Origin of the sequence: Ralstonia sp. PBBBR1 (assembly GCF_002256165.1) — a bacterium.
In the GTDB taxonomy this organism is placed as follows: Bacteria; Pseudomonadota; Gammaproteobacteria; order Burkholderiales; family Burkholderiaceae; genus Ralstonia; species Ralstonia thomasii.
Map to the genome: position 1 here is coordinate 114,198 of NZ_NKIL01000007.1, position 90,734 is coordinate 204,931.

Consider the following 90,734-nt stretch of genomic DNA (forward strand, 5'->3'; position numbering starts at 1 on the left):
GCATGCATGAGGCCATCAACGATGAGCTGGTCGAACGTGCCGTTGAAGTTGCCGCGCCGGTACAGCAGCCCACGATTGACGGCCAGCGTTTCGCCCAGCTTGTCTTTGTATGGAGCACGCACGCGGTCAATCAGCGCCGTCATGGCGGGGTCGGCCGGCAGCAGATCGGCAAACACGGGCAGCAACGTATAGCGGATGTCGCGCACGGTGCCGCCGCGCACATCCAGATCAAGCACGCCGACAAACTTGCCGTTGGCGCCCGCGTTGGTGACGAGCGTCACGCCGCCCGGGTTGCTGACCTTGACGGGCGCGGGCACGGCGTCGTGCGTATGCCCGCCCAGGATGGCGTCCAACCCGCGCACGCGCGAGGCGAGCTTCAGGTCGACATCCATGCCGTTGTGCGACAGCAGCACGACCACCTTGGCGCCCTTGCCGCGCGCCTCGTCAATCATCTTCTGCAGCCGTTCTTCCTGAATGCCGAAGGTCCAGTCAGGCGTGAAATCCGCCGGGTGCGCGATCGGCGTGTACGGAAACGCCTGCCCGATGATGGCGACCGGCACGCCGTTCAGCTCGCGCAGCACGTACGGGTCGAATACCGGATCACCAAAGTCGGCGGTCTGGATGTTCTGCGCGACAAAGGCGACCTTGTTCTTGAAATCGTGGTCGACCACGTGGCGCACGCGGTCGGCGCCGTAGGTCATCTCCCAGTGCGGGGTCATGACGTCCACACCCAGCGCGAGGGCGGCGTCGACCATGTCCTGGCCGTTGGTCCACAACGCGGTGGCGGAGCCTTGCCAGGTGTCGCCGCCGTCCAGCAGCAGCGCATTGGGGCGCGTGGCGCGCAGCCGCTTGACGAGCGTGGCCAGGTGCGCGAAGCCGCCCATGCGGCCGTAGCGGCGGGCGGCCTCGGTAAAGTCGAGCGCGGTGAAGGCGTGCGCGGCGCGCGAGCCCGGCGCAATGCCGTAACGCTTGAGCAGCGCGTGCCCGACCAGATGCGGCGGCTGCCCGGCCCATTGCGCCACACCGAGGTTGACGCTGGGCTCGCGGTATTCGATGGGCAGCAACTGCGCGTGGCAGTCGGTGAAGTGCAGCAGGTGGACGTTGCCGAAGCGTGGCACGTCATAGCTCAACGTATCGGCGTGCGCGTCGGTCAGGCGCAGGCCGGCGGCTGCGGCAATCGCCAGGGCTTGAACGAATTCGCGGCGGTTCATTGCTTGGGGCTGTTTGCGTAGCGCGCGAGGTCGGCCACGTCGTCTTCCAGCATCTCGCCGACTTCCTTGCGCACCACGCGGCCCTTGGCGTCGAGCACGAGCAGTTCGGGCAGGCCCTTGCGCGGGCCGGTGGCGGCGCACAGCGCGTCGGTTTCCATCGTCACCGGAAAGGTGAAGTTGCGCTTGGCGACGTAGTCCTTCGCGAGCTGCGGGTTGGCGTCGATGCTGATGGTGAGGATGCGCAGGTCAGAGCCGCGCGTGGCGTCGTAGAGCTTTTGCAGGCGCGGGTTCTGCAGCGCGCAGAACGGGCACCACGACGCCCACGTGGCGATGATGACGGGGTGCCCGCGCCATGCATCGCCCGGCACGCGCGTGCCGTCGAGCAACTGCACCTCGGGCAGCGCCACCACATCGCCCACTTCGACGGCCTGAGCATGATTGGCAAACTGCGTGGCGGCAAACACCATCGCCGCTGCCGTCCACATCAGGAACCGTCGAAGCGTACGCATGGCGTTACTGGTTCACGGGCGAGGCCGGATCGAACAACAGCGCCATCACGTCGCGGATCTGCTGCTCGGTCAGGATGCCCTTGTGCCCGAAGCGCGGCATGTTGGAGCACGCCGCATACGCGTTGGAGTTGTAGATCTTGCCCCACGTGTAGCGCAGGATCGCTTCCGAATCCCCACGCAGCTTGCCGTACTGGTACAGCGATGGGCCGATGGTGCCGTACGACAGTTCATCTTTCGACAACCGATGGCAGGCGTAGCAATTGGCGCCGTTCACAGTGCCGGCCGGGTCGGAGAACTGCATGCCGCGGCCGCTCTGCGCGGTCTTCTCGCCTTCCTTCCAGTCGCCCAGCCAGGTGTTGTCTGCCGGGTAGTGGATGGTCTTGAATTGCGCGTCTTCCAGCTTCTTTGCCACGGCGGCGGGCACGGCGTTGCGGTCGGCAAACTGGCTGCAGACCTTTTGCACGTCGTCGCGTTCGGTTACGCCTTCCACGGTGGCGGGGCCCTTGGAGACAAAGCTCTCCTGGATGACCTTGGCGAGTGCCGCGTCGGCCTTGGCTTCGGGCTTGGGCGGGGTGACGGCCTTGGAGGTGGCGTCCACTGCGTGCGCGGTGCCGGCGGCCAGCGCCAATGTGAGCGCCGTCAGAACGATGGGGGTCAGTCGGGTCATGCGTGGCCTCATCGTGTCAGCGTTTGATGGACGGCGCGTCCATCTTGCCGCCGTTGGCGTTGCGGGCGAGGAACATCTCCAGCGCGGTGATCACCTCGCTGCCGTAGAGCGGTTCCGGAAAGCGCTGCTGGCGCAGGCAGTCGTACAGGCGGTGCTGCATCGTGCGTACCTCGCCCTGCGAGACGCGATAACCCGGCCAGGTGGAATACGCAAAGCGCGCACCGTCGGCGGTCAGCAGATCGGGCAGCTCCTGCAGGCGGATGCGCAAACCCGGCTGGGCATGGCACGTGGCGCATGCAAAGTCGTACGCGCCGCCGCGGTAGAAGAACATGCGGCGGCCGAGTTCGTACACGCGCTTTTCTTCCGGGTGGGCGAGCGGAATGTCGATGGCCGCGCCGCGCGATTCCGAAGCCACGTACGCCATGAGCCGTTCAATCTCCGACGCCTTGCCGGGCGACGAGAACGGGCGGGCCGATGCCTCTTCCTTGGTCAGCCCCTGCAGCGTCATGCGGCAATACATGAGGCGCTGTTCGGCGTCCATCACGCGGCCGGTGTCTTTGAAGTAGCGCGGCAGCTTGGCGTAGGCGCCTTTCACCACGCCGGGGCCCAGGCCCAGGTCGCACGCTTCAAGCGAGGCCTGCTTGGGGCCGGCGGGCTTCTTCCAGAGTTCTTCGCCGGCGGCTTCCCAGAGTTCGGCCGGGTTGCCGTCGGCCAGCATCTCGCGGTACTGCGCGATGCCGGCGGCGGTGCTGTCCTTGGCGTCCTGTGCGGATGCCATGACGGCGCTGCCGGCAACCCACGCCGCAGCCAGCACCATCGTCCATGTCTTGTGTTTCACGGTCCCCTCCGTGGGTCGCCTACGGTTTGATATAGGCGAAACCTTCTTCCTGCTGCAAGCGGGTGATTTCCACCACGCCGGCCGGCACCACCTTGGCTTCGAGCAGCAGCTTGTCTTCCGGCACCTTGAAGGCCATCAGCGAGTTGTGGCACACGCGAAACTCCACGCCCATGCTGGCCAGCGCCGCCACCGGTGCATCAAACGGGCGGCCCTGCGCATCCTTGGCGCCTTCAACGAGGAAGTCGATGCCGTGGCCCAGCGCCACCACCACGATCTTCGTGCCGGGTGCGCCGTTCAGGTGGTTGCGCAGGTTGCCGATGGCGCGCACGGCCTGGTCGATGCCTTCGCTCAGCTGGTAGACCACCTTGTAGCGGGCACCGGCGCCGCCAGCGCGCGGGGCGTTCTGGGCAGCGGCCTTGCCGGCCACACCCAAGGCCGCCAGCGCGGCGGTCACACGAAAGAAGCTGCGTCGCATGTGGGCCTCCGGGCCTTTGCTGTTTACTGAATAGACGTTTCGTCAGTGCGCTTGTCGCCGTGGTTGTCGACCCACGTGACCGTCACCTTGTCGCCCTTGGCGCCGCCCTTGAACTTGAAGTTCAGGAACGGATCCTTCGACACGGCCGGGCCGAACTGGGCGTCGAGCACCGTCTTGCCGCTGTGCTGCACCGTTACGTTGGTGATGTGCCAGGCGGGCACGACCTTGCCGGACGCGTCTTTGCGCTGGCCGGTTTCCATGTCGTGCTTCATCAGGATCTTCACGTCGGTGGTGCCGCCGTTTTCCATTGCGCGAATGCGCATCGGGTCAGCCATGGTGTGTTCTCCTGAGGTTTAACCGCCGCAGCCACCAAGGGTGACCTTCACTTCCTTGCTCGCCAGCACCCATTTGCCGTTGGCGCGCACGGCGGCGTAGACCGTTGACGTCTCGCCCATCTTCACGCGCGTGCTCACAAACGGGTCGGTGCCGGCCGGAATGGCGAACGTTGCGGCCAGCGTGTTCGGGTTCTTTTCGACCAGGATGGCGATAAGGTCGGTGCCGGGCAGCGTGCTGGTCACGACCAGTGGCACCACGGCGCCGTTCTCAGCAATGTCCGGTGCGGTGAGCTGGATGCCGGCGCCGCCCTTCTCCACCGAGCCGCCGCCCAGTTGCTTGAGCACGTCGTTCACGCCCTTCACTGCAAAGGCGGCCTTGTTCCACTCGGCCGCCTGGGCCGGCGTGGCAATGCCGGCGGACACCAGCAGTGCCATCATGGCGCCGGCGCGCAGTACGTCACGGCGGCCCAGGTTGATTGCGTCGTTCATCGTCCGTTCCTCACTTGGCCGGGGCGCCCGCGAGCACCCAGTCGATCACGGTTTTCAGATCGGCATCGGCAATCTTCGGGTTGGCCGGCATCGGGATCTGGCCCCAATTGCCCATGCCGCCTTCGCGCACCTTCTTGATGAGCTTGGCTTGCGCGCCGGCATCGCCCTTGTACTTGGCGGCAACGTCTTGGTAGGCCGGGCCGACGAGCTTGCGGTCGACGGCGTGGCAGCCCATGCAGGCGTTCTGGTTGGCGATGGACAAGGCGCGGGCAGCATCAACGGCAGCCAGCGCGGGCATGGCGGACAGCGCCAGGCCGGCCAGCACCGCCGCAGCGGCGAGCGTGGGGGCGAACTTCATGTGGTCTCCAGAAGACGAGGCTGCCCGCATGCGTGTGCGGGCGAAATGGCGGGAATCGGACCCAATATTGTGCCCGAAACGGGCCAAATCCTATGTCGCCCGCAAATGTCGCCCGCAAAGCAAAACGCCCGGTACTTTTCGGCCCGGGCGCTGGTTTGATGGTGATGCGGCGATCAGGCCATCGCCCGCCGCGCCGCCAGCCGGCCACCAAACACGTTGAGCAGCAGCCCGGCCATCACCACGGCGCCGCCCAGCCATTGGGCCGGCACCAGGCGCTCGCCCAGCAGCACGGCCGCCGACACCAGCCCCACCACCGGCACCAGCAGCGTGAGCGGCGCGACCTGGCTGGCCGCGTAGCGCGCCAGCAGGCGGCTCCACAGGCTGTAACCGAAAATGGTGGCGCCAAAGGACAGGTAGACGATCGCGCCGATGCTCGACGCGCTGATGTTCGCCAGGCTGTGCGCAATCTGCTCCGGCCCCTCAAGCCAGTACGACAGCAGGAAGAACGGAACTGGCGGGATGACGGCGCCCCACACCACCAGGCTCACCACATTCACCGGCCCGATCCGCTTGGTGACGATGTTGCCGCTGGCCCACGAAAACGCCGCGCACAGCGTCAGCAGGAAGCCGGCGGTGGTCATGCCCGTGACCGAGCCGCCGCCCGCCATGCCGATAGCGGCCAACCCGCCCGCGGCCACCGCCATGCCCGCCAGATGGAACCACCGGATCGGCTCGCGCAGCACGATGGCGGCAATCGTCAGCGTAAAGAACGCCTGCGACTGCAGCACCAGCGAGGCCAGCCCCGCCGGCATGCCCACATACATGGCGGAGAACAGGAACGCGAACTGCCCGAAGCTGATGGTGGCGCCGTAAGCCACCAGCCACTTGAGCGCAATCTTTGGGCGTGGCACGAACAGCACAGCCGGGAAGGCGACCAGCGCAAAGCGCAGCGCACCCAGCAGCATGGGCGGCACGCCGTGCAGGCCCACCTTGATGACGACGAAGTTGACGCCCCACACCAGCACAACGGTCAGGGCCAGCAGCAGATCCTTGGGAGACATGATGATCGGAAGGTTCGGACGGCCGCCCGTGCGGCCACATGACGCACTGTAGGCGCGGGCCGCTTACACGACTTGCACAATCTTGCGCATTGTTTGTGCCCGGGGCTGCACCTTCCGCCTACATTCAACCCAGCATGTCCGACCAGATGGCGCGGCTCCAGCCTTGCGCCAGCTTGCCCTCCGCTGCGGAAGGCGCTTCGGAAAGCCCGCCGGCGCCGGGCACCGTCACCATGGTGTGCTCGGCCGGGTCGTAGCGGTGCACGGTTGCCACGTGCATTGCCTCGTCGGGCGTGGCAAAGCTGTAGCAGGTGTTCGTATACAGCGGGGACGCATCAGGCGCGTGGCCGGCGAGCATCGCCACCACGGCGGCGGCGGCCACCTTGCCGTGCTGATTGGCCATGTGGCCCGACTTCGGCATCAGCGGCGCGGTCTGGATGGCATCGCCAATCACATGCACGCCCGGAGCCACCTTCGATTCGAACGAGAGGAAGTCCACTTCGCACCAGCGCCCGTTGGCCGTCGCCAACCCGGCTTGCACGGCAATCGCCCCGGCGCGCTGCGGCGGGATCAGGTTGACGACATCGGCCTGCACGTCGTCCTGCACATCGAACGTGAGCACGCGGCCCGTGGCATCGATGTCGACGGCGTTGTATTGCGGGCGATATTCGATGTGCTGCGGATAGCGCTCTGCCCACACGCGCTTGAACAACGCGCCTTTGGAGGTGACGTCATCGTTGGCATCGAGGATGAGCACACGCGAATCGGGCTTGGCGCGCTGCAGCCAGTGGGCGATCAGGCACGCGCGCTCGTACGGCGCGGGCGGGCAGCGGTACGGCGCCAGCGGAATGCTGATCGCCACCGTGCCGCCGTTGGGCATGGCTTCGAGCCGATGGCGCAGCGCCAGTGTTTGCATGCCGGCTTTCCAGGCGTGCGGCGCCTGCGCGGCGGTGGCCGCATTGGCGAGACCGGGAATCGCCCCCGGCACGAAGTCGATGCCGGGCGAGAGGATCAGCCGGTCGTAATCAAGCGTGCCGCCGCCTGCCAGCCGCACCTGCTTGGCTCCCAGGTCGATAGCCGATGCGCGGTCGCGCACCCACCGCACGCCGTGGCGCTCGACCAGCGCGTCATACGGCACGGTGATCGACGCCATGTCACGGTCGCCCGACAGCACGAGATTCGACAGCGGGCATGAGACGAACGCGGCGTTCGGCTCGACCAGCGTCACGTCGACATGGCCGCCGGAAAACACGCGCACGTACTTGGCAGCCGTCGCGCCGCCGTAGCCGCCGCCAACCACTACAACGCGCGCATTGTGCACACCCGACAGCGAAGCGCATGCGGCCAGCGGCCCGGCAAGCGCAGTTGCCCCGAGCGCACGCAGGAGTGCGCGTCGATCCTTGCGCAGCCGTTCGCTCATGGCGCCTCCTGCGGTTGGCGCGACAGCCAGCCGGCAATGGCGGCGATCTGCGCATCGTCATAACCGCGGGCGATCTGGCCCATCACCGTGGAGGGGCGCGCGCCGCTGCGAAAGGCTTGCATGGTGTCGATCAGCTCGGCCTGCGAGCGACCGGTCAGCGGCGGCAACGTCTGCGCGGGGAGCTTGGCGCCAGGGGCGGTATCGGCGTGATGGCAGCTGGCGCACGTGGCAGCCCAGGTGCGGGCCTGCGGATTGGTGGGGGGATGATCGGCCGCATGGGCCACATCGGGCGCAGGGGCCGTAAGCAGCGCCGCAAGCAGTGCTGCGGCGGCAGGGCGGTGGACGACGGGCATCGGGGGGCTGCGAAGTCGCGGGAGCGTCATACGCTAACACGCACGGCCGGCCATGCGCCCTGTGATGCGTGCAGCCAACAAAAAACGCAGCGCGGTGGCTGCGTTTCTTGCGATGCGGTGTGGCCGCGCTGGCTTACGGCAGTTGCTTGCCCGGCGGCAGCGCGGGCGAGGTGGTCGGCGAGACGGTCACGCCCGGCGCGGCCGATGTGACGGGTGCCGGTGCCTGCGTGGCCGTCGGCGTACCCTGCGTGCGGGTTGGCGTGCCTTGCGACGCGTCGGGCGCGGTCGACGGGTTGGTCGACGTGGCATTGGCGTCCAGGCGCTTGCGCTCGTCTTCGGTCACGTAGTCGAACACCTTCACGACCTTGTTGACGCCGCTCACGGTGCGCACGGCTTCGGTGGCGCGGTTGCCTTCGGCCTCGGTCACCACGCCCAGCAGGAAGACGGTCTGCGCTTCGGTGGTCACCTTGATGGAGTTCCAGGGCAGGCCTTCCGTGCCGGCCAGCACGCTCTTCACCTTGGTGGTGATGTACGTGTCATTGGTGCGCGAGCCGAACGTGCTCGACTCCGGCGTCACCACGATCTCGTTGACGACCTCACGTGCGTTCTGCAGCTTCTGCGCGTATTGGCCGATCTCCTGCTTGGTCTGCTCAGTGCCGGCTTCGCCGGTCAGCAGGACCTTGCGGTTGTAGACCGTCACGTTCACGTGGGCGCGGCCGTCGTAGCGCGAGATCAGCGTGTTCTCGGCTTCCATCTGCAGGCCGCGGTCGATGGTCTGGGTGGCGGTCGGGCGACGGTCGGTGGCAAGCGCCACGCCGCCGGCCACGGCGCCCGCAAACAGCGGGAAGCAGGCGGTCAACTGCGTTGCGGTCATGCCGGCCAGGGCGGCCAGCACTGCGGTGCGCGTGACCGTGCGACGGAAACGGGCAAACGTAGGCGACGAGAGTTTCATGCTGTCCTTGAATGAAGTGCGGAAGAAAGAAGAGCGGGGTTCATGCGTCAACACCAAAGGCATCGCGCATCCATTCGATACGCGCGCCATCGATGGCGATGACGTCAAAACGGCAGGCCGGCACATCTTCAACCTGCCGCGCGAGAAAATCTTCAGCCGCGGCAATCAGGCGACGCTGCTTGGCGGGCGTGACACTTGCGGCCGCCCCGCCGAAGCGCTGCGTGGAGCGCGCCACGCGGGCACGCACTTCAACGAACACCAGCGCGCCGGCGGCATCGCGCATCACCAGATCGATCTCGCCGCCCTTGCAGCGATAATTGCGGCTGACCACGGCCAACCCGCGCGCCTGCAAGTAGCGCAGCGCGCGGTCTTCACCGGCTTCACCGGTGGCGGCTGTGATGGGCTGCGGCGCATGCATTCGCGGTTTGAATCAAGTAACAGAGAGAAGTTCTCGTGAGTGATCCTGACTGGACCCTGCTGGCGCACGACCAGCACTATCCCGCCGGCGCATTATATGTGGTGGCTACCCCCATCGGGAACGCTGCCGACGTGTCGCTGCGGGCGCGTTACGTGCTGGGCATCGTCGACGCGGTGGCCTGCGAAGACACGCGCAATACCGGGCAACTGCTCCATCGGCTGGGGCTGTCGCGGCCGATGCTCGCGGCGCACGAACACAACGAGCGCGAGGCCGCTGCGCGCATCGTCGCGCGGCTGGCGCAGGGCGAGCGCATCGCCTATGTGTCGGATGCAGGCACGCCGGGCGTATCGGACCCGGGCTCGCGCATTGTCGAGGCGGTGCGCGCTGCAGGCCAGCGCGTGATTCCGCTACCGGGCGCGAGCGCGGTGGTGACGGCGCTTTCCGCCGCCGGGGAATTGCTCGACACGTCCGGCGGGCAGTTCACCTTCGTCGGCTTCCTGCCGCCCAAGGCCGGGCAGCGCGAAGCGGCCATCCGCCAATGGGCCACGCACGGGCCGGCATGGGTTCTGTACGAGGCGCCGCATCGCATCGAGGCCACGCTCGCCGCGTTGGCAGAACACCTGCCCGCCCGACGCATCCTGATCGGCCGCGAGTTGACCAAGCTGTTCGAGCAGATCGTCGTGCTGCCCGCTGCGGATGGGCCCGCATGGCTTGCCGCCGATGCCTCGCACGGCAAGGGTGAATTCGTGCTGGTCGTGGAAGGCGCAGGCGCGCAGGACGCGGCACCGACCGCCATGGCGGCGGATCAGGTCTTGCGTCTGCTATTGGTCGAGCTGCCCGCCAAGCGCGCAGCCAAGCTGGCCGGAGCGATTACGGGCGCGTCGGTAGACACGCTGTATCAGAGCGCGCTGGCGTTGAAAAACGAAGGGAAGGACTGAGGCAGGACGGTGGCCGAATCAGCGGCTCAGCGGTGCTTGGCGCGGCGCTTCATCGCCTTCTTCTTCGCCGGTGCGGGTTCATCACCCCCCACATCGGCATCGCCGTCGTTGCTGGCGACATCGGTCTGCGTCAGCTCAGGGCGCAGCGCTTCAACTTCCGCCCGTGACAGTCGGCGGATTTCCACCTGCGTCGAGCCGCGCTTGACGAAGTCCAGCCGCTTGGCCGCGGCATACGACATGTCGAGGATGCGCTTGCCATAGTAGGGGCCGCGATCGGTCACCTTGGCCACGACCACGCGGTCATTGGCGAGATTGCGCACCAGCACCCAGCTCTGCAGCGGCAGCGACGGATGCGCCACCGTGAATGCATGCATATCGAAGCGCTCGCCGCTGGCGGTGCGGCGGCCGTGGAAGCCGCGGCCGTACCAAGACGCCAGGCCGCGCTGTTCGAAGGTGCCGAGGTCAGCGCGCAGGCCGGGGCTCGTATCGGTGTTCTCGTCGAGCTTGAGGCTGCTCGAATCCGGCACGCCACGGAACGACAGCGTGCCCCAGGCATCGGGGTTGTCGCGCGGGTCGGCCAGCTTCAATGCAGGCGCAGCGGGTTTGCTGGCCTGAAGACCGGATTGCCTGCCCGCGGGCGGTTCGCTAGGAACTGCGGCACAGCCCGCCAGCACCAGCAGCGCGGTGCCATGCGTCAGCCAGGCACGCAGGGTGCGGCCGGCCGGAAGGCTGGAAATCGGACGGGTCAACTTGAGCATGGCCGCGAGTCTAACATGCATGCTTCGATCGTTTATTTACATTTCCTATTAAAACGATCACATCATGCTGTCATCTCGCACCAATTTTGTAATATTTTCTTTCCGATGTAACGGCGCACCCCGCAAGCCCAGTGCTGGCGCGGGCTCAGCCCGATACAATCGGGTTATCCCTGCCACGTGCAAATGCGCACATAAGATCACATGAAAGTCGTTGTCGTCCCCGTTACGCCGTTTGAACAGAACTGCACGCTGCTGATTGGTGACGATGGCACTGCCGCCGTCACCGACCCGGGCGGCGATATCGAGCGCATCCTGGCTGCCGCCAAGCAACACGGCGCGCGCATCGAAAAAATCCTGCTCACGCATGGCCACGTCGACCACTGCGCCGCCGCCGACGCCCTGCGCACGCAGCTCGGCGTGCCGATCGAAGGGCCGCAGAAGGATGAAGCGTTCTGGATCGATCAGCTGCCAGCGCAGAGCCAGCGCTTTGGCTTTCCGCCCGCCAAGGCGTTCGTGCCCGACCGCTGGCTGGAAGACGGCGACACCGTGGAAGCCGCAGGCCGCACACTGCAGGTGTTCCACTGTCCTGGCCACACACCCGGCCACGTGGTGTTCTTCAGCGCGCAAGACCGCGTTGCCATCGTCGGCGACGTGCTGTTCGCGGGGTCGATCGGCCGCACCGATTTTCCGCGTGGCAACCATGCGGACCTGATCAACGCGATCCGTACCAAGCTGTGGCCACTCGGCGACGACGTCACCTTTGTGCCGGGCCATGGGCCGGTCTCGACCTTTGGCGAGGAGCGCGCCAGCAACCCGTACGTTGCTGACCGCCTGTTTGCCAACGAGGGCTCAGCATGAGCGGGACCACCAACGACAGCGCCAAGGACAGCGCCAACGAGAGCGACGACCCCTTCGCCGACAGCGCGCCCGCTGCGCCGGCCGACAAGCCCCGCCGCAAGCGGGGCAACCAGCTGCCCGACACGCGGCCCGAAATCTACGTCAGCACAGACATCGAGGCCGACGGCCCCATCCCCGGACCGCATTCGATGCTGAGCTTTGCCAGCGCGGCGTACCTGGCCGACAAGACGCTCGTCGGCACGTTTGAAGCGAACCTTGAAACGCTGCCGGGCGCAGAAGGCCACCCGATCCAGATGCAATGGTGGAAAACGCAGCCCGAGGCATGGGCCGCGTGCCGCACGAACCTCGAAGCGCCCGAGGTGGCCCTGCCGCGTTACGTGGAATGGATCGAGAGTTTGCCCGGCAAGCCCGTGTTCGTGGCGTTTCCGGCGGGCTTCGATTTCACGTACATGTTCTGGTACATGATGCGATTTGCAGGGCGCTCGCCGTTTGGCTGGGCGGCGCTCGACATCAAGACGCTAGCTTTTGCGCTCACTGGCATGCCGTATCGGCGCAACGTCAAAGCGGCCTTCCCCGAGCACTGGCACGACCCGCTGCCGCACACGCATATCGCGCTGGATGACGCAAAAGAGCAAGGCGCGCTCTTCTGCAACATGCTCGCCGAACTGCGCAAGCGCGAAGGCGAGCGCGCCGCCGCACAAGTGTCCCAGCAATCTGCTCAGGATTGAGCGCCGGACACGTCACGCATTTCGCGAAGACCCGCGCGCGGTTTGCCTCTTGCCCGCGTGATTCGCGCACCATGCCGCAACGCAACTTGCGGGGTCGCAAACCCCCGTCTACGCTGGGTTTGTGCGAGGCGACCAGACGACTGCGCCACCCGGCGCCGACAAGCAAAGCCACTCGCATACGCCATTTGCTTGCCGTATCGTCTTCGGGCCGCACGTGCCCCCGACGCCGGTGCGTGCCGGCGTCGGCTATCAGCCAACAACGGGAGGTACCGCGGTGCGATTTTCCCGTGACGCGTTTGACACGCAACACTTGCGAGCGATGACGGAGCGCTTGCATTGGCATCGCAAATCCTCTGCGAAGGCGGTTCCGTTGAGCATGCGTGCGCAGCATCTGCACCACACGCACAGCAACGCGCACCACGACGCAGAAGTCATGAAGGTCGCCATGGTCTCGACCGCGGCGGCGCTGGCAGTGGTGCTTGCCGCCCTGCTGGCAGTAGGTTTCGGGTCAGAAATGGCCCGATGGATGGGCCTGGAATAAACCGGTGCCCTTGCGCGTCTTGACGGACGCAGCCCCGGCCCTCGCGCAAAGCGAGATACGGCCACCCCTGAACGGCCTGTCCGATGGAAATCGGCAGGCCGTTCAACTTTGTGGGGCGCGGTGAATTACTTCAGGAATGCATCGAGCGCTTCGGGCGTGCGGCCGATGATGGCGCGGTCGTTGCGCACGAGCACCGGGCGCTGCAGCAGCTTCGGATGCGCTGCGATGGCCTTGAGCAGCGCGTCGTCGGATGCATCGGCCAGATTGAGCTGCGCGTATTCGTCTTCGTTTTCGCGGATCAGGCTGCGCAGCGGTGTGTCGAGTTGCGCTGCGAGCTTTTTGAGGTCAGCCAGCGTGGGTGGCGTGGTCAGGTATTCGATGACCTCGAGCTGTTCGCCGTGCTTTGCTGTGAAGGATTGGGCTTGTTCGAGGGCGGTGCGGGATTTGGAGCAGCGGGGGTTGTGGTAGATCTGCATGGTTTTTGGGGCTTGTGCGTTGGCTTGGTGGGGGTGTGCTGCAATCTTACGGGCTGGCACTTGGTTGTTGGTTTCGTGGTTGGTGTGGGGGGGATTCGTGTTTTTTGCTGTTGGTCCATCCCCTGTTTCATCCCCTGCCGGGACCGAAAGGGGGGTGGACCACCAAGTCACAAACCCAAAGAACAAAAGGGCCGACAAAAGCCGACCCCGCAACAACGCCCTCAAGCGATATCAATCACCCGCCCAATAACTCCCCCACAGCGCACCCCACCACCACAGTCGCGCCCCGCAGATCATTCAACCGCAGGTTTTCATCCGTGTTGTGCCCACGCGCTTCCATCAACGTACGCGGTCCCGCGCCATACAGCACCGTCGGCACCCCGTGCGCCGTGTAATGCCGGGCATCGGTATACAGCGGCACGCCATGCACCGGCACATCACCTCCAAACACGGCCAGCGCATTCCGTCGCAGCGCGCCAATCAGCGCGTCCACGCCCGGCAGTTCGGCAAGCGGCTCTGCCAAGAGAATGCGTTCGACTGAAACCTCGATCCCCGGCCGTTCTGCCGCCGCGCGCTCGATCACGGCGCGCAGTTCGCCTTCTGCATCGCGCCCGGCTTCTTCAGGAATCATCCGGCGGTCAACGCGGAACGTCACCAGATCGGGCACCACGTTGGTGTTGATGCCGCCCTGGATCAACCCGACGTTGAGCGTTGCATGGTCGATGCCGGGCACGGCGGATTTGCGCGTTGCGAGTTCTGCGCGATAGGCATACACGGCTTGCAGGATATGCGTGGCTGCCTCGATGGCGTCGATGCCCGTATGCGGCATGGCAGCGTGCGCCTGCTTGCCGCGCACCGTCACCTGCACGTGCAGGCAGCCGTTGTGCGCCGAAGTGATGCCATAGGCAAAGCCGGCGGAGATGGCGTAATCGGGCTTGCTTAAGCCCTGATCCAGCAGCCACTTCGGGCCGATATCGCCGCCGGTTTCTTCGTCGTGGGTGAAATGGAGTTCGACGGTGCCATTGAGCTTCGCGCCGCGCTTTTCCGCGTCGATCAGCGCAAGCAGCGCCCACGTGTACGTGGCGAAGTCCGACTTGGACACCGCCACGCCGCGGCCGAACATGGTGGGGCCGTGTTCGGTCTCGACGGTCTCGCCGCCGTACGGATCGTGCGTCCAGCCAAGGCCGGGCGGGACGACATCGCCGTGTGCGTTCATGGCAACCGTGGGGCCGCCGCTACCGAAGGTGTGCCGCACGATCAGGTTGGTGGCGCTGACCATGCCGGCGGCACGTACCTGCGCCTGCGGCACGGCATGCGCCTCGACCGTCAGGCCCAGCGCCTCCAGCAGCGCCTTGGCGCGCACGGCATGCGGAGCGCAATCGCCGGACGGGTTGTCCGACGGCACCTTCACCAGCTCGCGCAGGAATTCAATCTGCTGCGCGTGCGCGGCCTCGACAAACGCGCGGATGTCCGCATCGATGCCGGGGGTGGCGAGTTGAGCCTGGGTCATGTCGATATCTCGCTGATTGTGGTGGAACGGAGATTGAAAGTGACTGAGCCCCCGTTGTGCGGGGGCTCAGGATCGGCACCGATGATGCGATGCTTACAGCGCGGCCTGCATGGCCTCGGCGGTCAACCACACCGATTCGGCCAGGTCTTGCTCGTCGCAGTTGTGGCCTTCGCCACCGCGGTCGACGACGATGAAATCGCTCACCTCGCCCAGGGCCAGCAGCGGGTGATGCCACACCCCACGCGCATAGTTCACGCCTTGCCAGCCACGCGAGACGAACGCGCGCAGCTTGGACGAATCCAGCTCGCCGGCCGGCGCCACAACCACCAGATACGGCTTGTCGTTCTGCGGGATGAAGGCTTGGCTGCCTCGCGGGTGGCGCTCCAGCATCTTGATCTCGAACGGCAGCGTACGCGGCTGGCCACGGAACAGGCTGATCAGCGCGCGGCCGCCCTCGCCCACATCGACGTTGGCGAGGTCATGAAAGCGGATGGTCGTGCCCTGGTTGATGGGGAATTGCTTGGCCCCTTCCAGCTCGATCACATCGCCGAACGGCGCAAAGGCTTCGCGCGTGAGCGGCTCGATGGTCAGCGCGATGCGTGCGGCGGTTTCTTGGCTCATTCGAGCACCCCCCACAGGCGCAGACGCGACACACCACCGTCCGGGAACATGTTGAAGCGCACGTGCGTGACGATGCCCAGGTCGGCGATTTCCGCTTCGTAGTAGTGCTGCAGATCCATCTGCAGCTTCTGCTCGGGCAGCAGCGTTTGCCAGAACATCGCCTGCGTCTTCAGCGAGCTGTCGGTGCCGCCCACCACGCGGGCGGCCTGGATGGAAACGCGGTCAGCGAAGTTGCCCTTGAAGTGGGCGGTGTCGACTTCGATCTTGCGGATGCGGCCCGGGTTGGCCAGGGCGATCACGCACCAGTCGTTGCCCGGTTCGCGGCGGCGGCGCGTTTCCCAGCCATCGCCCATGTTCACGCCACGGCCCGGCATCAGCATGCGGGAGGCCGGCCCAAAATGTTCGTTGTTCGCTTCGACCACGTAGGCGCCGTTTTCCATGGCGGCCAGGTCGAACAGCTTGGTGCGGTCCGCGCCCTTCCAGTCGACCTGCGGCTGGCCGTAGACGCGCAGGCGCGCGATGCCGCCATCCGGGAAGATGTTCAGGCGCAGGTGCGTGAAGGCTTGCGTGCTGGCCACGGCCACGTAGGCGTGACTGTTGCCTTGCAGCGTGGTCGACGGAACGATTTCAGTCCACTGTGTGGCATCGGTCGGCTCGCCATCCGGCAGATAGGCAGCTTCGATGGAAGCGGCCGGCGGAAAGTTGCCTGTGAAGTGGCTGGTGTCGATGTCCACACCCTTCACGACGCCCGGGCGGGCCAGGCGGACGATGCAGTGGTCATAGCCACCATTGCGGCGGCGACGCGTTTCCCAGCCATCCATCCACTTGCCGTGGTCGTCGTACTTGCCGGGAATGAACACCGCCGGCTCGGGATTGAGCATGCGGTCTTTCGGTGCGAAGAATTCGTCGGTCGCGAACGTGGCCTCGGCGCCAAGGCGGGGGTCCGCCAGGTTCGGATATCGGCGCGTGAAATCCGGCGCGTTCGGATCGAGCGTAGGCATCGCCATGTGGAACTCCTTGGTGTTTGTCTCTGGATGTTATACGGCCGGCCCATCGAACAAAAACGGCGAGTCAGGACACTCGAAACTGTGGCGATGGGAACGCCGGAAGTGCAGCGTAAACGGCGGAAGCACAAGGCTTCGCGGGACTGCATGGGTCGATCCTAGCATGTGAATTCAAAAATTGCATACAAAAATTGGATCGCCTATGATGCCGTCAACGCTCGACAATTCGTCGCAACAATTCGTTGCAATCCAGTGAGCGAAACAAAGCCGTGACAACAATCGCAGCAACCCGAACTAGACGATTGGGCGCGGCTTGAGACACCCGTAATCCAAAGGAGGATTCACCATGCAACGCTTTACGCGCCCGTTGTTCGGGCAGGTTTTGATTGCCCTGGCGGTGGGCATCGCGCTGGGCATCTGGGCGCCCGAATTTGCGCAGAAGCTGCAGCCGCTCGGTGATGGTTTTCTGAAGCTGATCAAGATGCTGATCGCGCCGATCGTCTTCTCCGTCGTGGTGGTGGGGATCTGCGGCGCCGGCGAGCTGAAGAAGGTCGGGCGCGTGGGCGGCAAGGCCGTCATCTACTTTGAAATCGTCACGACGATCGCGCTGGCGCTGGGCATTGCGCTGGCCTATCTGTTCGGGCCGGGCCACGGCATGAATGTGGATCCGAAATCGCTCGATCCGGCGGCCATGGCGTCGTACATGACCACCGCCAAGCAGGTGGAATCGACCGGCGTTGCAGCGTTCTTCCTCAAGCTGATTCCCGATACGTTCGTCAGCGGCTTTGTGAAGGGCGACATCCTGCAGGTGCTGCTGGTGTCGATCCTGTTCGGCTGCTCCCTCTCGCTGCTGGGAGAGCGGACCAAGCCGCTGGTCAACCTGATCGATCAGCTCTCGCATGTGCTGTTCCGCATGATGGCCGTGATCATCCGCCTGGCGCCGCTGGGCGTGCTGGGCGCGGTGGCCTTTACCGTCGGCAAGTACGGCGCAGGTTCGCTCAAGCAACTGGGCTTCCTGGTGCTGCTGTTCTATGCAGCCGTGGCGATCTTCGTGGTGGTGGTGCTCGGCACGATCCTGCGCCTGGCGGGCTTCAACATCTTCAAGCTGATCCGCTTCCTGCGCGCCGAACTGCTGGTAGTGCTGGGCACGGCCTCGTCCGACGCGGTGCTGCCGTCCATCATGAACAAGCTGGAGAAGATGGGCATCAAGCGCTCGGTGGTCGGCCTTGTCATCCCGACCGGCTACTCGTTCAACCTCGATGCGTTTTCGATCTACCTGACGCTGGCCGCCGTGTTCATCGCGCAGGCGACCAATACGCCGCTGGCGCTGCAGGATCTGCTGTTGATCCTGGGCGTGGCGCTCGTCACGTCCAAGGGCGCGCACGGCATTCCGGGTTCGGCCATCGTGATTCTGGCAGCTACGCTGTCGGTCATTCCGGCCATTCCGGCGATCGGCCTGGTGCTGGTGCTCTCCGTCGACTGGTTCATCGGCATTGCCCGTGCGCTGGGCAACCTGATCGGCAACTGCGTCGCCACGGTCGTCATCGCCGCGTGGGAAAAGGATATCGACCGGGTGCGTGCCAATGCGGTGCTCGACGGCAAGATCGACATCACCGAGGAAGGCGAAGCGATTCCGCACGGCCTTGGCGTTGCGGCACCTGCAGCCCATACGCTGCCGCATGCCTGAAGCGGCGCTGTTGTCGGACGGCGGTAAAATCGGCGCCATGACTGAAACCACCGCCGCCGACATCTCCTCCGAAGGCATTGCCGATGACATCGCCCAGGCGATCGTCGCGCATCGGCTGCCGCCGGGCACCAAGCTGCGCGAAGAGGCGCTGGCGCGGGTCTACCACGTCAGCCGCACGAAGATTCGCGCAGCGCTGCTGATGCTGGCCAAGGACAAGCTGATCCGCATGGAGCCCGATCGGGGCGCCTTCGTGGCCAAACCCGACGAGACCGAGGCGCGCGAGGTCTTTGCGGTGCGCCGCGTGCTGGAGGTTGCGCTGGTGCGCGAGTTCATCGCCAAAGCGACCCCCGCCGATTACAAGCGGCTGGAAAAGCACCTGGCCGAAGAGCACAAGGTGGCGGCCAGCGGCGACCTGTCGGATGTCCCGCGCCGCAATCGCCTGATGGCCGACTTTCACCTCCTGATGGCCGACGTGGTCGGGAACAGCGTGCTCAAGGAAATGCTGTACGAGCTTTCCGCCCGCAGCTCGGTGATCACGATGATGTATCAGTCGACGTACGACGCCGTGCGTTCATCGGAGGAGCACACAGCTCTCCTGGACGCCGCCAAGCGCGGTGACGTGGAAGGCGCTATCGCCCTGATGGAAGAGCACATGGCGCACACCGAGGCGTCACTCAAGTTCGAATCGCCGGGCGGCCGTGCGACAGATCTCGTAGCCGCCCTCCTCGCCTGACCGCGCGTGCCGACGTATACGCTGCGCGCGCCGGTTTCTGCCGAGCTGGAAATCAAGAAGAGCCGCTTTATCGGGTTGGCCGTGCCAGTCGAAGACCGAGCCGCCGCCATGGACGTCATTGCACGCCTGCGCGCCGAACACCCCGCTGCCACGCACGTCTGCTGGGCGCTCCTGGCGGGCGGCCAGTCGGGCATGTCCGATGACGGGGAACCCTCCGGCACGGCGGGCCGCCCCATTCTGGAAGTGCTGCGCCATCACGACTTGGACGGCACGCTGGGCGCCGTGGTGCGTTACTTCGGCGGCGTCAAGCTCGGCGCGGGCGGCCTCGTGCGCGCCTACACGGACGCCATCGCCACCGCCCTCATGCACGCCGAACGCGTGGAGCGCGTCGCCAGCACCACGCTGACCCTCGTCACCGATTACGCCGATGAGGCGCGCATCCGTCGCTGGATCGACGATGGCGCCTACACGCTCGTCGATGCTGCGTACGATGCGGGCGTCACGCTGACGGTGCGGTTGCCGGTGACGGACGAGGCGGCTGCGCGCGTCGCGTTGCGGGATTTGACGCAGGGGCGTGTGGCAATTACCTAGCGTTTATCGCGCGGGAGCGAGCGGAGCGGCGGGCGTGGAGCCCGTGCAACACGGGCTCTGGCAGTCCGGTTGGAAAACGACGTAGGCGGCTGTCGGCATTTTGGGGGCGACACCCTCCCGTTCCGCGGCACGTAGATGCGTATCGGCTTCCGACGACTCGACTTTGTCGCCCTCGATTCCGACAGCGTCCAGCACGGCCTGGATGCTCCTGAGGCGCAGCACTGCCAGCTCTGGGTCGGGAGCAGGCTCGGACGCCTCTTGCAAGCGCACCCGGTACTTGCCGCCGCTGCGAAAATCGTCTTTGAGCTGCGAATCCCATTCCGCCAGTTTCAGGATTTCGGTGGTCGGCAGTGCAGAGTCGCCGGGCGAGAACACCAGCGGGTGCTCAAGCCCGGTCAGATCGCACGCCAGGGCGGAGGTGCTGAGCATGAGAGCGCCGACAACTGCAGTTCTGCGTAGCATCTTCAGTCTCCGGCATTGAGCCCGCCAGTCGCGATGCGTCTAATGAACAGTTTAGGAACCGTCATCCATTTCCGCACGCTCAACTAACGCGTGCGCGACCAATACCCCGCCTGCCCGTACACGGTCTTCAGATGCTCGATAAAGAACCGGATCTTTGCCGGCACCGGCCGTTGCTGCGGGTACACGGCGAGGATGTCGTAGTCGGGCAGCGCGTAGTCGTCCAGCACCGTCATCAGCGCGCCGGATTCCAGCTCCGGCTGGATCTCCCACGTTGAGCGCCAGCCCAGACCCAGGCCTTCACCCATCCAGCGGTGCAGCAACTCACCATCGTTACAGTCGAGGTTGCCGTTCACCTTTACGGTGACGGCCTTGCCGTTCTGCTGGAAATACCAGCCCCGCTGCTGCCCGCCCTGCAGGTTAAAGGCTAGGCAGTTGTGGCGCGCGAGATCATCGAGCGTGCGCGGCACGCCATGCTTGGCGAAGTACGCGGGCGTGCCGCACACCACACGCTTATTCGACGCCAGGCGGATCGCCACGAAGTTCGGATCAATCGCGCCGCCAATGCGGATGCCCACGTCGTAGCCTTCGCGCACGAGGTCGACAACGCGGTCGGTCAGGTTGAACGAGATGCGCACGTCGGGGTTGGCACGCAGGAAGTCCGGCGCATGCGGCGCGACGTGTTTGCGGCCGAACGCTGCGGGGGCCGAGACGATAAGGTGCCCGGTGGCCTTGTGGCGGCCTTCGGCAACGAGCAGCTCCGCACGGTCCAGCTCGCCCAGCGCCTTCTTGCACTGTTCCATGAAGACCGCGCCCTGCTCCGTCACCGCAATGCGGCGGGTGGACCGGTGCAGCAGCTTCACGCCAAGGCGGGCTTCCAGCGCGTTGATGCGGCGGCCGATCATGACGGGCGTCACATCCTGCGTGAGCGCGGCGGCGGCCATGCTGCCGTGCTCCACCACGGCGATGAACGCTTCGATCTGCTTGAGCTTGTCCATTCCATCATTCCAGTTCGCAATGTCTGACCATTTTAGTGAGCATTCCGTACCTGGATTGCGACTTTCTGGCGCATATCACTTGTGACGAATGACAGAAATGATGAGTGACGATGTGATCGATGCGCGGGCGCCGGGCAGAATTTTTGCGATGCACAAAAACTCTCCGAAACGGCTTAGTGGTGCCGTTCTTCCGCACCTTGATCCGCTCGGATTGGTGCAGCACGCAAAATAATTCGGTATTCAGAGTTAGCAATCAACTGACGAAATCTGCGTTTATCCATATCGGCATGCGGGAATAGGATCAACTCCAACGTATTCCCACCTTCCCCTTCCTGGAGACACCCCATGCCGAAGATGAGAGCGATTGATGCCGCAGTTGCGGTGATGGAAAAAGAAGGCATCACCACGGCCTTCGGCGTGCCCGGTGCCGCCATCAACCCGTTGTACTCGGCCCTGCGTCGCGCCGGGAGCATCGACCACGTGCTGGCGCGTCACGTCGAAGGCGCCTCGCACATGGCCGAGGGCTATACCCGTGCCGAACCCGGCAACATCGGCGTGTGCATCGGCACGTCGGGCCCTGCCGGCACCGACATGATTACCGGCCTGTACTCGGCCTGGGCAGACTCGATTCCCATCCTGTGCATCACCGGGCAGGCACCCCGCGCCCGCCTGTACAAGGAAGACTTCCAGGCCGTCGATATCGAGTCGATCGCCAAGCCGGTCACGAAGTGGGCCGTCACCGTGCGTGAGCCGGCGCTGGTGCCGCGCGTGTTCCAGCAGGCGTTCCACCTGATGCGCTCGGGTCGTCCGGGCCCGGTGCTGATCGACCTGCCGTTCGACGTGCAAGTCGCCGAGATTGAATTCGACCCCGACACGTACAGCCCGCTGCCGGTCTACAAGCCCGCGGCCACGCGTGCCCAAGCCGAGCGCGCCATCGAGATGCTGTGCCAGGCCGAGCGCCCGCTGCTGGTGTGCGGCGGCGGCGTGATCAACGCTGATGCGGCCAAGCTGATGGTCGAGTTTGCCGAGCTGGTGAACGTGCCCGTCGTCCCGACCCTGATGGGCTGGGGCGTGCTCGCCGACGACCACCCGCTCAACGCCGGCATGGTCGGCCTGCAGACGTCGCACCGCTACGGCAACGCCACGCTGCTGGCGTCGGACTTCGTGTTCGGCATCGGCAACCGCTGGGCCAATCGCCACACGGGCAGCGTCGACGTCTACACCAAGGGCCGCAAGTTCATTCACGTCGATATCGAACCGACCCAGATCGGCCGCGTGTTCGGTCCGGACCTGGGCATCGTGTCGGACGCCAAGGCGGCACTGGAGAAGTTCATTGAAGTCGCGCGCGAGCTGAAGGCCGCCGGCAAGCTGCCGTGCCGCAAGAGCTGGAACGCCGACGTGCAGAAGCGCAAGCGCACGATGCTGCGCCGCTCCGACTTCGACAACGTGCCCATCAAGCCGCAGCGCGTGTACCGCGAGATGAACCAGTACTTCCCGCAGAAGGGGGAAAACTCGGTGCGTTACGTGAGCACGATCGGCCTGTCGCAGATCGCTGCCGCGCAGTTCCTGTCGGTCAACCAGCCGCGCCACTGGATCAACTGCGGCCAGGCAGGCCCGCTGGGCTGGACCATTCCCGCCGCCATCGGCGTGAAGGTGGCATCGCCCAACAGCGACGTGGTCGCCATCTCGGGTGACTACGACTTCCAGTTCATGATCGAAGAGATGGCGGTGGCCGCGCAGTTCAAGGTGCCGTACATCCACGTGGTGGTGAACAACTCGTACCTGGGCCTGATCCGCCAGGCGCAGCGCAACTTCGACATGGACTACTGCGTCCAGCTCGCCTTCGACAACGTCAACGCGCCCGAGCTGAACGGCTACGGCGTCGACCACGTGAAGGTGGTCGAAGGCCTGGGTTGCAAGGCGATCCGCGTGTTCAAGCCCGAAGACATCGAACCCGCCTTTGCGCAGGCCCGCCTGCTGATGGCCGAGTTCTCGGTGCCGGTGATGGTGGAAGTGATTCTCGAGCGCGTGACCAACATCGCGATGGGCACCGAGATCGACAACGTGGTCGAGTTTGAAGAGGTGCTCGACCTGGAAGACACCCTCACGGAAGCCGAAGGCGCCACCGCATAAAGACGGCGCGCTATTCCCTCACCGTCCGATAACAGGAGAAACCATGACAAAGCTGGCAGCCAACCTGACCATGCTGTTCAACGAGCAGGCCTTCCTCGACCGCTTCGAAGCCGCCGCGCGTGCGGGCTTCCGCGGTGTGGAGTTCCTGTTTCCCTACACGTTCCATGCCGACCAGATTGCCGATCGCCTGAACCGTTTTCAACTCGACCTGGTCCTGCACAACCTACCGGCCGGCAATTGGGACGGCGGCGAGCGCGGCATCGCCATCCTGCCGGACCGCGTGAGCGAGTTTCAGGACGGCGTGGGCGAAGCCATCAAGTACGCCAAGGTGCTCGGCGCGCGCCAGCTCAATTGCCTGGTGGGCATTCGCCCCGAAGGCGTGAGCGAAGACGCTGCGCGCAAGACGCTGGTGGAGAACCTGAAGTTTGCGGCGAAGGCGCTGAAGGCCGAGAAGATCGATCTGCTGATCGAGCCGATCAACACGTTTGATATTCCCTGCTTTTACCTGAACCGCACGCAGCAGGCGCTGGATCTGATCAACGACGTGGACGCGTCCAACCTGTACGTGCAGTACGACATCTATCACATGCAACGGATGGAGGGCGAGGTGGCAAGCACGCTGAAGCGCCATCTGGACAAGATCAAGCATGTGCAGTTGGCGGACAACCCTGGGCGCAATGAGCCGGGGACTGGTGAGATTAACTATCAGTTCTTGTTCAAATGGCTCGATGAGATTGGTTACGCCGGGTGGATTGGGTGTGAGTACAAGCCTAAGGCTGGGACTGTGGAAGGCTTGGGCTGGCGCGCTGCTCACAACGTTGCTTGATTTTTTGTTTGCCTTGTTCCGGCGGGGCGGTTCATCCCTTGTTTCATCCCCTGCCGGGGCTGACTCACTTTCTTTGTCTTGCCAAAGAAAGTAAGCAAAGAAAGGCGCGCCCGAGATGGCGAAAGATTCCTTGAATTTATGTCGCAGGGAGGGAGGAGAGGCAAACTCGCTTCGCTCAAACAGCCTCCCCTCTTTTTCCTCCCTGCAACAGAAATTCAAGGCGCCATCTAGGGCTCCAACGGCCAAACCATCGACCACGAGTGCAGTAGGAATCAGCAGCACAACGCGAAGCAAAGCGAGCAACACCGCAACGAACAAGAGCCACCTAGGACAGCACACAGATTGTGTGGCCGTACCTTGCCCTAGATGGCGCCTTGAATTTGTGTAAGCGGGCGGAAAAAGGAAGGAGGCTGTTTGAGCGCAGCGTTTGCCTCCTTCCCCGCCCGGTTACACAAATTCAAGGAGGGTGTCGCCATCTCGGGCGCGCCTTTCTTTGCTTACTTTTCTTTGGCAAGACAAAGAAAGTGAGTCGCCCCCGGCAGGGGGTGAAAGGGAGTGGACCACCAAGGTCCAAACCACGAACCACGAACCACCAACACATTCAAACCAAGGAGATCCCTCACCATGGCAAACAATCTCAACCTCGGTTTCATCGGCCTCGGCATCATGGGCGCCCCCATGGCAGGCCACCTGCGCGCAGCAGGCCACACGCTCTTCGTGCACGACGTCAACCCGGCACCCGCCGCGCTGGTGGAAGCCGGCGTGACGGTCTGCACGAGCGCGGAAGAAGTCGCCAAGCGCGCCGACATCATCTTCATCATGGTGCCGGACACCCCGCACGTTGAAGCCGTGCTGTTCAGCGAGAAGGGCGTCGCCAAGGCGCTGAAGGATGCCGGCAAGGACGCTGCTGCCAGCAAGATCGTCGTCGACATGAGTTCGATCTCGCCGATTGCGACGAAGGACTTCGCATCGCGCATCAACAAGACCGGCGCGCAATACCTGGACGCTCCGGTGTCGGGTGGCGAAGTGGGCGCGAAGGCTGCGTCGCTGACGATCATGGTGGGCGGTGAGCAGGCTGCGTTCGACCGCGTTGCTCCGCTGTTCAACCTGATGGGCAAGAACATCACGCTGGTCGGCGGCAACGGCGACGGCCAGACCACCAAGGTGGCCAACCAGATCATCGTGGCGCTGAACATCCAGGCCGTGTCGGAAGCGCTGCTGTTTGCATCGAAGGCGGGTGCCGATCCCGCAAAGGTACGTCAGGCACTGATGGGCGGCTTCGCTGCGTCGCGCATTCTTGAAGTGCACGGCGAGCGCATGGTGAAGCGCACGTTCGACCCGGGCTTCCGCATCGAGCTGCACCAGAAGGACTTGAACCTGGCCCTGCAGGGCGCCAAGACGCTGGGCGTGGCCCTGCCGAACACGGCCACCGCGCAGGAGCTGTTCAACACCTGCGCCGCCAACGGCATGGGCAAGCAAGATCATTCGGCCCTGTGCCGCGCGATCGAGATCATGTCGAACCACGACATCGCCTGAATGCGCGCCTAAGTTGTGTGCACTGTCGCAGCCTTCGGGCGGCGGCAGTCTTTTTGCTGTCTCCCTGCTTTCTGCCATGCACCACGACCAGTCTGCCCAGGCCGCCCTGCGCGCTGCCTTGCCCAATCCGTCGCCGCGCGCGTTGCTGCACGGCTTGTTTGATACTGCGGTGGCTGCGGTCAGCGCTGCGCAATGCCTGCCGGCATTCCTGCCTGAACCGCCGCGTGGCCGCACCATCGTCATCGGCGCCGGCAAAGGCGCAGCGGCGATGGCCGAGGCGGTGGAGCAGCACTGGAAGGGCGAGCTGTCTGGCCTGGTCGTCACGCGTTACGAGCACGGCCGCGCGCCTGGCACACAAGGCCGTATCGAAGTGGTGGAAGCCTCGCACCCGGTGCCCGATGCAGCCGGCCAACGCGCTACGCAACGCATGGTCGGCCTGCTCGATGGTTTGACGGAAGACGACCTCGTGCTGTGCCTGATCTCGGGCGGTGGCTCGGCCCTTCTGGCTGCACCGGCGGAGGGCCTGACGCTGGCCGACAAGCAGTCCGTCAACCGCGCGCTGCTCAAGAGCGGCGCCAGCATCGCCGAGATGAACTGCGTGCGCAAGCACCTGTCGTCGATCAAAGGCGGGCGCCTGGCGCTGGCATGCGCACCGGCACGCGTCGAGACGCTGCTGATCTCCGATATTCCCGGCGATGACCCGACGCTCATCGCCAGCGGCCCGACGCTGCCCGACGCCACCACCTGCGCGGATGCGCTGGCCGTGATCGACAAGTACGGCATCGACGTGCCCGAAGCGGTGCGCCGTCATCTGGAAACCGGCGCGGGCGAAACGCCCAAACCCGGCGATGCACGTTTCGAAGGCCATCGCAGCCACGTCATCGCGACGGCTCAGCACGCGCTGGAGGCGGCGGCCGCACAGGCACGCGCACTCGGTTATGAGGCCCACATCCTGTCGGACAGCATTGAAGGCGAAGCACGCGATGTGGCCGAAGTCCACGCCGGCATCGTGCGGCAGATTGTGGCGCGCAATCAGCCGTTCACCAAGCCGTGCGTGATTCTGTCGGGCGGTGAGACGACCGTGACGGTGCGCGGTAGCGGCCGCGGCGGGCGCAATGCCGAGTTCCTGCTGGCGCTGGGCGTGGCGTTGGATGGCCTGCCGGGTGTGTATGCGATTGCTTGCGATACCGATGGCATCGATGGGTCCGAAGACAACGCTGGGGCGATTCTTACGCCGGATAGCCTGGCGCGTGCTGAAGCGCTTGGGTTGAAGCCGAAGCAATTGCTCGACAACAACGACGGGTATGGGTTCTTTGATGCGTTGGGGGATTTGATTGTGACTGGGCCTACGCGGACGAATGTGAATGATTTTCGGGCGATTTTGATTACTGGCTAATTTTTTGGGCGAGGGGTGGATTGGGGGTTTTAGTTTTGTGGTTCATCCCTTGTTTCATCCCCTGCCGGGGCTGACTCACTTTCTTTGTCTTGCCAAAGAAAGTAAGCAAAGAAAGGCGCGCCCGAGATGGCGAAAGATTCCTTGAGTTTATGTCGCAGAGAGGGGAAGGGAAAAACTCGCTTCGCTCAGACAGTTTCCCTTCCTTTTTCCTCTCTGCAACAGAAATTCAAGGCGCCATCTAGGGCTCCAACGGCCAAACCATCGACCACAAGGGCAGTAGGCACCAGCAGCACAACGCGAAGCAAAGCGAGCAGAAACAGCACCAATCAAGAGCCACTCGGGCACGCATACCAACGGTTCGGCCGTTGACGTTCCCGCCCTAGATGGCGCCTTGAATTTGTGTAAGCGGGCGGAACAAGGACGGGGAAACTGTCTGAGCGAAGCGAGTTTTCCCCGTCTCCGCCCGGTTACACAAATTCAAGGAAGGGGTCGCCATCTCGGGCGCGCCTTTCTTTGCTGACTTTCTTTGGCAAGACAAAGAAAGTGAGTCGCCCCCGGCAGGGGGTGAAAGGGAGATGGACCACCAAGGTCCGCAAACGCAGCAAGCAATAGCCAGCCACCGGAGCCATCAACGATGCGCCGCTTCCGCAATACCAAAATCCTAGCCACCCTAGGCCCCGCCAGCAGCGACAAAGACACCATCCGCGCCCTCTTCGACGCCGGCGCAGACGTCTTCCGCCTGAACTTCAGCCACGGCTCGCACGAAGACCACCGCAAGCGCTACGACACCGTGCGCGCGGTGGAGGCCGAGACCGGCCGCCCCATCGGCATCCTCGCAGACATGCAAGGCCCGAAGTTGCGCATCGGCACGTTTGCCGACGGCCGCGTCGTGCTCAAGAACGGTGATCGCTTTGTGCTCGACCGCGATCCGACGCCGGGCGATGTCACGCGCGTGCATCTGCCGCATCCGGATCTGTACGCCGCTACCGCGCCGGGCCAGTCGCTGTTGCTGGACGACGGCAAGATCCGCCTAGCCGTGGAAGCCGCCGACCCGACGGCCATCGTCACGCGCGTGGTCGATGGCGGCCCGCTGTCCGACCGCAAGGGCGTGAATGTGCCGGATGCCGTGATTCCCATTCCCGCGCTCACCGAGAAAGATCTGCGCGATCTGGACTTCGCGCTGTCATTGGGTGTGGACTGGATTGCGCTGTCGTTCGTGCAGCGCGCCGAAGATGTGATCGCCGCACGCGAGATCATTGGCGACCGCGCCGGGCTGCTCTCCAAGATCGAGAAGCCCGCAGCGCTGCTGCATCTGGAAGACATCGTGCAGGCCTCCGACGCGCTGATGGTGGCGCGTGGTGATCTGGGCGTCGAGCTGCCGCCCGAGCGCGTGCCCGGCGTGCAGAAGCGCATCCTGCGCATGGCGCGCCAGCACGGCAAGCCGGTGGTCGTGGCCACGCAGATGCTGGAATCGATGATCGAAGCGCCAGTGCCGACGCGTGCCGAAGCCTCCGACGTGGCCAGCGCCGTGTACGACGGCACCGATGCCGTGATGCTGTCGGCCGAGTCGGCCAGCGGCAAGCATCCGGTGGCGGCGGTCAGCATCATGAACCGCATCATTGCCGAGACCGAACGCGACCCGCTCTACCGCAACCTGATCGACGCGCAGCATCAACCGCCGCTGCCGACCCGGCAGGACGCCATCTGCGCGGCCTTGCGTGACGTGACGCACATCCTCGGCGCAGTGGCCACCGTCACCTACACGTCCAGCGGCAAGACGAGCCTGCGCGCCGCACGCGAGCGGCCACTGGCGCCCATCGTCAGCATCACGCCGCGCCTGGATACGGCGCGCCGGCTGGCGATCGCGTGGGGCGTGCATAGCACGGTCAGCCCCGATGTGAGCAATGTCGACGAGATGGTGGACGCGGCGTGCCGCGCCGCCGCGCGTGAAGGCTTTGCCGTGTCGGGCGACCAGATCGCCATCACGGCGGGCATGCCGTTCGGTCAGGCCGGGTCAACCAACCTGCTGCGCCTGGCAGAAATATGGCCACAGACGTTGGTCAGCGCCCAGACGCAAACCACTGCACTGCAGCCCGAACCGGCAACGGTCTGATGTGACTTCGGGCCAGCAGGAAGATCAGACCACCTTGGAGTAGCGCGGGACGAAGGTGACGGGCTTGCCCTCGGCTTCCATCGCGCGCTCCGTGCCCGCCTCGCGCAGGTGCGCATCGAACACCATCGCGATGCGGCGCACGAGCAGCCGCCCTTGCGGTGTGATGACGATGCGCTCGTCCCCGACCTTCACCAGCCCGGCTTCTTCCAGCGGCGCCAGCGCCTGCAACTCGTCCGCAAAACTGCGCTTGAAGTCCAGCCCGTGGCGCGCGCCGAATGCGCGCATGTTCAATTCAAATCCGCACATCAACTCGCCGATCAGCGCGCGGCGCACGTGATCGTCCGGCGTGAGCGACATGCCGCGCAGCACGGCCAGCTCGCCTGCGTCGATGCGAGCGTAGTACGCGTCGAGATCCTTTTCGTTCTGCGCATACACATCGCCCACGCGGCTGATGGCGGACACGCCAAACGCCAGCATGTCGCAATCGGCGTGCGTGGAATAGCCCTGGAAATTGCGCTGCAGCCGCCCTTCACGCTGTGCGACGGCGAGAGCATCGTCAGGCCGCGCAAAGTGATCCATGCCGATGTAGACATAGCCTTCGGCGACGAGCCGCTCGACCGTCATGGCGAGCAAGTCGAGCTTTTCGTCGGCGGTAGGCAGCGTGAGCATGTCGATGCGGCGCTGCGCCTTGAACAGGTGCGGCAGATGCGCATAGCTGTAGACGGACAGCCGATCGGGCGCCATCTCCAGCACGCGATCCAGCGTGGCGTTGAAGGTTTCCGTGCGCTGATATGGCAAGCCGTAGATCAGGTCGAAGCTGATCGACTCGAAGCCCAGCCGGCGCGCGGTGTCGACCACGCGACGTGTCTCTTCCACGCTTTGGATGCGGTGGACCGCGCGCTGGACCTCGGGGTCAAAGTCTTGGATGCCCAGGCTTGCGCGGTTGAAACCGATCTCGGCCAATACTTCGAGCGTGGCGTCGTCGGTATGGCGCGGGTCGAGTTCGACGGAGATCTCCCCATCGTTGGCCACGTCGAAATGCTCGCGCGTGGCGGCCATCACGGCACGCATTTCGTCGTGCGCAAGAAAAGTCGGCGTGCCGCCGCCCCAATGCAACTGCGTCACGCGGCGCAGTGGGCCGATCTGGTTGGCGACCATCGCCATCTCGCGGGCGAGCGTTTCAACGTACCGTGCGCTGCGGGAGTGATCCTTTGTGATGACCTTGTTGCAGCCGCAGTAGTAGCAAAGGTTCGCGCAGAACGGCAGGTGCATGTACAGCGACAGCGGCGCATGCAGCGCGGGCGCGATCGCGGCGCGGCGGTGCAAGGCGTCGAGGTAATCGGCGTTGCCGAATTTGTTGTGAAAGCGGTCGGCCGTTGGGTACGAGGTGTAGCGCGGGCCGTGCGTATCAAAGCGCTGCGCGAGCGCGCGCACCTGCGGCGCCGACCAGCGGAAGGCGGTGTCATTTGCGGCGGACGGATTGTCGGCCGGCTTGGCGAACGGAAACATGGGGGCGATCGTTGTGGGGGCGATGCCTCATCCTAAAACTGCCAGGTGAGCGCCGCGTTGATGTGTGTCAACGTCGGTCCACACCTGTTCAAACGCGCCTCACCCTCCGTTGGGAGGGCCCCAACTTCACCGATCTGTCATGTTCTGCCCCCTAACATCGGCGATCGGCGCCAAGGGCTCGTCGCCCGTCGTACGCAGGCCGTCAAAACAACACAACAGCACAGGCCGTCGACTCGTCTTTTGGGGGAAGCACCATGTGGCAGAGACTGGCACGCCGCGGCGCGTGCGCACTGGCCTGGGCGGCCGTCACGCTGACGGCGCATGCGCAAGGCACGTCGTTCGTCGTGGGGCAACTGATCGAGCGCGGCGCAGACCAGGCCGACTATGCGCGCGACTTCATGGCGGGCGCCAAGGTGGCTTTCGATGCAGCCAACCAGAGCGGCGGCATCAAGGGCCGGCGCATCAGCCTCGTCCGGCGCGAGGCGGCGCTCAACGAAGCCATCCCGCAGGCCGTTGACATGATCGAACGCGACCATGTCGAGTTGCTCTTTGGCGTAAGCGAACGCTTGCTGCCGGTGCTGGCAGCGTCTCCCGAGATCGCACGGCGCAATGTGCCGTTGCTCGCCCCGCTCTCAGGTGCGACGTCGACCGCCGACAACGTTTTGTTCATCCGCCCCGATTACGACCACGAAATCGTCGCCGCGCACAACCGGCTGCGGCAGTTCGGCATGCGGCGGATTGCACTCGTCACGGCAGCGGGCTTCGATCCGCAACTCGGGGTGCGTCTGCGTGGCTCGATCGCCAAGGGAAATGCTGCCGAAACGCTGGACCTTTACACACTTACCGGAGACCCGGCCGAGCTTGCGGCCCGCATCGCGCCGACAAAGCCAACAGCGGTGATCATCGCCGGCGACACGCTCACCTACGCCACCGTCGGACGTGCGCTGGCGCAGCAGGGCTGGTATGGCTTTCTGGTCGGGCTGTCGTCCGTCAACCCTCAAGTGGCGCGCGAAATCCTGGGCTCCGGCTACAGCGGCGGCATGCTGCTCGCCCAGACGGTGCCAAACCCGGCCAGCGGCGTCACCAAAGTCGCGCGCGAGCATATGGCGCGGATGAAGCAGTTTCTGGATGAACCGCCTTCCGCTGCGACGCTATCGGGGTATATCGCCGCGGTGTATTTGATTCAGGCGATGAATGCCGCGGGCGGCAAGATGACCGGCGTGGAACTGCGGCGCGCGTTGCAGACGCGCGTTGATGTGGGCGGGTTCACGCTGGATTTCACGCGTGGAAATCGGGGAAGCGAGTTTGTTGATCTGAATTACATTCAGGGAGCGGGGAATTGATTCTGGCTTGGTGGTCCGCCCTCCTTTCGTTCCCTGCCGGGACCGACTTACTTTTCTTTGTCTTGCCAAAGAAAAGTAAGCAAAAGAAAGGCGCGCCCGAGATGGCGACTTCCCCTTGAATTTCTGTAACCGGGCGGGGAAGGAGGCAAACTCGCTTCGCTCAGACAAGCCTCCTTCCTTTTTCCGCCCGCTCACAAAAATTCAAGGCGCCATCAAGGGCTCAACGTCAAAAGAGAAAGGCCAACCCGTCGTGAGGTTGGCCTTTTCGTTTGGGCTTGCGCCCCGAGGGTGTGGCTTTTGTCCTTTGACTTTCCTGCCCTAGATGGCGCCTTCAATTTTCGTAAGCGGGCGGAAAAAAGGCGGGGAACTGTCTGAGCGCAGCGAGTTTTCCCCGCCTCCGCCCGGTTACGGAAATTGAAGGAATCTTTCGCCATCTCGGGCGCGCCTTTCTTTGCTTACTTTCTTTGGCAAGACAAAGAAAGTGAGTCAGCCCCGGCAGGGGATGAAACAAGGGATGCACCAAAACCAAAAACCAAAACCCCCTCACGAAGCCACAGGTTTCTTAGCCGCCAGCAACCCCTTCAACGCTCCCAACCGATCCTTCGGCGACATCGCCGGCATGGTGTCCTCCGGCGTCGGGCCGGCATCTTCCCCAAGCTTCATCTCGGCGATATAGCGCGACGGCTCACACACCACCGTCTCTCGCGCGCGCTTGCGCTTCTTGCACCAGCTGATATGCAGGCTGCGCTGTGCCCGCGTGATACCCACATACATCAGCCGCCGTTCTTCTTCGATCTTCTCGTCGGTCAACTCATCGTCTTCGCGGCAGTGCGGCAAGATGCCCTCTTCCACGCCGACCAGGAACACGTGCGGATACTCCAGCCCCTTGCTCGCATGCAGCGTGGACAGGCGCACCGCATCCGGGTCCTCTTCCCGGCCTTCGAGCATGCTGATCAGCGCGATGGTCTGCGTGAGTTCCAGCAGGTTCTTGCCGGCGTCCATCAGGCCATCGGCATTGTCGAAACCGGTGGCGTCTTCTTCGCTTTCCTTCTCCGGCTTGGTGCCCTTGCGCTTGAGCCAGTCGAGAAACTCCAGCACGTTGGTCCACTTGTTCTGGGCCTGGCGCTCGTCATAGGTGTCGTACAGGTAGGCCTCGTAATGGATGCCTTCCATCATCTCGTCGAGCAGCGTGGCAGCAGGCTCCTTGGCGGCGCGGTCCGACAGCCGCACGATGAACTCGCAGAACACGCGCAACGGCTCAAGCTGGCGCGGCGCAAGCTGTGCTTCGATACCGCCCATCATCGCCGCCTCGAACAGCGACACCTTGGCCTGCCCCGCAAACGAACCCAGCACTTCGAGCGTCGCATTCCCCACACCGCGCTTGGGTGTGGTGATGGCGCGGATGAACGCAGGATCATCATCCGCGTTGGCAATCAGGCGCAGATACGCGCACAGATCCTTGATCTCGGCCTTGTCGAAAAAGCTCTGCCCACCCGAGAGCACGTACGGAATGCGCTCGCGCCGCAGGATCTGCTCGAACAGACGCGCCTGGAAGTTGCCGCGATACAGAATCGCGTAATCCCGAAACTGCGCGCGGCGCTCGAACTTGTGGGCGGACAGCTTGAAGACGACGCTCTCGGCTTCGTGCTCCTCGTCATTGGCGCTCGTCACGTTGATGGCGTCGCCCATGCCGTGCTCGCTCCACAACGTCTTCTCGAACAGCTTCGGGTTCTGCGCGATGACCGCGTTGGCGGCATTCAGAATGCGCACCGTGGAGCGGTAGTTTTGCTCCAGCTTGATGACCTTCAGGTTCGGGAAATCCGTCTGCAGCAGCTTGAGGTTGTCGAGCGTGGCGCCGCGCCAGCCATAGATGGCCTGATCGTCGTCGCCCACCGCCGTGAAGGCCGGCGCACGCAAGTGCGAGCCCCCCGCCAGCAGCTTCAACAGTTGATACTGGCAAGCGTTGGTGTCCTGGTATTCATCGACGAGGAAGTAGCGCAGACGGTTCTGCCACTTCAGGCGCACCTCTTCATTGCGCGCGAACAGCTCGGCGGGAATGCGGATCAGGTCATCAAAGTCCACGGCCTGATACGCATGCAGCGTCGCGACGTAGTTGCGGTAGACGAGCGCCGCCTGGTGATCATCAACATTGTTGTTGGCGAGCGCCTCGGCAATCGCGGTGTCCGGATCGACGAGACCGTTTTTCCACAGCGAGATCGTGCTCTGCACGCGGCGGATCAACTGCTTGTCGGTGGTCGCCAACTGCTCCTGGATCATCCCGAAGCAGTCGTCCGAATCCATGATCGAGAAGCGCGGCTTCAGGCCCACGTGCTCGGCTTCGGCCCGCAGGATCTGCACGCCCAGCGAGTGGAACGTACAGACCGTCAACTGCTTGATGGGAATGCGCTTGCCGTCTTCGCGCGTCTTGCCGTCCATCAGCTTGGCCACGCGCTCCTGCATTTCCTTGGCCGCCTTGTTGGTGAACGTGACGGCGGCGATGTGACGCGGCTCGAAGCCCTTGTCGAGGATCAGGTGCGCGATCTTCTGCGTGATCACGCGCGTCTTGCCCGAGCCCGCCCCGGCCAGCACCAGGCATGGGCCGTCGAGGTAATGCACACCTTCGGATTGGGCAGCATTGAGCCCGTGGGCGAGACCGGAAGACATGGGAACAGGCGGAAGAAAAAGCAGGCGGGAACGACAGCGGAGGGCGATGGTAGCACGGCGCGTTTGCATCGATTGAGCCGATGAAAAGCCGTTTGCCGGGGCGCTGTCGGAGGTGCCAATACCGCACCGCACGCGTTTGCGCCCCTCGCTTTGCTTCCGGCCGTTACACCGCTTACGCCCCGTTACACGATGGCGGTCAGCCCGGAGCCAAAACGTGCCGTTATGGACGGGACAGCGGCTGAATCGGTCAGCCGCCCACCGGAGGAAGAAACCATGAACCGCATCGCCAAGATCCTGGCCGTAACCGCCGTCGCCCTGTCCGCCACCACCGGCGCCTTCGCCCAGACGCAATGGCAAAAGGACCACCCGCGCCGCGCCGAGGTCAACCACCGCCTCGCCAACCAGAACAAGCGTATCCACAACGAAGTGAAGGAAGGCGAAATCACCAAGGGCCAGGCGCGCCAGCTGCACAAGGAAGACCGCCAGATTCGCCAGGAAGAGCGCGACATGGCCTCGCAAAACGGTGGGCACATCACCAAGCAGGAACAGCGCACGCTGAACCAGCAGGAAAACCAGGTCAGTCGCCAAATCGGCAAGTAAGTCGAAGCAACACCAACCAACACCCGCACTCCGGCCACACGCTTTGGGTTGGCGGCCCCGCCAGCGCCCCGAAGGTGTGGCCGTTTTTGGCTGTGTGGCTGCCAAAATGCGCCATCGATTTGTCCTGATTGACAATCCCATCCCCCTTCCGTAAATTCCGCCCATCCATCCGGGAGAGCGTGCCCGCCGTACACGGCAAGGCGCCGCCGAAGGGGTAGCACCCGAAAACTCTCAGGCATCCAGGACCGGGCGGATCGGCGGACATGCGTCCGACCGCACTCTGGAGAGCTGGCGCCGCACGACCACTGCGGGCGCCCACCGAAGGGGCTCACGAACGGCGCGCACCGCTATGCGCCCCGCTTCGCAATCTCTCAGGTACCAAGGACAGAGGGGCCATCTGCGCAGCTTGTTGATCTTCATGGCGTCACCATGAGGCATCAGGCTGCGCGGGTGGCCTTTTTGCTTTTCTGGTCCCGAATAACGCGCCGCGCCCGGCCACAGTGGCGGCGCCTCTGCCGAGAGATTCCATGACGCTCCAACACACGCCGCTCAATGCCATCCACCGCTCGCTGGGCGCCCGCATGGTCGACTTTGGCGGCTGGGACATGCCCGTCAACTACGGCTCCCAAATCGAAGAGCACCACGCCGTGCGCCAGGACGCCGGCGTCTTCGACGTCTCGCACATGTGCGTGGTCGACCTCACCGGCGCGCGCGTGCGCGACTTCCTGCGTGGGCTGCTCGCCAACAATGTCGACAAGCTCCAGACGCCCGGCAAGGCGCTCTACAGTTGCATGCTGAACCCCAAGGGCGGCGTGATCGACGATCTGATCGTCTACTTCTTCCGCGAAGACTGGTTCCGCTTGGTGGTCAACGCAGGCACCGCCCCGACGGACCTGGAATGGATCGTCGCGCAGAACGCCGCCGCCGGCACCGACGTGACGATCACGCCGCGCCGCTCCGACAACAACGCGGGCGCCGAGCCACTGGGCATCCTGGCGGTGCAAGGCCCGAACGCGCGTGCCAAGACCTACGCCGCGCTGCCCGGCTCGCAGGCCGTGGGCGACGCGCTCAAGCCGTTCAACGCGGGCTTCGTCACCGTGGAAAACGTGGGCGAGATCATGGTGGCCCGAACCGGCTACACCGGTGAAGACGGTTTCGAACTGGTGGTGCCGGCCGCGCAGATTGCGGGCGTGTGGGAGCGCCTGCTGCAGGCCGGCGTGCGCCCGGCAGGCCTGGGCGCGCGCGACACGCTGCGCCTGGAAGCCGGCATGAACCTCTACGGCCAGGACATGGACGAGCACGTCTCGCCGCTCGACGCCGGCCTCGCCTGGACGGTCGACCTGCAAAGCGAACGCGACTTCACCGGCAAGGCCGCGCTGCAAGCCGGTGGACAACGCGAACAGTTCGTCGGCCTGATCCTGCGCGACAAGGGCGGCGTGCTGCGCGCCCACCAGAAAGTCATCACCGCCGCCGGTGACGGCGAGATCACCAGCGGCACGTTCAGCCCGAGCCTGTCGCTCTCCATCGCACTGGCGCGCCTGCCCAAGGAGGTGCCCGTCGGCACCGACGTGCAGGTCGAAATTCGCGACCGCAAGTTGACCGCGACTGTGGTTAAACTGCCGTTCGTGCGCAATGGCAAGGCGCTGGTCAGCTGAACACCGAATCTGCATTCCCCCATACCCATCTTCCGGAGAAACCTTTCATGAGCAACGTCCCCGCCGATCTGAAGTACACCGAACACGACGAGTGGATCCGCGTTGAAGCCGACGGCACGCTGACCATCGGCATTACCGACTTCGCGCAGGAACAGCTCGGCGACATCGTCTTCCTGGAGCTGCCGGAAGCCGGCCGCGCCGTCGCCAAGGACGAAGCGATTGCCGTGGTGGAGTCGGTCAAGGCCGCTTCCGACATCTTCGCCCCGGTGGCCGGCGAGATCGTCGCCAACAACGCAGATGCCGCGGGCGCGCCGGAATCCGTGAACGCAGGCGCCTACGACGCTTGGCTGTTCAAGATCAAGCCGGCCAACGCCGACGACGTGAACGCCCTGATGTCGGCTGCTGATTACGAAGCCAAGATCGGCTAAGCCGGTCCTCCGGCCGGTGCGCGCGCCCTGACCTGCGCCGCGCATCGGCCATTGCTTGCATCGCCTGAATTTCGAGCCCTTGCCATGAACGCTCCGCACCCCGCTTCCTCGGCGCTTGCCGCCGAACGCCCGACGTTGGCTGACCTGGAGGCGCGCGACGCCTTCGCGCACCGCCACATCGGCCCGTCTGCCGACGAGCAGACCGCCATGCTCGGCACGCTGGGCTACACCAGCCGCGCCGCGCTGATCGACGCCGTGATTCCGCCGGCCATCCGCCGCCAGGACGGCATGCCGCTGGGCGAATTCACGCAGCCGCTGACCGAAGAAGCGGCGCTTGCCAAGCTGCGCGGCATCGCCGGGCAGAACCGCGTGGTCAAGAGCCTGATCGGCCAGGGCTATTACGGCACGCATACGCCAGGCGTCATCCTGCGCAACATCCTCGAGAACCCTGCCTGGTACACGGCGTACACGCCGTATCAGCCGGAAATCTCGCAGGGCCGCCTGGAAGCGATGCTGAACTTCCAGCAGATGGTGATCGACCTGACGGCCATGGACATCGCCAATGCGTCGATGCTGGACGAAGCGACCGCCGCAGCTGAAGCCATGACGCTGCTGCAGCGCATTGGCAAGTCGAAGTCGACCGTGTTCTTCGTGGCGGACGACGTGCTGCCGCAAACGCTGGAAGTCGTGCGCACGCGCGCCGAGCCGATCGGCGTGCAAGTGGTGACCGGCCCAGCGGCCGACGCTGCCAAGCACGATGCGTTTGGCGTGCTGCTGCAATACCCGGGCGCCAACGGTGCGCTGCTGGGCGATCTGGCGACGTACCAGGCCCTGACCGATGCCGTGCACGCCGCCGGCGGTCTGGTCGTAGCCGCCGCCGACCTGCTGGCGCTCACGCTGCTGGCCGCGCCGGGCGAATGGGGTGCCGACGTCGTGATCGGCAATACGCAGCGTTTTGGCGTGCCGTTCGGTTTCGGCGGCCCGCACGCCGGTTACATGGCCGTGCGCGATGCGTTCAAGCGCTCGATGCCCGGCCGACTGGTCGGCGTGACGATCGATGCGCAAGGCAATCCGGCCTACCGCCTCGCACTGCAAACGCGCGAACAGCACATCCGTCGTGAGAAGGCGACCTCGAACATCTGTACCGCGCAGGTGCTGCTGGGGGTGATGGCATCGATGTACGCCGTCTACCACGGCCCGCAAGGCCTGAAGCGCATCGCCCAGCGCGTGCACCGCCTGAGCGCCACGCTGGCCGCCGGCCTGCGCGCGATCGGCTACACGCTGGAATCCGACGCCTTCTTCGACACGCTGACCGTTGTCACTGGCCCGCGCACCGCGAACCTGCACATCGCAGCACAGGCGCACGGCATCAACCTGCGCCAGATCGACGACGCACGACTGGGCATCTCGCTGGACGAGACCGTCACGCGCGCCGACGTCGTGGCGCTGTGGGAAGTCTTCGCGCATGCCGCCCACGCCGCCGCACCGGACTTCGACCAGACCGAAGCGGGCGTCGCCGATGCGTATCCGGCCTCGCTGGTGCGCCAGAGCGCGTACCTGACGCACCCGGTGTTCAACGCGCACCACTCGGAGCACGAAATGCTGCGCTACCTGCGCAGCCTCGCCGACAAGGATCTCGCGCTGGACCGCACGATGATCCCGCTGGGCTCGTGCACGATGAAGCTCAACGCCACCGCAGAAATGCTGCCGGTGACGTGGCCCGAGTTTTCGAACATCCACCCGTTCGCACCGGCCGACCAGACCGTCGGCTACCGCGAGATGATCGACCAGCTCGAACAGATGCTGTGCGCCGCCACCGGCTACGCCGCCGTGAGCCTGCAGCCGAACGCGGGTTCGCAAGGTGAATACGCCGGTCTGCTGATCATTCACGCCTACCACGCCAGCCGTGGCGAAGCGCACCGCAACGTGTGCCTGATCCCATCGTCGGCGCACGGTACGAACCCGGCATCGGCGCAGATGGCCGGCATGCAGGTCGTTGTCGTGGCGTGTGATGAGCGCGGCAACGTCGATCTGGCCGATCTGGAGAAGAAGGCGGCCGAGCACAGCAAGAACCTCGCGGCGATCATGATCACCTACCCGTCCACGCACGGCGTGTTCGAGGAAGGCGTGAAGCGCGTCTGCGAAATCGTGCACAGCCACGGCGGCCAGGTCTACGTGGACGGCGCCAACATGAACGCCATGGTCGGCACCGCCGCACCGGGCCACTTCGGCGGCGACGTCTCGCACCTGAACCTGCACAAGACGTTCTGCATTCCGCACGGCGGCGGCGGCCCGGGCGTTGGTCCGGTGGCCGTGGGTGCGCACCTCGCGCCGTTCCTGCCCGGCCGCGCGGCGTCGGGTGAAGATGCCAGCCAGAACATCGGCAATGTGTCGGCGTCGGCGTTCGGCTCGGCGTCGATCCTGCCGATCTCGTGGATGTACATCGCGATGATGGGCGCCGCGGGCCTGACCGCCGCCACCGAGACGGCCATCCTGTCGGCCAACTACGTAGCCAAGCGTCTCGCGCCGTACTACCCGGTGCTGTACACGGGCGCGCACGGCCTGGTGGCCCACGAGTGCATTCTGGACATCCGTCCGCTGCAGAAGGAATCGGGCATCAGCAACGAAGACATCGCCAAGCGCCTGATGGACTTCGGCTTCCACGCACCGACGATGAGCTTCCCGGTGCCGGGCACGCTGATGATCGAGCCGACCGAAAGCGAGCCGAAGGTGGAACTCGACCGCTTCATCGACGCGATGATCGCCATCCGCGGCGAAGTCGACAAGGTGATCTCGGGCGAATTCGACCGCGAAGACAACCCGCTCAAGCACGCACCGCACACCGCAGCCGTGGTGATGGCCGATGACTGGTCGCACAAATACACGCGCGAGCAGGCCGCCTACCCGGTGGCATCGTTGCGCGCACGCAAGTACTGGCCGCCGGTTGGCCGCGCCGACAACGTCTACGGCGATCGCAACCTGTTCTGCGCCTGCGTGCCGATGAGCGAGTACGCGCAGGACTAAGCCGGCGACCCGGTGCGCGATTGCCATCGCGCTACGCCACAGGCGGCCGCCTCGCACCACGGGGCGGCCGTTTGCATCTGAACAACCCGTGCGCGGACGGCCACAAGCCGACTCGCCCCTTTTGCAAAACGCCCCCGGAGCCTTACCCATGGCTGTTTCTGTTTTCGACCTCTTCAAGATCGGCATTGGTCCGTCCAGCTCGCACACCGTCGGGCCGATGCGCGCCGCGCTGATGTTCGCCTCCGGCCTCGAAGCCGATGGGCTGATGCCGCAAGTCGCCAGTGTCCGCGTCGAGCTGTACGGTTCGCTCGGCGCCACCGGCAAGGGCCACGGCACGGACCGCGGCGTCATCCTCGGCCTGATGGGCGAGGCGCCGGACACCATCGACCCCGACACCATCGATGCCAAGCTGGCGGCGCTGCGCGCCTCGCAGTCGCTGTCGCTGCTGGGCCGTCACGCGGTGCGCTTTACCGAGAAGGAGCACATCGCCTTCTATCGCCGCGAGGCGATGGCAGAGCACCCGAACGGCATGAAGTTCCACGCCTTCGATGCAGCAGGCGAGCGGCTGCGCGAAGCGCGCTATCTGTCGGTCGGCGGCGGCTTTGTCGTCACCGCTGGCGCACCGAACACGCAGGTGCTGGCCGCACATGACCAATTGCCGCATCCGTTCCGCAGCGGCAAAGAACTGCTGGCGATGTGCGAATCGACGGGCAAATCCATCGCCCGCCTGATGCTCGAAAACGAACTGACGTGGCGCACCGAAGCCGAAGTGCGCGCCGGTCTGCTCAACATCTGGCACGTGATGCAGGCGTGCGTGGCGCGCGGCTGCCGCACGGAAGGCGAACTGCCGGGCCCATTCCACGTGCGGCGCCGTGCGGCCGAGTTGTATTCAACGCTCACGGTGCAGGCCGAACGTACGCTGTCCGATCCGCTGTCGGTCATCGATTGGGTGAACCTGTATGCGATTGCCGTGAACGAAGAGAACGCCGCGGGCGGGCGCGTCGTCACGGCACCGACCAACGGCGCAGCCGGGATCATCCCGGCCGTGATGCATTACTACGACCGCTTCGTTCCCGGCGCGAACGACAACGGCATCGTGGATTTTCTGCTCACCGCTGGCGCGATCGGCATGCTTTACAAGATGAACGCGTCGATCTCGGGCGCGGAAGTCGGCTGCCAGGGCGAAGTCGGTGTGGCGTGTTCCATGGCGGCGGGCGCACTCGCTGCGGTGCTCGGCGGCACGCCCGCGCAGGTGGAAAACGCTGCTGAGATTGGCATGGAGCACAACCTGGGGCTGACATGCGACCCGGTTGGCGGGCTGGTGCAGATTCCGTGCATCGAGCGCAATGCGATGGCGTCTGTGAAGGCGGTGAATGCGGCGCGCATGGCGTTGCGGGGGGATGGCACGCATTATGTTTCGCTCGACTCCGTGATCAAGACGATGCGGGAGACGGGGGCGGATATGAAGACGAAGTACAAGGAGACGGCGCGGGGTGGGTTGGCGGTGAATATTGTGGAGTGTTGATTTTGGTTTTTGCGTTGGTGGTCCATCTCCCTTTCGTTCCCGGCAGGGGATGAAACAAGGGATGCACCAAAAACAAAAAATCTAGAGGACACACCAAAAAAATCCACCGCGCCCCCGCCCCCGTCCACTCCTATAATCCGCGCCACAAGAACCTTCTTTGGAGACCCGCAGGATGCAATCCCTCCATCCTCCCAAGCACATTCCGGCAGCGACCCTGCCTGAGCTGACGCTGCGCGGCATGATCCTCGGCGCGATCATCACCGTGATCTTTACCGCTTCAAACGTGTACCTGGGCCTGAAAGTCGGCCTGACGTTCTCATCGGCGATTCCCGCAGCGGTGATTTCGATGGCGGTGCTGCGCATGCTCGGCGGCACGAACATCCTCGAGAACAACATGGTGCAGACGCAGGCGTCTGCGGCCGGGACGCTGTCTTCGATCATCTTCATCCTGCCCGGCCTGGTGATGATCGGGCACTGGCAAGGCTTCCCGTTTTGGCAAACGTTTGGAGTCTGCATGGCGGGCGGCATGCTGGGCGTGGTGTTCACGATTCCGCTGCGCCACGCGATGGTGGTGCAGAGCGACCTGCCTTACCCCGAAGGCGTCGCAGCAGCAGAAATCCTGCGCGTGGGCAGTGGCCAGCCGGCGGACGGTGAAGATGCGGCCGATGGCGATGCGGTGCCCGCCGCCACCGGCATGCGCGATCTGGCCGCGGGCGGCGTCGTCGCGGCCATCGTGGCGTTTGCCACCAGCGGCCTGCGCCTGCTGGGCGAAGGCGCGAGCTGGTGGTTCGCAGCCGGTGCTGCGGTGGTGCGCTTGCCGCTGGGCTTTTCAACCGCGCTGCTGGGCGCGGGCTACCTGATTGGCCTGGTGGCCGGGCTGGCCATGCTGGTGGGCCTGGTGATCGCCTGGGGCATCGCCGTGCCGTATCTGACCTCCATCACGCCGATCCCGGCCGGCAAGGCGCTCTCGGCGTTTGGTACCGATATCTGGCGCACGCAGGTGCGCTTTATCGGCGCAGGCGTGATTGCCGTGGCGGCCGTGTGGACGCTGGGCACGCTGATCGGCCCGGTGGTGCAAGGCGTGAAGCGCTCGTTCGGCAGCCTGCGCCCGAAAGCCGACGGCACGCTGCGCACCGAGCAGGACATGGCGCCGCGCTGGATTCTGCTGGTGACGCTGGCCATGGTCGTGGTGCTGGTGATCACCTTTGCCGCATTCCTGGCGCCGACCATGCTGTCGGTCGGCTCGCGCTGGACGCTGATCACCTGCGCGGTGATCTTTGCAGTGGTGTTCGGCTTTCTGGTGGCGGCGGCGTGCGGCTACATGGCCGGGCTGATCGGTTCGTCGTCGAGCCCGATTTCGGGCATCGGCATCATCGCCATCACCTTGGTGTCGCTGCTGCTGTTGGCCATCGGCGCGGACAACGGCATCGTGGGTTCGCCCGAAGCGAGCAAGCTGGGCATTGCGCTGGCGATCTTCACAACGTCGGCCGTGGTGGCCGTGGCGACCATCTCCAACGACAACCTGCAGGATCTGAAGACCGGCTGGCTGGTCGGGGCCACGCCGTGGCGCCAGCAGGTGGCGCTGCTGATCGGCTGCGTGGCGGGCGCGGCAGTCATCTCGCCGGTGCTGGAGCTGCTGTACAACGCGTATGGCTTCCCGGGCGCGTTGCCGCGTGCCGGCATGGACGCCGCGCAGGCGCTGTCCGCACCGCAGGCCACGCTCATGACGGCCATTGCCACCGGCATCTTCACGCACCAGCTGGAATGGAACATGGTGATTGCGGGCATCGTCATCGGCGTGTTGCTGATCGCTGTGGACTGGGCGCTCAAGCAGCGTGGCGGTGTCGCCCGGCTGCCCGTGCTGGCAGTCGGTATTGGCATCTACCTGCCGCCGACGATCAGCACGGTGCTCGTGACCGGCGCGGTGCTGGCGTGGGTCATCGAGAAAATTCTTGCCAGGCGCGCACAGGCCGCCGGCGTGCCATATGCGCGCTATGCCGAGGTGCCGAACCGCCACGGCGTGCTGCTGGCGTCGGGCCTGATCGTGGGTGAAAGCCTGGTGGGTGTGCTGATGGCGGCAGTGATCGGCGCCACGGGCAAGGATGCGCCGCTGGCGATCGTGGGCGCGTCGTTTGAAGGCACGGCGCAATGGCTTGGGCTGATCGTATTCGCCTTGGTATGCTGGGCCTTCGCGCGCCGCGTTCTCGCGGTGCGTCCGACTCACTGAACCCATCCCGCAACATGCTGCTCCGCGACGCAACGCAGGCCGACCTGCCGGCCATCCTCGCCATCTACAACGACGTGATCGCCACCTCCAATGCGATCTACACCGAAACACCCGTCACGCTGGAAGACCGCACCGCGTGGCTGGCTTTGCGTGCCACGCAGGGGTATCCGGTGCTGGTCGCCGACGATGATGGGCAGGTGGCAGGCGTTGCATCGTTTGGGGATTTCCGGCCGTACCCGGGCTTTCGTACCACCGTCGAGCACTCGGTGCACATTCACCGCGACTGGCGTGGCAAGGGGCTGGGCAGCCGGCTGGTCGAGGCGCTGTGCGAAAGTGCCGCTGCCCTGGGCAAACACCTGATGGTGGGCGCCATCGACGGTGCCAATGCAGGCTCGATCCGCCTGCATGAAAAGCTCGGCTTCAAGGAAGTGGGCCGCATGCCCGAGGCCGCCATCAAGCATGGCCAGTGGCTCGACCTCGTGTTCATGCAGCGCTGGCTGGAAGCGCCGGGAACGGTCCGCAGCGACTGACCGTTCCTCGATGCGTCAGGCGGGCTGCGTTGCCGCCTGTGTCCAGCGCCCGCAACCGCGTCGCACGGTCTCATGCAGGTTGCGGGTTTCACGTTGCGCCGCGCGGATCCATTCGGCATCCGCATCGCGCGCCTCCACCACCTCCCGCACCATGTCGAGCGCGCCTTCGGACGACAGCGCCTCGGCATGCGCCGACAGCAGCTTGCTTGTTTCCAGGATGTGATCGGCGAGCGCGCCACGGTTGCCCGTGGCCGGGTCGACGTATTCGCCGGCCAGTCCAAAACGGCATGCCTGGAAGCGGTTGAAGGTGTAGACGAGGTAATCGTCTTCCACGGGCATGAACGGGCGATCGAGCAGCAGCCAGCGGCCCAGCGCCTGGATATAGGCGGCGATGGCGGCGGCGCGTTCAACGGTCAGCGGGGTGTCCATCACGCGGACTTCGATCGTGCCGAATTCGGGCTTGGGGCGGATGTCCCAATAGAAGTCTTTCATGCTTTCGATGACGCCGGTGGCGTGCATCTTGTCGAAGTACGCGATGAAGGCGTCCCACGTCAACACGAACGGCGCGCGGCCCGACATCGGGAAGGCGCTGACCGAGTTCATGCGCGCGGAAGCAAACCCCGTATCCACGCCCTGCACGAACGGCGACGACGCGGCCAGCGCAATGAAGTGCGGCACGTAGCGCGACATGGCGTGCAGCAGGTACAGCGCATCGTCCGGATTCGGGCAGCCAATATGCACGTGCTGCCCGAACACGGTGAACTGCTTGGCGAGGTAACCGTACAGATCCGAGATGTACTGATAGCGCGGCGATTGTGAAATCTGGCGCTGGCTCCACTGCTGGAACGGATGGGTGCCGCCGCCGCAGATGCCGATGTTCAGCGCCGTGGCGGCTTCAGCCATGCGGTCGCGCATCTCGCGCAACTGCCAGAGTGCCTCGTCATGGCTGTGGCAGATGCCGGTGGAGATTTCGATCATCGAATCGGTGATCTCCGGCTTGATGTCGCCGGGGTATTCCTTGCCCTTGAGCATGCGCAGCAGGTCGGGCGACGCCGAGGCAAGGTCGTAGTCATGACGATTGACGAGCTGCAATTCCAGCTCGACGCCAAACGTCAGGGCTTCGGATTTCGAGAATGGTTCGAGGGACATGGGGCTCAGTGCCTCCCTTCGTCTTGTCGCACCTCACCTGCCCAGCGCAGCGAACGCGCGGTCAGGATCGGCGCAGCAATCTGCTGGATCGCCAGCGTGCACAGGATGATGGCCGCCAGCGGACCACCGGTTTGCGGATACAAAGCCGCCGTATCGTGCATCAGCAACCATGACAGTCCGGACATGGGCCCAAGGGCCAGGCCCAGCGCGATGCTCTGCCGCATCGACAGGCCCGTGAACGAGCCCAGCGCCGTCGTGGCCGCCAGTTTGGCGATAAAGCGCGACAGCACCAACGCCACCGCCGCCACACCGCCGATCACCCAGTCCGACGCCTTGAGCGGCAAGCCGAGCGACACGATCATCACCACGATCAGGATGCTGCCCGCGCTGCCGAAGTGCGACGGCCACACGCGCGGGTGATCGTCCTGGTGCTTGAACACAACGCCTGCCAACAGCAGCGTGAGCGGTACCGACAGCTTGAGCAGCTTGGCCATCGCCAGTGCAAACAGCACCAGGCCGACCAGCACCAGGAACGCATAGTGATCGTCACCCGCCATGCGGTGATACAGCGCATGGCCCACCTTGCCGACCATCCACGCCAGAAGCACGGAACCTGCCAGCAGGTAGAGCGGGTGGATCAGCGCCGCCGCCCAGTGGCCGTATTCACTGTGCAGCCAGCCGGCGGTCAGCGGCACCAGCACGCTTGCGTAGATGCTGTTGAGCGCGCCCAGCGAGAGCAATCGCTCCGTCACCTGGCCTTCGGCGCGCAGTTCGTTCTTGAGTTGCAGGAGCACCGTCGGGGACGTGGCCACCGCGATGGCGCCTGCGGCCACCGCCACCGACGACGTCACGCCAAACAGCTGCAACACCCAGGTGACCAGGCCCCAAGTCAGCAGGCTCTCGAAGCCACTGGTGAGCAACAGCCAACGGTTGGCACGCAGCCACTCGAACGACAGCCGGTGCCCCAGCTCGAACAGCGCCAACGCCAGCGCCATCTCGATCAGGATGTGGGTCTGGTCGAGCATGTCGGTGTCGATGAGCGGGCGGCCGAGCACGCCGGCCACCAGCCCCGCCGCCGCATAACCGACGATACGGGGCAGCTTGAGCGCCGCACGCGCAAACTCGCCACACAGCGCCGCGCCGACCAGCGCCAGGCCGATCCAGAAAAGACCGCCAGGCGCGGGCGGCCACGAAGGGAAGAGATCGTGAAGTCCTGTCATGGGCGACATGGTACCCGAAGCACCCCTTCGGGAAAGTCAGCCAAGCACTGACACGCGTTAGGCCCTTGTTACACGATATTTAATAATAGATCGATGATTTTGGATGCAGATGGCGACAACTCTATGTTCTGCGCCTCTGGCCGCCGGAAAAGAAAAACCGCCCCGGAGGGCGGTTTTCATACTGCGAATGGCTGAGAGCCGGTCGGATTACTTGCCGCCCACGCTCTCCAGCGGCGTCCACTTGCCGCCGGTGACCTTGTAGACGGTGATGCCGCCGTCCTTCAGGTCGCCCTTGTCGTCGTAGGCGTAGTGCTTGGCGGTCACGCCTTGCGTGTTGGTGGCAGCCAGGATCGGCAGGTACTTGGCCGGGTCGGACGAACCCGCAGCCACCATCGCCTTCATCAGCGCCATCGCGCCGTCGTAGGCGTACGGCGAGTACGTCTGCACCGGCGTGCCGAAACGCTTCTCATAGCGGGCCTTGTAGCCAGCGCCGCCCGGCATCTGCTCCAGCGGCAGACCGGCCAGCGATGCCACCATGCCTTCCGCCGCTTGCGGGCCGGCCAGCTTGATGAAGTCGTCGGTCTTGGACATTTCGCCCGACATGAGCGTGGACTTCATGCCCAGCTCGCGCATCTGCTTGAGCAGCGGCGCCGATTGGCCTTCGGCGCCACCGTAGAACACGGCGTCCGGGTTCTTGCTCTTGATCTGCGTGAGGATGGCCTTGAAGTCGCTGGCCTTGTCGTTGGTGAATTCGCGACGCACGATGGTGGCGCCGGCAGCCTTGGCAGCCTTCTCGAACTCGTCGGCCAGACCCTGGCCGTAGGCCGTGCGGTCATCAACGATGGCGATGTTCTTGTAGCCCAGCTTCTTGACGGCGAACGTGCCGACCACCGAACCCTGCTGGGTATCGGAAGTCATCATGCGGAACGTCGTCTTGTAGCCTTGCTTGGTGTATTCCGGCGCGGTTGCCATGGCGATCTGCGCGATGCCGGCCTGGTTGTACACGCGCGACGCCGGGATGCTGGTACCCGAATTGAAGTGGCCGAGCATGCCCTTGATGCCGCTGTCCACCAGCTTCTGGGCGACTGCCGTACCGGTCTTCGGGTCAGCCTGGTCATCTTCCGCCATGAGCTGGAACTTGACGTCCTTGCCGGCGATCTTCGGCTTGGTGGCGTTGAACTCTTCAACGGCCAGCGTCGCGCCGTTCTTCATGTCCGTGCCGTATTGCGCTTGCGGACCCGACATCGGGGCAGCAAAGCCCAGCTTGATGACTTCCTGGGCCGATGCCGCCGTCATTGCACCACCCGCCAGCGTGCACAGTGCTGCCGCCAGACACAGTTGCTTCAATTTCATTTGTGCGTCTCCTAGTTCAAACGCAATTTGGATCAATAGCGCGACGGGATCACCGTCGCCCTCCTCCCGCTTCGCATCCCATCCGCACCCGTCGTGCGAATGGAACCGCGAATCCTGCTCGTGCTCCCCGTCAGCCGATGGTCATCAGGCTGGCGTTGCCACCCGCGGCGGCCGTATTGACCGACAGCGAACGCTCGATCAGCAGGCGCTCCAGCGCCAGCCCTTCCCCGCCATGCGGCAGGCCTTGCACCCCCACGATCGGGCCGGCACGTCGTGCCAGTCCTTCGCAGATGGCGCGCAGATGGTCCGAATCGCCGTGATGCAGCACCGCATCAAACGCCGCTTCGTCGGTCGAGCCGACCACGCGGACGCGCGATTGTACTGCCGCCGGCAAGCCCCGAAGTACTGCTTCGATGGCAGGGTTTTCCTGCACAACGGCCACGCTGCCGACAGCCAGCACGGCCGCCAGTTGGCGCAGCCAATCCGCCGGATCGGCCGCCACGCACAGCACGGCTTCGCGCGGCAACAGCGTGTAGGTGTTGCGCTCGCCGGTCGGGCCGGGCAGCGTGGCGGTGGCGCCCGTGGCCGAGGCTGCAGCCAGGCGCTCGCACAGCGCCGCCAGTTCCGGCGATTGCTGGCGTGCCCATTCCGTCAGCGCATCGAACGGCGCCAGCAGCGCGCGGCGCGCGTCGGTATCGACCTCCGTACCGGCACCAGCGGTGAGTTGCATTGCGGTGCGCATGGCGTCCTGCGGGCAGGTCGACAGCAGACGCAGCAGATACAGCGGGCCGCCGGCCTTCGGGCCCGTACCCGACAGCCCTTCGCCGCCGAACGGCTGCACGCCCACCACGGCGCCGACGATATTGCGGTTCACATACAGGTTGCCGACGTGCGCGCGGTCGACCACGTGTGCGATGGTCTCGTCGATGCGCGTGTGGATGCCCAGCGTCAGGCCGTAGCCCGTGCCGTTGATCTGTTCGACCAGCTTGGTCAGGCCAGCGTTGTCCGCCGTACGCTTCCAGCGCACCACGTGCAGCACGGGGCCGAAGATCTCGCGCGTCAGGTCCGACAGGCTGTCGAGTTCGATCACCGTCGGCGGCACGAACGTGCCGTGCGCGCATGCGGCCGGCACCGGTGCCTGATGCACACGGCGGCCCTTGGCGCGCATCGCTTCGATGTGGCCGACGATGTTGTCGCGCGCTTCGGCGTCGATCACCGGGCCGACATCGGTGGCGAGACGATCCGGATTGCCCATCGCCAGCTCGGCCATGCCACCTTTGAGCATCGCGAGCACGCGGTCGGCGACGTCATCCTGCAGGCACAGCACGCGCAGCGCCGAACAACGCTGGCCTGCCGAATCAAACGCAGACGACAGCACATCGGCCACCACCTGCTCAGCCAGCGCCGACGAATCGACAATCATCGCGTTCTGACCGCCGGTCTCGGCAATCAGCGGAATCGGCGCGCCGTTGGCATCCAGGCGGCCGGCAAGCGTGCGCTGCAGGATGCGCGCGACTTCAGTCGAGCCGGTGAACATCACGCCCTTGGTGCGCCCGTCCTTCACCAGCGCCGCGCCGACAGTCTCACCGCGGCCCGGCAGCAGTTGCACGGCACCGGCCGGCACGCCGGCTTCGCGCAGGATGCGCACGGCTTGCGCCGCAATCAGCGGGGTCTGTTCAGCGGGCTTGGCCAGCACCGGGTTGCCCGCAGCCAGCGCGGCGCTGACCTGGCCGGTGAAGATCGCCAGCGGGAAGTTCCACGGGCTGATGCAGACCACCGGGCCCAGCGGACGGTGCGTGTCGTTGGAGAACCCACCGCGCACCTGCGCCGCGTAATAGCGCAGGAAGTCGACGGCTTCGCGCACCTCGGCGATGGCGTTGGACAGCGTCTTGCCGGCCTCGCGGATGATCAGGCCCATCAGGTGCTGCATCTCGCCTTCCATCAAGTCGGCGGCGCGATCGAGCAGCGCAGCGCGCGCTTCCGGCGGCGTGGCTTGCCAGATCGGGGCGGCGGCGGTGGCGGCCGACAGCGCGGCATCCACATCGGCTTCGGTGGCTTCCGTCACATGGCCGACGATGTCGCGCAGGTCCGCCGGATTGCGCACCGGCTGCGGCGCGCCACCCACGTACGATGCGTCGCCGATCGTCGGCTCGGCGGTCCAGACCGTGCTGGTGCCGGCAAGAAGGGCGGACGACAACGACGCCAGGCGCTGCTCGTTCGCCAGGTCGATGCCCGACGAGTTTGCGCGAACGTCACCGTAAAGGGCGCGCGGCAGCGGAATCTTCGGATGCGGCAGGCCGAGCGTCCCTTCATCGGCGTGCATCTTTTCCACCACCGCCACCGGGTCGGCGACGAGGTCGTCCAGCGGAATCGACTCGTCCGCAATGCGGTTCACGAACGAGGTGTTGGCGCCGTTTTCCAGCAGACGGCGCACCAGGTAAGCCAGCAGCGTTTCGTGCGTACCGACCGGCGCGTAGATGCGGCACGGGCGGTTCAGCTTGCCCGGCTTGTTGCCGACGACCTGCTCGTACAGCGGCTCGCCCATGCCGTGCAGGCACTGGAATTCGTACTGGCCGGGGTAATAGTTCTGGCCGGCCATGTGGTAAATGGCCGCCAGCGTGTGCGCGTTGTGCGTGGCGAACTGCGGGAAGATCGCCTCCGGCGCGGCCAGCAGCTTGCGCGCGCAAGCCAGGTACGACACGTCGGTGTAGACCTTGCGCGTGTAGACCGGGTAGCCCTCCAGGCCGTCGACCTGGGCGCGCTTGACCTCGCTGTCCCAGTACGCGCCCTTTACGAGGCGGATCATCAGGCGGTGCTTGCTGCGACGAGCCAGATCGATGATGTAGTCGAGCACGAACGGGCAGCGCTTCTGGTAGCCCTGCACCACGAAGCCGATGCCGTTCCAGCCGGCCAGCTCGGGCGCAAAGCACAGGCGCTCGAGCAGGTCGAGCGACAGTTCCAGGCGGTCGGCCTCTTCGGCGTCGATGTTGATGCCGATGTCGTATTCACGCGCCAGCATCGCCAGCGCCTTCACGCGCGGATACAGCTCGTTGATCGTGCGGTCGTACTGCGCGCGGCTGTAGCGCGGGTGCAGCGCCGACAGCTTGATCGAGATGCCCGGCCCTTCGTAGATGCCGCGCCCGCCCGAGGCCTGCCCGATCGCGCGGATGGCCTGCTCGTACGACGCGAGGTAGCGCTGCGCGTCTTCCTCCGTCATCGCGGCCTCGCCGAGCATGTCGTAGGAGTAGCGGAAGCCTTCGGCCTCGAACTTGCGCGCGTTGGCCAGCGCTTCGGAAATGGTTTCGCCGGTGACGAACTGCTCGCCCATCAGGCGCATCGCCATGTCCACACCCTTGCGGATCAGCGGTTCGCCGCTCTTGCCGATGATGCGCGTGAGCGCCTTCGACAGCCCTGCTTCGTTGTGCGTGGCCACCAGCTTGCCCGTGAGCAGCAGACCCCAGGTGGCCGCATTCACGAACAGCGACGGGCTCTGGCCGACATGCGAATACCAGTTGCCGTTGCTGATCTTGTCGCGGATGAGCGCGTCGCGCGTGGCCTTGTCCGGAATGCGCAGCAGCGCTTCGGCCAGGCACATCAGCGCCACGCCTTCCTGGCTCGACAGCGAGAATTCTTGAATGAGGCCCTGCACCAGCCCTTCACGGCCGGTGCCGACCTTTTGCGTACGCAGCTTGCCGGCCAGATCCCGCGCGAGCTGCTTGGCTTCCGAGGCGAGCGCGCCCGGAAGACGGGCCTGCTCGAGCAGCATCGGAATGGCTTCGGTTTCAGGGCGGCGGTAGGCTGCGGTGATGGCCGCGCGCAGAACCGACTGCGGTTGCACGCTTTGTGCGAATTCGAGGAACGGTTGCACCGCGGGTTCGTCACCCTCGTGCACGTCCGAGACGGCTGCGGCGGCGGACGGGAGGCCATCCGCCGCCGTGCCGTTTGCGTCATTTGGCAGCTGCCCCCGCTCCACTTGGTCCAGATACGTGAAGATCGCCTGCTTGATCAGCCAGTGCGGCGTGCGGTCAATGGACTGCGCAACGCGCTTGAGGCGTTCACGCGAAGCATCGTCCAGCTTGACCCCGAGGGTGGTTGTAGCCATGTGGGTTCCTATCCAGAGCTGCCATTGCCTAGCTTGTGGCCGGCAAATTGGGCGGATCATACGCCTGGCGATCTTGAAGGTGCAACCTAGTGAAACCCCTTGGTTCGAAATGGGTAGATGAGGGTGCAACCGCACATGGTGGGCCGAGCCTTGGGATGGCTTTACGGGTTGGGGGACGGGGGTTTTTGTTCTTGGTGCATCCCTTGTTTCATCCCCTGCCGGGACGGAAAGGGGGGCAGACCACCAGCGCTCAAATCCGCAAAGGATCAATCTCCAACTGCCACCGCACCCCCTTCACCGTCTTGCCGATCCCCGCAAACCCCTCAGTCCAAGCCGTCAAAAGCTTCTGCAAAGCCGCTCGAGAAGCCGATTCCACCAGCAACTGCGCCCGCTCGCGGTTGGCCAGCCGCACCATCGTCATCGGCACGGGGTCATGCAAGAACACTGGCGCACCCAATTCAGCAGCCAAGGCTTCACCTGCCGAGCGCGCAGCACTCAAGAATTCAAGCGCCCGCGCGACTTCCTTGTGCTCGGCGGTGAGCAGGGCTTGATAGGCAAACGGCGGCAGCCCGGCTTGCTTGCGTTCCCGCAGCAACTGGCGCGCGAAACCATCGTAGTCATGTCGAACCAGCGCCTGCAGCGCCGGGGCATCTGGATACCGCGTCTGAATCAGCACCTCGCCCGCCAACCCCGCCCGGCCCGCGCGCCCCGCCACCTGCATCAGCGATGCAAAGAGATGCTCGCCTGCGCGAAAGTCGTGCGAGAACAGCGAGGGGTCGGGCGCGACCACGCCCACCAGCGTCACGCGCAGGAAGTCATGCCCCTTGGCGACCATCTGCGTGCCGATCAGGATGTCGACGCTGCCTTCGTGCACGGTGTCGAACAGCGCTTCGGCGCTGCCCTTGCGGCGCGTGGAATCGGCGTCGATGCGGGCGACGCGGGCCTGCGGAAACAGCTCGCCGAGCGTCTCTTCGATGCGCTGGGTGCCGCGCCCGAGCGGCGCGATGTCGACGTTGCCGCAGTCTGGGCAGTGATGCGGAATGCGCGATTCGTACCCGCAGTGGTGACAGCGCAGGCGCCGCTCGGGCTTGTGCAGCACCAGGTACGCCGAGCAGCGCGGACAGCCCGACAGCCAGCCGCACGCGTCGCACGAGAGCACGGGCGCGTAGCCGCGGCGGTTGAGGAACAGCAAGCTCTGTTCGCCGCGCGCCAGGCGATCGGCAATCGCATCGACAAGCGGCTTGGACAGCCCATCGCGAATCTGGCGCCCGGCGCGGCGCTCCAGATTCAGGTCGATCAGCGACACGCGCGGCAGCACTGCTTCGGCCTGCGCGCGCCGCGAGAGCGTCAGGCGCGTGGTGGGCGTCTGCTCCGCGCGCCACCAGGTCTCCAGCGACGGCGTGGCCGAGCCCAACACGACGGGGATGTTGCGCTGCTTGGCGCGCCATAGCGCCAGGTCGCGTGCGGAATAGCGCAGGCCCTCCTGCTGCTTGTACGACGTGTCGTGTTCCTCGTCGACGAGGATGAGCGCGAGCTTGGGCAGCGACGCCAGCATCGCCAGCCGCGTGCCGAGCACGATGCGCGCCTCACCGCGATGGGCGGCCAGCCAGTTCAGCGCACGCGGCTGTTCGGCCAGACCACTGTGCAGCGCCGCCATGGGCACACCGGGAAAACGCGCCGCAATGCGCGCCTCCAGTTGTGGCGTCAGGTTGATCTCGGGCACCAGCATCAGGACCTGTGCGGCGGGCTCGCGCGCCAGGGCGTCGGCGATGGCGTGCAGGTAAACCTCGGTCTTGCCACTGCCGGTGACGCCGTACAACAGGAACGGGCTGAAGTTGCCGGCCGCCCCCGCCTGGGCAATGGCTGCCACGGCGGCGGTCTGTTCCTCGTTCAGTGCGGGTGCGATGGAAGGCAGTGGCAGTTCGAGCGGTTGCGGCAACAGCGCCTTCGGCCGCAGTTCTGCGCGCAGCCAGCCGACGGACGTCCAATCCCGCAGCTTGGCGACGGCTTGCCCGTGCAGTTCAACAGCAGCGCTGGTGGACAGCTCGCCATCGCCGGTCAGCGCTTCGGCCAATCGCATGGCGCCGGACGCACGTTTCGGAATGCTGTCCAGCAACGCTGCCCGGGCCGGTTCAAACATCACGTAGACGGTTTCGGTGGCCTGCCGGGCGAGGCTGTCCCAACTGCCCGGGGTTCGCCACAGCGGCGGGAGCGCCGGTAACGTCACTTCGCCGAGCGCGCGGTGGTAGTAGCCGGCAGCAAATTCGGCCAGGGCCCGCCATTCGGCGTCGAGCGGCGGCACCCAGTCGAGCACCCGCTCGACATCGCGCAGCTTTTCTTGCGGCACATCGGTGGTCGCGGCGGTTTCGACGACTAACCCCGCCACACGCCGGTTGCCAAACGGCACCACAACCAATTGCCCCGGCAGCACGGGCTGCCCACACCGGTAATCGAACACCGCATCGAGCGGCGTATCAATCACCACGCGAGCAATGGAGGCCGACACCTTGGCATCAGAAAACGCGGCGTCGACTTGGGACGTGGTCATGCAAGGCGCAAAGGGTTGAATTGCAAAGGGAATGTTGCGATGCAGCGGCGGATCCCGCACCTGGAAAATGCGTCTTGCCCATCTCACCTTGCCTTTACAGCCATTGCCGTGGCCGGTTCGATGTTCAAGTATTACTTGAGGTTTGTGGCTTGGCGCCATGATCGGCGACCGTTTTCCGGGCTATCCACATAGCCTGTGGATAACTTTGTTGAAAAGTCGCCTGCAGTCTCTGCAAAGGCCAATGGACTCACCGTTTTTCTAGCTTGCACGATTTACGCGCACACGCCTTTCTTTCAAAAAAATCAAACACTTATGCGTTGGGTGCACACAGCCTTCCCTGTTGCGCCGCGGAAAGAACCAGCCGCGACAGCTTTGTGCATAAGTCAAGTCTTGACAGCCGGGTTACGCACCAGAAAGCACGAAATAAATCGCTTGACACCTCTTTCGGGCCAGATGGGGCCACCGGCACGCAAGTAGTCACTCACCCCTAATGCACCAAAGCGGCGAAGATTCAACTCGTGCCCCTGGCTTCACGCACGACTGCGGCACGATTCAAACGCTATCGCACCGCAGCATTGATCTCAACCGTGTGACTTCGCTTTCTTGCGCAGCGCGCGGCTGAAGCTGTGCACCTCGTCCACCAGCACCGACACCGCTTCGGGCGGTGTGAACTGCGAGATGCCGTGGCCGAGGTTGAAGATGTGGCCGTCGCTGCCGCCGCCGGCTGCGTAGTCTTCCAGCACGCGACGCACTTGGGCACGAATCGCGTCGGGTTCAGCAAACAGCACCGTCGGGTCCAGGTTGCCCTGCAGGGCAACGCGCCCTGCCGTTCGCTGGCGCGCAAGCTGCAGGTTGACGGTCCAGTCCACACCCAGCGCGTCGGCACCGGTCTCGGCCATGGCTTCGAGCCACAGGCCACCGCCCTTGGTGAAGAGGATGACCGGCACGCGCTGGCCGTCTGCCCCGGCGCGGATGCCTTCCACCACGCGCGCCATGTAGGCCAGCGAGAACTGCTGATAGATGCCATCGGCCAAGGCACCGCCCCAGGTATCAAACACCTGCACAGCTTGGGCACCGGCATCGATCTGCGCGTTGAGATAGTCGATCACGGCTTGCGCGTTGATCTCCAGGATGCGGTGCATCAGGTCCGGGCGCGCATAGAGCATCGACTTGACGGTGCGGAAGTCGTCCGAGCCGCCGCCTTCGACCATGTAACAGGCGAGCGTCCACGGGCTGCCCGAGAAGCCGATGAGCGGCACACGCTGGCGGCCGTCCTGCACGAGCGCACGGCGGATTTCCGCCACGGCGTCGAACACGTATTGCAGAGACGACATGTCCGGCACCGACAGCGCAGCCACATCGGCTTCCGTGCGCACCGGCTTGGCAAAGCGCGGGCCCTCGCCCTGTGCAAACGACAGCCCCAGGCCCATGGCGTCGGGCACGGTCAGGATGTCGGAGAACAGGATTGCCGCGTCCAGCGCATAGCGATCCAGCGGCTGCAGCGTCACTTCCGTCGCATACGCCGGCGACTTGGCCAGGCCGAGGAAGCTGCCAGCCCGTGCGCGCGTGGCGTTGTACTCGGGCAGATAGCGGCCCGCCTGGCGCATCAGCCACAGCGGCGTGTAGTCGGTGGGCTGGCGGCGCAGGGCGCGCAGGAAGGTGTCGTTGGCGAGCGGTGCGGACATGGCGATGGACTCTTTAGGAGGGCGCCATTGTAAGGGATGGTGTTTTTATTCCGACCTGACCCAGGCCAACATGCCGAAGATCAGGGCGCAGATATCACGGCACCTTGTGTGTATCGCCGGCGCGCTGCGGCGGCAGCTTGATCGCCATCGATTTGAAATCCGTGCTGGTGGTCAGCGTTCCGTGCACCACGCCACGAGGGATCACGATCAGATCACCCGCCCGGACCTCGCGCGGCGCGTTGTCGAGCCAGACGGTGGCCGTGCCCGACATTACATACTGGATCTCGTCGGAGTACGTGTGCGTGTGCTTGGCCACGGTGCCGACCTGGACGCCCACCGTGCCATTGGCCGCCGTCACCAGCGTCTTGGTGCGCAGCGTACCCATCTCGGCGATGACTGGGCCGATCTCGTCCGGGGCCATACCGCCCATGTTGATGATCTGCGCCGAGAGCGGCGGTGCCGAGGGTGGAGCCGCTGCCGCAGCCGGTTGCGACGCTTGCGCAAACGCGCCGGCGCAGCCGGCAAAGATGGCGGCGGCAGAAACCGACCGGATCACGGTAACAGGACGATGGCGATGCATGATGGCTCCTCATGACGCGGTCGCCGCCAAGGCGCGGCGATCCGTGGCGCGTTGATTGGCTCATTCGTTTGGCGCGCTCGCGGCGATTGTCGCATCGGCACACAGAGCCATTGACCTAGGGCGATTCCCGAGAACGTGCCCCTCGTACGCAAACCGGCTCGCCTATAGTGGACGGCGCAAAGCCCGCCACAAACGCACATCACAGGAGACCGGCATGACACACAAAGGAAGCTGCCACTGCGGCAACGTCGCGTTCGAAGTTGAGGGGCATCCCGAAAACGCGATGGCATGCAACTGCTCGATCTGCCAGCGCAAGGGGTCGCTGCTGTGGTTCGTGGCCCGCGACAAGGTGCGATTGCTCACGCCGGAAGACAACGCCAGCACCTATCTCTTCCGCAAGCATGTGATCAAGCACCGCTTCTGCCCGACCTGCGGCATCCATCCCTATGCAGAGGGCGCGATGCCCGACGGCACACCAATGATTGCCGTCAACGTCCGCTGCCTGGAAGACATCGATCTGACCAGCGTGCCGGTCACCCACTTTGACGGGCGGTCAATGTAGCGGCGCGTCAGACGTTGCGCAACTTGAACAGCCCAACCGTGCGAGCCAGGCCGTGCGCCTGTTCGTTGAGCATGGACGATGCAGCCGTCGACTGCTCCACCAGTGCCGCGTTCTGCTGCGTGGCCTGATCCATCTCGGCGACGCTGCGATCGATCTGGCTGATGCCAGTGCTCTGCTCGTGCATCGCGCCGTCGATCTCGCCGATGATGCGCGCCACACGTTCGATGCCCTGCACGATTTCCTGCATCGTTGCGCCGGCGGCCTGCACGCGTTGCGCGCCGGTCTTCACGCTGGCTTCCGATGCCTGGATCAGGTCTTTGATTTCGCGCGCGGCCGTAGCGCTGCGTTGTGCCAGCGTGCGCACCTCGCCGGCCACCACGGCAAAGCCGCGGCCGTTCTCGCCGGCGCGGGCCGCTTCCACCGCAGCGTTCAGCGCGAGGATGTTGGTCTGGAACGCAATGCTGTCGATCACGCCGATGATCTCGGTAATGCGCGCCGACGACTTGGCGATTTCGTCCATCGTGCTGACGGCGCTGGAAACCACCTCGCCGCCGCGCGTGGCGGCATCGCTTGCGTCGCTGGCCAGGCGCGTGGCCTGCACGGCCGCATCGGCAGAGTTCTTCACGCTGGTCGTCAGCTCCGTCAACGCGGCAGAGGTTTCCTGCAGGTTGCTGGCCGAAACCTCGGTCCGGTTGGAAAGATCGCGGTTGCCCGCTTCGATCTCGCCGGTGGCGGATTTCATGCTGTCGACGCTGGCGCGCACTTCCAGCAGCACTTCGCCAATCTTGTCGATGAAGGTGTTGAACGACGCGCTGATCTGCGCGACTTCATCGTTGCCGACCACGGGCAGACGGTGCGTCAGGTCGCCGCCGCCGGAGCCGATGGTGTCCATTGCGTCGCGCACCTGCGACAGGCGGCGGAACGACTGCGACGTGAAGAAGGCGGCGATGCCCACGGCGGCCAGCGTCAGCAGCACCATGGCCACGGCCAGCGCCTTGACGACGTTACGCAAACCGGCGGTGGCTTCGGCCTTGTCCAGCGCGATTACAAGATACCAGTCGGTGCCCTGCACGGCCTGCGCCTTGAGCAGTTTCGGCGCGCCGGCCAGCTCAACCTCCAGCGGCGAAGTCGCCTTGGCCAGGTTGGCGAGCGTATCGACGGTGAGCGACGGCGCAACGTCGGTGGCCGGCTTGAGCATCAGCTTTGCGTCAGGGTGAGCGATCACCTGGCCATCCTTGGCGACCACGAAGGCGAGGCTCGACGGTGTCGGGTGTACCGCCGCGACCACCTCGCGCACGCCGTCGAGCGGCACAGCCCCGGACAACGCACCGGTGGTTTCGCCATTCTTGACGAGCGGCGCAGCAAACGACACGTACGGCACGCCGGTCGACACGTCGCCGTAGGGCTTGGTGACGAGCAGTTGGCCCGCAGCGATTGCCTGCTTGTACCAGGGGCGGCCGGTCGGATCGTAGTCCTTGGGCGTGGTGGCGCTGGTGGAGATGAAGCTCTTGTCGGTCCAGCCGATCGTGATGATCGGGAAGCCGTTGGCATCGCCCATGTGCTTGCCGAAGCCTTGCGGGTCACCGTGCTCGATCACGCCGGCGGTGGCCTTCACGGCCTGTGCCTTTGCCCCGACCCACTTGTCGATGGCGAGCGTGTTGCCGCTGGCAACGGCGGCCAGGTTCTGGTCGATCGATTCCATCGTGTTGGAACGCACGATGGAATACGTTGCGGCCCCAGACAGCGCCAGGGCACCAACCACGGTGGCCGATGAGATGAGGAGAATTCGAGTGCGGAGGGAGGAGATCATGATTCTTCTAGGCGAAACCTTTTCCATGAATCTGACTGCGTACGGTATTGGCCGCAGCGCCCTCCAGAACCGACTGCTGACTGTCGGGGCCACTCAAGCTGCTACGGCACCGCACAGGCGAACTTGAGGCGGCAAAACCCGTTCCCACAAAAGGATGGCTGCGATAAAAGGCAACGCTTCGCATGATTGCCCAGGCAATTCATCCGGTTGAAACACAAGCCCATGCACGACGCCCTTCAAATCGACCCCGCCACCGGGGAACCGCAACAACACCTGGGCGCGTTGAACACGTTGTAAGACACCCCGGCGTCGGCCCCGATTGCCGCCCCCGCACCGTTTGCAGTACCGTCGCTGGCATTCCCAACGGAGCCCGGAGCCCAGCGTCATGGCCGTGCTGTTCACCATCCTGAAGATCGCCGTCGTGCTCGTGCTGGTGTCGTCGCTGGCCGAGGCGATCGTGCTGTCGCTGAGAAACGGGTGGGCCAGCTACGACTGGAAGGCCGCCGGCGTGTCGATGGTCGATTTCCTGGTACGCGAGTACCCACTACGCTGGTTGCTGCCGCTGGCGTTCTGGACGCAGGGGCTGGAATGGGTCTACCAGCATCGTCTCTGGTCCTTGCCGATGGACCACTGGACGGGCTGGGCCGCGTGCTTTCTCGGCCAGGAGTTCTGCTACTACTGGTACCACCGCGCCGCGCACCGCGTGCGCTGGTTCTGGTGCACGCATGCCATCCACCACTCGCCGAATGACCTGAACCTCTCGGCTGCCTACCGCTTCGGCTGGACGGGCCGGTTGACCGGCACGCTCGCCTTCTTTGCGCTGGCGCCGCTGCTGGGCATGCCGCCGCGCATCGTGTTGATGCTGCTGTCGCTCAATCTGCTGTACCAGTTCTGGATCCACGCCACGTGGATTCCCCGCCTGGGGCCTCTGGAATGGGTGCTGAATACGCCCTCGGCGCACCGCGTGCATCACGCGTCCAACCTCGAATACCTGGACGGCAATTACGGCGGCGTGCTGATCGTGTTCGACCGGCTGTTCGGCACCTACATCCCCGAACGCAAAGACGTGCCGTGCCGCTACGGCCTCGTGCACCCGATGCGCACGTACAACCTGCTGGTGATCGAATTCGCGCACTGGCGGGCGCTGTGGCAAGACCTGAAGACCGCCCGCTCGGCCGGCGAAGTGTTTGGCTACCTGTTCCGCCCGCCAGGCTGGCGGCCCGATGACCATGGCGAGACAACGGAGGATCTGCGTCGCCGCGCCGCGCTCATTCCCGACGAGCCCGTCGTCGCCCCGGCCGTTGCTGCGAACTGAACTACGGCAGACGCAGCGTCTGCGCCAAGTGGCCATACACCACCGCGATCCGCCGCAGGTGGCGCGACTCCGGATGCGTCAGCAGCCATAGCTCCGATTGATTGGCGTCTTGCAGATCCCGCAGCGCCACCAGATCGCTGCGCGTCTGCGCCATCACCACGGGCAGGATCCCGACGCCCATGCCCATGCCGACCATCTCGGCCGCGATCTGCAAGCTGTTGACGAAGTACGTGGGCATGACCTTGGGGAAATGCCGTTTGCGCCAACTGACTGACGGGTGATCCGGAATTGCATCGTCAATGGCGAGCCACGGCGTGCGGCCAGCTTCGACATCGGCGTAGGTGATGCCGCTTGCGCGCCCCGCGTATAACCCCACGCGAATCGGCCCGATGTGTTTGCCCACCAGATGCTGCGGCGGACGGCGCGTGGCCCGCACGGCAATATCGGCATCGCGCCGGGTCAGGCTGGCCAGCTCGTTGCTCACACGCAGGTCGTAGTTGAGGTTCGGATGCTGGGCTTGCAGCGCCTTCAACGCGGGGGCGACCAGGCCGATCAGGATCGTGTCCGTGGTGGTGATGCGTACCGTGCCCGACACTTGGTCCGGCACGGCATGTACCGCCGATCGCGCGGCCTCCAGTGCCGACTCCACCTGCTCGGCCTGCTCCGCCAGCGCGTGCGCCAGGTCGCCCGCCAGATAGCCCGTGCGCGAGCGCGCAAACAGCGTGGCGCCCAGCCCGCGCTCGATGCGCTGCAACGACCGGAACACCGTGGACGCATCCACGCCGAGCCGTTCGCCGGCCGCCGCCAACGTGCCCGTGCGCACCATCGCCAGCACGATCTCCAGGTCTGCCGCGCTCAATCGGTATTGCGTTTGCGCAAGCATGATTTGCTGTTCTGCCTATTTCATTGGCACTGACGCAATCCTACAGTGTCGTCACCGCCGCCGTTGGCGGCTTTCCCAACCTGTTCACGAGACCCAGACCATGAAGCTCTATTACTCCGCCGGCGCCTGCTCGCTGGCCGTCCATATCGCCCTGCGCGAAGTGGGTGCGCAGTTTGACCTGACCGCCGTCGACCTGGCCAAGCACCTCACCGCTGATGGCACGGATTTCTACACGATCTCGCCGCGCGGTTACGTGCCGCTGCTGGAGCTGGCCGACGGCTCGCGCCACACCGAAGCTGCCGCGCTGCTGCAGTACGTGGCCGACCTCGACCCGACACATGCGCTGATCGGCAAGCCCGGCAGCGCGCACCGCCTGGCCGTGATCGAATGGCTCACCTTTGTCAGCACCGAGCTGCACAAAGGCTTCGGCCCGCTCTGGTACAAGGACACACCCGAGGCCACGCGCCAGGGCGCCAAGGACAAGCTCGCCAAGCGCTTTGCCGAACTCGACGCCCGCCTCGCCAAACAGCCTTACCTGGCCGACACCTACAGCGTGGCCGACGCCTATGCGTTTGCGGTGCTGAACTGGACGAACTTCCTGGCGCTGCCGATGGGCGCGTATCCGCATGTGCAGGCGTATATGGCACGGGTGGGTGCGCGGCCGCAGGTGGTGGCAGCGTTGAAAGCCGAGGGCTTGATCAAGGCCGACGCGGCCAGCACCGTCGCCTGATCGGTAGCCGGGGATCGGCGGGTCCTAAACAAAACCGCCGATCCCACCCCCTACTCCGCCCAACGTTTGCGGAACGTCTTACAACAGATCCCCATGTTGTAGATGGGCTCTATCAGGGCTACACGCCGTGCTGTCACATGCGCGTCGCTACAATCGCATGCTTTGCGTCTTCTGCAGCCCCGCAGGTCTTCTCATGTTCAAGCACGTTGTTCTCGCCCTGGCCGTTGCGGCTGCGGGCTTGCCGGTTCTCGCTCGCGCGGAGGTGCGCGGGGCAGGTTCGACCGCCGCCGCACCGGTCTATCGCGTCTGGGCGGCGGGGTATGCCGCGTCATCCGGCGTTACGCTCAGCTATGACGCGGTGGGCTCGGGAGAAGGCCTGAAGCGCATTCGCGCAGGCGCCGTGGATTTTGGTGCGTCCGACGTGCCGCTCTCCAGCGCGGAGGCTGCCAAGGCGGGCCTCGTCTGCGTGCCGTCGGTGGTGACGGGTGCGGTGCCGTTTGTGAACGTGCCAGGGGTACCGCGCGGTCAGCTCAAATTGACGGGCGAACTGCTGGCGCAGATCTTCCTTGGCAAGGTCGAGAGCTGGGATGCGCCGGAGTTGCGCGCGCTGAACCCGGGTGTGACGCTACCCAAGCTGAAGATCCATCCGGTCGTGCGCGCCGATGGTTCGGGCACGACGTACCACTTCACCGATTACCTGAGCGCCGTCAGCGCCGAATGGAAAAGCACGTACGGCACGAAGTCGACCATCAACTGGCCCGCAGGCTTCACAGCGGCCAAGGGCAGCGGCGATGTGGTCAAAGCCGTGCAGGCCACGTCCGGCGCCATCGGTTATGTCGATTACAACTACATCCTCGACAACGACCTGAGCGGCGTGCAACTGCGCAACGTCGCGGGCCGCTTCGTCAGCGCGCAGGTGAGCGGTTTCCGCGAAGCCGTCACGCAAAGCGCATGGAACCGCAAGGGTGATTTCACCGCGCCGCTGGTCAATCTGCCGGGCGCGGAAACGTGGCCGATCACTATGGGCACCTTCATCGTCGTGCCGGTGGTCAGCGCATCGGGCGCGCGCACGCTGGCCGCGCTGAAGTTCCTGACGTGGGGTTACTTCCACGGCGACGAACTGGCCGCGCGTGCGAAGTTCGTGCCGCTGCCCGAACGCGTGCAGGCCATTGCGTATCGTGAACTGGCCCGCGTGACGGACGTATCGGGCGCTGCCATCGGTCTGCAGAGCATGCCCGCGAACTGGGGGAAATGATCCTTGCCGGTGCAGTGTTTGCACCGGCAACAGCACCGGTTTGATGCCGCACAGGCTGCCCGCTGAAAGCTTTGCAACAAGGCTGGATTGTTCCGGCCCGTTTCCTATAGTGATCACTCGCCGCGCAAGTCAGCCCCGCGCGTCACTGCCAAAGCAACGACGGGAAGGACACATGGGCACCCCCATCGCAGACCAGGACGAGCAGATCCAGCAGATCGCACAGGACACCGGCGCACCGGCCGATCTCGTCCGCGAGCAGTACATGCAGACGATGCGCGCGTTGGCGGCAGATGCCAGCGTGCAGGACTATCTCTCGCTGTTTGTCACACGCCGCGTGCGTGCCGCGTTCCGCCAGCGCCGCACGCCGACGCGTTAGGCCCTGCCCCTCACTTATTCCCCGCTGATCATCCCGACGAATGCGTGCGCCGCGCGGCGCATCCATTCACGTGCACGCTCGGCCTCGAACTGGATGCGCGCAAAGGCGTGCGTCATGCCCGAGGCTTCGATGGTGATGACCTGCGCGCCGTGCTGCACGAGGTAGTCGGCGTATTGCAGGCCGTCGTCGCGCAGCACGTCGTGCGCCGCCACGATGACGACGGTATCGGGCGGCGTAGTTGCCGGCGTGCGCGCCATCAGGAAGATGCGGAGGTCTTGCTCGGCGAGGGGCTTGGCGAGGGCGTCTGCACCGATGTATTTCTCCCAGTACCAGCGCATTTCATCGCGCGTGAGGCCGGGGCCTTGCGCAAACGCGTTGTAGCTCTCGCTGCCAAAAGCCGGCGTGGTGACGGGGTACAGCAGGAACTGCGCATTGACGAGGCCAGGGCGCGCACCCTGCGCGGCCTGCACCGCAAGATGGCCGCCGGCGCTGTCGCCACCCACAGCCAGGAAGTCCGGATCGAAGCCGAGGTGCACGCGCTGCTCGGCCAGGTACGCGAGCGCGTCGCGGGCATCATCGGCCGGCACGGGAAATGGATGCTCCGGCGCGAGGCGGTAGTCGACACTCACCACGGCGCAGCCGGTGTCTTGCGCCATCAATGCGGCCAGCATGCGATGCGTTGTGCGCGGCGCGCCAACCACCCATCCGCCACCGTGAAACCACACCAGCAAACGCGGCGTTGCCACGCCTTTCGGACGAAAGACGATGGCGTCGAGCGTGCGGCCCGCAAGCGGCAGGCTCAAGTCAGAAACTTCAACGCCGTCGGGATCGGGTCGGGCGGATACCGCAGCAATCGCCTCGAAGCGCGCGCGCTGCGCGGCTGCGTCCTCGGGCGGTGGCAGGGCGCCGAACTGTTCGGCAAGGCGTTGGTAGAACTGCAGGATTTGCGGATCGACGGCCATGACGTAAGCGGGATGCGATGACCGCCCGAGTGTAGCGCGTCGCGCTGGCTTGGACCTTCCGATACGTCAGGAAGCCGCACGGCGCGAGCGGCAGCGGAATGTCAGTCCGGGGCGCCGTCGCGTTCGTCGCACAGGGCCTTGGGGGCTGACATTTATTTTTGCTCGCCGATGCCGAGTCGCCAGTGTTCGATCTTCGTGCAGCGGTCTTGCACGGCCGGAATGCCAGCGTTGCGCGCCACGGCCATCGCCTCGTCATTCACGATGCCGAGCTGCACCCAGATGCCGCCCACGCCCAGCATCACGGCTTCCTGCACGACGGGCAGCACCTGCTCTGAGCGCCGGAAGATATCGACCAGATCGATGCGCTGGCCGGCGGCGGCAAGCGTCGTCGCAGCTTCGGTGAGCGTGGCGTAGCAGGGCTCGCCGAGCACGTCTTCGCCCGCGTGCTGCGGGTTGACGGGCACGATGCGATAGCCGGCCTGCTGCAGATAGCGCGCCACGTCATAGCTGGGCCGCGTGGGACGCGGCGACAGCCCGACCACGGCGATGGTCTTGCCGGACAGCAGCCGGCGCATGGTGGCTTGCTCGTCAGCGTAGGAGGGATTGGCGGACAACATGGTTGACGATGCAGATGGAATCAGGTTGCGGGCCGCTTGCATGCGGCGCCCAGGTCATCGATGCGCACGGCAGCACGGAACGCGCCCGACGAATAGGGTCCGACCTCATACGGCCCGTAGTGCACGACGATGCGGTCACCTTGCAGCGTAAACGGAAACGCGGCGTTACGCAGGTCGCGCTCCTTTAGGGCGCCGCGCGGCGCATCGGGTGCGCCTTCGCGCTTGAGCGCATCGACAATCTGCGTATTGAAGCTCTGCAGGCAGGCGGATGTGGGGTTCAGCACATCGGCCAAGGCGATCGGCTGGAAGCCCTGCGCACCGCGTCGCCAGTTGCCGGCGGTGAAGCTGTAGTTGCCGTGCGCGCCGCCGCTGTAGGCCCAGACCATGCGCAAGAGGCTCACGGTGTCGCCCAAACCGATGGCGCTGATGCGGATGACGCATTCGTTGTCGAATTGATCGCACTTGCGCACGCGCAGCGATTGGATCAGCGCGTCGATGCCGGCGTCGCCCGTCACCGGATAGCGCTCGGTCAGCTTGGCCTGGCCGGAAGCGCCCGTGGACTCCTGATAGCGCGCCACGCGCTTGAGCGTGAAGGGTTGACTGCGGCCACCATCGCTCCAGGTGCCGGTGGCGGCGGAGCCGTCGGCCGACAGCGCACCGGAGAGCGTGCCGCCCTCGCGCACGACGGGCTGGCCAGCCGCATCGAGTGCTTCTGCGCGCTCGCGCCACACGAAGCGGCGCTCGGGTACGTTGCGCCCTTCGATGGTCCAGAAGGTGCGGCCCTGGGGGCGGTCGTCGTAGGCATCGCCAGTCAGCGTGTCGGCCACCGGGTCCTTGTCCGCGTCCTGCCCTCTGGGTGGCGGGTCGTACACGTTCAGCCAGACGTTCCACCCTGGGCTGTCGGCGCCCTTTCCCACCGTGCCCTGCCAGAAACTACCCGCCAGGCGCTCGTGCTGCTCTTTCGTTTTTGCAAGGGCGACAGTTGGCGCAGAAGCAACAGGTGCCGAGGCGGGCGGCGCACTCGCGGGTGCTGCAGGCGCAGCGAAGACCGCTTCTGTTCCGGCCTGTGCGCTGCCCAACCCGCCAAGTGCCCCCATCAAGGTAACAAAAACGCCCGCCCTCACCGACTTCTGCAACACATCGTGCATCGCATGCCTGTGCATGCCTCCCTCCTATCAACCCGACACCCCAGACTAGGACACACACCGCTGGTTCGCCGTTTTCCAAGCCCCGTCTGCCTCAGCGGCAGAACGATGGGACTGTGCAGGTGCAGCAGGCGTTCCCCGAACCGGCCCTTCAGGCGCTTTCGGACTCACACAGGGCGGCTTTTACCGCGCTTGCATTCGATTGCAATCCGACACACTTTGTTACGCCTCGGGGCCACCCCGTCACCCACAATGCCGTCGCACCCCAGCGTTTGTGTCCAATTGTTGTGCGCCATATCAGGCGCCGGATGACCATCCCCGTCCAGGGCGACGACCACGGACGCAGACCCCGGTGCAAGGTTACCCCCTCCTTTCGAATTGACCCCTCGAAGGGATTTCCCGTCCGCGCGGCGCTCCCCGGCCCGCGCGCTTTTTTTTGTGTGCGCAATTCGCGCGCCTGCCCGACAGCTTCCCGCCTCTCGCAAGTGCCTTGGATCCAGCCGATACATCTGGGGGCTGCCTGCTACCGCGAAACACGCTCTTACAAAGGCAAGTCGACCCCTCGCCGCCTGCCGCGTTAAATGGAGACATCCACGCGGCACAGGCCGCTATAAAAACGAGGGCTCATCATGTCCAAGGTTTCCCGTCGTTCCCCCCTTTCCGGTGTACGGCTGCCGTATGTGTTGCGCGCGGTGGGTGTTGCCGCCGTGCTGCTGGTCTGCGGTGCGCAGGCCGCGATGGCAGCCGATCCGGCTTCACGGGTGGCGCGACTGTCGGACTTTTCCGGCACGGTGAGCTTCGCGCCCGCCGGCTCCGATGATTGGGCCGGCGCCTCGCTCAACCGCCCGCTCACCACGGGTGACCGCCTGTGGTCCGACCAAGGCAGCCACAGTGAGCTCCACGTCGGCTCCACAGCGTTGCGCCTCGGCCAGAACACCGGCGCCACGCTCGTCGACCTGGACGACCGCAACACGCAGGTGAAGCTCACGCAAGGTGCCCTGTCGGTTCGCGTGCGGTCGCTGCCGGCCGACCAGACCATCGAGATCGATACGCCCAACCTGGCGTTCACGCCGCAGGCACCGGGCGAATACCGTCTTGACGTCGCCCCCGATGGTTCCAGCACGACCGTCACCGTGTGGCACGGTCAGGGCACGGCCTACGGCGATGACCGCTCCACGCCGCTCGGCGCAGGTCAGCAAATCCGCTTCGGCGGCACGGACCTCGCCGAGGCCGGCGGCACCGACAACCCAGGTCGCGACGCCTTCGACCGCTGGGCCGAATCGCGCGATGCACGCGAAGACGCTTCGGTCTCCGCCCGCTACGTCGGCCGCGAAATGACCGGCTACGAGGCCCTCGACGACAACGGCACCTGGCGTGAAGAAGACGGCTATGGCGCCGTGTGGGTACCGCGCGCCGTGCCCGTCGGCTGGGCACCGTATCGCACGGGCCATTGGGCCTGGGTGGCGCCCTGGGGCTGGACGTGGGTGGACGACGCGCCGTGGGGCTTTGCGCCTTTCCACTACGGCCGTTGGGCGTACGTCGGCACGACGTGGTGCTGGGTGCCGGGACCGGTGGTACCGCGGCCGGTCTATGCGCCAGCGCTCGTCGGCTTCGTGGGCGGCGGAGGCGGCGGTGGAGTGAGCTGGGGGATCAACATCTCGATCGGCTCGCCGGGGGTGGCATGGTTCCCGCTGGCGCCGGGCGAGGCGTATCGCCCGGTGTATGCGGCCAGCCCGACCTACGTGACGAACATCAACCGCACGGTGGTGGTGAACAACGTCACGGTCAACAAGACCATCATCAACAACACCACCAACGTGACCAACGTTCGCAACGTGAACCGCGTCACCTATGTCAATGCCAACAACCCAGCCGCACTGACGGCGGTGCCAGCCAAGACCTTCGTCAACGGCCAGCCGGTCGGTCCCGCCATGACGCATCTGCGACCGGAACAATTGCGCGCGCAGATGGCGCATGCGCAGTTTGTGTCGACGCCGGCGCTGGCACCGGTGCGTGCCAGCCTGGTGGGTGCAGCGGCCAACGGCGGGCCGCACCAGTTGCCGCCGCAGCAGGCGTTTGCACGTCAGGCGATTGCAGTACGAGCACCCGCCGCGCCGGCAGGTGGACACGATGCATTGGCAGAACGGTTCCGCTCTCAAGGCGGTGCGCTCCCGGGCGCTGGCCCGGCATGGACGGGCGGCAACGTGAGCGCCCGCGTTGCGCCAGTGCGAGGCCACGCCGATACGGGAATGCCGACCGCGCCAGCCGCTGCACAGGCAGCGGGTCTACGGTTGACTCGCGCCGCGCCGAGTGGGCCCAATGGACCAAATGGGCCCTCACGCGCCGGTAACGAGCTTGGCCGACCGGCGGAACAACGCGGTCCGAATGGGCCGCAAGGGTTGATGGGCTCCCCAAACCCGCAGAATGCGCAGACGGCCCATGGTGCCCAACCTGGATCAGCTCCACAGGGTCTGATGGCCCCGGGCGCGATCAACCGGCCACGCCCGCTGCCGGGTGCCGCCGCGCCGCAGGACCGCCCGGGACAACCGCAGACTACACAGGCGCCACAAGGCCCGGCGGGCATGACGACACGTCCACCGCTGCGCGACGGCGCGCCCGGTACACCGCGAGAAGAGCGCCGCGCCTTCGAACCGCGTCCGCAACTGCCGCAAGCCGGCGCGCAAGCGCCACAACCTCAGCCGCAGCGCGGCGGCCAGGAGCCGAATCGCTTCAACGGTAACCCGGCACCGGCCATGCAGGAGCGCCAGCACAACGAACCGCCGCAGATGCGCGCACGCCCCGAGCCCGAACAACGCCGGCCGGAACCGCACATGGAAGCCCCGCGTCCCGCACCGCAACCGCACGTTGAGATGCGCCCGCCACAACCGCAGCCTCAACCGCGTCCGCCTGAAGCCCATCCGCCACAACCGCAGCAGCAGGCACAACCACCTCGGCAGGAACACCACGAGGCCCAGCCGCATCCGCAAGGCAATCGCGGTGATGAGAAGCGCGAAGGTGAGCACCGCTGAGCAGGCACTGCGCCAGTTCTCAGGCAAAAAAAAGCAGCCCTTTCGGGGCTGCCTTTTCCTCTGCGCCGGCCGATGACACCGGCCGGTACACACTTGCCCTAGCGTTTGCGACGCAGGCGCGCGATCGCTGCAAGCTGCGCAGCGGCCACGGCCAGTTCACTCTGCGCACGGGCCAGATCCAGGTCGCTGCCTTGATTCTGCAGCGCCTCTTCAGCCGCACGCTTGGCTTCGTTCGCCTTGGCTTCGTCCAGGTCGTGACCGCGGATTGCGGTATCGGCCAGCACGGTCACCCTCTTGGGCTGCACTTCGAGAATGCCACCGGCAACGAACACGAACTCTTCGCCGCCGTCTTCCTTCTCGATGCGCACGGCGCCCGGCTTGATGCGCGTGATCAGCGGCGTGTGGCCGGGCAGAATGCCCAGCTCGCCGGCTTCACCAGGCAGCGCCACGAACTTGGCATTGCCGGAGAAGATCTCGTGCTCAGCGCTGACGACGTCTACATGAATGGTTGCCATCTCGATTCCTTTGCTCAGAAAAGCGGCTTCCTGAAGGGGATTCAGGAAGCCAGTACTGGCCCCGGCTTACGCGCGGTGCCAGACGTTGCTCTTACTGGAGCTTCTTGGCCTTCTCGAAGGCTTCGTCGATCGAGCCGACCATGTAGAACGCCTGTTCCGGCAGGTGATCGCACTCGCCGTCCACCAGCATCTTGAAGCCGCGGATGGTTTCCTTCAGCGGCACGTACTTGCCCGGCGAGCCCGTGAACACTTCTGCAACGTGGAACGGCTGCGACAGGAAACGCTGGATCTTACGGGCGCGGCCCACAGCCAGCTTGTCTTCCGGCGAGAGTTCGTCCATGCCCAGAATCGCGATGATGTCGCGCAGTTCCTTGTAGCGCTGCAGCGTCTTCTTCACGCGGTCGGCGACTTCGTAGTGCTCCTGGCCAACCACTTGCGGGTCGAGCTGGCGCGACGTCGAGTCGAGCGGATCCACTGCGGGGTAGATACCCAGTGCAGCGATGTCACGCGACAGCACGACGGTCGAGTCCAGGTGCAGGAAGGTCGTTGCCGGCGACGGGTCGGTCAAGTCATCGGCCGGCACGTACACGGCCTGGATCGACGTGATCGAGCCAGTCTTGGTCGACGTGATACGTTCCTGCAGCTTGCCCATTTCTTCAGCCAGCGTCGGCTGATAGCCCACGGCGGAAGGCATACGGCCCAGCAGTGCCGACACTTCGGTACCGGCCAGCGTGTAGCGGTAGATGTTATCGACGAAGAACAGGATGTCACGGCCTTCGTCGCGGAAGCGCTCGGCCATCGTCAGGCCGGTCAGCGCCACGCGCAGACGGTTGCCCGGCGGCTCGTTCATCTGGCCGAACACCATGGCCACCTTGTCGAGCACGTTGGAGTCCTTCATTTCGTGGTAGAAGTCGTTGCCCTCACGGGTACGCTCGCCCACGCCAGCAAACACCGACAAGCCCGAGTGCTGCTTGGCGATGTTGTTGATCAGCTCCATCATGTTCACGGTCTTGCCGACGCCGGCGCCACCAAACAGACCCACCTTACCGCCCTTGGCGAACGGGCAGACCAGGTCGATCACCTTGATGCCGGTTTCCAGCAGGTCCACCGACGGCGACAGCTCGTCGAACTTCGGGGCCTTCTGGTGAATCGCGCGCTTTTCGTCGCAGGCGATCGGGCCGGCTTCGTCAATCGGACGACCCAGCACGTCCATGATGCGGCCCAGCGTGCCGTGACCGACCGGCACCGAGATCGGCGCACCGGTGGTCGCCACGCGCATGCCGCGACGCAGACCGTCGGACGAACCCAGCGCGATGGTACGCACCACGCCGTCGCCCAGCTGTTGTTGCACTTCGAAGGTCAGGCCCTTCTCGGCGAACGAAGCGTCGTTGCTGTCGTCCAGCACCAGCGCGTCGTAGACCTTCGGCATCGCGTCGCGCGGGAACTGAATGTCCACCACGGCGCCGATGCACTGCACGATATTTCCGTTTGCGATACTCATTTGTATCTCCAATAACTTGATTCTTTGCCGTGGCTATCAGACTGCAGCTGCGCCGCTGACGATCTCGGACAGTTCCTTCGTGATCGCTGCCTGACGGGTCTTGTTGTAGACCAGTTGCAGTTCGCCGATCACGTTCTTCGCGTTGTCCGAAGCCGCCTTCATCGCCACCATCCGGGCCGATTGCTCGGAGGCCATGTTCTCGGCCACCGCCTGGTACACCAGCGCCTCGACATAGCGGATCAGCAGCTCGTCGACCACCGTTTGCGCGTCCGGCTCGTAGATGTAATCCCACGAGTAGGCCTGCTTCTCGGCGTCGCTCTGCGCGAGCTTGTCGGCGGTCAGCGGCAGTAGCTGCTCGACCACCGGCTCCTGCTTCATCGTGTTGATGAAGCGGGTGTACGCCAGGTACACGGCATCGATCTGGCCAGCGTTGAACGCGTCCAGCTGCACCTTGATTGCACCGATCAGCTTTTCCAGATGCGGCGTGTCGCCCAGATGCACGACATTCGAGACCACCTTTGCACCGACGCGGCCAAGGAACTGCATGCCCTTGGTACCGATGGCGGTGGTTTGCGTCTCAACGCCCTTGTTCTGCAGATCGCGCAGTTGGGTGGTGACGGCACGCAGCACGTTGGTGTTCAAGCCACCGCACAGGCCCTTGTCCGTCGTCACGACGATCAGGCCGGCACGCTTGATGTCGCGCGCAACCATGAACGGGTGCTTGTACTCCGGATTGGCCAGCGCCATGTGCGCAGCCACGTTGCGGATCTTCTCGGCGTACGGGCGGGCAGCACGCATCCGTTCCTGCGCCTTGCGCATCTTGGATGCGGCGACCATTTCCATCGCCTTGGTGATCTTGCGCGTGTTCTGCACGCTCTTGATCTTGGTGCGGATTTCTTTTGTTCCGGCCATTTCACTCTCTCCGTTCCGACCTGGCCACGCAGGCTAAGCGTGACCAGTTCAGGGAATGACGCGGTTAGAACGCGGCGGACTTCTTGAAATCCTCGATCGCGGCACGCAGGGCGGCCTCATCGTCCTTCGACAGATCCTTCGTATCTTCGATGCGGTTGATGAGGTCGGCGTACTTCGTCTTCAGCGTGTCGTGCAGGCCCTTTTCAAACGCCAGGATGTCCTTCACGTCCACGTTGTCGAGGAAGCCGTTGTTGGCTGCGTAGAGCGACGCGGCCAGCTGCCACACCTGCAGCGGCTGGTATTGCGGCTGCTTGAGCAGTTCGGTCACGCGGCGGCCGCGCTCGAGCTGCTTGCGGGTCGCTTCGTCCAGGTCGGAAGCAAACTGCGCGAACGCAGCCAGTTCACGGTACTGGGCCAGGTCGGTACGGATACCGCCGGACAGCTTCTTGATGACCTTGGTCTGGGCAGCACCACCCACACGCGACACCGAAATACCGGCGTTGATTGCGGGGCGTACACCTGCGTTGAACAGGTCGGTTTCCAGGAAGATCTGGCCGTCGGTAATCGAGATCACGTTGGTCGGCACGAACGCGGACACGTCGCCGGCCTGCGTTTCGATCACGGGCAGTGCGGTCAGCGAACCGGTCTTGCCCTTGACTTCACCGTTGGTGATCTTCTCGATATGCTCGGCGTTCACACGCGCAGCACGCTCCAGCAGACGCGAGTGCAGGTAGAACACGTCGCCCGGGTAAGCCTCACGGCCAGGCGGACGGCGCAGCAGCAGCGAAACCTGACGGTACGCCCAAGCTTGCTTGGTCAGATCGTCATACACGATCAGCGCGTCTTCGCCGCGGTCGCGGAAGTACTCGCCCATCGTGCAGCCGGCGTAGGCCGACAGGTACTGCATGGCAGCCGAATCGGAAGCGGCGGCAGCCACCACGATCGTGTATTCCAGCGCGCCGTGCTCTTCGAGCTTGCGCACCACGTTGGCGATCGTCGAAGCCTTCTGGCCGATTGCCACGTACACGCAGAAGATGCCCTTGCCCTTCTGGTTGATGATGGCGTCGACTGCCACGGCGGTCTTGCCGGTCTGGCGGTCGCCAATGATCAGCTCACGCTGCCCACGGCCGATCGGCACCATGGCGTCGATCGACTTCAGACCGGTCTGCACCGGCTGGCTCACCGACTGACGCGCGATCACGCCCGGAGCGACCTTTTCGATCACGTCCGTCTTCTTGGCGTTGATCGGGCCCTTGCCGTCGATCGGCTGGCCCAGTGCGTTGACCACGCGGCCCAGCAGTTCCGGGCCAACCGGCACTTCCAGAATGCGGCCCGTGCACTTGACTTCGTCGCCTTCGGAAATGTGCTCGTACTCACCCAGCACCACAGCGCCGACAGAGTCGCGCTCGAGGTTCAGCGCGAGGCCGAACGTGTTGCCCGGGAATTCCAGCATTTCGCCTTGCATCACGCCCGACAGGCCATGAATGCGGCAGATACCGTCCGTCACGGAGATGACCGTGCCGGTGTTCTTTGCGTCAGCGCCAGCCTTCAAGCCCTCGATACGGGTCTTGATCAGGTCGCTGATCTCGGAGGGGTTCAGTTGCATCGAATGCTCCTAATTCTTCAATCTGTCTGCGGGCGCGATATCGTCGATTGCATCGGCGCCTCGCGAAACAGCATTACGCGGCGGTCAGCGCAGACTGCATCTGCGTCAGGCGCGCGCGCACCGAGGTGTCGAGCACTTCGTCGCCAATCTGCACACGCACGCCGCCGATCAACGAAGGATCGACGCTCACGTGAGCCTGCAGCTTCTTGCCGAACTTGCGTTCGAGCGTGGCGACCAGTTCGGTCAGGGGCGCGCCCTCAAGCGGGAACGCACTGGTGATCTCGACGTCGGCGGCGCCTTCGCTGGCATTCCGCAGCACATGGAATTGCGCGGCAATTTCCGGCAACAGCGTCAGGCGCTTGTTGGCCACCAGCAGGCCAACCAGTTCCTTCGCCTCATGCGATACCGGAGATTTCAGCGCCGACAGGAAGATCCCCGCCACATCGGCTTTGGAGAGCTTCGGATCATCGGCGACTGCCTTCATGTCGGGCACGGCGGCAATTTGCCCCATTTCCGACACGAGCTCAGACCATGCACCCAGATTGCCGGCCTTCGCCACGCGGAACAGCGCCTCTGCGTACGGACGGGCAACGGTTGCGAGTTCTGCCATGATTACAGCTCAGCCTTGAGTTGATTGAGCAGATCGGCGTGGACCTGCGCATTGACTTCACGCTTGAGGATCTGCTCGGCACCCTTGACGGCCAGAACAGCAACCTGGTCACGCAGCGATTCACGCGCGCGCACGGTTTGCTGCTCGGCTTCGGCCTTGGCTTGCGCGATGATGCGCGCGGCTTCGGCTTGGGCGTTTTGCTTGATCTCATCGGCGGTCATCTGGGCGCGCTTTTCAGCGTCCGCGATGCGTTGCGCGCCTTCATTGCGCGCCTCGGTCAGTGCTTGGTCGACCCGCTTGTTGGCCAGCTCCAGCTCGGCCTTGCCCTTATCGGCAGCGGCCAGGCCATCGGCGATTTTCTTCGCGCGTTCGTCGAGCGCCTTCACCAGGGGCGGCCAAATGAATTTGGCAACAACCCACCACAGGATGAAGAACACGACCATCTGCGCGACGAGTGTGGCGTTCAGGTTCATGGTGTGTTCCTTTCGGTATTGAGACTACGGATCAATGCACGAAGCGGCGAGGGTCACGCGGTGCGTTCACCCTAGCCGCCTCCGGCATCATGCAGACCGAAAAGAATTACTTGATGACCGACAGCAGCGGGTTGGCGAACGCGAACAGCATGGCCACACCAACACCGATCAGGAATGCCGCGTCGATCAGGCCAGCCAGCAGGAACATCTTCGTTTGCAGCGGGTTCATCAGTTCAGGCTGACGTGCGCAGGCTTCGATGTACTTACCGCCCATCAGTGCGATGCCGAGGCAGGCGCCGATAGCACCCAGGCCAATGATGATGCCGATACCGATGGCGGTCAGACCTTGGATGTTGGCGAGAAATGCTTGCATGATGACTCCCTTTTACGTGAAAGACTAAGAACTTGAGAACTTGGAAAAATCAAACGGAACCGGAGAACCTGAACCGCAACTACTTAGTGGTGTTCATGTGCCTGGCCGATATACACCAGCGTCAGCATCATGAAGATGAAGGCTTGCAGCAGCACGATCAGGATGTGGAAGATCGCCCACACTGCGCCAGCCACCACGTGACCCACGAAACCCAGTGCCGACGTATCAGCACCGAACGTCCAGACCGAGCCAAGCAGCGCGATCAGCAGGAACACCAGTTCGCCCGCGTACATGTTGCCGAACAACCGCATGCCCAGCGACACAGCCTTGGCGAGGAATTCAATGATGTTGAGGATCAGGTTGAATGGCGCGAGGTACCACTTGGCGCCGAACGGTGCCGACAGCAGCTCGTGTGCAAAGCCGCCGGCGCCCTTGATCTTGAAGCTGTAGTAGATCATCAGGATCAGCACAGCGAACGACATGCCGAACGTACCGTTCAGGTCAGCCGTGGCCACCGCGCGGTGGTGCGGGACGTGCACGCCGAAGGTACCGAGCAGGTGGTTGACGCCCGTGACCCAGTCCACCGGGATCAGGTCGACCGCGTTCATCAGCGTAACCCACACGAAGACCATCAGCGCCAGCGGAGCGATCCAGGAACGATCGCCGTGGATGATGCCCTTGGCCTGATCGTCGACCATCTCGACAACGAGTTCAACGAAAGCCTGGAAGCGACCCGGAACGCCGGCGGTGACGCGGCGTGCGGCAATGCCCAGGACGATGATGCCGATCAGGCCCATCAACACGGACCAGAACATCGTGTCCCAGTTGATGACGGAGAAGTCGACGACGGAGGCCTGCTTGCCGCCGATGCTGTTGAAATTCTGCAAATGCTCCGCGATATACGCGGAAGGCGTAAGAGCGTGCTCGGCGGCGTGGCCGGCGGCTTCTGCGACTTCAGTTGCCATGATGATTCAGTCCAATATTGCGAAACATTCTTCGTGACCCGTTCCGACTCGCGCCCGATGCAACCAGGTTTCCCCGGGAGATCGCGGACTGCACGCGGCTGAAACACGCCACCTTATTCTTGCGGAGTGTCAGCGCAATGAACCGGGCTTCTCCTGCCTCAGGTCCTTGCCGTGTACCAACACGTCCAGTGTGCCCGCCATGTCGTGGTGGGCTGGAGCCGATTCAACGCACTATCGCAGCGCGAGACCGACCCAATACATCTTGAGCGCCAGGATCAGGGTGATCAGCAAGGGCGGCCAATGCAGGCCCTTGAACACCACCACCACGATCACCAGCAGCGCGACCGTGCCAAGCACCTTGATCGCTTCGCCCACTACCAGACGGGCGATGGATTCGAACCCCTTGGCCGTCGACAGCCGCATCGCGAACCATGCCGAAGGCACCACGCATACGCCACCGCCCAGCAGCGCCGACAATCCAGCCTCGGCGGCTGACGCAGCGCCCGCTCCCGCGAACCAAGTGCCGACATACCAACCGAGCGCACACAACAGTGTGATGGCCACCTGGCCGAGCACGATGGAAAAGGGCGTGATACGCGAGGCCTGCAGAGCCTGCTCGCCGAACAGGGCGACCGCTTCGTCATGCGAGAGCACATGCACCGGCGGCTCCGCCTGCTCCTCATCGTCCCAACCGTCGCGCTTCGGATCCTGCGCCGACGTGGGTCGGGCGGCTTTCAACGAAGCGTAAGAATCGGGCCGTTGCCGGTCGGTTGGCTGCATGGAAGAATGCGCTTTCATCATGCCGCACCGCTTTGGGTCAGGCGGATTTAAAACCGCACGATTTTACGGGACATGGCGTTCGCCAGTCAACGCGCAAGCGAATGCTCGTGCGGGCGCCTTCGACAGCACTCCGTGCGGCCACGTTCCATACGGCGAGCGCAATACGGTGCTGTCGCCGGGGCACCGAATCCGCCTGATGGTGCTGCACCCCGTTGATTCCATGATGGTGCTGGCGAAGCGCCGCGTCGATGACGCGCGAAGTAATTGCACCAATTCCGTGCCAAAGTGTGCCCGTACACGGCGCCACGACGACGGCTGCAATACGTGCGTCAAACTGTCGCAGGGAAACTCAGGCCGCCTCTTCGTTGCCGTCCGGTCGCAGGCGCGCGAGCAAGCCGTCGAACTCGTCAAGACTGCTGAACTGCACGGTCAACTGACCACGGCCCTTGGCCGCCAGCTTGATCTGCACACCCAGGCCCAGTTGATCGGCCAACTCCTCTTCCAGGCGCGCGACGTCACGACCACCTTGGTGACCGCCCTTTTGCTTGAGTGACTTCAGCTCGAATGGCTTGAGCGTCAACGCGACCAGTTTTTCCGTCTCGCGCACCGACAGGCGCTTGTTGACGATCTGGTTGGCCAATGTGATCTGCGTAGCGCCATCGACGGCGAGCAGTGCGCGGGCATGGCCCATGTCGAGGTCACCGGCCATCAGCATGGTCTGCACGGGCTGGGCAAGATTCAACAAGCGCAGCAGGTTCGACACCGCGCTGCGCGAACGCCCTACCGATTCCGCCGCCTGCTCGTGCGTGAACTGGAATTCACGCACCAGGCGCGCAATGCCCTGCGCCTCTTCCAGCGGGTTGAGATCTTCGCGCTGGATGTTCTCGATCAGCGCCATGGCAGCGGCTGATTCATCCGGCACGTCCTTCACGAGGACGGGCACTTCGGTCAAGCCGGCGAGGCGCGAAGCGCGGAAGCGGCGTTCACCCGCGATGATTTCGTACTTCGGCTTCGCGCCGTCTGACTCGACCTTGCGCACCAGAATCGGCTGCATCAGGCCTTGTGCGCGGATGCTGGCGGCGAGCTCCTGCAGCGCGCCTTCGTCCATGCGCGTGCGCGGCTGATATTTGCCGGGCTGCATCTGTTCCAGCTTCAGGACCGTCGGGGCGCCCTCCTGCTTGGCGGCTTCGACAATCTCGGCTGGACTGCCGAGCAGCGCTTCGAGGCCGCGGCCCAGTCCCTTTTTCTTCATCGTGCTCATGTTGTTCCTCTTACCGCTCAGGCCGGCGTGTCGGCCATCTGCCGCACGCGCGCGATCATCTCGGCGCCGAAATCCAGATAGGCCTTGGCCCCCTTCGATGCCACGTCAAACGCCACGCCCGGCATGCCGTACGACGGCGCTTCGGCCAGACGCACATTGCGCGGGATGACCGTCTTGAACACCTTGTCGCCGAAGTGCGATTCGAGTTGCGCCGAGACCTGCTGCTGCAACGTCACGCGCGGGTCAAACATCACGCGCAACAGACCGATCACCTTGAGATCGCGGTTCAGGTTGGCGTGCACCTGCTTGATGGTGTTGACCAGATCCGACAGGCCTTCGAGTGCGAAGTACTCGCACTGCATTGGCACGACCACGCCATGCGCGGCGCACAGGCCGTTGAGCGTGAGCAGCGAGAGCGACGGCGGGCAATCGATGAGGACAAAGTCGTAGTCGGCTTCCACTTCGGCGAGCGCAAGCTTGAGGCGGTTCTCGCGATGTTCCAGATCGACCAGTTCGACTTCGGCGCCGGCCAGGTCGCGGTTGGCGGGCAGCACGTCATAGCGCCCTGCCTCCGAGCGCTGGCGCGCCTGCGGAATCGTCGCCAGCCCCACAAGCACCTGGTAGACGCTGAATTCCAGCGTGTGCTTGTCGATGCCCGAGCCCATCGAAGCATTGCCCTGAGGGTCGAGGTCGACCAGCAGCACGCGTTGCCCTTGCGCGGCCAGCCCGGCCGCGAGATTCACCGTGGTGGTGGTCTTGCCGACCCCACCCTTCTGGTTGGCGATCACGAAAATATTCGACATGACTCCTCTGCGGTGAATGGCTCGCTACAACGTTCGCTCACGCCGACGGCGCGAGGATGACCAGGTGACGCTCAGCCGGCAGCCCCGGCACGGTCAGGCGCTCGATGGCTTCGACGGTCCAGCCGGCGGGCAGGCGTTCGATTTCGGCATCCGGGCGCACGCCCTTCATGGCGACCGTGCGGCCGCCGGGCGCCAGCAGGTGCCCGGCCAGATTCACGAAATCGACCAACTCGGCAAACGCGCGTGACGTGATGACGCCGTAGCCGGTGGCATCGGCCAGTTTTTCTACATGGCCCCAATGCGATTGGGCATTGGCCAAGCCAAGCTCGGCGCGGCACTGCGTCAGGAAGGCGGTCTTCTTCTGCACGATGTCGACCATCGTGACGCTTACATCTGGGAAAGCGATGGCCAGCGGAATGCCCGGCAGCCCACCACCCGAACCGACGTCCAGCACGCGCGGTGCGTCGGGTTGGGCGCGGCGGGCCAGCTCGGCGATGCGCGACACCGCCGACAGCGAATCCAGCAGGTGATGCGTCAGCATGTCGCCGGCATCACGAATGGCGGTCAGGTTATAGACGCGGTTCCATTTGGCCAGCAGCCCTTGATACGCCAGCAGGCGATCGACCTGCGCGTCGTCCAGCGACAAGCCAAGCGCACGGGCGCCGGCTTCCAGCTCTGCTCGGGCGTCTGTCAGTGCATGCGCCATCAAGCGGCCTCGCCTTCTGAACTGGCGCGCGGGCCAACTTGGCCTCGTAGCACGCCCTTCTTGAGGTGCACGAGCAGCAGCGACACGGCGGCCGGCGTGATGCCGGAGAGACGTGAAGCCTGTCCGATGGTCTCGGGCTTGTGCTTGGCGAGCTTCTGCTGGACCTCGATCGACAGACCGCGCACTTGCGAATAATCGAAATCGGCCGGCAGACGGGTGTTCTCGTTCGCACCGAGGCGCTCCACTTCATCGGCTTGCCGGGCGATATAGCCGTGGTATTTGATGCCGATCTCGACCTGCTCGCGGATCTGCTCGGCCAGCAACGGGTCTTCAGCCAACGGCGATTCGAGCGCGTACTTGCCGCCCTGCATGCCCATAAGGGTTTCGTACGTCACGTTAGGCCGGCGCAGCAAGTCGGCCAAGGCGTACTCGCGCTCAATGCCTTTGCCCAGGACCGGCTCAGCGTCTTCCAACGGAAGCGTGGCCGGATTCACCCAAGTCGACTTGAGGCGCTCTGTTTCACGTGAAACAGCGTCACGCTTCCGGTTGAAGGCATCCCAGCGAGCATCGTCGACCACGCCCAGCGTGCGGCCGACTTCGGTCAAGCGCATGTCGGCGTTGTCTTCCCGCAGGCTGAGGCGGAACTCGGCCCGGCTGGTGAACATGCGATACGGCTCGGTCACGCCCCGGGTGATGAGGTCGTCGACGAGCACGCCCAGATAAGCCTGGTCGCGGCGCGGCGTCCAGGCATCCTTGCCCTGCACTTGCAGGCCGGCGTTGATGCCCGCCAGCAGGCCTTGCGCCGCGGCCTCTTCGTAACCGGTCGTCCCGTTGATCTGGCCAGCGAAGAACAGGCCGGAAATCGCCTTCGACTCCAGCGAGGCCTTGAGGCCGCGCGGGTCGAAGTAGTCGTACTCGATGGCGTAACCGGGACGCAGGATGTGGGCATTCTCCAGCCCGCGCATTGAGTGGATCAGGTCGAGCTGCACATCAAACGGCAGGCTGGTCGACACGCCGTTCGGGTAAAACTCGTTGGTCGCCAAGCCCTCCGGTTCCAGGAAGATCTGGTGGCTGTCCTTGCTGGCGAAGCGATGGATCTTGTCTTCGATGCTGGGGCAGTAGCGTGGCCCCACCCCTTCGATCACGCCCGTGTACATGGGGGAGCGGTCCAGCCCGGCGCGGATGATGTCGTGCGTGCGCTCGTTGGTGTGCGTTACCCAGCACGGCACTTGACGCGGATGCATGTCCGCGCGGCCCATGAACGAGAACACCGGCACCGGATCGAGATCACCCGGCTGCTCTTCGAGCACCGAAAAATCGATGGAGCGGCCGTCAATGCGCGGCGGCGTGCCGGTTTTGAGGCGGCCTTGCGGCAGCTTCAATTCCTTCAGACGCGCCGACAGCGATACCGCAGCCGGGTCGCCCGCGCGACCGCCGGTGTAGTTGTTTAGCCCGACGTGGATCTTGCCGTCGAGGAACGTGCCGGCCGTCAGTACCACGGCACGTGCACGGAACTGCACGCCAACCTGCGTCACCGCCCCGATTACGCGATCGCCTTCTACCACCAGGTCTTCCACAGCCTGCTGGAACAGCATCAGGTTCGGCTGGTTTTCCAGGCGATGACGGATCGCCGCCTTGTACAGCACGCGGTCTGCCTGCGCGCGAGTCGCCCTCACGGCCGGGCCCTTGCTGGAATTGAGGATACGGAACTGGATCCCGCCCTCGTCCGTCGCAATGGCCATGGCGCCGCCGAGCGCATCCACTTCCTTGACCAGGTGACCCTTGCCGATGCCGCCGATGGACGGATTGCAGCTCATCTGCCCCAAGGTCTCGATGTTGTGCGTCAGCAGCAGGGTCTGGCAGCCCATGCGCGCCGCCGCCAGGGCGGCCTCGGTGCCGGCGTGTCCGCCGCCCACCACGATCACATCGAAATCAATTGGATACAGCATGGCTTCCTCCTCGCATGGAGGCATTGAAAATTTGGAGAAGCGGAATTATAAGTCGCGCAGCTACACCACAGTTCGACCATGCGGTAATCGAGACGAAATTCCCCCGCTTTTCGTGTTTCACGTGAAACATGCACCGCTTGTCGGGCAGGCTTGTGTTTCACGTGAAACACACCGAGGGTTGGCCTTCTGGCATCGTGACCCGAATGCGTCCGCAGAAAGTCGATGAAGACGCGCAGCTGGCCCGGCATCCGAGGCGTGCCTGGGAAATAGAGATGAAAGCGATACATCGGCGGACACCACGGCTCGAGCACTCGAACCAGGCGGCCGGCCGCCACATGCTCGGTGACGAGGTCTTCCAACACGTGCGCCAAGCCCATGCCCTGCTTCGCCGCCTCGACCATCGCCAGCACATCATTGGCGATGAAGCCCCCGTCACATCGGCCGACTGAATGGCGCCACCGCGGGGTTCGACAAACTCCCAGTCATACAAGGCGCCGCTACTCGGAAAGCGATATCGGATGCACCGATGCCCGCGCAGTGCGTCCAGCGATTCAGGAGTGCCGTGCGCTTGCAAATAGCCTGCGCTGCCCACCACCGCGATACGGCGCGCCGGTCCAATCGGCACGCCGACCATGTCGCGGCGCTGCCCACAACCACGGCATCGCCAGTACCGAAAAGCCTCGCCAGCGCTTGAGCCCCAAAAGCAAAACGCACGGCGCGAACCGTGCGTTTTGCTTTGGGCAATGACGTGGGCTACGTCATTAATTCTGCAGCTTCCACTTCCCGTCCTTGATCTCCACCATCACCCGCGCCCGCTGATCCAGCCCGAGGTGATCCTTCGCATTCATATTCATCACGCCGTGCGAGATGGCCAGGTTGGTCGTCGTCTCCATCGCATCGCGCAGCCCCTTGCGGAACGCCGGCGTGCCGGGTTGCCCCTTCTTCAGCGCTTCGGGCATCGCCTGCGTGAACAACAAACCGGCATCCCACATGTGGCCACCGAAGGTGGAAACCTGCCCGCCGTAGGCCTTCTCATACGCAGTCTTGTACGCCAGCGCCGGCTTCTTTACCGGGTTGCTGTCCGGCAGTTGCTCGGCAACCAGGATCGGGCCCGCGGGCAGGTACGTGCCTTCGCAGTCCTTGCCACACACACGCAGGAAGTCGGCATTCGCCACGCCGTGCGTCTGATACAGCTTGCCCTTGTAGCCGCGCTCCTTGAGCGCCCGTTCCGGCAACGCGGCCGGCGTACCCGAGCCTGCGATCAGCACCGCATCCGGATTGGCTGACATGATCTTCAGCACCTGCCCCGTCACCGACGTATCGGTCCGAGCAAAGCGCTCATTGGCGACGACCTTCAGCTTGCGCAATGCAGCCACCTTGTCGAACTCCTGCGCCCACGAATCGCCATAGGCATCGGCAAAACCGATCAGCGCGACCGTCTTCACGCCGTGGTTAGCCATGTGTTCGGCAATGGCGGTCGCCATGTGGGAATCGTTTTGCGGCGTCTTGAAGACCCACGCCCGCTTGGCGTCCATCGGCTCGATGATCCGCGCTGATGCGGCCAAGGTGATCATTGGCGTTTGGTTCTCGGCCACCACATCCACCATCGCCAGCGAGTTCGGCGTGACGGTCGAACCGATCACCAGGTCGACCTTGTCTTCGGTGATCAACTTGCGCGTGTTCTTGACGGCCGTGGTCGTGTCAGACGCATCGTCGAGCACGATGTACTCGATTTTCTTGCCGGCGATTTCCTTGGGGAGCAGCGCGACGGTATTCTTTTCCGGAATGCCTAGCGAAGCGGCCGGCCCCGTGGCAGACACCGTGATGCCGACCTTCACCTGGGCGAACGCCGTACCTGCCAACAGTGCCGTCGCGGCGAGTGCAATGCGGGATGCGCGCGAAACCTTCATGCCGTCCGTCTCCTGAGATATGCGAAGCGGGTCTGCGCCCGCCCTGGATCTGCGATTTGGCCGACCGCTGGGTCGGGGATGAACGAGTCTAGAAGGAGTCACGCCACGCGAGCAAGGGGGGAGATACCCCAAACCTTAACGTGTTCACGATCTGGGCAGATTCAGCCTACGCGATACACCCGCCCGCTCTGCACGCCTTCCACGCTGCGGCGGTAAGCCAGTGCCGCGCGGGCCGCCGGCACAGGCTCGAAGCCGGGAAAAAACGGGCCATACGCCTCCATCGATTCAGTCAGCACCGTCGGGCTTACGGCGTTGATGCGGATACTGCGCGGCAATTCGCATGCAGCAGCGCGCACGAAGCCTTCCACGCCAGCGTTCACCGCGGTCGGGTTGGCGCCCTGCGCGATCGCCTCCTGCCCCACGATACCGGTCGTGAGCGTGATCGAGCCGCCGTCGTTCAGATAATGCTTGCCCACAAGCGCCAAGCGCACCTGCCCGAGCAGCTTGTCCTGCAGGCCGACGTTGAAATCCGCCGCCGTCATCTTTGTCAGCGGCCCGAAGAAGAGGTTGCCTGCAGTGGAGACGATCGCGTCGACCTGGCCGAGCCTATCGAACGGCGCGGCCACGCTGTCGGCATTGGTGATGTCGAGCTGTTGCTCGCCCTGCGTGTGGCCAACGCGGATGATTTCGTGCGCACCGCCCTGCTCCAGTTCCGCCACCACGGCGCGGCCCAGCGTGCCGCTGGCACCAATCACGACGATCTTCCTGTCTTGCTCCCTCGCAAATCCTGTTGGAATGGCGCCTACGACGGCCATGGCTTGCGCGCGGCAGCGGTGGCCGTTGCCGGCCTGCTGCTGCCCGAAGTGCTCGTCGCCGAAAACCTGGCAAGCGGGCGCCTCGTGCGCGCGCTGCAGGCGTATGCACCCGAGCCGCGACCGGTTCATCTCGTGTATCGGCAGGATCGGCGGCCGTTACCGAAGCCTTCCGGTTTTGTGGAGCATTTGCTGGCGCAGGTGCCCACGTTCGTCCCCGCATCGGCGGCACAATAGCGCCCATGAACCCCGAAGACCTCCACCGCCTTGTCACCACGCAGATGCCCTTCGGCAAGTACAAGGGCCGCCTGATTGCCGACCTGCCGGGCCATTACCTCAACTGGTTCGCGCGCGAGGGCTTTCCGCCGGGGCAGATCGGCCGCTTGCTCGCGCTGATGCAGGAGCTGGATCACAACGGCCTGAAGGGCCTGCTCGACCCACTGCGCCAGGGCCGCTGACAACGCGATCGATCAATCGCCGTTGATGTAACGCAGCAGCCCCGTCGCCAGCGCATCAAACACCACGCGGCAGCGCGGGCTGTCACGCAGGTCCTCGTGCATGGCGAGCCAGGTGTCGAGCGTGATGGAAATCTGATCGCCGAACAGCCGAACCAGATCTGCGTTGTTCCGCACCAGCCCGATCTGGCAGAAGCCGATGCCAAAGCCTGCACGCAGGGCGGCAATCGCAGCCAGGTCACTGTCGGTGCGCAGTGCGAAGCGGTTGCGTTGAACCCACGGCAGTTGCGCTCGCATGCTGCGCAGGAACGCATTCTCTTTGTCGTAGCCGATCAAGGTGTGGGCCGCGAGTTCTTCCACCGTGCTTGGCGTGCCGCGCTGCGCCAGATAGCGCCGGTGGGCAAATATCCCCAGTTCGATCGCGCCGATGTGCCGCGCGACGAGCACGCCCTGGCTCGGTGGCTGCATGCGCACGGCGATATCCGCCTCGCGGCGCAGCAGGTCTTCCATCCGGTTGGAGGGCACCAGTTCGAGCGTCAGCTCCGGATAGGCGGCGTGCAGGTCGGCGAGGATGGGCGGCAACACTTCCACCGCCACCACCTCGCTGGCAGTGATGCGCACGGTGCCGCGCACGCCCTCGCCCTGGCTGGAAGCGGCGCGCAGCAAGGCGGCGCTCGTGGCTTCGAGCGATTCCGCAAACGGCCGCAGCGATAGTGCCGCTTCTGTGGGGCTCAGCCCCTGCTGCGTTCGGAGGAAGAGCGACATGCCCAGCGCTCGTTCGAGCGCACCGACATGCCGCCCCACCGTCGGCTGCGTCAGCCCCAGCGCGCGGGCGGCGCCCGACAGCGATCCTTCTCGCACGACGGCAAGAAACGTCCGATACAACTCCCAACCAGGTTCTGATCCGCTCATACAAATTTGTATAGCTGCACGCTTGATATCAACAATTCCATTGAAGCATAGCTGCGCCCAGAATGCCTCATCGCAACGCTCTCTCTCACATCAGGAGCACGGTCATGGAACAGGCAAAACGCATCGCATTGGTGCTGGGCGCCACCGGCGGCATTGGCGGTGAAGTGGCACGCCGACTGGTGGCGCGCGGCTGGCATGTACGGGCGCTGCAGCGCAATCCGGTCGCGCTGACGAACCGCAACACCGCATTCGAGTGGATTCGCGGCGACGCGATGGTGCGCGAAGACGTGGTCGGCGCGGCGCAAGGCGCGGAGCTGATCATCCACGCCGTCAACCCGCCGGGCTACCAGAACTGGGCCGGCCTGGTGCTGCCGATGATCGACAACACCATCGCCGCCGCCCGCGCCTCGGGTGCGCGCATCGTGCTGCCGGGCACGGTGTACAACTTCGCGCCGGACACGTTTCCCGTGCTGCGCGAAACCACCCCGCAGGCACCGCTCACGCGCAAGGGCAAGATCCGCGCGGAGCTGGAGCGCCGCATGCAGGCCGCCAGCGCCGACGGTGTGCGCAGCCTGATCGTGCGCGCCGGCGATTTCTTCGGGCCGCAAACCAGCAACACCTGGTTTGCCGGCGCGCTGGTCAAGCCGGGCAGGCCTGTCCGCACCGTTACGCATCCGGGCGCCGCCGGCATCGGTCATCAATGGGCGTATTTGCCCGATGTGGCCGAAACGATGTTGCGTCTTGTCGAGCAAGGCGACCGTCTGCCGGACTTCGCCGTCTATCACATGCACGGCCACTGGGATGCCGATGGCACGCAGATGGCCGCATCGATTGGCCGCGCGGTGGGCTACCCCGTCAAGACGCGCGCATTCCCGTGGTGGCTGATGCCCGCGCTGACACCGTTCTCGGAGATGCTGCGCGAGATGCGCGAGATGCGTTATCTGTGGCAGCACCCGGTGCGCATGGACAATGCCAAGCTCGTGCAGGCACTCGGCGCCGAACCGCACACGCCGTGGGACGAAGCCGTGGGCGCGACGTTACGCAGTCTAGGCTGCCGCTGAAACCCGCGCGGCCATCGCCAGGAAGTGCGCAAGGTCAGGCGTGCGCTGCCCCGCCACCTTGGCGAGGTCATCCCACTGGCGCAATTGCAGCGCATCGGCAGCGTATGGACGCTGCATGAAGGCCTCGGCCTCGTGTGTCGAAAACACGCCGCCCTGCAGCGCCAGGCTGCGTACCGAATCCGCTGATAGGCGTGCGTAGTAATGCGCGTCCATCGCGCACAGGCAGCGCTTGGCATCCACGTGCAGGCGGATCGGCTCCAGCACGGCGTCCGGAAACGTCGCGCGCAGAAATGGCAGCGCAACGTACTGGTGCTGATCGTCGATGCCGTGCGCGGTGGGGGTCTCACCTTGCAGGTTCAGCAAATGACCGAGGTCGTGCAGCAACGCCGCCGTGATCAGCGCATCCGGCGCGCCGGCCGCCTCCGCCAGCGCCGCCGTCTGCAACGCATGTTCGCGTTGGGTGACGGGCTCGCCACTGTAGGCAATGCTGCCGTGGCGATCGAACAGCGTGCGGATGTCGTCAAGACTCAGGGCCATGATGCTGCGCAGGTAAAAGCGGAACTTTGCAGCCTAGCCAGCCCGTGCGGCAACAAGGTGACAACGCACCGCGCATTAGCCCGCGTGATCGGCGCGATTAGAAAGTTTGGTTGGGAATGCGCGGCGGGCGCCCGTATCTTCAGTGCCTTCCCACCCATCGGAGCGCACCATGCTCGCAGGACACGCCGTACAGGTCACGCACGCGCTGGAACAGGTCACGGACTATTGGTCGCCGCGCATTGTCGGCCAAGTCAACGACCAATACATCAAGGTCGCCAAGCTCAAGGGCGAATTCGTCTGGCACGACCACCCGAATGAAGACGAACTGTTTTTCGTGGTCTATGGCCACCTGAAAATCGCCTTCGAGGACCGCGCCGATGTGCATCTCGGCCCCGGTGACTTCTGCGTCGTACCGCGTGGCGTGCGGCATTTTCCGGTTGCCGACGAGGAATGCGGAATCATGCTGATCGAAACCGTGACCACGCAGCACACGGGCGATGTCATTACCGAGCGCAGCGTGGCGCTCGAGAAGCAACTCAACGGATGAACGCGTCGTAAGCCGTCTTCAAAATCAACGCCAGCACCACCACGATGAACACCTTGCGCACGAAGCGGCTGCCGTGCCGCAACGCGAGGTGGCTGCCGACCTGATTGCCGGCCACGTTGGCGACTGCCATCACCACGCCAAGCTGCCACCACACGTGGCCCTTGGCGGCCAACAGTAACAGGGCCGCCACGTTGGTCGCCAGATTCACGATCTTGGTGGACGCCGACGCGTGCAGAAAGTCGTACCCAAACACGCGCACAAACACGATCATCAGAAAGCTGCCGGTGCCCGGGCCGAAGACGCCGTCGTAGAAACCGATGGCGGCGCCAGCCAGCAACGCCGTCGCCCGCTCGCGCCAGCCCTGGAGGCTCGGGGCGTGATCGGCGCCCAGATTCTTCTTGGCCACCGTGTAGACGAGCAGCACCGCCAGCACGAACGGCAGCGCACGGCGCAGCGGTTCGGCGGGAATATGCATGAGCGCCCACGCGCCCAGTAGCGAAAACATAAACGCGGTGACCACCGCCGGTGCCGTCGCGCCCCAATAGATGCGCACCGTGCGGCCGTAGCGCACCGCCGCCGTCGCGGTGCCCGACATCGACGCGACTTTGTTGGTGCCGATGAGCGTGGCGGGCGCGATGTTCGGATACGCCGAGAACAGCGCTGGGATCTGCACCAGGCCGCCGCCACCGGCCACGGCATCGATCAGGCCAGCCAGAAAGCCGGCCACGGCGAGCAAAGCGAATTCCATCAGGAGAAACGAAACACGAAGGATTAGCCCAGCGACTTGGGCGACGGGCGTGCGCTGCGCCGCCAGCAGCCCGACGCGTCGGGCACAAAGCCGAGCGCTGCGGCGTCTTCAGCCGAAAGCGCCGCGGGCGGCAGCAGGACGTGGAGTATGCCGTGTGCCCTGGCGTACTCATTGACGGCCGCCAAGGCGGCCTCACGCGTGGCCATGTCACCGGTAAATAGCATCACGCCAGCCGGCAACCACGCCACCAGACCGCCCAGCACCAGATGCGGCACGAGCGTGATCGGCACCACGCCGGCCAACGCCTCACCCGTCTCCACCAGGAAGCATGGATGCACGCTCGGATGAGCGAGCAGCGTATCGACGGCATGCGCCAGCTGCAGCGGCGAGGCGGTCGACGCGACGGCGGCCAGCAGGCGCGGCCGGTCTTCAGGCGTGGCAAGGCGAGTGGAGAGGGTCATGGACAGTTCTGGCGAAGCGCCATTGTCATGCAGCGCACGCATAGGCGTCGACAACGAATGCATTTCTCTTGTGAATCTGCGCGAACCAGAATGGATGCGTCACCCCACGGAGCCCGCCATGGCAGACCCGACCCGCGCCCTCACCCTGCAATTGCTGCAGTCGCTGGCCGAGCGGCCCCGGCCCTACGCCGAAGTGCTGGAAACGTGGCGGACGTCGTGCCCGCGCTTGTCGATCTGGGAGGATGCCTGTATCGACGGGCTGGTCGACTGCGCGCCCGAATCCCCGCCTGAGCTGCGGCTGGTGACGGTCAGCGCCCGGGGGCGGGCACTGCTGGCCGGCGCCCTCGCGGAAGGAGACCGCACAAACTAAAAGGCCCTGCCGGGGATCGCCTGGCAGGGCCTTTATCTATTTTGCATCTCCACCGTACATGCGGTGTGTGCTGTCGTCTCCTCGCTCCCGCCTCATTTATCTCGTGCGAAAACCGTAACGAGACTGTAAAAGATGCACCGCAATGCAGCAACTAGAGCAAACCCTTACGGTGCATGAGGCACCAAGTGCAGCCGTTCGGGTGAAATTTACCGGCATCTTCGCGCATTGTGGCGTCAACGTCGCAGCCAGGGCACACGCGCCGCAATTTCGCCCATGATGCCGCGCCGGAACGTCAGCACACAGATCACGAAGATCGCGCCCGTGACCGTGGTGACCGATTCGCCAAGGATATTGAAGCCGTCGATGCCAGTGGCGCCAGCGAGGAAACTGCCGATGTCGCCGAGCTTGTTTTCCAGCGCGATCACGAGCGCCGCACCCAGCAGCGGGCCAGACAGGATACCCAGGCCGCCTACCAGCGTCATCAGGATGACCGAGCCGGACATCGACCAGTGCACGTCGGTGAGCGTCTCGAAGCCGAGCACCAGCGTCTTGAGCGAACCGGCCAGGCCCGTCAGCGCCGCCGACAGCACGAAGGCCAGCAGCTTGAAACGATCGGTGTCGTAGCCGAGGGACGTGGCGCGCGGCTCGTTCT

Annotated in this window: 85 protein-coding genes, 1 pseudogene and 2 riboswitches (1 of these 88 only partly in view); of the genes and pseudogenes, 31 read left to right on the forward strand and 55 right to left on the reverse strand. The window is 64.9% G+C overall.

The features are described 5' to 3' along the window. The 13 genes from soxB to CFE42_RS14030 form a co-directional block, all read right to left on the reverse strand. On the reverse strand, nt 1-1,211 hold the 5' portion of the coding sequence (gene soxB, locus CFE42_RS13970; RefSeq protein WP_004628744.1) for a thiosulfohydrolase SoxB. It extends 511 nt beyond the left edge of the window; only the first 1,211 of its 1,722 coding nucleotides appear in the window; its start codon is at nt 1,209-1,211; the stop codon falls past the left edge of the window. Beyond that, nucleotides 1,208-1,720: a TlpA disulfide reductase family protein gene (locus tag CFE42_RS13975; RefSeq protein ID WP_004628741.1), complete on the reverse strand. Its 513-nt coding sequence runs from the start codon at nt 1,718-1,720 to the stop codon at nt 1,208-1,210. The genes soxB and CFE42_RS13975 overlap by 4 nt, the downstream gene beginning before the upstream one ends. Nucleotides 1,721-1,724: 4 nt before the next feature. Then, nucleotides 1,725-2,387 carry a sulfur oxidation c-type cytochrome SoxX gene (gene soxX, locus CFE42_RS13980; protein ID WP_004628738.1) on the reverse strand — a complete coding sequence of 221 codons (663 nt, stop codon included), beginning with the start codon at nt 2,385-2,387 and terminating at the stop codon, nt 1,725-1,727. 16 nt (nt 2,388-2,403) lie between these two features. After that, nucleotides 2,404-3,204 carry a sulfur oxidation c-type cytochrome SoxA gene (gene soxA, locus CFE42_RS13985; RefSeq protein ID WP_037043793.1) on the reverse strand — a complete coding sequence of 267 codons (801 nt, stop codon included), beginning with the start codon at nt 3,202-3,204 and terminating at the stop codon, nt 2,404-2,406. A 40-nt stretch (nt 3,205-3,244) separates the two neighbouring features. Further along, nucleotides 3,245-3,700, reverse strand: coding sequence for a DsrE family protein (locus tag CFE42_RS13990; protein WP_004628735.1), 456 nt, complete (start codon nt 3,698-3,700; stop codon nt 3,245-3,247). Nucleotides 3,701-3,723: 23 nt separating this feature from the next. Then, nucleotides 3,724-4,035 carry a thiosulfate oxidation carrier complex protein SoxZ gene (soxZ, locus tag CFE42_RS13995; RefSeq protein ID WP_004628733.1) on the reverse strand — a complete coding sequence of 104 codons (312 nt, stop codon included), beginning with the start codon at nt 4,033-4,035 and terminating at the stop codon, nt 3,724-3,726. 18 nt (nt 4,036-4,053) lie between these two features. Continuing rightward, complete coding sequence (gene soxY / locus CFE42_RS14000) at nt 4,054-4,524, reverse strand: thiosulfate oxidation carrier protein SoxY (protein ID WP_004628728.1); 471 nt, start codon at nt 4,522-4,524, stop codon at nt 4,054-4,056. A gap of 10 nt (nt 4,525-4,534) precedes the next feature. Continuing rightward, nucleotides 4,535-4,882 carry a c-type cytochrome gene (locus CFE42_RS14005; RefSeq protein WP_004628726.1) on the reverse strand — a complete coding sequence of 116 codons (348 nt, stop codon included), beginning with the start codon at nt 4,880-4,882 and terminating at the stop codon, nt 4,535-4,537. Between the two features lie 173 nt (nt 4,883-5,055). Continuing rightward, nucleotides 5,056-5,943 (reverse strand): O-acetylserine/cysteine exporter, encoded by an 888-nt coding sequence (locus tag CFE42_RS14010; RefSeq protein ID WP_004628724.1) that lies wholly within the window; start codon nt 5,941-5,943, stop codon nt 5,056-5,058. 124 nt (nt 5,944-6,067) lie between these two features. Next, nucleotides 6,068-7,360 (reverse strand): NAD(P)/FAD-dependent oxidoreductase, encoded by a 1,293-nt coding sequence (locus tag CFE42_RS14015; RefSeq protein WP_004628722.1) that lies wholly within the window; start codon nt 7,358-7,360, stop codon nt 6,068-6,070. Continuing rightward, entirely contained in the window at nt 7,357-7,713 is a 357-nt protein-coding gene (locus CFE42_RS14020) for a c-type cytochrome (protein ID WP_004628721.1), read from the reverse strand. The genes CFE42_RS14015 and CFE42_RS14020 overlap by 4 nt, the downstream gene beginning before the upstream one ends. 133 nt (nt 7,714-7,846) lie before the next feature. Next, entirely contained in the window at nt 7,847-8,665 is an 819-nt protein-coding gene (locus CFE42_RS14025) for a BON domain-containing protein (RefSeq protein WP_004628720.1), read from the reverse strand. A 40-nt stretch (nt 8,666-8,705) separates the two neighbouring features. Continuing rightward, entirely contained in the window at nt 8,706-9,083 is a 378-nt protein-coding gene (locus CFE42_RS14030) for a YraN family protein (protein WP_004628719.1), read from the reverse strand. Nucleotides 9,084-9,118: 35 nt separating this feature from the next. Between CFE42_RS14030 and rsmI the strand changes: the two genes are divergently transcribed. After that, a complete protein-coding gene (gene rsmI, locus CFE42_RS14035) occupies nt 9,119-10,021 on the forward strand; it encodes a 16S rRNA (cytidine(1402)-2'-O)-methyltransferase (protein ID WP_004628718.1) in 903 nt (300 codons plus the stop codon). A gap of 26 nt (nt 10,022-10,047) precedes the next feature. On the opposite strand, the gene CFE42_RS14040 is transcribed toward rsmI, so the two are convergent. Next, nucleotides 10,048-10,779 (reverse strand): septal ring lytic transglycosylase RlpA family protein, encoded by a 732-nt coding sequence (locus tag CFE42_RS14040; RefSeq protein WP_024542308.1) that lies wholly within the window; start codon nt 10,777-10,779, stop codon nt 10,048-10,050. A gap of 201 nt (nt 10,780-10,980) precedes the next feature. Here CFE42_RS14040 and CFE42_RS14045 point away from each other — a divergent pair, with 201 nt between their 5' ends. The 3 genes from CFE42_RS14045 to CFE42_RS23935 all read left to right on the forward strand — a co-directional run bounded on the left by CFE42_RS14045 (nt 10,981) and on the right by CFE42_RS23935 (nt 12,906). Then, nucleotides 10,981-11,637 carry an MBL fold metallo-hydrolase gene (locus CFE42_RS14045; protein ID WP_004628716.1) on the forward strand — a complete coding sequence of 219 codons (657 nt, stop codon included), beginning with the start codon at nt 10,981-10,983 and terminating at the stop codon, nt 11,635-11,637. After that, entirely contained in the window at nt 11,634-12,365 is a 732-nt protein-coding gene (locus CFE42_RS14050; protein ID WP_004628715.1) for a hypothetical protein, read from the forward strand. Before CFE42_RS14045 ends, CFE42_RS14050 begins: the two co-directional genes overlap by 4 nt. 274 nt (nt 12,366-12,639) lie before the next feature. Further along, nucleotides 12,640-12,906 (forward strand): hypothetical protein, encoded by a 267-nt coding sequence (locus tag CFE42_RS23935; RefSeq protein WP_004628714.1) that lies wholly within the window; start codon nt 12,640-12,642, stop codon nt 12,904-12,906. A 125-nt stretch (nt 12,907-13,031) separates the two neighbouring features. Here the strand turns inward: CFE42_RS23935 and arsC are convergent, their stop codons facing one another. The 4 genes from arsC to alc form a co-directional block, all read right to left on the reverse strand. Then, nucleotides 13,032-13,382, reverse strand: a complete 351-nt coding sequence (gene arsC, locus CFE42_RS14060; protein WP_004628713.1) for an arsenate reductase (glutaredoxin) — start codon at nt 13,380-13,382, stop codon at nt 13,032-13,034. A gap of 235 nt (nt 13,383-13,617) precedes the next feature. Continuing rightward, nucleotides 13,618-14,892, reverse strand: a complete 1,275-nt coding sequence (locus CFE42_RS14065; protein ID WP_004628712.1) for a M20/M25/M40 family metallo-hydrolase — start codon at nt 14,890-14,892, stop codon at nt 13,618-13,620. Nucleotides 14,893-14,985: 93 nt separating this feature from the next. Next, a complete protein-coding gene (locus CFE42_RS14070) occupies nt 14,986-15,513 on the reverse strand; it encodes an ureidoglycolate lyase (RefSeq protein WP_004628711.1) in 528 nt (175 codons plus the stop codon). After that, nucleotides 15,510-16,520, reverse strand: coding sequence for an allantoicase (gene alc / locus CFE42_RS14075; RefSeq protein ID WP_004628709.1), 1,011 nt, complete (start codon nt 16,518-16,520; stop codon nt 15,510-15,512). The genes CFE42_RS14070 and alc overlap by 4 nt, the downstream gene beginning before the upstream one ends. Before the next feature lie 343 nt (nt 16,521-16,863). On the opposite strand from alc, the gene CFE42_RS14080 reads away from it, so the two are divergent. From CFE42_RS14080 to CFE42_RS14090, 3 genes are read left to right on the forward strand one after another with little or no spacing between them, the layout of a single operon-like run. Next, nucleotides 16,864-18,204, forward strand: coding sequence for a C4-dicarboxylate transporter DctA (locus CFE42_RS14080; RefSeq protein WP_004628707.1), 1,341 nt, complete (start codon nt 16,864-16,866; stop codon nt 18,202-18,204). A 37-nt stretch (nt 18,205-18,241) separates the two neighbouring features. After that, on the forward strand, nt 18,242-18,937 hold the full coding sequence (locus CFE42_RS14085) for a GntR family transcriptional regulator (protein ID WP_024542307.1): 696 nt from the start codon (nt 18,242-18,244) through the stop codon (nt 18,935-18,937). A gap of 6 nt (nt 18,938-18,943) precedes the next feature. Further along, the gene (locus CFE42_RS14090; RefSeq protein WP_004628703.1) at nt 18,944-19,528 is read left to right on the forward strand and encodes a YigZ family protein; all 585 of its coding nucleotides are present in this window, start codon (nt 18,944-18,946) and stop codon (nt 19,526-19,528) included. A 3-nt stretch (nt 19,529-19,531) separates the two neighbouring features. On the opposite strand, the gene CFE42_RS14095 is transcribed toward CFE42_RS14090, so the two are convergent. Next, a complete protein-coding gene (locus CFE42_RS14095; RefSeq protein ID WP_238563729.1) occupies nt 19,532-19,957 on the reverse strand; it encodes a hypothetical protein in 426 nt (141 codons plus the stop codon). A 116-nt stretch (nt 19,958-20,073) separates the two neighbouring features. Then, complete coding sequence (locus CFE42_RS14100) at nt 20,074-20,985, reverse strand: LysR family transcriptional regulator (protein ID WP_004628698.1); 912 nt, start codon at nt 20,983-20,985, stop codon at nt 20,074-20,076. A 345-nt stretch (nt 20,986-21,330) separates the two neighbouring features. Between CFE42_RS14100 and gcl the strand changes: the two genes are divergently transcribed. The 5 genes from gcl (at nt 21,331) to pyk (ending at nt 28,989) form a co-directional block, all read left to right on the forward strand. Continuing rightward, nucleotides 21,331-23,118, forward strand: a complete 1,788-nt coding sequence (gene gcl / locus CFE42_RS14105) for a glyoxylate carboligase (protein WP_004628696.1) — start codon at nt 21,331-21,333, stop codon at nt 23,116-23,118. Between the two features lie 43 nt (nt 23,119-23,161). Further along, nucleotides 23,162-23,944, forward strand: coding sequence for a hydroxypyruvate isomerase (gene hyi, locus CFE42_RS14110; protein ID WP_004628695.1), 783 nt, complete (start codon nt 23,162-23,164; stop codon nt 23,942-23,944). Nucleotides 23,945-24,499: 555 nt separating this feature from the next. Next, a complete protein-coding gene (gene glxR, locus CFE42_RS14115) occupies nt 24,500-25,480 on the forward strand; it encodes a 2-hydroxy-3-oxopropionate reductase (RefSeq protein ID WP_274521284.1) in 981 nt (326 codons plus the stop codon). Nucleotides 25,481-25,556: 76 nt separating this feature from the next. Next, nucleotides 25,557-26,876 (forward strand): glycerate kinase, encoded by a 1,320-nt coding sequence (locus tag CFE42_RS14120; protein WP_004628691.1) that lies wholly within the window; start codon nt 25,557-25,559, stop codon nt 26,874-26,876. Between the two features lie 634 nt (nt 26,877-27,510). Further along, nucleotides 27,511-28,989 (forward strand): pyruvate kinase, encoded by a 1,479-nt coding sequence (gene pyk / locus CFE42_RS14125; protein ID WP_004628690.1) that lies wholly within the window; start codon nt 27,511-27,513, stop codon nt 28,987-28,989. A 24-nt stretch (nt 28,990-29,013) separates the two neighbouring features. Here the strand turns inward: pyk and hemN are convergent, their stop codons facing one another. Continuing rightward, entirely contained in the window at nt 29,014-30,498 is a 1,485-nt protein-coding gene (hemN, locus tag CFE42_RS14130; protein ID WP_004628688.1) for an oxygen-independent coproporphyrinogen III oxidase, read from the reverse strand. Nucleotides 30,499-30,752: 254 nt separating this feature from the next. Here hemN and CFE42_RS14135 point away from each other — a divergent pair, with 254 nt between their 5' ends. Next, nucleotides 30,753-31,841 (forward strand): ABC transporter substrate-binding protein, encoded by a 1,089-nt coding sequence (locus CFE42_RS14135; protein WP_004628686.1) that lies wholly within the window; start codon nt 30,753-30,755, stop codon nt 31,839-31,841. Between the two features lie 543 nt (nt 31,842-32,384). Here CFE42_RS14135 and CFE42_RS14140 read toward each other — a convergent pair. Continuing rightward, nucleotides 32,385-34,505, reverse strand: a complete 2,121-nt coding sequence (locus CFE42_RS14140) for a UvrD-helicase domain-containing protein (protein ID WP_004628685.1) — start codon at nt 34,503-34,505, stop codon at nt 32,385-32,387. A 273-nt stretch (nt 34,506-34,778) separates the two neighbouring features. On the opposite strand from CFE42_RS14140, the gene CFE42_RS14145 reads away from it, so the two are divergent. The 7 genes from CFE42_RS14145 to CFE42_RS14175 all read left to right on the forward strand — a co-directional run bounded on the left by CFE42_RS14145 (nt 34,779) and on the right by CFE42_RS14175 (nt 44,494). Continuing rightward, nucleotides 34,779-35,105 (forward strand): hypothetical protein, encoded by a 327-nt coding sequence (locus tag CFE42_RS14145; protein ID WP_004628683.1) that lies wholly within the window; start codon nt 34,779-34,781, stop codon nt 35,103-35,105. A 160-nt stretch (nt 35,106-35,265) separates the two neighbouring features. Beyond that, a riboswitch (glycine riboswitch) is annotated at nt 35,266-35,363 on the forward strand. Nucleotides 35,364-35,375: 12 nt separating this feature from the next. Continuing rightward, nucleotides 35,376-35,503, forward strand: a riboswitch (glycine riboswitch). A gap of 129 nt (nt 35,504-35,632) precedes the next feature. Then, entirely contained in the window at nt 35,633-36,760 is a 1,128-nt protein-coding gene (gene gcvT, locus CFE42_RS14150; RefSeq protein ID WP_004628681.1) for a glycine cleavage system aminomethyltransferase GcvT, read from the forward strand. Nucleotides 36,761-36,807: 47 nt separating this feature from the next. After that, nucleotides 36,808-37,188 carry a glycine cleavage system protein GcvH gene (gene gcvH / locus CFE42_RS14155; protein ID WP_004628679.1) on the forward strand — a complete coding sequence of 127 codons (381 nt, stop codon included), beginning with the start codon at nt 36,808-36,810 and terminating at the stop codon, nt 37,186-37,188. An 84-nt stretch (nt 37,189-37,272) separates the two neighbouring features. Then, nucleotides 37,273-40,212 (forward strand): aminomethyl-transferring glycine dehydrogenase, encoded by a 2,940-nt coding sequence (gene gcvP / locus CFE42_RS14160; RefSeq protein ID WP_004628678.1) that lies wholly within the window; start codon nt 37,273-37,275, stop codon nt 40,210-40,212. A gap of 148 nt (nt 40,213-40,360) precedes the next feature. After that, nucleotides 40,361-41,737 (forward strand): L-serine ammonia-lyase, encoded by a 1,377-nt coding sequence (locus CFE42_RS14165; RefSeq protein WP_004628676.1) that lies wholly within the window; start codon nt 40,361-40,363, stop codon nt 41,735-41,737. Nucleotides 41,738-41,909: 172 nt separating this feature from the next. Further along, the gene (locus tag CFE42_RS14170; protein WP_004628674.1) at nt 41,910-43,964 is read left to right on the forward strand and encodes an oligopeptide transporter, OPT family; all 2,055 of its coding nucleotides are present in this window, start codon (nt 41,910-41,912) and stop codon (nt 43,962-43,964) included. Between the two features lie 14 nt (nt 43,965-43,978). Then, on the forward strand, nt 43,979-44,494 hold the full coding sequence (locus CFE42_RS14175; protein WP_004628672.1) for a GNAT family N-acetyltransferase: 516 nt from the start codon (nt 43,979-43,981) through the stop codon (nt 44,492-44,494). A gap of 15 nt (nt 44,495-44,509) precedes the next feature. Here CFE42_RS14175 and CFE42_RS14180 read toward each other — a convergent pair whose 3' ends face one another. From CFE42_RS14180 to CFE42_RS14210, 7 genes are all read right to left on the reverse strand, one after another. Beyond that, on the reverse strand, nt 44,510-45,643 hold the full coding sequence (locus CFE42_RS14180; RefSeq protein ID WP_004628670.1) for a YbdK family carboxylate-amine ligase: 1,134 nt from the start codon (nt 45,641-45,643) through the stop codon (nt 44,510-44,512). A 5-nt stretch (nt 45,644-45,648) separates the two neighbouring features. Then, nucleotides 45,649-46,872 (reverse strand): cation:proton antiporter, encoded by a 1,224-nt coding sequence (locus tag CFE42_RS14185; protein ID WP_004628667.1) that lies wholly within the window; start codon nt 46,870-46,872, stop codon nt 45,649-45,651. A 198-nt stretch (nt 46,873-47,070) separates the two neighbouring features. Then, nucleotides 47,071-48,216, reverse strand: coding sequence for a branched-chain amino acid ABC transporter substrate-binding protein (locus CFE42_RS14190; protein ID WP_004628665.1), 1,146 nt, complete (start codon nt 48,214-48,216; stop codon nt 47,071-47,073). 130 nt (nt 48,217-48,346) lie between these two features. After that, the gene (gene putA, locus CFE42_RS14195; protein WP_004628663.1) at nt 48,347-52,318 is read right to left on the reverse strand and encodes a trifunctional transcriptional regulator/proline dehydrogenase/L-glutamate gamma-semialdehyde dehydrogenase; all 3,972 of its coding nucleotides are present in this window, start codon (nt 52,316-52,318) and stop codon (nt 48,347-48,349) included. 250 nt (nt 52,319-52,568) lie between these two features. Then, nucleotides 52,569-54,866 carry a primosomal protein N' gene (locus CFE42_RS14200; protein ID WP_004628660.1) on the reverse strand — a complete coding sequence of 766 codons (2,298 nt, stop codon included), beginning with the start codon at nt 54,864-54,866 and terminating at the stop codon, nt 52,569-52,571. 581 nt (nt 54,867-55,447) lie between these two features. Then, the gene (gene hemE / locus CFE42_RS14205) at nt 55,448-56,551 is read right to left on the reverse strand and encodes a uroporphyrinogen decarboxylase (protein WP_004628659.1); all 1,104 of its coding nucleotides are present in this window, start codon (nt 56,549-56,551) and stop codon (nt 55,448-55,450) included. Between the two features lie 94 nt (nt 56,552-56,645). Then, a complete protein-coding gene (locus CFE42_RS14210; protein WP_004628658.1) occupies nt 56,646-57,131 on the reverse strand; it encodes a cupin domain-containing protein in 486 nt (161 codons plus the stop codon). A gap of 214 nt (nt 57,132-57,345) precedes the next feature. Between CFE42_RS14210 and CFE42_RS14215 the strand changes: the two genes are divergently transcribed. Continuing rightward, nucleotides 57,346-57,693 (forward strand): GFA family protein, encoded by a 348-nt coding sequence (locus CFE42_RS14215; RefSeq protein WP_004628657.1) that lies wholly within the window; start codon nt 57,346-57,348, stop codon nt 57,691-57,693. Between the two features lie 7 nt (nt 57,694-57,700). On the opposite strand, the gene CFE42_RS14220 is transcribed toward CFE42_RS14215, so the two are convergent. Then, on the reverse strand, nt 57,701-59,503 hold the full coding sequence (locus tag CFE42_RS14220; RefSeq protein WP_004628656.1) for a methyl-accepting chemotaxis protein: 1,803 nt from the start codon (nt 59,501-59,503) through the stop codon (nt 57,701-57,703). A 385-nt stretch (nt 59,504-59,888) separates the two neighbouring features. Here CFE42_RS14220 and CFE42_RS14225 point away from each other — a divergent pair, with 385 nt between their 5' ends. Then, a complete protein-coding gene (locus tag CFE42_RS14225; RefSeq protein WP_004628655.1) occupies nt 59,889-60,818 on the forward strand; it encodes a sterol desaturase family protein in 930 nt (309 codons plus the stop codon). A gap of 1 nt (nt 60,819) precedes the next feature. Here the strand turns inward: CFE42_RS14225 and CFE42_RS14230 are convergent, their stop codons facing one another. Beyond that, the gene (locus CFE42_RS14230) at nt 60,820-61,701 is read right to left on the reverse strand and encodes a LysR family transcriptional regulator (RefSeq protein WP_004628654.1); all 882 of its coding nucleotides are present in this window, start codon (nt 61,699-61,701) and stop codon (nt 60,820-60,822) included. A gap of 100 nt (nt 61,702-61,801) precedes the next feature. Between CFE42_RS14230 and gstA the strand changes: the two genes are divergently transcribed. The 3 genes from gstA to CFE42_RS14245 all read left to right on the forward strand — a co-directional run bounded on the left by gstA (nt 61,802) and on the right by CFE42_RS14245 (nt 64,062). After that, nucleotides 61,802-62,431, forward strand: coding sequence for a glutathione transferase GstA (gstA, locus tag CFE42_RS14235; protein ID WP_004628653.1), 630 nt, complete (start codon nt 61,802-61,804; stop codon nt 62,429-62,431). A gap of 193 nt (nt 62,432-62,624) precedes the next feature. After that, nucleotides 62,625-63,686 carry a phosphate ABC transporter substrate-binding protein PstS gene (pstS, locus tag CFE42_RS14240; RefSeq protein ID WP_004628651.1) on the forward strand — a complete coding sequence of 354 codons (1,062 nt, stop codon included), beginning with the start codon at nt 62,625-62,627 and terminating at the stop codon, nt 63,684-63,686. Between the two features lie 172 nt (nt 63,687-63,858). Then, nucleotides 63,859-64,062, forward strand: a complete 204-nt coding sequence (locus CFE42_RS14245; protein WP_004628649.1) for a DUF3562 domain-containing protein — start codon at nt 63,859-63,861, stop codon at nt 64,060-64,062. Nucleotides 64,063-64,076: 14 nt separating this feature from the next. Here the strand turns inward: CFE42_RS14245 and CFE42_RS14250 are convergent, their stop codons facing one another. The 3 genes from CFE42_RS14250 to CFE42_RS14260 all read right to left on the reverse strand — a co-directional run bounded on the left by CFE42_RS14250 (nt 64,077) and on the right by CFE42_RS14260 (nt 66,804). After that, nucleotides 64,077-65,024 carry an alpha/beta hydrolase gene (locus CFE42_RS14250; protein WP_004628647.1) on the reverse strand — a complete coding sequence of 316 codons (948 nt, stop codon included), beginning with the start codon at nt 65,022-65,024 and terminating at the stop codon, nt 64,077-64,079. A 152-nt stretch (nt 65,025-65,176) separates the two neighbouring features. Further along, nucleotides 65,177-65,638: a CoA-binding protein gene (locus CFE42_RS14255; protein ID WP_024542534.1), complete on the reverse strand. Its 462-nt coding sequence runs from the start codon at nt 65,636-65,638 to the stop codon at nt 65,177-65,179. A 23-nt stretch (nt 65,639-65,661) separates the two neighbouring features. Beyond that, on the reverse strand, nt 65,662-66,804 hold the full coding sequence (locus CFE42_RS14260) for an RsiV family protein (protein ID WP_004628643.1): 1,143 nt from the start codon (nt 66,802-66,804) through the stop codon (nt 65,662-65,664). 611 nt (nt 66,805-67,415) lie between these two features. Between CFE42_RS14260 and CFE42_RS14265 the strand changes: the two genes are divergently transcribed. Next, on the forward strand, nt 67,416-69,815 hold the full coding sequence (locus CFE42_RS14265) for a DUF6600 domain-containing protein (RefSeq protein ID WP_004628640.1): 2,400 nt from the start codon (nt 67,416-67,418) through the stop codon (nt 69,813-69,815). A 98-nt stretch (nt 69,816-69,913) separates the two neighbouring features. Here the strand turns inward: CFE42_RS14265 and CFE42_RS14270 are convergent, their stop codons facing one another. The 16 genes from CFE42_RS14270 to CFE42_RS14345 form a co-directional block, all read right to left on the reverse strand. Further along, nucleotides 69,914-70,330 carry a F0F1 ATP synthase subunit epsilon gene (locus CFE42_RS14270; RefSeq protein WP_004628639.1) on the reverse strand — a complete coding sequence of 139 codons (417 nt, stop codon included), beginning with the start codon at nt 70,328-70,330 and terminating at the stop codon, nt 69,914-69,916. Between the two features lie 91 nt (nt 70,331-70,421). Beyond that, a complete protein-coding gene (atpD, locus tag CFE42_RS14275; RefSeq protein ID WP_004628637.1) occupies nt 70,422-71,831 on the reverse strand; it encodes a F0F1 ATP synthase subunit beta in 1,410 nt (469 codons plus the stop codon). A gap of 36 nt (nt 71,832-71,867) precedes the next feature. Then, the gene (gene atpG / locus CFE42_RS14280) at nt 71,868-72,743 is read right to left on the reverse strand and encodes a F0F1 ATP synthase subunit gamma (RefSeq protein ID WP_004628636.1); all 876 of its coding nucleotides are present in this window, start codon (nt 72,741-72,743) and stop codon (nt 71,868-71,870) included. A 64-nt stretch (nt 72,744-72,807) separates the two neighbouring features. Beyond that, on the reverse strand, nt 72,808-74,349 hold the full coding sequence (gene atpA, locus CFE42_RS14285; protein ID WP_004628633.1) for a F0F1 ATP synthase subunit alpha: 1,542 nt from the start codon (nt 74,347-74,349) through the stop codon (nt 72,808-72,810). A gap of 73 nt (nt 74,350-74,422) precedes the next feature. Then, nucleotides 74,423-74,959 carry a F0F1 ATP synthase subunit delta gene (locus CFE42_RS14290; protein WP_004628631.1) on the reverse strand — a complete coding sequence of 179 codons (537 nt, stop codon included), beginning with the start codon at nt 74,957-74,959 and terminating at the stop codon, nt 74,423-74,425. 2 nt (nt 74,960-74,961) lie between these two features. Next, entirely contained in the window at nt 74,962-75,432 is a 471-nt protein-coding gene (locus tag CFE42_RS14295; protein ID WP_004628630.1) for a F0F1 ATP synthase subunit B, read from the reverse strand. A gap of 106 nt (nt 75,433-75,538) precedes the next feature. Further along, nucleotides 75,539-75,805 (reverse strand): F0F1 ATP synthase subunit C, encoded by a 267-nt coding sequence (atpE, locus tag CFE42_RS14300; RefSeq protein ID WP_003262709.1) that lies wholly within the window; start codon nt 75,803-75,805, stop codon nt 75,539-75,541. An 83-nt stretch (nt 75,806-75,888) separates the two neighbouring features. Further along, a complete protein-coding gene (gene atpB / locus CFE42_RS14305; protein ID WP_004628622.1) occupies nt 75,889-76,770 on the reverse strand; it encodes a F0F1 ATP synthase subunit A in 882 nt (293 codons plus the stop codon). Between the two features lie 231 nt (nt 76,771-77,001). Further along, nucleotides 77,002-77,550 carry an ATP synthase subunit I gene (locus CFE42_RS14310; protein WP_012436729.1) on the reverse strand — a complete coding sequence of 183 codons (549 nt, stop codon included), beginning with the start codon at nt 77,548-77,550 and terminating at the stop codon, nt 77,002-77,004. Between the two features lie 349 nt (nt 77,551-77,899). After that, nucleotides 77,900-78,811, reverse strand: a complete 912-nt coding sequence (locus CFE42_RS14315) for a ParB/RepB/Spo0J family partition protein (protein WP_004628618.1) — start codon at nt 78,809-78,811, stop codon at nt 77,900-77,902. A 17-nt stretch (nt 78,812-78,828) separates the two neighbouring features. Then, entirely contained in the window at nt 78,829-79,614 is a 786-nt protein-coding gene (locus CFE42_RS14320) for a ParA family protein (protein ID WP_004628617.1), read from the reverse strand. 37 nt (nt 79,615-79,651) lie between these two features. Next, complete coding sequence (rsmG, locus tag CFE42_RS14325) at nt 79,652-80,320, reverse strand: 16S rRNA (guanine(527)-N(7))-methyltransferase RsmG (protein ID WP_004628615.1); 669 nt, start codon at nt 80,318-80,320, stop codon at nt 79,652-79,654. Beyond that, the gene (gene mnmG, locus CFE42_RS14330; RefSeq protein ID WP_004628613.1) at nt 80,320-82,269 is read right to left on the reverse strand and encodes a tRNA uridine-5-carboxymethylaminomethyl(34) synthesis enzyme MnmG; all 1,950 of its coding nucleotides are present in this window, start codon (nt 82,267-82,269) and stop codon (nt 80,320-80,322) included. The genes rsmG and mnmG overlap by 1 nt, the downstream gene beginning before the upstream one ends. Beyond that, nucleotides 82,242-82,670 carry a LysR substrate-binding domain-containing protein gene (locus tag CFE42_RS23940; protein ID WP_080633377.1) on the reverse strand — a complete coding sequence of 143 codons (429 nt, stop codon included), beginning with the start codon at nt 82,668-82,670 and terminating at the stop codon, nt 82,242-82,244. The genes mnmG and CFE42_RS23940 overlap by 28 nt, the downstream gene beginning before the upstream one ends. Nucleotides 82,671-83,030: 360 nt before the next feature. Beyond that, on the reverse strand, nt 83,031-84,179 hold the full coding sequence (locus CFE42_RS14340; RefSeq protein ID WP_004628609.1) for an ABC transporter substrate-binding protein: 1,149 nt from the start codon (nt 84,177-84,179) through the stop codon (nt 83,031-83,033). A gap of 161 nt (nt 84,180-84,340) precedes the next feature. Continuing rightward, nucleotides 84,341-84,994, reverse strand: a complete 654-nt coding sequence (locus CFE42_RS14345) for a short chain dehydrogenase (protein ID WP_052035679.1) — start codon at nt 84,992-84,994, stop codon at nt 84,341-84,343. Between CFE42_RS14345 and CFE42_RS14350 the strand changes: the two genes are divergently transcribed. Further along, on the forward strand, nt 84,950-85,228 hold the full coding sequence (locus CFE42_RS14350) for a LysR substrate-binding domain-containing protein (protein WP_274521283.1): 279 nt from the start codon (nt 84,950-84,952) through the stop codon (nt 85,226-85,228). The genes CFE42_RS14345 and CFE42_RS14350 overlap by 45 nt on opposite strands. Before the next feature lie 5 nt (nt 85,229-85,233). Continuing rightward, on the forward strand, nt 85,234-85,449 hold the full coding sequence (locus CFE42_RS14355) for a DUF3820 family protein (protein ID WP_004628605.1): 216 nt from the start codon (nt 85,234-85,236) through the stop codon (nt 85,447-85,449). Nucleotides 85,450-85,461: 12 nt separating this feature from the next. Here the strand turns inward: CFE42_RS14355 and CFE42_RS14360 are convergent, their stop codons facing one another. Beyond that, entirely contained in the window at nt 85,462-86,358 is an 897-nt protein-coding gene (locus CFE42_RS14360) for a LysR family transcriptional regulator (protein ID WP_004628603.1), read from the reverse strand. A 104-nt stretch (nt 86,359-86,462) separates the two neighbouring features. Between CFE42_RS14360 and CFE42_RS14365 the strand changes: the two genes are divergently transcribed. After that, entirely contained in the window at nt 86,463-87,419 is a 957-nt protein-coding gene (locus CFE42_RS14365; protein ID WP_004628601.1) for an SDR family oxidoreductase, read from the forward strand. Here CFE42_RS14365 and CFE42_RS14370 read toward each other — a convergent pair. Beyond that, nucleotides 87,405-87,956, reverse strand: a complete 552-nt coding sequence (locus CFE42_RS14370) for a phosphonate degradation HD-domain oxygenase (protein WP_004628598.1) — start codon at nt 87,954-87,956, stop codon at nt 87,405-87,407. The two genes, CFE42_RS14365 and CFE42_RS14370, sit on opposite strands and share 15 nt — an antisense overlap. Before the next feature lie 169 nt (nt 87,957-88,125). Between CFE42_RS14370 and CFE42_RS14375 the strand changes: the two genes are divergently transcribed. Then, nucleotides 88,126-88,503, forward strand: a complete 378-nt coding sequence (locus tag CFE42_RS14375; protein WP_004628596.1) for a cupin domain-containing protein — start codon at nt 88,126-88,128, stop codon at nt 88,501-88,503. Here the strand turns inward: CFE42_RS14375 and CFE42_RS14380 are convergent. Both CFE42_RS14380 and CFE42_RS14385 read right to left on the reverse strand, forming a co-directional pair. Further along, complete coding sequence (locus CFE42_RS14380; RefSeq protein WP_004628594.1) at nt 88,493-89,251, reverse strand: TSUP family transporter; 759 nt, start codon at nt 89,249-89,251, stop codon at nt 88,493-88,495. The two genes, CFE42_RS14375 and CFE42_RS14380, sit on opposite strands and share 11 nt — an antisense overlap. A gap of 23 nt (nt 89,252-89,274) precedes the next feature. Beyond that, entirely contained in the window at nt 89,275-89,712 is a 438-nt protein-coding gene (locus CFE42_RS14385; RefSeq protein WP_037043831.1) for a hypothetical protein, read from the reverse strand. 118 nt (nt 89,713-89,830) lie between these two features. On the opposite strand from CFE42_RS14385, the gene CFE42_RS14390 reads away from it, so the two are divergent. Continuing rightward, nucleotides 89,831-90,082 carry a hypothetical protein gene (locus CFE42_RS14390; RefSeq protein WP_004628591.1) on the forward strand — a complete coding sequence of 84 codons (252 nt, stop codon included), beginning with the start codon at nt 89,831-89,833 and terminating at the stop codon, nt 90,080-90,082. A 233-nt stretch (nt 90,083-90,315) separates the two neighbouring features. On the opposite strand, the pseudogene CFE42_RS14395 reads toward CFE42_RS14390, so the two are convergent. Further along, a pseudogene (locus CFE42_RS14395) lies at nt 90,316-90,734 on the reverse strand (branched-chain amino acid ABC transporter permease); the annotation flags it as partial.

Coding starts and splice junctions, on each gene's coding strand:
- CFE42_RS13975 (WP_004628741.1), bottom strand. CDS start 1,720: ATGCGTACGCTTCGACGGTTCCTGATGTGGACGGCAGCGGCGATGGTG.
- soxX (WP_004628738.1), bottom strand. CDS start 2,387: ATGACCCGACTGACCCCCATCGTTCTGACGGCGCTCACATTGGCGCTG.
- soxA (WP_037043793.1), bottom strand. CDS start 3,204: ATGGTGCTGGCTGCGGCGTGGGTTGCCGGCAGCGCCGTCATGGCATCC.
- CFE42_RS13990 (WP_004628735.1), bottom strand. CDS start 3,700: ATGCGACGCAGCTTCTTTCGTGTGACCGCCGCGCTGGCGGCCTTGGGT.
- soxZ (WP_004628733.1), bottom strand. CDS start 4,035: ATGGCTGACCCGATGCGCATTCGCGCAATGGAAAACGGCGGCACCACC.
- soxY (WP_004628728.1), bottom strand. CDS start 4,524: ATGAACGACGCAATCAACCTGGGCCGCCGTGACGTACTGCGCGCCGGC.
- CFE42_RS14005 (WP_004628726.1), bottom strand. CDS start 4,882: ATGAAGTTCGCCCCCACGCTCGCCGCTGCGGCGGTGCTGGCCGGCCTG.
- CFE42_RS14010 (WP_004628724.1), bottom strand. CDS start 5,943: ATGTCTCCCAAGGATCTGCTGCTGGCCCTGACCGTTGTGCTGGTGTGG.
- CFE42_RS14015 (WP_004628722.1), bottom strand. CDS start 7,360: ATGAGCGAACGGCTGCGCAAGGATCGACGCGCACTCCTGCGTGCGCTC.
- CFE42_RS14020 (WP_004628721.1), bottom strand. CDS start 7,713: ATGCCCGTCGTCCACCGCCCTGCCGCCGCAGCACTGCTTGCGGCGCTG.
- CFE42_RS14025 (WP_004628720.1), bottom strand. CDS start 8,665: ATGAAACTCTCGTCGCCTACGTTTGCCCGTTTCCGTCGCACGGTCACG.
- CFE42_RS14030 (WP_004628719.1), bottom strand. CDS start 9,083: ATGCATGCGCCGCAGCCCATCACAGCCGCCACCGGTGAAGCCGGTGAA.
- CFE42_RS14040 (WP_024542308.1), bottom strand. CDS start 10,779: ATGCTCAAGTTGACCCGTCCGATTTCCAGCCTTCCGGCCGGCCGCACC.
- CFE42_RS14045 (WP_004628716.1), top strand. CDS start 10,981: ATGAAAGTCGTTGTCGTCCCCGTTACGCCGTTTGAACAGAACTGCACG.
- CFE42_RS14050 (WP_004628715.1), top strand. CDS start 11,634: ATGAGCGGGACCACCAACGACAGCGCCAAGGACAGCGCCAACGAGAGC.
- arsC (WP_004628713.1), bottom strand. CDS start 13,382: ATGCAGATCTACCACAACCCCCGCTGCTCCAAATCCCGCACCGCCCTC.
- CFE42_RS14065 (WP_004628712.1), bottom strand. CDS start 14,892: ATGACCCAGGCTCAACTCGCCACCCCCGGCATCGATGCGGACATCCGC.
- CFE42_RS14070 (WP_004628711.1), bottom strand. CDS start 15,513: ATGAGCCAAGAAACCGCCGCACGCATCGCGCTGACCATCGAGCCGCTC.
- alc (WP_004628709.1), bottom strand. CDS start 16,520: ATGGCGATGCCTACGCTCGATCCGAACGCGCCGGATTTCACGCGCCGA.
- CFE42_RS14080 (WP_004628707.1), top strand. CDS start 16,864: ATGCAACGCTTTACGCGCCCGTTGTTCGGGCAGGTTTTGATTGCCCTG.
- CFE42_RS14085 (WP_024542307.1), top strand. CDS start 18,242: ATGACTGAAACCACCGCCGCCGACATCTCCTCCGAAGGCATTGCCGAT.
- CFE42_RS14095 (WP_238563729.1), bottom strand. CDS start 19,957: ATGCTCAGCACCTCCGCCCTGGCGTGCGATCTGACCGGGCTTGAGCAC.
- CFE42_RS14100 (WP_004628698.1), bottom strand. CDS start 20,985: ATGGACAAGCTCAAGCAGATCGAAGCGTTCATCGCCGTGGTGGAGCAC.
- gcl (WP_004628696.1), top strand. CDS start 21,331: ATGCCGAAGATGAGAGCGATTGATGCCGCAGTTGCGGTGATGGAAAAA.
- hyi (WP_004628695.1), top strand. CDS start 23,162: ATGACAAAGCTGGCAGCCAACCTGACCATGCTGTTCAACGAGCAGGCC.
- CFE42_RS14120 (WP_004628691.1), top strand. CDS start 25,557: ATGCACCACGACCAGTCTGCCCAGGCCGCCCTGCGCGCTGCCTTGCCC.
- pyk (WP_004628690.1), top strand. CDS start 27,511: ATGCGCCGCTTCCGCAATACCAAAATCCTAGCCACCCTAGGCCCCGCC.
- hemN (WP_004628688.1), bottom strand. CDS start 30,498: ATGTTTCCGTTCGCCAAGCCGGCCGACAATCCGTCCGCCGCAAATGAC.
- CFE42_RS14135 (WP_004628686.1), top strand. CDS start 30,753: ATGTGGCAGAGACTGGCACGCCGCGGCGCGTGCGCACTGGCCTGGGCG.
- CFE42_RS14140 (WP_004628685.1), bottom strand. CDS start 34,505: ATGTCTTCCGGTCTCGCCCACGGGCTCAATGCTGCCCAATCCGAAGGT.
- CFE42_RS14145 (WP_004628683.1), top strand. CDS start 34,779: ATGAACCGCATCGCCAAGATCCTGGCCGTAACCGCCGTCGCCCTGTCC.
- gcvT (WP_004628681.1), top strand. CDS start 35,633: ATGACGCTCCAACACACGCCGCTCAATGCCATCCACCGCTCGCTGGGC.
- gcvH (WP_004628679.1), top strand. CDS start 36,808: ATGAGCAACGTCCCCGCCGATCTGAAGTACACCGAACACGACGAGTGG.
- gcvP (WP_004628678.1), top strand. CDS start 37,273: ATGAACGCTCCGCACCCCGCTTCCTCGGCGCTTGCCGCCGAACGCCCG.
- CFE42_RS14165 (WP_004628676.1), top strand. CDS start 40,361: ATGGCTGTTTCTGTTTTCGACCTCTTCAAGATCGGCATTGGTCCGTCC.
- CFE42_RS14170 (WP_004628674.1), top strand. CDS start 41,910: ATGCAATCCCTCCATCCTCCCAAGCACATTCCGGCAGCGACCCTGCCT.
- CFE42_RS14175 (WP_004628672.1), top strand. CDS start 43,979: ATGCTGCTCCGCGACGCAACGCAGGCCGACCTGCCGGCCATCCTCGCC.
- CFE42_RS14180 (WP_004628670.1), bottom strand. CDS start 45,643: ATGTCCCTCGAACCATTCTCGAAATCCGAAGCCCTGACGTTTGGCGTC.
- CFE42_RS14185 (WP_004628667.1), bottom strand. CDS start 46,872: ATGTCGCCCATGACAGGACTTCACGATCTCTTCCCTTCGTGGCCGCCC.
- CFE42_RS14190 (WP_004628665.1), bottom strand. CDS start 48,216: ATGAAATTGAAGCAACTGTGTCTGGCGGCAGCACTGTGCACGCTGGCG.
- putA (WP_004628663.1), bottom strand. CDS start 52,318: ATGGCTACAACCACCCTCGGGGTCAAGCTGGACGATGCTTCGCGTGAA.
- CFE42_RS14200 (WP_004628660.1), bottom strand. CDS start 54,866: ATGACCACGTCCCAAGTCGACGCCGCGTTTTCTGATGCCAAGGTGTCG.
- hemE (WP_004628659.1), bottom strand. CDS start 56,551: ATGTCCGCACCGCTCGCCAACGACACCTTCCTGCGCGCCCTGCGCCGC.
- CFE42_RS14210 (WP_004628658.1), bottom strand. CDS start 57,131: ATGCATCGCCATCGTCCTGTTACCGTGATCCGGTCGGTTTCTGCCGCC.
- CFE42_RS14215 (WP_004628657.1), top strand. CDS start 57,346: ATGACACACAAAGGAAGCTGCCACTGCGGCAACGTCGCGTTCGAAGTT.
- CFE42_RS14220 (WP_004628656.1), bottom strand. CDS start 59,503: ATGATCTCCTCCCTCCGCACTCGAATTCTCCTCATCTCATCGGCCACC.
- CFE42_RS14225 (WP_004628655.1), top strand. CDS start 59,889: ATGGCCGTGCTGTTCACCATCCTGAAGATCGCCGTCGTGCTCGTGCTG.
- CFE42_RS14230 (WP_004628654.1), bottom strand. CDS start 61,701: ATGCTTGCGCAAACGCAATACCGATTGAGCGCGGCAGACCTGGAGATC.
- gstA (WP_004628653.1), top strand. CDS start 61,802: ATGAAGCTCTATTACTCCGCCGGCGCCTGCTCGCTGGCCGTCCATATC.
- pstS (WP_004628651.1), top strand. CDS start 62,625: ATGTTCAAGCACGTTGTTCTCGCCCTGGCCGTTGCGGCTGCGGGCTTG.
- CFE42_RS14245 (WP_004628649.1), top strand. CDS start 63,859: ATGGGCACCCCCATCGCAGACCAGGACGAGCAGATCCAGCAGATCGCA.
- CFE42_RS14250 (WP_004628647.1), bottom strand. CDS start 65,024: ATGGCCGTCGATCCGCAAATCCTGCAGTTCTACCAACGCCTTGCCGAA.
- CFE42_RS14260 (WP_004628643.1), bottom strand. CDS start 66,804: ATGCACAGGCATGCGATGCACGATGTGTTGCAGAAGTCGGTGAGGGCG.
- CFE42_RS14265 (WP_004628640.1), top strand. CDS start 67,416: ATGTCCAAGGTTTCCCGTCGTTCCCCCCTTTCCGGTGTACGGCTGCCG.
- CFE42_RS14270 (WP_004628639.1), bottom strand. CDS start 70,330: ATGGCAACCATTCATGTAGACGTCGTCAGCGCTGAGCACGAGATCTTC.
- atpD (WP_004628637.1), bottom strand. CDS start 71,831: ATGAGTATCGCAAACGGAAATATCGTGCAGTGCATCGGCGCCGTGGTG.
- atpG (WP_004628636.1), bottom strand. CDS start 72,743: ATGGCCGGAACAAAAGAAATCCGCACCAAGATCAAGAGCGTGCAGAAC.
- atpA (WP_004628633.1), bottom strand. CDS start 74,349: ATGCAACTGAACCCCTCCGAGATCAGCGACCTGATCAAGACCCGTATC.
- CFE42_RS14290 (WP_004628631.1), bottom strand. CDS start 74,959: ATGGCAGAACTCGCAACCGTTGCCCGTCCGTACGCAGAGGCGCTGTTC.
- CFE42_RS14295 (WP_004628630.1), bottom strand. CDS start 75,432: ATGAACCTGAACGCCACACTCGTCGCGCAGATGGTCGTGTTCTTCATC.
- atpE (WP_003262709.1), bottom strand. CDS start 75,805: ATGCAAGCATTTCTCGCCAACATCCAAGGTCTGACCGCCATCGGTATC.
- atpB (WP_004628622.1), bottom strand. CDS start 76,770: ATGGCAACTGAAGTCGCAGAAGCCGCCGGCCACGCCGCCGAGCACGCT.
- CFE42_RS14310 (WP_012436729.1), bottom strand. CDS start 77,550: ATGCAGCCAACCGACCGGCAACGGCCCGATTCTTACGCTTCGTTGAAA.
- CFE42_RS14315 (WP_004628618.1), bottom strand. CDS start 78,811: ATGAGCACGATGAAGAAAAAGGGACTGGGCCGCGGCCTCGAAGCGCTG.
- CFE42_RS14320 (WP_004628617.1), bottom strand. CDS start 79,614: ATGTCGAATATTTTCGTGATCGCCAACCAGAAGGGTGGGGTCGGCAAG.
- rsmG (WP_004628615.1), bottom strand. CDS start 80,320: ATGGCGCATGCACTGACAGACGCCCGAGCAGAGCTGGAAGCCGGCGCC.
- mnmG (WP_004628613.1), bottom strand. CDS start 82,269: ATGCTGTATCCAATTGATTTCGATGTGATCGTGGTGGGCGGCGGACAC.
- CFE42_RS23940 (WP_080633377.1), bottom strand. CDS start 82,670: ATGGTCGAGGCGGCGAAGCAGGGCATGGGCTTGGCGCACGTGTTGGAA.
- CFE42_RS14340 (WP_004628609.1), bottom strand. CDS start 84,179: ATGAAGGTTTCGCGCGCATCCCGCATTGCACTCGCCGCGACGGCACTG.
- CFE42_RS14345 (WP_052035679.1), bottom strand. CDS start 84,994: ATGGCCGTCGTAGGCGCCATTCCAACAGGATTTGCGAGGGAGCAAGAC.
- CFE42_RS14355 (WP_004628605.1), top strand. CDS start 85,234: ATGAACCCCGAAGACCTCCACCGCCTTGTCACCACGCAGATGCCCTTC.
- CFE42_RS14360 (WP_004628603.1), bottom strand. CDS start 86,358: ATGAGCGGATCAGAACCTGGTTGGGAGTTGTATCGGACGTTTCTTGCC.
- CFE42_RS14365 (WP_004628601.1), top strand. CDS start 86,463: ATGGAACAGGCAAAACGCATCGCATTGGTGCTGGGCGCCACCGGCGGC.
- CFE42_RS14370 (WP_004628598.1), bottom strand. CDS start 87,956: ATGGCCCTGAGTCTTGACGACATCCGCACGCTGTTCGATCGCCACGGC.
- CFE42_RS14375 (WP_004628596.1), top strand. CDS start 88,126: ATGCTCGCAGGACACGCCGTACAGGTCACGCACGCGCTGGAACAGGTC.
- CFE42_RS14380 (WP_004628594.1), bottom strand. CDS start 89,251: ATGGAATTCGCTTTGCTCGCCGTGGCCGGCTTTCTGGCTGGCCTGATC.
- CFE42_RS14385 (WP_037043831.1), bottom strand. CDS start 89,712: ATGACCCTCTCCACTCGCCTTGCCACGCCTGAAGACCGGCCGCGCCTG.
- CFE42_RS14390 (WP_004628591.1), top strand. CDS start 89,831: ATGGCAGACCCGACCCGCGCCCTCACCCTGCAATTGCTGCAGTCGCTG.